The sequence below is a fragment of the Comamonas suwonensis genome (assembly GCF_012844455.2).
Classification (GTDB): Bacteria; Pseudomonadota; Gammaproteobacteria; order Burkholderiales; family Burkholderiaceae_C; genus Comamonas; species Comamonas suwonensis.
In genome coordinates this window covers 1-113,353 of sequence record NZ_JABBCQ020000014.1, presented here as the reverse complement: position 1 = coordinate 113,353, position 113,353 = coordinate 1, and the positions used below count along the sequence as shown (strand labels likewise).

At 56.9% G+C, this 113,353-nt stretch carries 106 protein-coding genes and 2 tRNA genes; 49 read left to right on the top strand and 59 right to left on the bottom strand.

The window, feature by feature from the left end; genetic code table 11:
* Positions 1-234 precede the first annotated feature (234 nt).
* From argJ to HF327_RS15960, 3 genes are all read left to right on the top strand, one after another.
* Positions 235-1,464: a bifunctional glutamate N-acetyltransferase/amino-acid acetyltransferase ArgJ gene (gene argJ, locus HF327_RS15970; protein WP_198461195.1), complete on the top strand. Its 1,230-nt coding sequence runs from the start codon at positions 235-237 to the stop codon at positions 1,462-1,464.
* A 254-nt stretch (positions 1,465-1,718) separates the two neighbouring features.
* Positions 1,719-2,654 carry an ATP-binding protein gene (locus tag HF327_RS15965; protein ID WP_198461241.1) on the top strand — a complete coding sequence of 312 codons (936 nt, stop codon included), beginning with the start codon at positions 1,719-1,721 and terminating at the stop codon, positions 2,652-2,654.
* A gap of 14 nt (positions 2,655-2,668) precedes the next feature.
* Positions 2,669-3,133, top strand: coding sequence for an NUDIX domain-containing protein (locus HF327_RS15960; protein ID WP_198461193.1), 465 nt, complete (start codon positions 2,669-2,671; stop codon positions 3,131-3,133).
* Positions 3,134-3,182: 49 nt separating this feature from the next.
* Here HF327_RS15960 and HF327_RS15955 read toward each other — a convergent pair whose 3' ends face one another.
* The 7 genes from HF327_RS15955 to HF327_RS15925 all read right to left on the bottom strand — a co-directional run bounded on the left by HF327_RS15955 (position 3,183) and on the right by HF327_RS15925 (position 9,979).
* A complete protein-coding gene (locus HF327_RS15955) occupies positions 3,183-3,392 on the bottom strand; it encodes a DNA gyrase inhibitor YacG (RefSeq protein WP_099738616.1) in 210 nt (69 codons plus the stop codon).
* Positions 3,393-3,489: 97 nt separating this feature from the next.
* Positions 3,490-4,245, bottom strand: coding sequence for a cell division protein ZapD (gene zapD, locus HF327_RS15950; RefSeq protein ID WP_198461191.1), 756 nt, complete (start codon positions 4,243-4,245; stop codon positions 3,490-3,492).
* An 89-nt stretch (positions 4,246-4,334) separates the two neighbouring features.
* Entirely contained in the window at positions 4,335-4,961 is a 627-nt protein-coding gene (gene coaE, locus HF327_RS15945; protein WP_198461189.1) for a dephospho-CoA kinase, read from the bottom strand.
* Positions 4,962-4,966: 5 nt separating this feature from the next.
* The gene (locus HF327_RS15940) at positions 4,967-5,836 is read right to left on the bottom strand and encodes a prepilin peptidase (protein WP_198461187.1); all 870 of its coding nucleotides are present in this window, start codon (positions 5,834-5,836) and stop codon (positions 4,967-4,969) included.
* Positions 5,836-7,053 (bottom strand): type II secretion system F family protein, encoded by a 1,218-nt coding sequence (locus HF327_RS15935; protein WP_198461185.1) that lies wholly within the window; start codon positions 7,051-7,053, stop codon positions 5,836-5,838. Before HF327_RS15935 ends, HF327_RS15940 begins: the two co-directional genes overlap by 1 nt.
* A 24-nt stretch (positions 7,054-7,077) precedes the next feature.
* Entirely contained in the window at positions 7,078-8,817 is a 1,740-nt protein-coding gene (pilB, locus tag HF327_RS15930) for a type IV-A pilus assembly ATPase PilB (protein WP_198461183.1), read from the bottom strand.
* Positions 8,818-9,049: 232 nt separating this feature from the next.
* Positions 9,050-9,979: a polyprenyl synthetase family protein gene (locus tag HF327_RS15925; RefSeq protein WP_198461182.1), complete on the bottom strand. Its 930-nt coding sequence runs from the start codon at positions 9,977-9,979 to the stop codon at positions 9,050-9,052.
* 238 nt (positions 9,980-10,217) lie between these two features.
* Between HF327_RS15925 and rplU the strand changes: the two genes are divergently transcribed.
* The 4 genes from rplU (at position 10,218) to proB (ending at position 13,313) form a co-directional block, all read left to right on the top strand.
* Positions 10,218-10,529 carry a 50S ribosomal protein L21 gene (gene rplU, locus HF327_RS15920; RefSeq protein WP_099738605.1) on the top strand — a complete coding sequence of 104 codons (312 nt, stop codon included), beginning with the start codon at positions 10,218-10,220 and terminating at the stop codon, positions 10,527-10,529.
* A gap of 14 nt (positions 10,530-10,543) precedes the next feature.
* Complete coding sequence (rpmA, locus tag HF327_RS15915; RefSeq protein WP_099738603.1) at positions 10,544-10,801, top strand: 50S ribosomal protein L27; 258 nt, start codon at positions 10,544-10,546, stop codon at positions 10,799-10,801.
* Between the two features lie 146 nt (positions 10,802-10,947).
* The gene (gene cgtA, locus HF327_RS15910; protein ID WP_198461181.1) at positions 10,948-12,063 is read left to right on the top strand and encodes an Obg family GTPase CgtA; all 1,116 of its coding nucleotides are present in this window, start codon (positions 10,948-10,950) and stop codon (positions 12,061-12,063) included.
* 110 nt (positions 12,064-12,173) lie between these two features.
* Positions 12,174-13,313: a glutamate 5-kinase gene (gene proB / locus HF327_RS15905; RefSeq protein ID WP_198461180.1), complete on the top strand. Its 1,140-nt coding sequence runs from the start codon at positions 12,174-12,176 to the stop codon at positions 13,311-13,313.
* 55 nt (positions 13,314-13,368) lie between these two features.
* Here proB and HF327_RS15900 read toward each other — a convergent pair whose 3' ends face one another.
* Positions 13,369-14,067 carry an RNA pyrophosphohydrolase gene (locus HF327_RS15900; RefSeq protein WP_198461239.1) on the bottom strand — a complete coding sequence of 233 codons (699 nt, stop codon included), beginning with the start codon at positions 14,065-14,067 and terminating at the stop codon, positions 13,369-13,371.
* Between the two features lie 94 nt (positions 14,068-14,161).
* Here HF327_RS15900 and HF327_RS15895 point away from each other — a divergent pair, with 94 nt between their 5' ends.
* Positions 14,162-15,904, top strand: a complete 1,743-nt coding sequence (locus HF327_RS15895; RefSeq protein ID WP_198461179.1) for a proline--tRNA ligase — start codon at positions 14,162-14,164, stop codon at positions 15,902-15,904.
* A gap of 12 nt (positions 15,905-15,916) precedes the next feature.
* The gene (locus HF327_RS15890) at positions 15,917-16,570 is read left to right on the top strand and encodes a lytic transglycosylase domain-containing protein (RefSeq protein WP_198461178.1); all 654 of its coding nucleotides are present in this window, start codon (positions 15,917-15,919) and stop codon (positions 16,568-16,570) included.
* Between the two features lie 111 nt (positions 16,571-16,681).
* Here the strand turns inward: HF327_RS15890 and HF327_RS15885 are convergent, their stop codons facing one another.
* The 7 genes from HF327_RS15885 to hemA form a co-directional block, all read right to left on the bottom strand.
* Positions 16,682-18,061, bottom strand: a complete 1,380-nt coding sequence (locus HF327_RS15885; protein WP_198461177.1) for a hemolysin family protein — start codon at positions 18,059-18,061, stop codon at positions 16,682-16,684.
* A 108-nt stretch (positions 18,062-18,169) separates the two neighbouring features.
* Complete coding sequence (locus HF327_RS15880; protein ID WP_206764444.1) at positions 18,170-18,604, bottom strand: ribonuclease HI family protein; 435 nt, start codon at positions 18,602-18,604, stop codon at positions 18,170-18,172.
* Positions 18,605-18,647: 43 nt separating this feature from the next.
* Positions 18,648-18,968 (bottom strand): Grx4 family monothiol glutaredoxin, encoded by a 321-nt coding sequence (gene grxD / locus HF327_RS15875; RefSeq protein ID WP_198461174.1) that lies wholly within the window; start codon positions 18,966-18,968, stop codon positions 18,648-18,650.
* Between the two features lie 132 nt (positions 18,969-19,100).
* Positions 19,101-19,961: a peptide chain release factor N(5)-glutamine methyltransferase gene (gene prmC, locus HF327_RS15870; RefSeq protein WP_198461173.1), complete on the bottom strand. Its 861-nt coding sequence runs from the start codon at positions 19,959-19,961 to the stop codon at positions 19,101-19,103.
* Between the two features lie 5 nt (positions 19,962-19,966).
* Positions 19,967-21,949 carry a PEP/pyruvate-binding domain-containing protein gene (locus HF327_RS15865; protein WP_198461172.1) on the bottom strand — a complete coding sequence of 661 codons (1,983 nt, stop codon included), beginning with the start codon at positions 21,947-21,949 and terminating at the stop codon, positions 19,967-19,969.
* A gap of 52 nt (positions 21,950-22,001) precedes the next feature.
* Positions 22,002-23,081 carry a peptide chain release factor 1 gene (prfA, locus tag HF327_RS15860; RefSeq protein ID WP_198461171.1) on the bottom strand — a complete coding sequence of 360 codons (1,080 nt, stop codon included), beginning with the start codon at positions 23,079-23,081 and terminating at the stop codon, positions 22,002-22,004.
* 133 nt (positions 23,082-23,214) lie between these two features.
* Positions 23,215-24,522, bottom strand: coding sequence for a glutamyl-tRNA reductase (gene hemA / locus HF327_RS15855; protein WP_198461170.1), 1,308 nt, complete (start codon positions 24,520-24,522; stop codon positions 23,215-23,217).
* Between the two features lie 72 nt (positions 24,523-24,594).
* On the opposite strand from hemA, the gene HF327_RS15850 reads away from it, so the two are divergent.
* The 3 genes from HF327_RS15850 to HF327_RS15840 all read left to right on the top strand — a co-directional run bounded on the left by HF327_RS15850 (position 24,595) and on the right by HF327_RS15840 (position 27,992).
* On the top strand, positions 24,595-24,870 hold the full coding sequence (locus tag HF327_RS15850; RefSeq protein ID WP_198461169.1) for a hypothetical protein: 276 nt from the start codon (positions 24,595-24,597) through the stop codon (positions 24,868-24,870).
* 339 nt (positions 24,871-25,209) lie between these two features.
* Positions 25,210-26,838 carry an SEL1-like repeat protein gene (locus tag HF327_RS15845; protein ID WP_198461167.1) on the top strand — a complete coding sequence of 543 codons (1,629 nt, stop codon included), beginning with the start codon at positions 25,210-25,212 and terminating at the stop codon, positions 26,836-26,838.
* A gap of 170 nt (positions 26,839-27,008) precedes the next feature.
* Complete coding sequence (locus HF327_RS15840; RefSeq protein WP_198461165.1) at positions 27,009-27,992, top strand: Bug family tripartite tricarboxylate transporter substrate binding protein; 984 nt, start codon at positions 27,009-27,011, stop codon at positions 27,990-27,992.
* Positions 27,993-28,275: 283 nt separating this feature from the next.
* Here the strand turns inward: HF327_RS15840 and ugpQ are convergent, their stop codons facing one another.
* The 6 genes from ugpQ to ugpB form a co-directional block, all read right to left on the bottom strand.
* Positions 28,276-29,049, bottom strand: coding sequence for a glycerophosphodiester phosphodiesterase (gene ugpQ, locus HF327_RS15835; protein WP_198461163.1), 774 nt, complete (start codon positions 29,047-29,049; stop codon positions 28,276-28,278).
* Entirely contained in the window at positions 29,046-29,393 is a 348-nt protein-coding gene (locus tag HF327_RS15830) for a bleomycin resistance protein (protein ID WP_198461162.1), read from the bottom strand. Before HF327_RS15830 ends, ugpQ begins: the two co-directional genes overlap by 4 nt.
* Before the next feature lie 65 nt (positions 29,394-29,458).
* Positions 29,459-30,466 (bottom strand): sn-glycerol-3-phosphate import ATP-binding protein UgpC, encoded by a 1,008-nt coding sequence (locus HF327_RS15825; protein WP_198461161.1) that lies wholly within the window; start codon positions 30,464-30,466, stop codon positions 29,459-29,461.
* A gap of 65 nt (positions 30,467-30,531) precedes the next feature.
* Positions 30,532-31,380: a sn-glycerol-3-phosphate ABC transporter permease UgpE gene (ugpE, locus tag HF327_RS15820; RefSeq protein ID WP_198461160.1), complete on the bottom strand. Its 849-nt coding sequence runs from the start codon at positions 31,378-31,380 to the stop codon at positions 30,532-30,534.
* Positions 31,381-31,382: 2 nt separating this feature from the next.
* The gene (ugpA, locus tag HF327_RS15815; RefSeq protein ID WP_198461159.1) at positions 31,383-32,264 is read right to left on the bottom strand and encodes a sn-glycerol-3-phosphate ABC transporter permease UgpA; all 882 of its coding nucleotides are present in this window, start codon (positions 32,262-32,264) and stop codon (positions 31,383-31,385) included.
* Positions 32,265-32,384: 120 nt separating this feature from the next.
* Entirely contained in the window at positions 32,385-33,698 is a 1,314-nt protein-coding gene (gene ugpB / locus HF327_RS15810; RefSeq protein ID WP_099738570.1) for a sn-glycerol-3-phosphate ABC transporter substrate-binding protein UgpB, read from the bottom strand.
* A 540-nt stretch (positions 33,699-34,238) separates the two neighbouring features.
* Between ugpB and HF327_RS15805 the strand changes: the two genes are divergently transcribed.
* The 17 genes from HF327_RS15805 (at position 34,239) to HF327_RS15725 (ending at position 52,589) form a co-directional block, all read left to right on the top strand.
* Entirely contained in the window at positions 34,239-38,156 is a 3,918-nt protein-coding gene (locus tag HF327_RS15805; protein ID WP_198461158.1) for a DUF3683 domain-containing protein, read from the top strand.
* A 7-nt stretch (positions 38,157-38,163) separates the two neighbouring features.
* Positions 38,164-38,604, top strand: coding sequence for an HIT family protein (locus tag HF327_RS15800; RefSeq protein WP_198461157.1), 441 nt, complete (start codon positions 38,164-38,166; stop codon positions 38,602-38,604).
* Positions 38,605-38,691: 87 nt separating this feature from the next.
* Positions 38,692-39,111 (top strand): gamma-butyrobetaine hydroxylase-like domain-containing protein, encoded by a 420-nt coding sequence (locus HF327_RS15795; RefSeq protein WP_099738565.1) that lies wholly within the window; start codon positions 38,692-38,694, stop codon positions 39,109-39,111.
* A 243-nt stretch (positions 39,112-39,354) separates the two neighbouring features.
* Positions 39,355-40,086, top strand: a complete 732-nt coding sequence (ubiE, locus tag HF327_RS15790; RefSeq protein ID WP_099738563.1) for a bifunctional demethylmenaquinone methyltransferase/2-methoxy-6-polyprenyl-1,4-benzoquinol methylase UbiE — start codon at positions 39,355-39,357, stop codon at positions 40,084-40,086.
* A 51-nt stretch (positions 40,087-40,137) separates the two neighbouring features.
* Positions 40,138-41,130, top strand: coding sequence for a Tim44 domain-containing protein (locus tag HF327_RS15785; RefSeq protein WP_198461156.1), 993 nt, complete (start codon positions 40,138-40,140; stop codon positions 41,128-41,130).
* A 90-nt stretch (positions 41,131-41,220) separates the two neighbouring features.
* Complete coding sequence (locus tag HF327_RS15780) at positions 41,221-41,832, top strand: hypothetical protein (protein ID WP_198461155.1); 612 nt, start codon at positions 41,221-41,223, stop codon at positions 41,830-41,832.
* Positions 41,829-43,397, top strand: a complete 1,569-nt coding sequence (ubiB, locus tag HF327_RS15775; protein ID WP_198461154.1) for a ubiquinone biosynthesis regulatory protein kinase UbiB — start codon at positions 41,829-41,831, stop codon at positions 43,395-43,397. Before HF327_RS15780 ends, ubiB begins: the two co-directional genes overlap by 4 nt.
* A gap of 34 nt (positions 43,398-43,431) precedes the next feature.
* The gene (locus tag HF327_RS15770) at positions 43,432-44,883 is read left to right on the top strand and encodes a sodium:solute symporter family protein (RefSeq protein ID WP_198461153.1); all 1,452 of its coding nucleotides are present in this window, start codon (positions 43,432-43,434) and stop codon (positions 44,881-44,883) included.
* 100 nt (positions 44,884-44,983) lie between these two features.
* On the top strand, positions 44,984-45,274 hold the full coding sequence (locus tag HF327_RS15765) for an FmdB family zinc ribbon protein (RefSeq protein WP_198461152.1): 291 nt from the start codon (positions 44,984-44,986) through the stop codon (positions 45,272-45,274).
* Positions 45,275-45,288: 14 nt separating this feature from the next.
* The gene (locus HF327_RS15760) at positions 45,289-45,933 is read left to right on the top strand and encodes a DUF502 domain-containing protein (protein WP_198461151.1); all 645 of its coding nucleotides are present in this window, start codon (positions 45,289-45,291) and stop codon (positions 45,931-45,933) included.
* 18 nt (positions 45,934-45,951) lie between these two features.
* Positions 45,952-47,757 carry an aspartate--tRNA ligase gene (gene aspS, locus HF327_RS15755; protein WP_198461150.1) on the top strand — a complete coding sequence of 602 codons (1,806 nt, stop codon included), beginning with the start codon at positions 45,952-45,954 and terminating at the stop codon, positions 47,755-47,757.
* A gap of 242 nt (positions 47,758-47,999) precedes the next feature.
* Positions 48,000-48,497, top strand: a complete 498-nt coding sequence (gene nudB, locus HF327_RS15750) for a dihydroneopterin triphosphate diphosphatase (protein WP_198461149.1) — start codon at positions 48,000-48,002, stop codon at positions 48,495-48,497.
* A 23-nt stretch (positions 48,498-48,520) separates the two neighbouring features.
* Positions 48,521-49,285, top strand: a complete 765-nt coding sequence (locus HF327_RS15745; RefSeq protein ID WP_099738547.1) for an endonuclease/exonuclease/phosphatase family protein — start codon at positions 48,521-48,523, stop codon at positions 49,283-49,285.
* Between the two features lie 98 nt (positions 49,286-49,383).
* Positions 49,384-50,109 (top strand): GTP cyclohydrolase I, encoded by a 726-nt coding sequence (gene folE, locus HF327_RS15740; RefSeq protein WP_198461148.1) that lies wholly within the window; start codon positions 49,384-49,386, stop codon positions 50,107-50,109.
* Positions 50,110-50,278: 169 nt separating this feature from the next.
* Positions 50,279-51,169 carry a DMT family transporter gene (locus HF327_RS15735; RefSeq protein WP_198461147.1) on the top strand — a complete coding sequence of 297 codons (891 nt, stop codon included), beginning with the start codon at positions 50,279-50,281 and terminating at the stop codon, positions 51,167-51,169.
* A 79-nt stretch (positions 51,170-51,248) separates the two neighbouring features.
* Entirely contained in the window at positions 51,249-51,896 is a 648-nt protein-coding gene (locus tag HF327_RS15730; protein WP_198461145.1) for a LysE family translocator, read from the top strand.
* Positions 51,897-52,007: 111 nt separating this feature from the next.
* Positions 52,008-52,589 (top strand): DUF4272 domain-containing protein, encoded by a 582-nt coding sequence (locus HF327_RS15725; RefSeq protein ID WP_198461143.1) that lies wholly within the window; start codon positions 52,008-52,010, stop codon positions 52,587-52,589.
* Positions 52,590-52,655: 66 nt separating this feature from the next.
* Here the strand turns inward: HF327_RS15725 and HF327_RS15720 are convergent, their stop codons facing one another.
* From HF327_RS15720 to HF327_RS15700, 5 genes are all read right to left on the bottom strand, one after another.
* Positions 52,656-54,143, bottom strand: coding sequence for an ABC transporter substrate-binding protein (locus HF327_RS15720; RefSeq protein WP_198461141.1), 1,488 nt, complete (start codon positions 54,141-54,143; stop codon positions 52,656-52,658).
* Positions 54,144-54,322: 179 nt separating this feature from the next.
* The gene (locus HF327_RS15715) at positions 54,323-55,162 is read right to left on the bottom strand and encodes an ATP-binding cassette domain-containing protein (protein ID WP_198461139.1); all 840 of its coding nucleotides are present in this window, start codon (positions 55,160-55,162) and stop codon (positions 54,323-54,325) included.
* Positions 55,159-56,187: an ABC transporter ATP-binding protein gene (locus tag HF327_RS15710; protein ID WP_198461137.1), complete on the bottom strand. Its 1,029-nt coding sequence runs from the start codon at positions 56,185-56,187 to the stop codon at positions 55,159-55,161. The genes HF327_RS15715 and HF327_RS15710 overlap by 4 nt, the downstream gene beginning before the upstream one ends.
* Before the next feature lie 18 nt (positions 56,188-56,205).
* Positions 56,206-57,093: an ABC transporter permease gene (locus HF327_RS15705; protein WP_198461135.1), complete on the bottom strand. Its 888-nt coding sequence runs from the start codon at positions 57,091-57,093 to the stop codon at positions 56,206-56,208.
* Entirely contained in the window at positions 57,090-58,052 is a 963-nt protein-coding gene (locus tag HF327_RS15700) for an ABC transporter permease (RefSeq protein ID WP_198461133.1), read from the bottom strand. Before HF327_RS15700 ends, HF327_RS15705 begins: the two co-directional genes overlap by 4 nt.
* Positions 58,053-58,249: 197 nt before the next feature.
* On the opposite strand from HF327_RS15700, the gene HF327_RS15695 reads away from it, so the two are divergent.
* Positions 58,250-58,510 carry a YfhL family 4Fe-4S dicluster ferredoxin gene (locus HF327_RS15695; RefSeq protein ID WP_198461131.1) on the top strand — a complete coding sequence of 87 codons (261 nt, stop codon included), beginning with the start codon at positions 58,250-58,252 and terminating at the stop codon, positions 58,508-58,510.
* An 80-nt stretch (positions 58,511-58,590) separates the two neighbouring features.
* On the opposite strand, the gene pth is transcribed toward HF327_RS15695, so the two are convergent.
* The 7 genes from pth to HF327_RS15660 form a co-directional block, all read right to left on the bottom strand.
* On the bottom strand, positions 58,591-59,229 hold the full coding sequence (gene pth / locus HF327_RS15690; protein ID WP_198461129.1) for an aminoacyl-tRNA hydrolase: 639 nt from the start codon (positions 59,227-59,229) through the stop codon (positions 58,591-58,593).
* A gap of 129 nt (positions 59,230-59,358) precedes the next feature.
* A complete protein-coding gene (locus HF327_RS15685; protein WP_198461127.1) occupies positions 59,359-59,982 on the bottom strand; it encodes a 50S ribosomal protein L25/general stress protein Ctc in 624 nt (207 codons plus the stop codon).
* Positions 59,983-60,136: 154 nt separating this feature from the next.
* A complete protein-coding gene (locus HF327_RS15680) occupies positions 60,137-61,096 on the bottom strand; it encodes a ribose-phosphate pyrophosphokinase (RefSeq protein WP_198461125.1) in 960 nt (319 codons plus the stop codon).
* Positions 61,097-61,140: 44 nt separating this feature from the next.
* A tRNA-Gln gene (locus HF327_RS15675) sits at positions 61,141-61,217 on the bottom strand.
* Between the two features lie 39 nt (positions 61,218-61,256).
* Entirely contained in the window at positions 61,257-62,111 is an 855-nt protein-coding gene (gene ispE, locus HF327_RS15670) for a 4-(cytidine 5'-diphospho)-2-C-methyl-D-erythritol kinase (protein WP_198461237.1), read from the bottom strand.
* 62 nt (positions 62,112-62,173) lie between these two features.
* Complete coding sequence (locus HF327_RS15665; protein WP_198461124.1) at positions 62,174-62,692, bottom strand: lipoprotein insertase outer membrane protein LolB; 519 nt, start codon at positions 62,690-62,692, stop codon at positions 62,174-62,176.
* Positions 62,689-64,476, bottom strand: a complete 1,788-nt coding sequence (locus HF327_RS15660) for a tetratricopeptide repeat protein (protein ID WP_198461123.1) — start codon at positions 64,474-64,476, stop codon at positions 62,689-62,691. Before HF327_RS15660 ends, HF327_RS15665 begins: the two co-directional genes overlap by 4 nt.
* A gap of 50 nt (positions 64,477-64,526) precedes the next feature.
* Here HF327_RS15660 and mutM point away from each other — a divergent pair, with 50 nt between their 5' ends.
* The 3 genes from mutM to mutY all read left to right on the top strand — a co-directional run bounded on the left by mutM (position 64,527) and on the right by mutY (position 68,682).
* On the top strand, positions 64,527-65,366 hold the full coding sequence (mutM, locus tag HF327_RS15655; protein WP_198461122.1) for a bifunctional DNA-formamidopyrimidine glycosylase/DNA-(apurinic or apyrimidinic site) lyase: 840 nt from the start codon (positions 64,527-64,529) through the stop codon (positions 65,364-65,366).
* A gap of 246 nt (positions 65,367-65,612) precedes the next feature.
* Positions 65,613-67,610 carry a dynamin family protein gene (locus tag HF327_RS15650; RefSeq protein ID WP_198461121.1) on the top strand — a complete coding sequence of 666 codons (1,998 nt, stop codon included), beginning with the start codon at positions 65,613-65,615 and terminating at the stop codon, positions 67,608-67,610.
* Between the two features lie 4 nt (positions 67,611-67,614).
* Entirely contained in the window at positions 67,615-68,682 is a 1,068-nt protein-coding gene (gene mutY, locus HF327_RS15645; protein ID WP_198461120.1) for an A/G-specific adenine glycosylase, read from the top strand.
* A 65-nt stretch (positions 68,683-68,747) separates the two neighbouring features.
* Here mutY and HF327_RS15640 read toward each other — a convergent pair whose 3' ends face one another.
* The 7 genes from HF327_RS15640 to HF327_RS15610 all read right to left on the bottom strand — a co-directional run bounded on the left by HF327_RS15640 (position 68,748) and on the right by HF327_RS15610 (position 76,328).
* Positions 68,748-69,020 carry a hypothetical protein gene (locus HF327_RS15640; protein ID WP_198461119.1) on the bottom strand — a complete coding sequence of 91 codons (273 nt, stop codon included), beginning with the start codon at positions 69,018-69,020 and terminating at the stop codon, positions 68,748-68,750.
* Complete coding sequence (gene creD, locus HF327_RS15635; protein ID WP_198461118.1) at positions 69,017-70,450, bottom strand: cell envelope integrity protein CreD; 1,434 nt, start codon at positions 70,448-70,450, stop codon at positions 69,017-69,019. Before creD ends, HF327_RS15640 begins: the two co-directional genes overlap by 4 nt.
* Positions 70,451-70,546: 96 nt before the next feature.
* Positions 70,547-72,013 (bottom strand): two-component system sensor histidine kinase CreC, encoded by a 1,467-nt coding sequence (creC, locus tag HF327_RS15630; protein WP_198461116.1) that lies wholly within the window; start codon positions 72,011-72,013, stop codon positions 70,547-70,549.
* Between the two features lie 5 nt (positions 72,014-72,018).
* Complete coding sequence (locus HF327_RS15625) at positions 72,019-72,726, bottom strand: winged helix-turn-helix domain-containing protein (RefSeq protein WP_198461114.1); 708 nt, start codon at positions 72,724-72,726, stop codon at positions 72,019-72,021.
* An 11-nt stretch (positions 72,727-72,737) separates the two neighbouring features.
* Entirely contained in the window at positions 72,738-73,661 is a 924-nt protein-coding gene (gene rapZ / locus HF327_RS15620; protein WP_198461112.1) for an RNase adapter RapZ, read from the bottom strand.
* A 4-nt stretch (positions 73,662-73,665) separates the two neighbouring features.
* A complete protein-coding gene (recN, locus tag HF327_RS15615; protein WP_198461111.1) occupies positions 73,666-75,426 on the bottom strand; it encodes a DNA repair protein RecN in 1,761 nt (586 codons plus the stop codon).
* 2 nt (positions 75,427-75,428) lie between these two features.
* A complete protein-coding gene (locus HF327_RS15610) occupies positions 75,429-76,328 on the bottom strand; it encodes an NAD kinase (RefSeq protein WP_198461110.1) in 900 nt (299 codons plus the stop codon).
* 29 nt (positions 76,329-76,357) lie between these two features.
* Between HF327_RS15610 and hrcA the strand changes: the two genes are divergently transcribed.
* Both hrcA and HF327_RS15600 read left to right on the top strand, forming a co-directional pair.
* On the top strand, positions 76,358-77,365 hold the full coding sequence (gene hrcA, locus HF327_RS15605; protein ID WP_198461109.1) for a heat-inducible transcriptional repressor HrcA: 1,008 nt from the start codon (positions 76,358-76,360) through the stop codon (positions 77,363-77,365).
* Positions 77,366-77,570: 205 nt separating this feature from the next.
* Positions 77,571-77,650 (top strand) — tRNA-Ile (locus HF327_RS15600).
* A 505-nt stretch (positions 77,651-78,155) separates the two neighbouring features.
* Here HF327_RS15600 and HF327_RS15595 read toward each other — a convergent pair.
* Positions 78,156-79,568 carry a relaxase family protein gene (locus HF327_RS15595; protein WP_198461108.1) on the bottom strand — a complete coding sequence of 471 codons (1,413 nt, stop codon included), beginning with the start codon at positions 79,566-79,568 and terminating at the stop codon, positions 78,156-78,158.
* An 11-nt stretch (positions 79,569-79,579) separates the two neighbouring features.
* Positions 79,580-79,978 carry a plasmid mobilization protein gene (locus HF327_RS15590; RefSeq protein ID WP_198461107.1) on the bottom strand — a complete coding sequence of 133 codons (399 nt, stop codon included), beginning with the start codon at positions 79,976-79,978 and terminating at the stop codon, positions 79,580-79,582.
* Positions 79,979-80,203: 225 nt separating this feature from the next.
* Between HF327_RS15590 and HF327_RS15585 the strand changes: the two genes are divergently transcribed.
* Positions 80,204-80,593 (top strand): hypothetical protein, encoded by a 390-nt coding sequence (locus tag HF327_RS15585; protein WP_198461105.1) that lies wholly within the window; start codon positions 80,204-80,206, stop codon positions 80,591-80,593.
* A gap of 596 nt (positions 80,594-81,189) precedes the next feature.
* Here HF327_RS15585 and HF327_RS15580 read toward each other — a convergent pair.
* The 6 genes from HF327_RS15580 to HF327_RS15555 all read right to left on the bottom strand — a co-directional run bounded on the left by HF327_RS15580 (position 81,190) and on the right by HF327_RS15555 (position 87,595).
* Complete coding sequence (locus HF327_RS15580) at positions 81,190-81,945, bottom strand: uracil-DNA glycosylase family protein (RefSeq protein WP_198461103.1); 756 nt, start codon at positions 81,943-81,945, stop codon at positions 81,190-81,192.
* A 278-nt stretch (positions 81,946-82,223) separates the two neighbouring features.
* Positions 82,224-82,949 carry a lysozyme inhibitor LprI family protein gene (locus HF327_RS22365; protein ID WP_198461101.1) on the bottom strand — a complete coding sequence of 242 codons (726 nt, stop codon included), beginning with the start codon at positions 82,947-82,949 and terminating at the stop codon, positions 82,224-82,226.
* A 175-nt stretch (positions 82,950-83,124) separates the two neighbouring features.
* The gene (locus HF327_RS15570; RefSeq protein WP_198461099.1) at positions 83,125-83,634 is read right to left on the bottom strand and encodes a hypothetical protein; all 510 of its coding nucleotides are present in this window, start codon (positions 83,632-83,634) and stop codon (positions 83,125-83,127) included.
* 243 nt (positions 83,635-83,877) lie between these two features.
* Complete coding sequence (locus tag HF327_RS15565; protein WP_198461097.1) at positions 83,878-84,684, bottom strand: hypothetical protein; 807 nt, start codon at positions 84,682-84,684, stop codon at positions 83,878-83,880.
* Positions 84,681-86,078 (bottom strand): tyrosine-type recombinase/integrase, encoded by a 1,398-nt coding sequence (locus HF327_RS15560; protein ID WP_198461095.1) that lies wholly within the window; start codon positions 86,076-86,078, stop codon positions 84,681-84,683. The genes HF327_RS15565 and HF327_RS15560 overlap by 4 nt, the downstream gene beginning before the upstream one ends.
* 560 nt (positions 86,079-86,638) lie before the next feature.
* Positions 86,639-87,595: a hypothetical protein gene (locus HF327_RS15555; protein WP_198461093.1), complete on the bottom strand. Its 957-nt coding sequence runs from the start codon at positions 87,593-87,595 to the stop codon at positions 86,639-86,641.
* Positions 87,596-87,710: 115 nt separating this feature from the next.
* Between HF327_RS15555 and HF327_RS15550 the strand changes: the two genes are divergently transcribed.
* The 3 genes from HF327_RS15550 to HF327_RS15540 all read left to right on the top strand — a co-directional run bounded on the left by HF327_RS15550 (position 87,711) and on the right by HF327_RS15540 (position 92,068).
* A complete protein-coding gene (locus tag HF327_RS15550) occupies positions 87,711-88,379 on the top strand; it encodes a helix-turn-helix transcriptional regulator (protein ID WP_198461082.1) in 669 nt (222 codons plus the stop codon).
* A gap of 270 nt (positions 88,380-88,649) precedes the next feature.
* Positions 88,650-89,855 (top strand): hypothetical protein, encoded by a 1,206-nt coding sequence (locus tag HF327_RS15545; protein ID WP_198461080.1) that lies wholly within the window; start codon positions 88,650-88,652, stop codon positions 89,853-89,855.
* Between the two features lie 389 nt (positions 89,856-90,244).
* The gene (locus HF327_RS15540; RefSeq protein WP_198461078.1) at positions 90,245-92,068 is read left to right on the top strand and encodes an N-6 DNA methylase; all 1,824 of its coding nucleotides are present in this window, start codon (positions 90,245-90,247) and stop codon (positions 92,066-92,068) included.
* Positions 92,069-92,343: 275 nt separating this feature from the next.
* Here HF327_RS15540 and HF327_RS15535 read toward each other — a convergent pair whose 3' ends face one another.
* The 6 genes from HF327_RS15535 to HF327_RS15510 all read right to left on the bottom strand — a co-directional run bounded on the left by HF327_RS15535 (position 92,344) and on the right by HF327_RS15510 (position 101,263).
* Entirely contained in the window at positions 92,344-93,057 is a 714-nt protein-coding gene (locus HF327_RS15535; RefSeq protein WP_198461076.1) for a YgjP family zinc-dependent metalloprotease, read from the bottom strand.
* Between the two features lies 1 nt (position 93,058).
* On the bottom strand, positions 93,059-96,343 hold the full coding sequence (locus tag HF327_RS15530) for a type I restriction endonuclease subunit R (RefSeq protein WP_198461075.1): 3,285 nt from the start codon (positions 96,341-96,343) through the stop codon (positions 93,059-93,061).
* Positions 96,340-97,236, bottom strand: coding sequence for an OST-HTH/LOTUS domain-containing protein (locus HF327_RS15525; RefSeq protein WP_198461074.1), 897 nt, complete (start codon positions 97,234-97,236; stop codon positions 96,340-96,342). The genes HF327_RS15530 and HF327_RS15525 overlap by 4 nt, the downstream gene beginning before the upstream one ends.
* Positions 97,237-97,245: 9 nt before the next feature.
* A complete protein-coding gene (locus tag HF327_RS15520; protein ID WP_198461073.1) occupies positions 97,246-98,568 on the bottom strand; it encodes a restriction endonuclease subunit S in 1,323 nt (440 codons plus the stop codon).
* Entirely contained in the window at positions 98,565-100,178 is a 1,614-nt protein-coding gene (locus HF327_RS15515; RefSeq protein WP_198461072.1) for a type I restriction-modification system subunit M, read from the bottom strand. Before HF327_RS15515 ends, HF327_RS15520 begins: the two co-directional genes overlap by 4 nt.
* A 92-nt stretch (positions 100,179-100,270) precedes the next feature.
* Positions 100,271-101,263 (bottom strand): site-specific integrase, encoded by a 993-nt coding sequence (locus HF327_RS15510; RefSeq protein ID WP_198461071.1) that lies wholly within the window; start codon positions 101,261-101,263, stop codon positions 100,271-100,273.
* A 345-nt stretch (positions 101,264-101,608) separates the two neighbouring features.
* Here HF327_RS15510 and HF327_RS15505 point away from each other — a divergent pair, with 345 nt between their 5' ends.
* From HF327_RS15505 to HF327_RS15495, 3 genes are all read left to right on the top strand, one after another.
* Positions 101,609-102,295 (top strand): hypothetical protein, encoded by a 687-nt coding sequence (locus HF327_RS15505; protein WP_043370967.1) that lies wholly within the window; start codon positions 101,609-101,611, stop codon positions 102,293-102,295.
* A gap of 205 nt (positions 102,296-102,500) precedes the next feature.
* Entirely contained in the window at positions 102,501-102,872 is a 372-nt protein-coding gene (locus HF327_RS15500) for a type I restriction endonuclease subunit M (RefSeq protein ID WP_236024220.1), read from the top strand.
* A 50-nt stretch (positions 102,873-102,922) separates the two neighbouring features.
* Positions 102,923-103,612, top strand: a complete 690-nt coding sequence (locus HF327_RS15495) for a hypothetical protein (RefSeq protein WP_328701869.1) — start codon at positions 102,923-102,925, stop codon at positions 103,610-103,612.
* Positions 103,613-103,617: 5 nt separating this feature from the next.
* On the opposite strand, the gene HF327_RS15490 is transcribed toward HF327_RS15495, so the two are convergent.
* Complete coding sequence (locus HF327_RS15490; RefSeq protein WP_043370970.1) at positions 103,618-104,013, bottom strand: helix-turn-helix domain-containing protein; 396 nt, start codon at positions 104,011-104,013, stop codon at positions 103,618-103,620.
* A gap of 101 nt (positions 104,014-104,114) precedes the next feature.
* Here HF327_RS15490 and HF327_RS22135 point away from each other — a divergent pair, with 101 nt between their 5' ends.
* From HF327_RS22135 to HF327_RS15480, 3 genes are all read left to right on the top strand, one after another.
* Positions 104,115-104,822, top strand: coding sequence for a hypothetical protein (locus tag HF327_RS22135; protein WP_235214246.1), 708 nt, complete (start codon positions 104,115-104,117; stop codon positions 104,820-104,822).
* Positions 104,823-104,868: 46 nt separating this feature from the next.
* A complete protein-coding gene (locus HF327_RS22130) occupies positions 104,869-105,252 on the top strand; it encodes a hypothetical protein (RefSeq protein ID WP_235214247.1) in 384 nt (127 codons plus the stop codon).
* Between the two features lie 101 nt (positions 105,253-105,353).
* Positions 105,354-106,286, top strand: coding sequence for an alpha/beta fold hydrolase (locus HF327_RS15480; protein WP_043376092.1), 933 nt, complete (start codon positions 105,354-105,356; stop codon positions 106,284-106,286).
* 81 nt (positions 106,287-106,367) lie between these two features.
* Here the strand turns inward: HF327_RS15480 and HF327_RS15475 are convergent, their stop codons facing one another.
* Positions 106,368-108,350 carry an ATP-binding protein gene (locus tag HF327_RS15475; RefSeq protein ID WP_051962114.1) on the bottom strand — a complete coding sequence of 661 codons (1,983 nt, stop codon included), beginning with the start codon at positions 108,348-108,350 and terminating at the stop codon, positions 106,368-106,370.
* Between the two features lie 263 nt (positions 108,351-108,613).
* Between HF327_RS15475 and HF327_RS15470 the strand changes: the two genes are divergently transcribed.
* The 3 genes from HF327_RS15470 to HF327_RS15460 all read left to right on the top strand — a co-directional run bounded on the left by HF327_RS15470 (position 108,614) and on the right by HF327_RS15460 (position 109,434).
* Positions 108,614-108,772: a type II toxin-antitoxin system HigB family toxin gene (locus tag HF327_RS15470; RefSeq protein WP_235214248.1), complete on the top strand. Its 159-nt coding sequence runs from the start codon at positions 108,614-108,616 to the stop codon at positions 108,770-108,772.
* 20 nt (positions 108,773-108,792) lie between these two features.
* The gene (locus tag HF327_RS15465) at positions 108,793-108,993 is read left to right on the top strand and encodes a hypothetical protein (protein WP_144244889.1); all 201 of its coding nucleotides are present in this window, start codon (positions 108,793-108,795) and stop codon (positions 108,991-108,993) included.
* Between the two features lie 303 nt (positions 108,994-109,296).
* Complete coding sequence (locus HF327_RS15460) at positions 109,297-109,434, top strand: hypothetical protein (RefSeq protein WP_198461070.1); 138 nt, start codon at positions 109,297-109,299, stop codon at positions 109,432-109,434.
* Here the strand turns inward: HF327_RS15460 and HF327_RS15455 are convergent.
* On the bottom strand, positions 109,413-110,699 hold the full coding sequence (locus HF327_RS15455) for a hypothetical protein (RefSeq protein ID WP_144244890.1): 1,287 nt from the start codon (positions 110,697-110,699) through the stop codon (positions 109,413-109,415). The genes HF327_RS15460 and HF327_RS15455 overlap by 22 nt on opposite strands.
* 103 nt (positions 110,700-110,802) lie before the next feature.
* Entirely contained in the window at positions 110,803-112,092 is a 1,290-nt protein-coding gene (locus tag HF327_RS15450) for a tyrosine-type recombinase/integrase (protein ID WP_235214249.1), read from the bottom strand.
* Positions 112,093-112,441: 349 nt separating this feature from the next.
* On the opposite strand from HF327_RS15450, the gene HF327_RS15445 reads away from it, so the two are divergent.
* A complete protein-coding gene (locus HF327_RS15445; protein ID WP_198461069.1) occupies positions 112,442-112,924 on the top strand; it encodes a hypothetical protein in 483 nt (160 codons plus the stop codon).
* Here the strand turns inward: HF327_RS15445 and HF327_RS15440 are convergent.
* Positions 112,914-113,353, bottom strand: a 440-nt coding sequence (locus HF327_RS15440; protein WP_198461067.1) for a tyrosine-type recombinase/integrase, incomplete at its 5' end; no start/stop codon positions are given. The two genes, HF327_RS15445 and HF327_RS15440, sit on opposite strands and share 11 nt — an antisense overlap.

Here is a 113,353-nt window from a genome sequence, read left to right as displayed (position 1 = left end):
CTCTCGCTACGCGGGAGGGTGACGACAGCTTCGCTGCAGTGCGGCCCTTGCTTGGCGCCTCTGGCCTGGGCCTGTGGTTGATCAAGGGGGCAGGCGACACTCACAACACGGGCTCAGGCCCGTGTTTGTATTTGTGCCGTGGCTTTTTACATAGGCAATGCGAATAAAGCCCGGCGCGCCCTCGATTGTTCCGATAATGGAGCGCGTTTTTTCTCAATCACAAGGACTATTGCAATGCCCGTGAATCTCTCCGCCCCTGTTGCTGCTGATCTGCTGGCGATCAATGGCGTTCGCATCGGCATTACCGAAGCTGGTGTGCGCAAGGCCAATCGCAAGGACCTGACGGTGTTCTTGTTGGATGAAGGTGCATCGGTCGCTGGTGTGTTCACGCAGAACCGCTTTTGCGCGGCTCCCGTGCAGATTTGTCAGGAGCATCTGGCTGCGACTACCGCCGTCCGCGCCATGGTGATCAACACCGGTAATGCCAACGCGGGCACGGGCGCTGCAGGTCTGGCCAATGCGCGCGCTACCTGCGATGCGCTGGCTAAGGAGCTGAGCCTGAAGGCGGGCGAGATTCTGCCTTTTTCCACCGGCGTGATCATGGAGGAGCTGCCTGTGGACCGCATCGTCGCCGGTCTGCCCAAGGCCATCGCTGCCGCCAAGGCCGATAACTGGGGCACGGCTGCCGAAGGCATCATGACCACCGACACACTGCCCAAGGCCTTCAGCCGCAGTGTGAGCATTGGTGGCAAGACCATCTCCATCACCGGCATCAGCAAGGGCGCGGGCATGATTCGCCCCAACATGGCCACCATGCTGGGCTTTTTGGCGACAGATGCCGCCATTGTCCCTGAGTTGCTGCAGCCGCTGGTCAAGCAACTGGCCGATGGCTCCTTCAACCGCGTGACCATTGATGGCGATACCTCCACCAATGATTCGTTTGTGCTGATCGCCACGCATAAGGCTGGCAATGCGCAGATCATGTCGCTGACCAGCGCCGAAGGCGAACAGCTCAAGGCTGCGCTGCTGGAAGTCGCACAAAAACTGGCTCAAGCCATTGTGCGTGATGGGGAAGGTGCTACGAAATTCATTACGGTGAAGGTTGAAGGCGGTAAGAACGAAGAGGAATGTCGACTGGCTGCGTATTCCATTGCTCATTCGCCTTTGGTTAAGACCGCGTTCTTTGCTTCTGACCCTAATCTGGGCCGCATTCTGGCCGCAGTAGGTTATGCCGGCATTGCCGATCTGGATCAGACCAAAATTGATCTGCATCTGGACGATGTGCATGTGGTCGTCAACGGTGGCCGCAACCCTTCGTACAAGGAAGAAGATGGCCAGCGTGTGATGAAGCAGCAGGAAATCCTGGTGCGTGTGTCGCTGGGCCGTGGCGAGGCGGTGCAGACCGTGTGGACTTGCGATCTGAGTCACGAGTACGTGACTATCAACGCTGATTATCGGTCGTAAACACCCCCTGAGCGGCTGCGCCGCTTCCCCCTCTCTGCTTCGCGGAGGGGGACGATAGCCTCTCTGCGCGGCGGCGCTTGCTCGCTGTCCCTTGTGTGGGGCGTGCCAGTTTTAAGCGCTTTGGGTGCTGCAATTTGAGAAGCTGCTAGCGCCTGTGTTTATTAGGTTTCAGACACTTTTTTGGCTGAAACCAAATAATGCCAAGTGCTGGCAGCTATAAAAATAGAGATGGAGATTGAGCCGTGCAAGATGTAATGAACCCTTTGGAGCGCTTGGTTGAACGTGCCGAGCAGCTGATGCAGCGTATCGAGTCTGTGCTGCCCCAGCCCTTGCAAGCGCCAGCAAACTGGAACGACGCCATCGCCTGGCGCTACCGCAAGCGCGCCAATGGCTGCGGCGTGCTGGAGCCTGTGCGCCATGTGGGTGCCATGCAACTGTCCGATTTGCAGAATATTGACGTGCAAAAGGAGAAAATTGCACGCAATACGGAGCAGTTTGTCAGCGGCCGCACGGCCAATAACGTGCTGCTGACGGGCGCGCGCGGTACAGGCAAGTCCTCGCTGATTCGCGCCTGCCTGCACAGCTATGCGCCGCAAGGCTTGCGCCTGATTGAGGTGGACAAGGCTGATCTGACCGATCTGCCCGATATCGTCGACGTAGTGGCCAGCCGCCCCGAGAAGTTCATCATCTACTGTGATGACCTGAGCTTTGAAGAAGGGGAGCCCGGCTACAAGGCCATGAAGTCCATGCTGGATGGCTCGGTCTCCGCCGCTACGGCCAATGTGCTGGTCTATGCCACCAGCAACCGCCGCCACCTGTTGCCCGAGTACATGACGGACAACCTGGCGCAGCAAAAAAGCGAAAACGGCGAAATTCACCCCGGCGAGGTGGTGGAAGAGAAGATTTCTCTGTCTGAGCGCTTTGGCCTGTGGGTCAGCTTCTATCCCTTCAGCCAGGACGAATACCTGCGCGTAGTGGCGCAGTGGCTGTCGGCGCTGGGCATGGATGCGACGACGATTGAATCAGCCCGGCCCGAAGCACTGGTCTGGGCGCTAGAGCGCGGCTCGCGCAGCGGTCGTGTCGCTCATCAGTTTGCACGCGACTACGCGGGCCGCAATGAGCGCCCTGTGGTTGTGAATAAGCGCATCGCAGATGTCGATGGTCTGGCTGAAGAAGCAGATCTTGAGTAAAGAAAGAGTTTGAAGTGACTGCTGAAACACAGGTGCAACGCAAGCACACAGAAGTGGCTGTGGGCGTGCTGCTGCGCGAATCCGATGGCGCGTTGCTGATTACCAGTCGCCCTGCTGGCAAGCCGTATGCGGGCTACTGGGAGTTTCCGGGTGGCAAGCTGGAAGAGGGCGAGACCGTAGAGCAGGCCCTGCGCCGCGAGCTGATTGAGGAGCTAGGCGTGACCATTGGCACGGCCCATGCATGGAAGGTGACCGAGCATGATTACCCGCATGCGCTGGTGCGACTGCACTGGTGTAAGGTGATGCAGTGGTCAGGTGAGTTTGAGATGCGTGAAGGTCAGCAAATGGCATGGCAGAAATTGCCGCTGGATGTAGCGCCGGTCTTGCCCGGCTCTTACCCCGTGCTGCAATGGCTGAGCGAAGAGCGTGGCCTGTTGTTCGATCAGAGCTATTACGAGGCCAGTCAGCCCAAAGCTTGACGTAGGTTGCAGCAATAAAAAAGAGCGCTTTGCGCTCTTTTTTATAGGCTCAGGCTTCGGTGCGCGGGTCGCCAAACGGCGCATCTTCGGGAGGAGTCTGGGCGGGTACCCGGAACTCTTCATTGCCCCAGGCACCCAGATCGATGTTGCGGCAGCGCTCGCTACAGAAAGGCCGGAACTTGTTGGTCGGCATAAAAACGCTGGGGCCACCGCAGGTGGGGCATTTCACCATGGTGGGGGATTGGTTGTCAGTGCTCATGGTGCAGGTGTATCACAGCTGGAAAAAACGGGTGGGCTGACCCTGAAAGCAATTGAGCCGCAATCAGCGGCCCAACGAGTGTGAAAGCAGGCGAGGCTCAGGCGCAGAGCGTCAGCTCAAAAGAAGCATCGTCGTTGCTGGGCTGGGGCTTGCAGCCGCTGGCCAGCTTGAGCAGGCGCACGGACACCAGCAAGCGGTTGCCGCTGATCTCTGGCACCAGATTGAGGTGAGGGTCTATGCGCAGGCGCAGCAATTGAAAGCTGCGGCCTGCAGGCATGGCCTGCTGGAACACGCCTTGCTCGGCGGCTACGCGCTGGGGGATGCCGGTTTCGCGCAGCAACTGCAGTATCAGCTCCAGCGACTGGCCTAGCGGGGTCAGCTCGGAAGCCCAGTCTTCCAGGTCACGCTGGCGAAAGCGTGGGTCCAGGCTCAGCCAGGCGTGATAGGCCGGCAGGTCAAAACTGCAGGTGCCGCCTGGAATACCCACGCGGCTGCGTATGGACATCAGCCAGTCGTTTTCAGTCAGGGCCTGACCAGCCTTGCCGCTTTGCGCATTGATAGCGGTAAAGCAACTTTCGACCTGGCGCGCCACCTGATGCAGCATGTGCTGGGAAATATCGGGGTTGTCGCGCAGAACGTCGAGCAGGTTCTTCTGGCGCTCCAGATCCTTGAGGACATCGGCGCGCAGATCGCTGCGCGAGGCCACATCCATGATCTCGAAGATGGTGATCAGCACGAAGTGATGATCAACAGCATGCGCGCGGGTCAGCAACTCGCTCAGTCGGCGATACAACTGCTCAAGGCGCAGATAGGTTCTCAGACGCTCGTTAAAAGGATATTCGTACAGGATCACGTTTGCTGGGCTCCTAGGGGCGCACAGGAATCAGCGGTTAACGTGCACATGCGGCGATCACACGCACAGGCCAAGCCCCATGACGCGCATCATAGCCCGAACCATGCAGCGATTTGATCGGTATATGCGTTGAGAGAATTGATTGTGATGCCTTCGTCGTTGTAGAGCACCCAATCAGCGGCAGCCAGCCGTTGCATACGCGTGGCCTGAGCGGCAATGATGTTTTGCACAGCATCTTGCGTCAGGCCGCTACGGGCCATGACGCGCTCAACTTGAGTGCTTTCGCGGCAATCCACAACGAGCACGCCATCAAGCTTGCTGCGCCAGTGTCCGGACTCCACCAGCAAAGGAATGTCGTGAACAACGAGTTTGCTGCCCGCAGCAATGGCTGCTTCATGTTGCTGGTAGGTTTGCTCGGCAATCAGGGGGTGAAGAATGCCTTCGAGTTGCTGGCGAGCGTTGGGGTCTGCAAAAACCAGCTCGCGCATGCGTGCGCGGTTGAGGGCGCCTTGGGTATCAATCAGGTCTGCACCAAAGGAGTGCGCAATGCTGGGCAGAGCGGCACCGCCAATGGCTGTCAGGCTGCGTGAGATAAAGTCTGCATCAATTAGCGTGGCACCGCGCTCTTGCAAGCGCTGGGCGATCGTACTTTTACCGCTGCCAATACCGCCAGTCAGGCCCAGTCGGAAAGGAGAGGCAGAAGGTGCAGCATGCATGGATTTTACAGGCCCACAAAGCTCAAGATGGCCTGAGGACCCCAGATCAGACTCACAAAGCCGCCGCCTGCCAGGAAGGGACCAAACGGGACATAGCCGCCTTCACGTAGCTTGCTATTGATCTTGAGGGCGATGCCGATGACGGCGCCCACGACTGACGCCATGAGAATGATGGGTACCAGTGCCTGCCAGCCAAACCAGGCGCCTAATGCGGCAAAGAGCTTGAAGTCGCCGTAGCCCATGCCTTCTTTGCCTGTTGCCAGCTTGAAGGCCCAGAAGATCAGCCATAGCGACATATAGCCTGCGACAGCGCCCCAGAAGGAGTTGAGCAGTGGCACGGAAGTCCATTGCAGAGCAGATGCAAGCAGTCCACCCCAAAGCAGTGGCAGAGTGATGGAGTCAGGTAAAAAGGTGGTGTCCCAGTCAATCATTGCCAGAGCCAGCAGCGCAGCGCTGAACCCGCACCAGGCAAAGCCTGTCGGCGTGAGGCCATCGCGGGCGATGCAGAAGGCGAACAGTGCTGCGCAGATCAGTTCTATGGTCGGATAGCGCAGGCTGATGGTTTTTTTGCATTCAGCGCAGCGACCGCGCAGAAAGAGGTAACTGAGGACAGGGATATTTTCGTACCACGTAATCTGATGCCCGCAATGGGGGCATCGCGATCGCGGCTTGCTGAGTGTGATGGGGCTCTGAGCAGGTGCAAGCTCAATCTTGGCGCCTTTTTCTTTTTGCTCCTCAGCCCATTGCACGCATTCGCCATGCCACTCCTGCTCCATCATGCGCGGAATGCGGTGAATCACGACGTTCAAAAAACTGCCAATCAGCAGGCCCAGTATGCCGCCTGCTGCAGCATTCAATGCAATTTCGGAAATCATCAGACCACTTGACCCAACTTGAAGATAGGCAGATACATAGACACCACAATGCCGCCAATCAGTGTGCCCAGGAAGACGATGATGATGGGTTCCATCAGGCTGGAGAGGCCTGCGACCATTTCGTCGACTTCACTTTCGTAGAAGTCAGCAGCTTTGCCCAGCATGTGGTCGATGGAGCCAGATTCTTCACCGATGGCGCACATCTGAATCACCATGGAGGGGAAGATGTTGGCATTGGCCATGGCTGATGTCAGGCTCGTGCCGGTGGATACTTCCTGCTGAATTTTGTCCGTGGCTTGCTGGTAGAGGTAATTGCCCGATGCGCCGCCTACGGAGTCCAGAGCCTCGACCAGAGGAACGCCAGCCGCAAACATGGTGGAGAGTGTACGAGTCCAGCGGGCCACACAGGATTTTTCGATCAAAACCCCGAAGATGGGCATTTTGAGCATGGCTCTATCCATGAACTGCTGTACCCGTTCATTACGCTGCCAAGCTTGCATAAAGAAGTAACCACCGCCGCCGATCACGCCAAAAATCAGCCACCAGTACTGAACAAAGTACTCACTGATGCCCATCACAATCAGCGTTGGTGCAGGAAGATCGGCTCCGAACGAGGTAAAGACTTCCTTGAAGGCTGGGATCACGAAAATCATGATGACCGCTACCACGACAAACGCCACGATCACGACTGAGGTGGGGTACATCAGCGCGGATTTGATTTTGGACTTGATGGCCTCGGTCTTTTCCATATAGGTGGCAAGCCGGTCCAGCAGCGCCTCTAAAATACCGGCGGCCTCGCCGGCTTCAACCAGGTTGCAGTAGAGGCTGTCGAAGTACAGAGGGAACTTGCGAAAGGCCGTACTCAGTGAGGTGCCAGTCTCTACATCCAGGCGGATGTCGTTGAGCAGCTTGGTGACGTTGGGGTTGGTATTGCCACGGCCCACAATGTCAAAAGACTGCAGCAGCGGGACGCCAGCCTTCATCATGGTCGCCAGCTGGCGGGTAAACAGGGCAATATCCTTCGGCTTGATCTTTTTACCGCCACGCGTTCGGCGCTTTTTGATCTTGGAGGGTGTCACGCCTTGGCGGCGGAGCATGGCCTGAATCTGGTTTTCTCCGCCGGCACGTGTTTCGCCACGGACGATTTTCCCGTTACGGTCTTTGCCCTCCCATTCAAAGAGAAACTCCTTGATTCCCTTGGACGCTGCGGTTGCCATGGCGTTCCCTCGCTGGTATTGGTTTTACTCGTTGGTCACAGCCAGCACTTCTTCGAGTGAGGTCTGTCCTAATTTAACTTTATGCAGGCCAGAGGCACGCAGTGAGCGGACGCCTTCCGCCTTGGATTGGGCTGCGATTTCCAATGCACTGCCATCACGCAAGATGATGCGCTGCATCTCTTCGCTGATGGGCATGACCTGATAGATGCCAACGCGACCTTTGTAGCCGTTATTGCAGGCGGGGCAGCCGACGGGCTTGTAGCTGGTCCAGCTGCCGTCCAGTTCATCTTCGTTGTAGCCGGCTTCAAGCAAAGCCTCATGCGGAATATCTGCAGGCTCTTTGCATTGAGGGCACAGGCGGCGCGCAAGTCGCTGCGCGGTAATCAGAATCACGCTGGAGGCAATATTGAAGGGCGCAATCCCCATATTGCGCATGCGCGTCAGCGTGGTCGGTGCATCATTCGTATGCAGCGTAGATAGCACCAAGTGCCCGGTTTGCGCGGCCTTGATGGATATGTCCGCTGTTTCCAGGTCGCGGATTTCGCCCACCATAATGATGTCCGGATCCTGGCGCAGAAAGGACTTCAGAGCTGCCGCAAAGGTCAGGCCCGCCTTCTCGTTCACATTGACCTGATTGACGCCAGGCATGTTGATTTCGGAGGGATCTTCAGCTGTGGCAATGTTGACGCCTGGCTGGTTGAGCAGGTTCAGGCAGGTGTAGAGTGAAACCGTTTTTCCCGAACCCGTAGGGCCGGTTACCAGAATCATTCCATAAGGGCGCTTGATGGCCTTGAGGAGGCGCTCTTTTTCTTCGGGCTCGTAGCCCAGTGCCTCGATGCCCATCTTGGCGGAGCTCGGGTCCAGAATACGGATCACGATCTTCTCGCCAAACAAAGTGGGGAGTGTGCTCACGCGAAAGTCGATAACTCGGTCAGGCCCGACTTTGAGCTTCATGCGGCCATCTTGCGGGATGCGCTTTTCCGAAATATCCAGTCGTGAGATCACCTTGATGCGTGAGGCCAGCTTGTCCTTGATCGCGATAGGAGGGGATGCGATCTCGCGCAATTCGCCATCCACGCGAAATCGCACACGGTAGTTGTGCTCGTAGGGCTCAAAGTGCAAGTCCGAGGCGCGCATGTTGAAGGCGTCCAGCAGCATCTTGTGCAGGAACTTGACGACGGGCGCATCTTCAACGTCTGCGCCAATGTTGTCTTTTTCTTCAGGGGTGTCTTCGATTTTGACGTCATCAAAGTCGAAATCACCCGAGTTGGAGTAGCTGTCCAGAGATTCGCTGACGCTTTTGCCTGTCTGGTCGATCAGTTTTTGAAGCTTGTCTGCTTCGACGACAACCCAGTCAACCAGTAGCTGAGTCGTGAACTTGATCTGCTCAGCGGCCTCTTGCTGTGTTGGGTCTGCTGTCGCGACAGTGATCCGGTTTCCGCGCTTGGTCAGCGCCAGTACGCGGTAGGTGGTGCTGATCTTTGGGTCCAGCAGTTCGCGAGGGAGCTGCTGCGAATCAATGGCATTCAGGTCCAGCAACGGTGTGCTGAACATGGTGGAGATGGTTTCCGCGATTTCCAGTGCACTGATTTCGCCGGACTGGCTGAGTTCAGTGATGAAAGGTGTGCGGCTTGTCGCGGCCTTCTTGACTGCTGCCTCGGCTGCTTGCTGGGAAACTTTGCCTGCTGAAATCAGAGCTCTGCCCAGGCCGGGGATGGCAAAGGGGGCAGCAGAGGGTTTTTGCAGGTTATCGGCAGCAGCCATGTATCCGGTTCTGAGAGGGTAAGGGGAAGACTTATCCTACCATTCTTGTGGTTGCTCAAGGTATGAGGCGAAGGCACATGCAAGCGACAAAGCAACGCATATGAATGTGGCTCAAGAAAACGTGATAAAGCCGTGGTTGATTGAGATCAAGAGGTCCGTCTTGAATCCCTTGTTGCGAATAACGCACTTGTCAGCGAAATGGACACTCTAAGCGTGCTGCTCAGCTGCTGAGTCAGGTTCGGCGTTCCAGCAGCTGAGAGGCCAGCTCAAGCAAGCTGGCAGTGTGCGCATTGCTTGGTAGTGCGGCTAGGGCATCGATGGCGCGCAGGGCTTCGCTGTGAGCGGCAGCTCTGGCAATGTCCAGCGCACCTGTGTTACGCACGATTTCAACAACAGTATCCAGTTGGTCGGTTGAGCCTTGTTCAATGGCATTGCGAACAATGGCTGCCTGCTCAGGTGTGCCGCGTTGCATGGCTGCAATCAGTGGCAGGGTGCATTTGCCTTCGCGCAAGTCATCGCCCAAGTTTTTGCCCATCTCCTGCGTGTTGCCTGTGTAGTCCAGTACATCGTCAATGATCTGGAAGGCGGTGCCCAGGGCCTGACCGTAGGCGGCGCAGGCTTGTTCAACTTCGGCAGGTGCATCCGCCAGAACAGCGGCCAATTGGGCGCTGGCTTCAAAGAGCTGTGCAGTCTTGGAGCGAATGACGTGCAGATAGCCTGCCTCATCCAGAGATGCATCATGGGTGTTGATGAGCTGCTGAACTTCACCTTCAGCAATCACATTGGTGGCGTCCGACAGGATTTGCAGCACGCGCATGCTGCCCACTTCCACCATCATTTGGAAGGAGCGTGTGTGCAGGAAGTCACCCACCAGGACACTGGCAGGGTTGCCAAAGGTTTCGTTGGCCGTCGCACGGCCGCGGCGCAGCGTGGACTCATCCACCACATCGTCATGCAGCAAGGTGGCGGTATGGATCAGCTCCACCACCGCTGCCAGGGTGTACTTGTTCTTGCCTTGGTAACCAAGAGCGCCACTGATCAAGAGCAGCAGCGCAGGGCGCAAACGTTTGCCGCCCGCCGCTATGATGTACTGGGAGATCTGTGCAATCAGAGGAACGCTGGTTGTCAATCGCTGCGCAATGACAATATCCACTTCACGCATGTCATCTGCGATCAGGGCAAGCGGATTGGATGTGGAAATTTCTGTAGTCAAGGTGATTGAACCGCCAAGTGGATCAATGATTATAGAAATAGAGTGTTGCTCTTTTTTCATTGATGGCTTGCGCGGGGCTTGCTTGCGGTCTCTGTGGGGTTGATCTAAGCGTGATTTTTAAGTGCGTGTTAGAATCGTCGGCTCTGTGGAAATTCGTCTGCAGAACTCTCAAAGTAAAGAGGTTTACATGTACGCGGTCATAAAAACCGGCGGCAAGCAATATCGTGTTGCTGCTGGCGAAAAAATTAAAGTAGAACAGATTGCTGCGGACGTAGGCCAGGAAATTGTGATCGATCAAGTTTTGGCAGTCGGCAACGGCTCCGAAATCAAGATCGGCGCTCCCCTGGTGTCCGGCGCAACTGTGAAGGCAACTGTTGTTGCTCACGGTAAGCACGACAAAGTGCACATCTTCAAGATGCGTCGTCGTAAGCACTATCAAAAACGTCAAGGCCACCGTCAACAGTTCACCGAACTGCAAATCGTGGCAATTGCTGCTTAAATAGGAGCTGAGTCATGGCACAGAAAAAAGGCGGCGGCTCTACGCGCAATGGACGTGATTCCAAGCCAAAAATGCTGGGTGTGAAGGCCTTTGGTGGCGAGCTGGTGACAGCTGGTTCCATCATCGTGCGTCAGCGCGGCACCAAATTCCACCCCGGTGAGAACGTGGGCGTGGGCAAGGATCACACCCTGTTTGCACTCGTTGACGGCCACGTGTCGTTCGCAGTGAAGGGCGCTCTGTCCAAGCAAACAGTCAACATCTCGGCTGCATAAGTCGTATTTGACTCCAACAAAGCCCCGACTTGTCGGGGCTTTGTTGTTTGAAACGGCTCCAGTTGACAGATGGGGCATGGAATTGATCACGTAAAAGTGTGACCTGAAGCTTCTGGTGCACACTGATTTTGTAGACTGGATGCCTCATGAAGTTCGTTGACGAAGCTTTTATCGACATTTCCGCTGGTGACGGTGGCAATGGATGCGTGTCTTTCCGGCACGAAAAATACAAAGAATTTGGCGGCCCCGACGGTGGAGACGGTGGCCGTGGCGGTCATGTGTATGCCGTGGCCGATGAGAACCTGAACACACTGGTCGACTACCGCTACTCGCGTCGCCACGATGCCAAGCGTGGTCAGCACGGTATGGGTTCCGATATGTTTGGCGCTGCGGGCGACGACATTACGCTGAACATGCCCGTGGGAACCATCATCAGCGATGCCGATACCGGCGAAGTGCTGTTTGAGCTGCTGGAGGCTGGTCAGGTCATCACCATTGCCAAGGGTGGCGACGGTGGTTTTGGCAACCTGCGCTTCAAAAGTGCTATCAACCGCGCTCCACGCCAGAAGACCCCCGGCTTTCCCGGCGAGCGTCGCAATCTGAAGCTGGAGCTGAAGGTGCTGGCCGACGTGGGCCTGCTGGGTATGCCCAATGCGGGCAAGTCCACCTTTATCACGGCCGTGTCCAATGCGCGGCCCAAGATTGCGGACTATCCTTTCACCACCTTGCACCCCAATCTGGGTGTGGTGCGTGTGGCTCCGGAGCAGAGCTTTGTGGTGGCCGATATTCCGGGTCTGATCGAAGGCGCTTCAGAAGGTGCGGGTCTGGGGCACCTGTTCCTGCGTCATTTGCAGCGCACGCGCTTGTTGCTGCATGTTGTGGATATTGCACCGTTCGACGAAGGCGTGGATCCTGTCGAGCAAGCTAAGGCCATTGTGAGTGAGCTGAAGAAGTACGACGCCGACCTCTACAACAAGCCGCGCTGGGTGGTGCTCAACAAGCTGGACATGGTTCCTGTGGAAGAGCGGGAAGCCAAGGTCAAGGACTTCGTCAAGCGCTTCAAGTGGAAGGGCCCGGTCTATGAGATCTCGGCGCTGACCCGCGAAGGCTGCGAACCGCTGATCCGCAAGATCTACGAGCATGTGCACAACCAGCAACTGTCTGAACAGGCGCCCAAGGAAGTGGATCCCCGTTTTGTGGGAGGCGAGGATTCTGAGTTGGATATGACCGATCCGCGTTTCGCTTCCTACGATCCGGAATAAGCTATAGGGTGTAACCCAGCAGCGCACTAGGTGCGCTGTTTTGCTTTTAATTTCATAGCTTCTAGTGCTTTTCCAATAAAGGCTAGAGGCTTAAAACACTGTAAATCCTCATGTCTTCCAATGTGTTGCGTGATGCACATCGCATCGTGGTCAAGGTCGGCTCCAGTCTGGTGACCAATGAAGGTCGAGGGCTGGATGAGGCGGCCATTGAGGAGTGGAGCCGTCAGCTGGCGGCTCTGGTGCAAGGCAAAGATGGCGTCAAGCGCGAAGTCATCATGGTCTCTAGCGGTGCGATTGCCGAAGGCATGAAGCGCCTGGGCTGGGCCACGCGCCCGACCGTCGTGCATGAGTTGCAAGCCGCTGCAGCTGTTGGGCAGATGGGCTTGGCCCAGATGTACGAGACCAAGCTGCGCGAAGAAGGCGTGCCCAGTGCGCAGGTGCTGCTGACCCATGCAGACCTGGCTGACCGTGAACGCTATCTGAATGCGCGCACCACGTTGCTCACGCTGCTGCAGCTGGGCGTGGTGCCCGTCATCAACGAGAACGACACGGTCGTTGTCGATGAAATCCGCTTTGGTGACAACGACACTCTGGGCGCGCTGGTCGCCAATCTGGTCGAGGCGGATGCACTGGTGATCTTGACTGACCAGCGCGGCCTTTACAGCGCTGACCCGCGCAAGAACCCCGATGCCAAGTTCATCGATGTGGCCGAAGCCGGTAATCCCGAGCTGGAGGCTATGGCGGGCGGTGCGGGCCTTTCCATCGGTACCGGCGGCATGATCACCAAGATTCTGGCGGCCAAGCGCGCCGCGGGCTCCGGTGCATCCACGGTGATTGCTTGGGGGCGCGAGAAAGACGTGCTGCTGCGTCTGACGCGTGGTGAATCCATTGGCACGTTGCTGATGACGCATACGCACAAGACGCAGGCGCGCAAGCAGTGGATTGCAGACCATCTGCAGCTGCGCGGCTCGGTGACGGTGGATGCAGGCGCTGCGCTCAAGCTGCGTGATGAAGGCAAGAGCCTGCTGCCCATCGGTATGATTGCCGTGGAGGGGGACTTCTCTCGCGGTGAAGTGATTGCCGTGCGCGATGAGGGCGGTGTTGAGATTGCCCGTGGTTTGGCCAGCTATGCCAGCGCCGAGGCAAGGCTGCTGTGCCGTAAGAGCTCCTCAGAGATTGAATCGCTGCTTGGCTATTCGGCCGGCCCAGAGATAATGCACCGGGACAATATGGTGGTGGCGGGGCACTGAGCGCCTGTTGCTTCAGCAAAAAAGCCGTAATGCAGGTGATGCATTACGGCTTTTTTCATTGCACAGGCTTGTTGTCCTGCTGATTGCTGATATTTGTCTGCGGATCCGGGTCAAAACTGGCACCAGGCGGCAGCTCGATTCCAGGATTGATACGAAAGCTTCCAGTCCGTGCCGGATACAGAGCCGGTGCCTGGTGCGCAGATGGCACTGCTCCCGGCTGGCCTGTCTCCTGCTCGCGTGGTCGCATGCCACTGCGAAGATAACGATTGCGCTGCTGCTCGCTGCGCGGCAGAAACCGCGCCAGCTCGGTCAGAGCCATCTCATATACACCGCGTTTGAACTCTACGACTACATCGAGTGGAACCCAGTAATCGTTCCAGCGCCAGGCATCGAACTCGGGGTGGTCCGTCGCACGAAGGTTTAAATCCCAGTCGTGCCCGACCAATTGAAGCAAAAACCATATTTGCTTCTGGCCTTTGTAATGCCCGCGAGCGTCGCGGCGGATATACCTGTCTGGCACCTCATAGCGCAACCAGTCCCTAGTGCGGGCAACCACGCGAACGTGATTGGGCTTCAGCCCCACTTCCTCGTGCAGTTCACGGAACATGGCCTGCTCGGGCGTCTCGCCCCGGTCAATACCACCTTGCGGAAACTGCCAGCTGTGGGTGCGAATGCGTTTTCCCCAGAACACCTGGTTTCTTTGGTTGAGCAGGATGATGCCGACGTTCGGGCGAAAACCGTCCCGGTCAAGCATAATCAAACCCCAAATTTTTGAATTGTGTTCATTATGCATGGCCCCTTGTGATCGACAAGCGGGCCATGCCTATTTCCACTGAATTGCCAGTTCCATGAAAGCCTCCCAATTTCTCATCTCCACCCTCAAAGAAGCTCCGGCCGACGCTGAAGTGGTCAGCCACAAGCTCATGACACGGGCTGGCATGATCAAAAAGCTGGGTGCCGGCATCTACAACTACATGCCCATGGGCTTGCGCGTGATTCGCAAGGTCGAGGCCATCGTGCGCGAGGAAATGAACCGTGCCGGTGCCATTGAAACCACCATGCCTGTGGTGCAGCCTGCTGAGCTGTGGCAGGAGACCGGTCGTTTCGAGAAGATGGGTCCTGAGCTGTTGCGCATTCAGGATCGCCATGGCCGCGATTTCATCGTTCAGCCCACTTCTGAAGAAGTGGTGACCGATATCGCCCGCCAGGAGTTCAAGAGCTACAAGCAGCTGCCCAAGAACCTGTACCAGATTCAGACCAAGTTCCGCGACGAGCGCCGCCCCCGCTTTGGCCTGATGCGCGGCCGCGAGTTCATCATGAAGGACGCCTACTCCTTCGATAAGGATCGCGATACCGCCCAGATCAGCTACCAGACCATGCGCGAAGCCTACAAGCGCATCTTTGATCGTTTTGGCCTGCAGTACCGCGCTGTGCGTGCGGATTCTGGCGCCATTGGCGGCGATCTGAGCGAAGAATTCCAGGTGATTGCTTCGACGGGTGAAGACGCCATTGTCTACTGCCCACAGAGCGACTACGCGGCCAACATCGAAAAGGCCGAGTCTCTGGCTCCTGCCCAGGCTCGCCCTGCCGCCGCCAAGGCGATGGAAAAGATCGCGACCCCTGGTAACAGCACCTGCGAAGCCGTGGCGGCTCAGCTGGGTCTGCCATTGAGCCAAACCGTCAAGTCACTGGTGCTGGCCACCGACGAACTGGACGACAAGGGTCTGATCGTCAAGACGCAAGTCTGGCTGCTGCTGCTGCGCGGCGACCACGAGATGAACGAGATCAAGGTCGGAAAGGTTGAAGGCCTGGCTGGCTTCCGCTTTGCCTCTGTTCCAGAGATCGAAGACCACTTCGGCAGCAAGCCTGGTTATCTGGGTCCCATTGGCTTGAAGAAGCCTGTGAATATCGTGGTGGACCGCGACGTGGCCGTGATGGCCGACTGGGTCTGTGGTGCCAACGAAGAAGACTTCCACATCACCGGCGTGAACTTTGGTCGTGATCTGCCCGAGCCAGCCGTGATTGCCGACCTGCGTAACGTGGTGGCTGGCGACCAATCGCCCGACGGCGCAGGCGAGCTGGCGATTGAGCGCGGCATTGAAATCGGCCACGTGTTCTACCTGGGCACCAAGTACTCGCAAGCCATGAATGCCACCTTCCTGGGTGACAACGGCAAGCCACAGCACTTCGAAATGGGTTGCTACGGCATTGGCGTGACCCGCCTGCCTGCCGCAGCCATTGAGCAAAATCACGACGAGCGCGGCATCATCTGGCCCGACGCGATTGCGCCGTTCACCGTGGTGATCTGCCCCATCGGAATGGGCCGCAGCGAAGCGGTGAAGGAAGAAGCCTTCAAGCTGTACGACGCCTTGCTGGCTCTGGGTGTGGACGTGATTCTGGATGATCGCGACGAACGCCCCGGCGCCATGCTGGCCGACTGGGAGCTGATTGGCGTGCCCCACCGCGTGGTGCTGGGCGACCGTGGCCTGAAGGAAGGCGTGGTCGAGTACCAGCAGCGCCGTGACACAGAAGCTACAAAGCTGGCGACGAATGAGGTGCTGAGTCACCTCAAGAGCCGTCTTGGCTTGTAAGCTGCTGTATCAATGCCAGAAAGCCTTCTCAGCCGCCGCTCCTGCATGACTGCCGCAGCCTCGCTTGCCGTTCCATCGGCAGGCTGGCTGCTGCCGCAAACCGCATGGGCGGGTGGGCAACTGGAAGAGCCTCTGGCGGATTCAGTGCGTACCGCTTTGAGTTCGGCGGTGGCTGGCTCGGGCGCACCGCCCGAGCTGGAGTTCACCTCGACGGAGGCGCGCATGAGCTATCTGCGCTGGCTGGTGGCTTGCAGCGACAAGCTGGTCAAGCGCAAGGCCGACCCGCAGGTGCGGCGTGAATTTTTGCAGACCGTCTGGTACGAATCCAAGCGCGCTGGGCTGGATGTGTCCATGGTCATGGGCCTGATTCAAGTGGAGAGTGGCTACCGCAAGTTCGCCATCTCCAGCGTCGGAGCGCGTGGCTATATGCAGATCATGCCGTTCTGGATGCGATTGATTGGCGATGGCGACATTGGAAAATTGTTCCATATGCAGACCAATCTGCGATTTGGCTGCGTGATCTTGCGTCACTACATGGACCGTGAAAAAGGCGATGCCTATATGGCGCTGGGCCGCTACAACGGCAGCCGCGGCCAGCCCCAGTACCCGAACGCCGTCTTTGGCGCGCAGCGGCGCTGGCTCGTTGATGAGCCTAAGGCGGTCTGATCAAATTCAGATTGCACTATGAAAAAGAGAGCATTTACCGCTCTCTTTTTATTTGCTTCAGCTACAAATTATATCTATACCGTTTAAAGACGTTCGCTGGCAGCTCCTGATTCAGGAGTGATTGCTCTTCGCTGCCTGTGCCGCGCTGCTTTGCACTTTGGCGGCAGCGGCGGCTGATGGGGCTGCAGACTCTGGCGTGTTGACGGGTAGCTGCGTGACCATGACTTGGTCAATGCGGTAGCTGTCCACGTCCAGCACTTCAAACTTGTAGCCGCCCCAGGTCACGACATCGGTGCGTCGGGGCACGCGGCGCAGCATGACCATGAGGAAGCCAGCCAGCGTTTCGTACTCGTCGTCGTGCGGCATTTCGTCGAGCTGCAGCACGCGCATCACATCTTCGATGGGCGCGACGCCGTCGATCAGCCAGGAATGCTCATCGCGGCGGATGATCTGCTCTTCCTCTTCAGAGGCGCTGACCAGGTCACCCATGACCGTGCTCATCACATCGTTGAGGGTGACGACGCCGACGACGCGGCTGTACTCGTTGACGATGACGGCAAAGTCTTCATGGACCTGGCGAAACTGCTCCAGCACCTCGGCCAGACTCAGGCGGTCGGGCACGATGAGGACCTTGTGAATCAGCGTTTCATCCATCAGCGACAGTGGCTGGTTGTTGAGCGCGCGCTGAAACAGATCTTTGGCATCCACATAGCCAATCACACGGTCAATATCGCCGTCGCACACCGGGTAGGTGGAGAAAGGCTCTTCGGCAATGCGGGCGCGGATGACGTTGTTGTCATCGTCCTTGTAGAAAAAGGCAACCCGTTCGCGCAGTGTCATGGCCGAGGCTACGGCGCGAGAATCCAGCTCGAATACATTGGCAATCACCTGCTGTTCGCGGGCCTCCAGCACGCCAGCTTTGGTACCCGCTTCGGTCATGGCGAGGATATCTTCGGAGGTGATGCGCTCGTCGCGCGTGGCGGGCAGGCCCAGCAGGCGAAACAGAGTGTCGGTGACGAGGTTGTAAAACCAGATGATGGGCTTGAAGATCAACACAAACCAGCGCATGGGTGCCAGCACGCGCACGATGTAGCGCTCGGGCTCGTTCATGCTGATGCGGCGCGGCAGCAGGTCGGCCAGCAGGATGAAGGCCGAGGTGATTATCAGGAATGAGAGCAGAAAGCCCAGGGTGGAAGCCAGCTCAGGCGAAAACCAGAGCGAGAAAAACTTGGTGGCCGAGGGGCTGAAAGCGCCTTCACCCACGATACCGCCAAGGATGGCGACCGCGTTTTGTCCCACTTGCACCACGGTGAAGTACTCGCCTGGCTGCTCTTGCACACGCAAGGCGCGCTCTGCGCGTTCATCTCCATCGTCGGCCAGCTGGCGCAGCCGCAGTCGGCGTGATGCGGCCAGAGAAATCTCTGCCATGGAAAAGAAGGCGCTGAGCAAAATCAGCAGGGCTATCACCAGAAGGCTTTGGAACACACTCATAGGCAGGGTGGCTGCGGATTTTTAAGGGGCCCGCAGCCTGTAATCGAAGACTTCCCATTCGACCACATAAAGCATGGCGTAGGGAAAGGGGCGGCTCTATGGGCTTCTTCAGGCTTGGGTGTGTGCGGCTCTGGCCAATGCATCGGCCTCGGTATTGCGGTGTCTGGGTATCCACTGCAGCACCAGTTCGTCAAACCCCTGCATCTGCTGGCGGGCGTCCTCAAACAGATGGTTGAGCCTGGCGATAGGGCGGGCAGGCTTGGCCATGGGCGGGCCAAGCTGCTCCAGCAGCACATGGGAGTCGGTGCGAATGGTCAGGCAGCGGGCGCCCAGTTCATGGGCCAGCGTCAAGGCGGCCATCAAGGCCAGTAGCTCGGCTTCGTTGTTGCAGCCGCTTTGGTGCAAGGCTTTTGAGAGGCTGTGCTGTGTGCCATCGGGCAGGCGCAGCACGGCACCCAGACTCATGGGGCCGGGGTTGGGCAAAGAGCTGCCATCGATATGAATGCAGCAATGGTGGGCGGGGGCGGGTTTGGGAGGCGGCATGAAAAAAGCCACCGGGCAACGGTGGCTTGGGGTGTGCAGTGGCTTATTCGGCAGCCAGCATTTGCTTGAGCTCACCCGATTCGTACATTTCCATCATGATGTCCGAGCCGCCCACGAATTCGCCCTTGATGTAGAGCTGAGGGATGGTGGGCCACTGGCTGTATTCCTTGATGCCCTGACGGATTTCCTGATCTTCCAGCACGTTCACGGTGGCAATGGACTTGGCGTCCACACCGCAGGCCTTCAGGATCTGGATGGCACGGCCAGAGAAGCCGCACTGAGGGAAGCTGGCGTTGCCCTTCATGAACAGCAGGATGTCGTTGTTCTTGACCAGGTCGTCGATGCGTTGTTGAGTGTTGCTCATAGTGGGCTCCGGATTCTAGGGGTGGCGGCCACAGCCGCGATGTTTGCAATTATTTCACCGACCGCAATGAATGCGGTGCTGTGAGGAAATCTTGTTGTAGTTCAGCACACAGATATTTGGGGGCAATCGTGGCTAAATCAAGCCCGGCCAGCAGCCGCCGGTGCAGCGGGCAATGCCTGCCAGGTCGCTGCGGTGTTGCACCTGCTCAAAGCCTGCGGTCTGCATCAGCTGCGCGACATCGTGGGCCTGATCCCAGCCATGCTCGAAAAGCAGCCAGCCGCCTGCTTTCATCTGTGTGGGGGCTTGGGTAATGATGCTGCGAATATCTTCCAGACCGTCCGTACCGCTGGCCAGTGCCGACAGTGGCTCGTGCGTCAGCGCCGCCAGATGCGGGTCATCTGCGCGAATATAGGGTGGGTTGCTGACGATCAGGTCGGCAGGCGGCTGGCCCGCCAAAGGTTCCAGCCAGTTGCCGTGGGCAAACTGCACGGGCAGGTTCAGATGCTGGGCATTGGCTTGCGCCACGGCCAGTGCGTCGGCACTGGCATCTACGGCCACTATCTGCGCGGCAGGGCGCTGGCTTTGCAGGGCCAGCGCAATCGCGCCGCTGCCGGTGCCCAGGTCCACCACGCGGTGAGCAGTGCCTTCTGGTAGCAGCTCCAGTGCCCAATCCACCAGTGTTTCGGTATCGGGGCGGGGGTCGAGCACGCGGGCATCTACGGCCAGATCCAGCCCGTAGAACTCCTTGCGGCCGGTGAGGTAGGCCACGGGTGCACCTTGCTGGCGCTGGGCGCACAGATCGCTCCAGCGCGCTTGCTGCTCGGCGCTCAGAATATCGGTGTCATGGGTGATAAGCCAAGCACGGGCATGCGCTGGCTGCTGCATTAAATGTAGCAACAGCATTTGCGCATCCACGCGCGGCAGGCCTTGCTGGGCGGCTTGCGTGAGGGCTTGCGCCACGGTCAGGCAGCTGGTGGGAGAGATCTCTGTCATTGTGCTTAGCGCCCGGGCGCTGAAATAAAGGGCCGTGCCTGCAGGATGATGATTTGATCGCCCTGCACGGCCCACTCAATATCTTGTTCCTTGCCGCCAAAGCGCTGCTTGATGGCTGCGCCCGCACGAGCCAGCCGCTGCACCAGTGCATCGCTGAGCACGGCACGGCCAGTGGCAACGGCGACTTCGCGTACGCCGCCGTTGGCATCTAGCTGCAGCGCCACATCGTCCTGAGAGCGGTTGAGCACCTGCACGGCCTTGCTGCGGCTGGAGTAGAGGATTTGCTCGGCCACGCGCTGGCCTTCCACCACGCGGATGCCAATGCCGCGCTTGGCCGCGATATAGCTCATGTGGCGGCGCGATGCATCAAACGGGTCGCGCGTAATCATCACGCCAGAGGCGGTGGAGTCCACGGCTTTTTGCACCAGCACGGACATCATGACCTGCTGGTCATCAAGGCCGGCGGCCTGCCTGGCCTCCCATGCCTCGAAGTTATAGACCGAGGCCCAGACTTTGCGCACGGCGGCGGCCAGATCGGCACTGCTGCGTACGTTGGGCACCGTGGTGTACAGGCCTGCACCACTGAAGTTGGGCAGGTCCTCAGAGCTGGAGGAGCTGCGCACAAAAACGCCCTGGCTGCCGAGTTGGCTGGCCCAGCGCTGACTCCAGGTATCAGTCACAGACTGCGGAATAGGCCATTGCATCATTTCGGCCTGTAGCGCAGACAGTGCTTGCCTGCGAACTCCTGAATCCGTAGCAAATCCGGGCAACTGGCGCATGCGGGCAATGCGCTCGTTCAAGCCATTGCCGCGCATGAAGTCGGCATAGGCGGCGAACGGAATGCAAAAGCCATCGGGCACGAGCACATCAGCGAACTGGGCGGATTGAATTTCGCCCAGATTGGCCGCCTTGGCACCGCAGCGCTTGCGGTCTGCGTTGCGCAGGCTGGCCAGCGGTGCGAGTTCGCTGCGGCGCAGGTCGGGCTGTATGAGGATTTTTTTGCTGCTGGTAGGCCTGGGGCGAGCCAGCTTTTCGGCGGCTTGCCGCTCCGCATCGGTTGCGGCGCGCAGGGAAAAGCCGGTAGGCTGCACCTCGATATGCACCCAGCGCTGGTTGAAGGCTGCGTACTGGTCGGCTGCTTTTTGCACATAGGCATTGGGCACCCCCCAGCCACGCGCCAGCAGGTTGACATGGGAGAGCAGGGTGGATGGCCGCTCTGTGACGACACCTGCCACGGGTGGCAGGCTGATGGGCACTTCCCGCAGCAGGGCGATGTCCTGGGGTTGCAGCTCACTCACACGATCTGCCGACGCCACAATCCGCAGCCGCCCTGTGGCCTGCCCCAGGTTCAGTGGCAAAAAGGTCTGCGCGCCCAGCAACTGGGCCTGCGTAATGGCTTCAATGCCTGCTGCCTGGGCCACGGCTTCCTGGGCGCTGACATTGGCTTTGAAGCGCACCGGGGCGAAGAAGCCGGTCTTTAACGCTCTGGCCGTGGTTTGCAGCAGTTCGGGTGTGAGCTGATCACCTTCCCAGAATTCGTAGCTGTAGGCTTTAAGGCTGGGTTGCCAGCTCAGTGTGCCGAGGATGAAGCGTCGGTCTGCTGCCCGGTAATTGCGGTTGAGAGTCGCTTTATCGCCTCGCAGCAAGCCTTTGGCGCGCAGAAAGTCTTCGTGAAATGCGTAGCGCGGCGTGTTGATGAAGTGCAGGGGAGTGCTCTTGCTCTGGCGATCAATCACGAACAGCACATGGGGCATGGCGCTGGCGCTGTTGGCGTCAAAGACACGGGCTACCCGGTCAAAGTCTGCTTGAGTGGGCAGCGCCGCCAAATCAGAGGGAGCGGTGCGGTTGGCGCTGGCGTTGACAGGGCTGCCCGCGCCCGATTCATAGGCCGAAGGTTTGCGCACCATCTGAGCCTGGGCGGCTGTAGCGGCAAGCAAGGTGCAGGCCAGCAGCGTTTGCCAGAGTCTGGGGACGTGAAGCGAAGTCATTACCGTAGCACCACCTGGTTGTTCGACGTTGGCTGCAGCCGTGCGGCTTGGCTTAGTCCGCTTGCAGTTCTGCCAGCAGCTCGGCCTCGCGCGCATGTTGCAGGGCCTGAATTACATCGCCGAGGTCACCTTCCATGATGGCGAGCAGCTTGTACAGCGTAAGGTTGATGCGGTGGTCGGTCAGGCGGCCCTGCGGGAAGTTGTAAGTGCGAATGCGATCACTGCGGTCGCCCGAGCCAATCAGGCCCTTGCGCATGGCGGCTTCCTTGGCGGCGCGTTCGCTGCGCTCTTTTTCCTGAATGCGGGCTTGCAGTACTTGCAGGGCCTTGGCCTTGTTGCTGTGCTGGCTGCGGCCATCCTGACATTCGGCCACGATGCCGGTGGGCAAGTGCACCACGCGTACGGCGGAGTCGGTTTTGTTGATGTGCTGACCACCGGCGCCGCTGGCGCGGAAGGTGTCGATACGCAGGTCGGCGGGGTTGAGGGTGATGGCTTCGGCCTCGTCGGGCTCAGGCATCACGGCCACGGTGCAGGCGCTGGTGTGGATGCGACCCTGCGTTTCGGTAGCGGGCACGCGCTGCACGCGGTGGCCGCCTGATTCAAAACGCAGCGCGCCATAGGCGTTGTCGCCTTCGATACGCAGCACCACTTCCTTGTAGCCGCCAATTTCGGCTTCGTTGGCGCTCATGACCTCGACCTTCCAGCCCACGGTAGTGGCGTAGCGGGTGTACATGCGGGCCAGATCACCGGCAAACAGAGCCGATTCATCGCCGCCCGTGCCGGCGCGAATTTCCATAAAGGCCGGGCGGGCGTCATCGGGGTCTTTGGGTAGCAGCAGGCGCTGCAGCTCGTCTTCAAGCTTGATCAGCTCGGCTTCGCCGTTGGTGATTTCTTCCTGCGCCATTTCGGCCATGTCAGGGTCGTCCAGCATTTCGCGGGCGGCAGCGATATCGGCGGAAGTTTGCTGGTGGCGGGCGTAGCGGCTGGCAATGGCGGTCACGTCAGCATGCTCGCGCGAAATGGCGCGGTACTGCTTCATGTCGCCCATGATGTCTTCGCGCGAAAGCAGAAAGTCCAGCTCCTGCAGGCGTTGGGCGAAGCGTTCGAGCTGGTTGCGCAAAAAGTCTTGCATGGTGTGTACCGTGGGCTTGAGAAGGGCGACGCGCAGGACGCCTTCGTTGTGTCAGAGGGAAGAGGGGTCAGGGCTGGCCGCAGTGGGGCCTATGCGCTGCGGGCAGACGCAGCGCGAAAGCGGGCGAGCGCCGCTAAAGCTTGCTGGAGTTGTTGCGGCTGGCGCGCAGGAACAGACGGCTGACAGTGTCTGCCGTCTGGGCGCGCTCGTCGGCGTCGCCCTTGTGCAGCGCGGCCATGGTGCCGTGCAGCATTTTTTGTGTGATGCCGCGCGAGAGCGCTTCCAGCACGGTGTCGATGTCCTCGCCCTTGGCGATCAGCTTCTTGGCGCGGGCAATTTCTAGCGCGCGCCATTCGTCGGCCTGTGCGTTAACCTGCTGAATCAGCGAAACAGAGCCTCCTACCGGGTTGCGCTGGTCCATCCACTGCATAAAGTTCTGCACGCCGGTGTCGATGATGACTTCGGCCTGCTGCACGGCGGCCTGGCGCTGGGCCTGACCGGTGCGAACCACGGTGGCCAGATCGTCCACGGTGTAGAGGTATACGTCGTTGAGGTGTTTGACCTCGGCTTCAATATCGCGCGGAACGGCTAGATCGACCATGAAGATGGGGCGGCGCTTGCGCTTTTTGAGAGCAGACTCCACAGCACCCAGGCCGATGATGGGCAGGGTGGATGCGGTGCAACTGATGATGGCGTCGTACTCGTGCAGATGCTCGGGCAGATCGGCCAGGCGCATGGTGTTGGCGCCAAACTGGGATGCCAGCTTCTCGCCGCGCTCCATGGTGCGGTTGGCGATGGTGATCTGCTTGGGGTTGCGTGCGGCAAAGTGGGTGGAGACCAGTTCGATCATCTCGCCCGCGCCGACAAACAGCACCCGAATCTTGGTCAGGTCTTCAAACAACTGACCGGCAAGACGCACAGCGGCGGCAGCCATGGAAATGCTGTGCGCACCGATCTCAGTAGAAGAGCGCACTTCCTTGGCAACGGCAAAGCTGCGCTGGAATAACTGGTTGAGTGTGGTGCCCAGTGCGCCCGCCGTTTCTGCGGCGCGCACGGCGTTCTTCATCTGGCCGAGGATTTGCGCCTCGCCCAGCACCATGGAGTCAAGACCAGAAGCTACGCGGAAGGCGTGTCGTGCGACCAGACCGTCTTGCAGCACGTAGGAGTGCTGGCGCAGCAACTCAGGGGCGACTCCGCCGCTGTTGGCCAGCCAGTGCATGGTGTGATCCATGGCAGGGGCGTCGGCCGCGCAGTAAATCTCGGTGCGATTGCAGGTGGAAAGAATGGCGGTTTCCACCGCATTGTGGGCTTTACCGGCGCTTGTCAGGGACGCGCGCAAACCTTGCAGTGTCGGCTCGATCTGATCGAGCGCGAACGCAAAACGACCCCGCAAATCGAGCGGAGCCGTGTGGTGATTGATGCCTAAAGCCCAGACTGCCATAACCTGCGATTATAAAATTTAGTACCGGATCGGGCATCCCCCGCGCCCAAAGCCTTGGAAACGATTGCTGTCATGGATATTGTTGCGAGCGTAAATCATTTACTCAACTTCGTCGCCCCCGCTTTTTTCCTGGCTCTGGGTTTGGCGATCTGTGCCCGAATTTTTCAGTTAAACAAGGTTGGAGCCGAGTCATTTATTGCGCAGGCAGCTATCAATTTTATATTGGGCTCAGCGGTTTTATGGGCCGGTCTCTGGCTGTTTTCGCGCGATGGGAAGATGCTCAGCTATGCCGCTCTGGTGGGTATAAGTGCCTTCTGTCAGTGGGTTCTTTCAAGGGCCTGGCGCTGAGTTCTGGCTCGAATTGCTGCTTTGGGTGAAGCTGTTTTGCTGGAAAGCTTGATCTGACTCAAGATGGCTGTTGTATTTGTACCAGCGTTCGTTTTGAGATATTCCGATGAGAATCAAGCTTGCAAAAGTTGCGAGTGAGCATGCGCTGACATCCAATGACTTACCCGAAACCCTGTATCGCCGGGCTTTTTTATCGGCGCTTTAAATGTCATAAAACTGTGGCGAGGATGCTGCGATTCAGGAATTCCTTAGCAAAGCTGCTATCAGAATCAGTTACGCTCGCTGGTTAGTGTCATCGTATATCTGATGTAACAACACGCATCTAGGAATCGTACCGGAATGAAGTTCTCTCCCATCGCAGCGCTGGTCATGTCGAGTCTGGCTGTCTTTGCCCAGAGCGCATCAGCGCAAACCGGTGCGGAAGGTCGCATGAATTTTCTGCGCGATTCCCGAGCCGCCACGTCTGGCCCGCAGTTTGAGTTCAGCCGCCTGCAATATGGCCCGCTGCCGATTGCGGGCTCGCGTGTTTCGTCTACAGCCGGCCCGCTGCAAGCGGCAGAGCGGGGTGATGCCAAGGCGCAGAACCAGCTAGGTGAGATGTATGTCCACGGCCAGGGTGTGCCGCAGAACGCTGTCATGGCTGCGCAGTGGTTCCGCAAGGCTGCGGCCCAAAACCATGCCGGCGCGCAAAACAGTCTGGGTGCCCTATATGCCAATGGGCAGGGCGTGCCACAAAATTACCGCGAGGCCGCACAGTGGTACGGCCGCGCAGCCCAGCAGGGCAATGCGGTCGCGCAGTACAACCTGTCGCACCTTTATCAAGATGGTCTGGGCGTGCCCCAGAGCTTCAGCACTGCGGCGCAGTGGCTGGAAAAGTCTGCCGCTCAAGGCCATGTGACGGCTCAGTTTGAACTGGGTCAGCGCTTCCTCAAGGGCAATGGCGTGGCTGTGAATTACATGACGGCTGCCGAATGGTTCAAAAAAGCAGCAGATCAAGGTCACGCCGAGGCGCAGAACCAGCTGGGCTCCATGCTGTCTGACGGTGTGGGCGTGAAGCTGGATCCGGTGCAGGCCGCTCAGTGGCTGCAACGAGCTGCCGAGCAAGGCGATGCCCGTGCGCAAAACAGCCTGGGCCGCATGTACATGGATGGCGTGGGCGTGCAGCGGGATTACAAGCTGGCTGCCTCCTGGTTCCAGAAGAGTGCTGAGCAGTGGAATGCTGATGGTCAGAACAATCTGGGCCGTCTGTACCTCTACGGTCTGGGTGTGGAGCAAAGCCCGGCCTATGCCGCCCAATGGTTCCAGCGCGCTGCGGACCAGAACCATGCCGACGCGCAGTACAACCTGGGTACCGTGTATGCCGAAGGTCTGGGGACGCCCCAGAACTACGGCACCGCGCTGGTCTGGTACCAGAAGGCTGCCGAGCAAGGCCATGCCGCAGCCATCAACAACGTGGGTACGCTGTACGCCGAAGGCCGTGGTGTGCCGCAAAGCTATGCCAACGCCATGCAGTGGTTCCGCCGCGCAGCCGACAAGGGTGATGCATCGGCCCAGTTCAATCTGGCGCGTCTGCATGCAGACGGCCAAGGCGGCGCAGCCAGCCCCGCCATGGCTTTGAAGTGGTACACCGCAGCGGCTGAGCAAGGCCACTCTGGCGCGCAAAACCGTCTGGGTGTGATGTACGCGGAAGGTCAGGGCACAGCCCGCGATTACGGCAAGGCCGTGCAGTGGTACCAGCGTGCTGCAGAGCAGGGCGATGCCGCTGCCCAGTACAACCTGGGCATGGTGTATGCGCAGGGTCAGGGCGTGCCGCGTGACCATGGCAAGGCCTACTTCTGGTACAACCTGGCCGCGATGGAGCTGGGCGGCGATGCAGCCAAGCGCCGTGATGAGTCAGCCAACAAGCTGACGATTGCCCAAGTGGCGGAGGCACAGAACAAGGCGCTGGCCTGGCAACCCAAGCACTGATTGGGTTGCTCTGAGAGTGGCTGCTTAGCCAGTTTGTCTTGACTCCAGAACGCTTCTTTCGAGAAGCGTTTTTTCATGTCTTCTGCTCCGAATGAGGGTGTCTTTCGCATCCAAATGCCGCTACAGTTCGCGCCGGAGAAGTCGTTTTAAAAACCAAAGGAAGACAAATAATGAATAAATCCGTCCGTACCGTTCTGGCCAGCCTGATGGCTGGTGCCGGTTTGCTGATGTCTGTGGGCGTGCATGCCAACGATGCCTTCCCCACCAAGCCCATTCGCATCGTGCTGGGCTTCCCCGCAGGTGGGCCGCTGGATCAGCACGCCAGACTGCTGACGGACAAGCTGCAAAGCGTGCTGGGCCAGCCACTGGTGGTGGACTACAAGCCCGGTGCAGGTGGTTCTGTAGGCGCACAGGATGTCATGCGTTCGCCTGCGGATGGCTACACGCTGATGCTGGCCAATACCGGCGTGATGGTGATTAACCCTGCGCTCTACAGCAAGCTGCCTTACAACACGCTCAAAGACTTCACACCCATCGCCCGGACCGCCATGCAGCCGCTGGCGCTGCTGGTGAATAACAAGGTGCCTGCCAAGACGTTGGGCGAATTCACGGCCTATGCCAAGGCCAACCCCGGCCGCGTCAACTTCGGCTCGGCCGGTAACGGCGGTATCAGCCATCTGGTGCCTGAGATGTACAAGAATGCGACCGGAGCGGACTTGGTGCACATCCCCTACAAGGGCAGCGCCCCTGCGTTTACCGACCTGATTGGTGGGCAGGTGCAGTTCATGGCGGAGAGCATTCCTCAGGCCGCCGCGTATCACAAGCAAGGCAAGGTCCGCGCACTGGCGGTGACCAGCAAGGAACGCAACCCTGCTCTGCCGGAAGTGCCGACCGCTATCGAGTCCGGTCTCAAAGGCTTTGAAGTAGTGGGCTTCTACGGCTTCCTGGCACCTGCCGGCCTGTCCAAGGAAGTGACGGCCAAGCTGAGCAATGCCTTCCAGCAAGTCATGAGCTTGCCCGAGGTAAAGAGCCGCATGGTGGAGCAAGGGGCTGACCCGGCCTTCATGGGTTCGGAAGCTTTTGCCAAGTTCCTGGCCAGCGAAACACCTCGTTGGGCGGCTGCGGTGAAGGCTTCTGGAACGAAGTTGGACTAACACTCCCTGAGGCGCTTTGCGCCTTCCCCCTCTCTTTCTACGCGCTTCGCGCTATGGGAGGGGGGGCGACACCTTCGGTGCGCGGCGGCGCTTCCTTGGTGTCACAGGTCTATGGGTTGCGCCCGTTTTTGAGTACGCTTCCTATGTAAAAAGCCCGGTCACTTTGCAGTGGACGGGCTTTTTACTTGCTATCAGTACAGAAGCTGCTTGCGTTTGATTTCAAAGGGCTTCAGGTTATTAACAGTTTGAAATCGATTAATTTCAAGCGCTAGCAGCTATTGATTTAGATGTGCGCTCCGGTCTGTGCGGGGCTGAATAAGTCCACGCGGTCGGTGATGATGCCGTCCGTGCCCAGGTCGATCAGGCGCTGAGCCGCCCATTCGTCGTTCACTGTGTAGCTGCTGCAGCGCAGGCCTGCGCCATGCACCTTGGCGACCAGTGCGGGGTTCCACAGTGCGTGGTTCAGCACCATGGCGCTGCAGTCCAGGCCTTTGGCAATCTGCAGGTCGGCATCGCCCGTGCCGTCGGCAAATTGGTCTACCAGCAGGCCGCGTGGAATATGGGGTGCCACTTCCTGTGCGCCTTTGAGCGATTGTGTTTTGAACGAGGTGAACAGTGGCTGCACTACATCCTGGGGCCAGATGCGGTTCATCAGCTCACCGCAGGCGCGGCCCGTTTTCAGCTCCTGGCCGGGCGTAGGCTTGATTTCTACATTCAGGTGCAACTGGTTGGCCAGGCACCAGCGGGCCAGGGCTTCCAGCGTGGGCAGGTTTTCACCCGCGAATGCGCGGGAGTGCCAGCTGCCAGCGTCGAGCTGGGCAATTTCGCCCATGGTCAGCTCGCCGCCAATGCCGTGCCCGTTGGTGGTGCGATCCAGCGTGGCGTCGTGCATCAAGAACAGCACGCCATCTTGGCTGAGCTTGGCATCGCATTCAAAGAAGCGATAGCCGTGCTGCGCGCCCAGGCGAAAGGCGCTCATGGTATTTTCTGGTGCCAGCTTGCCGGCTCCACGATGGGCGACCCATCGGGGATAAGGCCAATTTGCCAGGGAGGTCATTCGACAGGTTCTCCAAATTTCAGCAGGTTGCCGTGTGGGTCAATCACATACAGCTCGCGCATGCCCCACTCGCGTGCTTGGGGCGGGGACAAGGGCAAGCCGTTCTGGGTGAATTCGGTATGCAGTGCGCGGGTGTCCGCGCGTACATAGCAGGAGCTGTTGCGGGGCAGCTCCGGGTTGTTGCAGGGCCAGAAGTGCAGCTCACACCCCTCGCGCGCCACGATCAGGTACTCGTCCATGCGCAGCAGCACGGCAAAGCCCAGTCGCTGGACGTAAAACGCTTCGCTCTCTGCAAGATTCAGAGAGGGAAGGACTGGAACCGTGGAGTGGATCAATGAAGGCATGAGCCTCAATGTACTGTGCTGCAAGCAAAAGGGCCGATCGCCTGAGACGTCGGCCCTTAAGGGGGTTATGCGCGTTTACCGGTTTCTGCGTTGAACCAGTGCAGGCGGTCATCGCGCGCAGCGATCTGGGTGGTTTCGCCGGGCTTGGGGAAGGGCTTGCCTTCTTCAATGCGCACGGTGACATCTTCACCATTGACCTGGCCGTACAGCAGGCGTTCAGCGCCCAGCAGTTCCACGGTTTGCACTTTGAATTCCACGCCACCGGTTTCCACCAGGTCGATGTGTTCGGGGCGAATGCCCAGAATCATGCCGGGCTTGCTGTTGGGCGCGTTCTTCAGCAGGTTCATGGGAGGCGAGCCGATGAAGCCCGCCACAAACACCGAGGCGGGCGTGTGGTAAACCTCTTCGGGGGTGCCGAACTGTTCCACATAGCCGCCGTTCATGACGATCATGCGCTGGGCCAGCGTCATGGCTTCGACCTGGTCGTGGGTCACGAACAGGCTGGTGATGCCCAGCTCGGCGTGCAGTTTCTGGATTTCCAGACGGGTCTGACCGCGCAGCTTGGCATCCAGATTGGACAGGGGCTCGTCAAACAGGAAGACCTTGGGCTGGCGCACGATGGCGCGGCCCATGGCCACGCGCTGGCGCTGGCCGCCGGACAGCTGGCGGGGCTTGCGGTCAAGCAGGTTGGTCAGTTCCAGAATCTTGGCCGCTTTGTCCACGCGGCGCTTGATTTCGTCCTCAGGCACCTTGGCGATCTTCAGGCCATAGGCCATGTTCTCGTAGTTGCTCATGTGGGGATACAGCGCGTAGTTCTGGAACACCATGGCGATGTCGCGCTTGGCGGGTTCCAGGTTGTTGACGACCTTGTCGCCAATCATCAGGTCGCCGCCGGTGATTTCTTCCAAGCCGGCAATCATGCGCAGCAGGGTGGACTTGCCGCAGCCCGAGGGGCCGACCAGTACGACGAATTCGCCGTCCTTGATTTCGGCACTCACGCCGTGAATGACGGGCACGGCGGCCTTGCCAGTGCCGTAGCGCTTGACGATGTTCTTCAGAGAGATGGATGCCATGAGAGGTATTCCAGGTATTCGTTCAATGGGTCAAAAGAAGGTGGTTGGGGCAGTGGTGGAGAGGATTACTTCTCGGTATCCACCAGGCCTTTGACAAACCACTTTTGCATCAGCATCACCACGGCCGTAGGGGGCAGCATGGCCAGAATGGCGGTCGCCATCACAATGTTCCAGTCCACAGAGGCTTCGCCACCGGCCAGCATGCGCTTGATGCCGATGACCACGGGGTACATGTCTTCCGAGGTGGTCATGAGCAGAGGCCACAGGTACTGGTTCCAGCCGTAGATGAACTGAATCACGAACAGGGCTGCGATGGAGGTCTTGGACAAGGGCACCAGAATGTCCTTGAAAAAGCGCATGGCGCTGGCGCCATCAATGCGGGCAGCTTCGACCAGTTCATCCGGCACGCTCAGGAAGAACTGGCGGAACAGGAAAGTGGCGGTGGCCGAGGCGATCAGCGGCAGGGTCAGACCCGCGTAGCTGTTGAGCATGCCCAGTTCCGCCACGACCTTGTAGGTCGGCAGAATGCGCACTTCTACGGGCAGCATCAGTGTCAAGAAGATGGCCCAGAAGCACAGCATCTTGAAGGGAAAGCGGAAGTAGACGATGGCAAAGGCCGACAGCAGCGAAATGGCGATCTTGCCCACGGTGATGATCATGGCCACGCAGAAGCTGACCCACATCATTTGGACGACGTTGGTGTTGGAGCCGAGCTTGCCGGAGCCGAGAAGCGCTTCCTTGTAGTTTTCCCACATATGGGCGCCGGGCAGCAGCGGCATGGGGGACTGCACGATGACATCGGCCGTGTGCGTCGAGGCGATAAAGGCCAGATACAGCGGGAAGGCAACAATGGCCACGCCGAGGATCAGTACGGCATGGGAGATGAAGGTGAGCCAGGGATTGCGATCAACCATGATCAGTACTGCACTTTCTTTTCAACATAGCGGAACTGGATCACGGTCAGCACGACAACGATCAACATCAGGATCACGGACTGTGCAGCCGAGCCGCCCAGGTCCAGCGCCTTGAAGCCGTCTTGATAAACCTTGTAGACCAGAATCGATGTCGACTGGCCGGGGCCGCCTTGGGTGGCTGCATCGATGATGCCGAAGGTATCAAAGAAGGCGTAGACGATGTTGATCACCAGCAGGAAGAAGGTGGTGGGCGACAGCAGCGGCAGCTGGATGTTCCAGAAACGGCGCCATGGGCCGGCACCATCAATCGACGCGGCTTCGATCAGAGCCTTGGGGATGGATTGCAGGCCCGCAAGGAAGAACAGGAAGTTATAGGAAATCTGTTTCCACACCGAGGTGATGACGATCAGAGCCATGGCCTGGTTCTCGTTCATCAGGTGGTTCCACTCGTAGCCCAGCTTGCCAAGGTAATGCGTGATCACGCCAATGGATGGCGAGAACATGAAGACCCACAGCACGCCTGCAATCACGGGTGCCACGGCGTAAGGCACGATCAACAGCGTTTTGTAGAGCATGGCAAAGCGCACAATACGGTCGGCGAAAATGGCCAGACCCAGGGACGCTGCAATGCCGACACCAGCCACCAGTACGGAGAACAGGGCGGTGCGCTTGAAGGAATTCAGGTAGGTGGGGTCACTGAACAACTGACGGAAGTTGTCCAGACCAACCCATTCGGTGCTCATGCCGAACGCGTCTTCCATCTGGAATGACTGAAGCACAGCCTGACCAGCGGGCCAGAAAAAGAAGATAACGATGATGAGCAGCTGAGGCGCAATCAGCGCCCAGGGAAGCCATCTGGATCGGAAAAGTACGCGTTTTTCCATGAGGAGTCACAAATAAAAAAACCGCCGGAGCCTGGGTTCAGTCAACGGGGCATTTAAGGGTGCTGTGCCTTGTTTGAAGGCACAGCAGGCCTGTCAGCAACCTTGCGGGTGCCGGAGGGTTTACTTCTTGTACGACTTTTCGAAACGTGCCAGCAGCTCATTGCCGCGGCTCACGATAGAGTCCAGCGCTTGCTGGCCAGTCTTCTTGCCAGCCCACACTTGTTCGAGTTCTTCGTCCTCGATGGTGCGGATCTGCACATAGTTACCCAGACGGATACCGCGTGAGTTGTTGGTGACCTTGCGGATCATCTGCGTCACCGCAGTATCAGTGCCGGGGTGCTTGGCGTAAAAGCCGGACTTGTCGGTCAGCTCGTAGGCTGCCATGGTCACGGGCAGGTAGCCTGTGCGCTGGTGGGAAGCGGCCTGCACCTTGGTCTGCGACAGGAATTCGAAGAACTTGGCCACGCCCTTGTAGCGCTCAGCCGACTTGCCAGCCATTACCCACAGCGATGCGCCACCGATCACGGTGTTCTGGGGCGCGCCCTTCACATCGGCGTAGTAGGGCAGGGGAGCTAGTGCGTAGTTGAACTTGGCGTTCTTGGCCACGTCGCCGTAGAAACCGGACGAAGTCTGGATCATGGCGCATTCACCCGCAGTGAACGAAGCCTGAGCGGTGGACGCGCGGCCCTTGTAGACAAACTCGCCAGCCTTGGCAGCGGCTGCCAGGTTGTCGATGTGCTTGACGTGCAAGGGCGAGTTCACCTTCATGCGGGCCTTGTAGCCGTTGGCGCTGAGGCCGTTTTGTTCCGTAGCGAACTCGACGTTGTGCCATGTAGAGAAGGACTCCAGCTGAGTCCAGCCCTGCCATGCCAGTGTCATGGGGCAGCTGTGGCCGCTGGCCTTGAGCTTCTTGGCAGCGTCAAATACTTCGGGCCAAGTCTTGGGGGCCACGTCAGGGTTCAGGCCGGCCTTCTTGAAGGCGTCCTTGTTGTAATAGAAGATGGTGGTCGAGCTATTGAAGGGAAAGCTCAGCATCTGACCGTTAGGGGCAGTGTAGTAACCGGCCACGGCAGGAATGTAGGCCTTGGGGTCAAATGACACGCCGGCATCGGCCATTACCTTGCCCACGGGCACAGTGGCGCCCTTGGAAGCCATCATGGTGGCGGTGCCCACTTCAAACACTTGCAGAATGTCAGGCGCATTGCCCGAGCGGAAGGCTGCAATGGCGGCTGTCATGGATTCGTCATACACACCCTTGAAGGTGGGGACGATGCGGTAGTCCTTCTGGCTTTCGTTGAACTGCTTGGCGAGGTCATTGACCCATTCGTTGTTCACGGCAGTCATGGAGTGCCACCATTGAATATCGGTGGTGGCTTGTGCCGAGAAGGCGGTTGCAGCGACAGCTGCAGCCATGGCTAGTTGTTTGAATTGCATGAGGCTCCTCTAACGATCGTTGACGAAATATGTGCTGATACACACTAAGTCATTCGTATGACATATGGATGTCATTGTTTGCATGGGCTAGGCACTCCACCATGGGCAGAACCCGCAGTCACGGCTCGTCTTATGACGAATGTGCGACAAGTAATGGTGCGCGAAGCTGCGCCATTCTAGGTCAAGGTCATTTCGTTTGTTGTTGGTAGTCTTTCGTATTGCGTTGTTTTTGATTCGTAAATGTATGGTTTTTATGGAAATCGCATAGGCGAGATATTTGAGGAATCTGCCGTCTCCAGAGTAGGAATCTGGTTTTTGCCCACAGGTGATTGAATACGGTCGTGCGATGGCTCACTTTGGGTGAGCTTCATGCTGTTTTTGCATGGGCTGATTCAGTTTGGCAGCAGGCGTCTTTGCTGCTTTTGCGATAGCTGGGCTGGTGACTCAGAACCCATAGCAAAGCATGAATGAGCGCGGGTCGCTTAAAATCAGCGTCCCACTGGCTTCGGGGCGCCACCGGGCGCCCAACACGGTCTACCCATGAATGTACCGATTGCGTTGGCTGCCGCCTTGCAGGCGCAGGCTGCTGAACCCGCACGACTGCGCGAGATTCCCTATAACTACACATCGTTCTCTGACCGTGAGATCGTGATTCGTCTGCTGGGCTCATCCATGTGGGATGTGCTCAACCAGCTGCGTCAGGAACGCCGCACTGGCCGATCTGCCCGCATGCTTTACGAGGTGCTGGGTGATATCTGGGTCGTGCAGCGCAACCCTTATCTGCAGGACGATCTGATTCACAGCCCTGATCGCCGCAAATCGCTGGTCGAGGCGCTGGCGCATCGACTCTCCGAGATCGACAAGCGCCGCGAGCCTCATGAAGACTCGGTGCGTGATCAGCTGGTGGGGCAATTGGTAGATGCTGCTCACCGTGCCGTGCATGAATTCAATGCCACTTTTGTAGAAGCCGAGCAACTGCGACGCCGCGTGCAGAAGACGCTGCGCCCCTACACGGCCAAGGACAACATCAAGTTCGACGGACTCTCGCGTGTGGCCCACGTGACCGACGCGACGGACTGGCGTGTGGAGTATCCGTTCGTCGTTCTGACTCCTGACACCGAAGCCGAAATGGCCGGACTGGTCAAGGGCTGTATCGAGCTGGGTCTGACCATCATTCCGCGTGGAGGCGGCACCGGATATACGGGTGGCGCTATTCCTTTGACATGGCGCTCGGTGGTGATCAACACCGAAAAGCTGGAAGCGCTGACTGAAGTCGAGATGCGCATGATCCCCGGTGTGGATCATGAAGTGCCCACTATTTATTCCGAAGCCGGTGTGGTAACACAGCGCGTGGCGGATGCGGCCGAGCGCGGCGGCTTTGTGTTCGCGGTGGACCCCACCTCCATCGAAGCATCTTGCATCGGTGGCAACGTGGCCATGAATGCCGGCGGCAAGAAGGCGGTGCTCTGGGGCACGGCTCTGGACAATCTCGTGTCCTGGCGCATGGTGACGCCTGATGCGCAGTGGCTGGAAGTCACGCGTCTGGATCACAACCTGGGCAAGATTCATGATGCCGAGATGGCCTGCTTCGAGCTGAAGTACTTCGAGGCCGACGGAAAGACCCATATTCGTAGCGAGCGTCTGGACATTCCTGGTAAGACTTTCCGCAAGGAAGGTCTGGGCAAAGACGTGACCGACAAGTTCCTCTCGGGCCTGCCGGGTATTCAGAAAGAGGGCACGGACGGCCTGATCACCAGCGCCCGCTGGGTGGTGCACCGCATGCCGGCCCACACCCGCACGGTGTGCATGGAGTTCTTTGGTAACGCCAAGGATGCAGTGCCTTCGATCGTCGAGATCAAGGACTATATGTTCGCCGAGCAAAAGCGCTCGGGCGTGCTGCTGGCGGGTCTGGAGCATCTGGACGACCGCTACCTCAAGGCCGTGGGTTACGCCACCAAGTCCAAAAAGGGCAATGGCGGCCTGCCCAAGATGGTGTTGCTGGGCGATATCGCCGGTGACAACGCCGATGAAGTCGCCCGCGTGACCAGCGAAGTGGTGCGTATTGCCAATTCGCGCAACGGCGAGGGCTTTATTGCCATCAGCGCTGAGGCCCGCAAGAAGTTCTGGCTGGACCGCAAGCGCACAGCCGCTATCTCGCGCCATACCAATGCCTTCAAGATCAATGAAGACGTGGTGATTCCTCTGCCTCGCATGGCCGAGTACACCGATGGCATTGAGCGCATCAACATTGAATTGAGCCTGCGCAACAAGCTCAAGCTGTGCGATGAACTGAGTCAATTCTTCAAAAATTCTGATCTGCCTCTGGGCAAGAGCGACGATGCCGGCGAGATTCCCAGCGCAGAGCTGCTGGAGGATCGCGTGCAGCAGGCGTTGGGGCTGGTTGGCGACGTGCGCGGCCTGTGGCAAGGCTGGCTGGATGGCGTGGCCACGCTGTTCCCCCAGTTGCAAGATCACACACTGCGCGCCAGCTGGAAGACGCAGCTCAAAGAGCCGCTGTCCAAGATTTTTGCAGGTGCGGCCTTCCAGCCGCTGCGTGAATCCGTCAACGAGATTCACCAGAAGGTGCTCAAGGGCCGTGTCTGGGTGGCGCTGCACATGCATGCCGGTGACGGCAATGTGCACACCAATCTGCCGGTCAACTCTGACGACTATGAAATGCTGCAGACCGCGCACGGTGCCGTGGCCCGCATCATGGATCTGGCGCGCAGTCTGGATGGCGTGATCTCGGGTGAGCATGGCATTGGCATTACCAAACTGGAATTCCTCAGTGATGAGGAGCTGGCACCGTTTGCCGCCTACAAGAAGCGCGTGGACCCTGAAGGCCGCTTCAACAAGGGCAAGCTGATTCGCAACGAAGAGTGGGATGCGTCGGCGCACCAGAGTCACGATGGCCGCTCGCCCCGTGAATCGCTGATGTTTGCTGACCTGACCAACGCCTACACGCCGTCTTTCGGCCTGATGGGCTATGAGTCCATCATCATGCAGCAGTCGGATATTGGCGCGATTGCCAACTCTGTCAAAGACTGCCTGCGCTGCGGCAAGTGCAAGCCGGTGTGTGCGACGCACGTGCCGCGTGCCAACCTGCTGTACTCGCCCCGCAACAAGATTCTGGCGACTTCGCTGTTGGTGGAGGCTTTCCTCTATGAAGAGCAGACACGCCGTGGTGTGTCGCTCAAACACTGGCAGGAATTTGAAGATGTGGCAGACCACTGCACGGTCTGCCACAAGTGTCTGAATCCTTGCCCGGTCAAGATCGACTTTGGCGACGTGACCATGAATATGCGCAATCTGCTGCGCAAGATGGACAAAAAGAGCTTCCGCCCGGGCAACAAGCTGGCCATGACCATGCTGAACGCCACGAACCCTGACACCATCAAGTTCATGCGCTCGGCCATGGTTGGTGTGGGTTTCAAGGCCCAGCGTCTGGCTGCCGATGTGCTGCAAAGCTTTGCCAAGAAGCAGACGGCGCACCCGCCGGCATCGGTGGGCACGGCTCCTATCAAGGAGCAGGTGATTCACTTCATCAACAAGAAGCTGCCCGGTGGTCTGCCCACCAAGACGGCACGCGCCTTGCTGGATATTGAAGACAAGGATTATGTGCCCATCATCCGGGATCCGCAGGCCACCAAGTCGGATACCGAGGCGGTGTTCTACTTCCCCGGCTGCGGTTCGGAGCGTCTGTTTAGCCAGGTCGGCTTGGCCACGCAGGCCATGCTGTGGCATGCCGGTGTGCAGACCGTGCTGCCGCCCGGCTACCTGTGCTGCGGCTATCCCCAGCGCGGATCGGGCCAGTTCGACAAGGCCGAGAAGATGATCACGGACAACCGCGTGCTCTTCCACCGTGTGGCCACCACGCTCAATTATCTGGACATTAAGACCGTGGTGGTGAGCTGCGGTACCTGTTATGACCAGTTGCAGGGCTACCAGTTCGACAAGATTTTCCCCGGCTGCCGCATCATCGACATCCACGAATATCTGCTGGAAAAAGGCATCACGCTGCAGAACAAGGGAACGTACCTGTACCACGACCCTTGCCACACGCCCATGAAGCAGCAAGACCCTATGAAGACCGTCAAGGCCTTGATGGGTGACCAGGTCACCAAGAGCGAGCGTTGCTGTGGTGAGTCCGGCACGCTGGGCGTGACGCGTCCTGATATCTCGACGCAGATTCGCTTCCGCAAGACCGAAGAGTTGCGCAAGAGCGAAGCCGTGCTGCGCGACAGCGGTGCTCTGGCACCCAAGGAAAACGTCAAGATCTTGACCAGCTGCCCCAGCTGTCTGCAAGGTCTGTCGCGTTACGGCAATGACATGAACAATGGTCTGCTGGAAGCCGACTACATCGTGGTCGAGATGGCTCGTGACATTCTGGGTGAGAACTGGATGCCCGAGTACGTCAAACGTGCCAACGCGGGTGGTATCGAACGCGTCCTGGTCTGAGGTAGATATGACGCATCAAGATAACTGCCCTTTGTGCACTACCGACGGTGGTGCGCTGATCTGGCGTGGTGACAAGCTGCGGGTGATTCGTGCTGCGGAAGAGGGCTTTCCAGCCTTCTATCGCGTAGTTTGGACGGATCATGCGGCCGAGTTTTCGGACTTGAGCGCGACAGACCGTGCCTTGTGCATGGATGCCGTGGCCCTGGTGGAGCGTGTGCTGCGCGAGCAGCTCTCGCCAACCAAGATCAACCTGGCGGCACTGGGTAATATGGTGGCTCATCTGCACTGGCATGTGATTGCGCGTTATGACTGGGACAGTCACTTCCCCGCATCGGTCTGGGTGCCCGCCCTGCGCGTGCGCGATGAAGCGCGTGAAGCTACGGTTGCCCAGCAACTGCCAGCGGTAGACGCTGCACTGCAAAAGGCGCTGACCCTCTGGGCGGCCTGATGTTTGTATCTCCGTTCTGGAGATTGAGTACAGAGAGACAAAGGGCAGCTCCTGGCTGCCCTTTTATGCATTGAACAGGAGAGAATCATGGCCGGATTGCAAGCCAACACTCCCACCCCTCAGGCACTGACCGTGCATGGCGCTTCGCGCGTGCTGGAGGTGTCTTACACGGATGGCAAAACCTTTCGCATCCCCTTTGAGCTGATGCGTGTCTATTCGCCATCGGCCGAAGTGCAGGGACATGGCCCGGGCCAGGAGGTCCTGCAGACTGGCAAGCGCGATGTGGGGATCAACACCATTGAGCCGGTCGGCAACTATGCGATCAAGCCGTTCTTCAGCGACGGGCACGAAAGCGGTCTCTACACCTGGGAATATCTCTACCAGCTGGGTAGTCAGCAAGATGAGCTGTGGAAGCAGTATCTGCAGCGTCTTGAAGATGCAGGCCTGAACCGCGACACGCTGATGCCCGAAAAGGGCGCTGGCGGTCATGGTTGCAGCGTGCATTGAGATTTGACTTCGAGGGGGCTTGTCTGCTGGCTGAAAGCCTGGGCGAACGTCCCTCTGGCACCACACAGGCCATGCGCCAAGCGCAGGGTTATTGATGCTGATGCTATATTTCCGATAGCTTGTAGCGCAGGTGAAATAAGCGCTTTAAGCCAATTTCTTCTAAAAACCATAGTGCTTCAAAGCCTGTAGTCATACGGGGTTGTCGCTGTACGCACAAGCACTGCTTGCTTAGCATTCTCTGTTATGAGCTCCACACACTTCGGATTCCAGACTGTTGACGAAAGCGAGAAGGCATCGCGTGTACGCGGTGTGTTCGACTCCGTGGCCTCCAAGTACGACGTCATGAATGACGTCATGTCCGGTGGTCTGCATCGCGCATGGAAGGCCTACACCCTGATGGTGGCCAACCTCAAAGAAGGCGATAAGGCGCTGGATATTGCAGGCGGCACGGGCGATTTGGCCCTGGCGTTTTCCAAGAAGGTCGGCGCATCGGGCCAAGTGGTTCACACCGATATCAACGAAGCCATGCTGCGTGTGGGGCGTGACCGCCTGACCGACAAGGGCGTGTTGCTGCCGACCTTGGTCTGTGACGCGGAAAAGCTGCCTTTCCCGGATGGCCACTTTGACTTGGTCAGCGTGGCCTTTGGTCTGCGCAATATGACGCACAAGGATGCAGCGCTCAAGGAAATGAACCGCGTTCTGCGCCCCGGTGGCAAGTTGCTGGTGCTGGAGTTCTCCAAGGTGGCCAAGCCCCTGGAGAAAGCCTATGACTTTTATTCTTTCAAGATTTTGCCGGCCATGGGGCAGATGATTGCCGGTGATGCGGAAAGCTACCGGTATCTGGCTGAATCCATTCGCATGCACCCCGGTCAAAAGGAACTAAAGGCCTTGATGCAGCAATGTGGCTTTGGCCATGTGGACTATCACAACATGACAGGTGGCATCTGTGCCTTGCATGTCGGGATCAAGTGTTAAGTGCGCCTCGTGCGCAGATTTGTAGCGACTTTCTATAAGAAGGGAGATGAGATGAAAAAACTTTGGTCAATCGCCTTGGTGGCAATGCTGGTTGTGGCGCACGGTGAGGCTGACGCGAAACGCATGGGCGGAGGCTCTTCGTTTGGCAAACAGTCTGGCAACGTCACGCAACGCGAAGCTTCTCGTGCTCCCACACAGAATACTCAGCAGGCTCCGCAGCAAAATGCGGCTCAGCAAAACCGTGCTGGTGCGCCGGCAACGCCTGCAGCAGCGCCCAAGAAGCCCTGGGGTGCCATGCTTGGCGGCCTGGCAGCGGGTCTGGGTCTGGCCTGGCTGGCTCACTCGCTGGGCTTTGGTGAAGCATTTGGCAACTTCCTGATGATGGCCTTGCTGGCCATGGTCGCCATGGCCGTGATTGGCATGATCATGCGTCGCCGCAAGGCTGCGCCTGCTCCTCAGGCCAATAACAGCCCCTTCGCCTTTCAGGGCGCAGGCAATCTGGGTGGCGATGTCAACGCTCCTCAGGCTCGTCAGTACAACCCCGAGAAAATTGGCAATGATGCGTCTGCGCGCCCCTGGGAGCAGGACTATCAGCCTGCCGCCGCAGCTGGTGGCTCCATGATTGGCTCGGCTTTGTCGGGTTCGCAGAGCTGGGGCGTGCCAGAAGGCTTTGATCAAGCCGGTTTCCTGACCGCTGCCAAGCGTAATTTCGTGACTCTGCAATCCGCCTGGGATCGCTCTGACATTACTTCACTGCGCTCGATGATGACGGACGAGATGCTGTCGGAAATTCGCTCTCAACTGTCTGAGCGTGAAGCTCAGCGCCCTGGCGAACCCAACCACACGGAAGTGCTGATGATTGATGCTCAGTTGCTGGGTATCGAAGATCTGGGTAATGGCTATATGGCCAGTGTCGAGTTCTCCGGCATGATTCGTGAAGATGCCTCGGCAGGACCAAGCCCTTTCCGCGAAGTCTGGAACATGACTAAGCCCAAGAGCGGCTCCAGCGGCTGGCTGGTGGCTGGCGTGCAAGCGCTGCAATAAGGCAGAGACAGTCCCGCAGCGAAGGCGTTGTTTCCATAGGGAAGGCGCGTAGCGACTCAGGGGGATTGATTTCATGAATAATCGGGGACTATGGCAACACAGTCCCCTTTTTCTTTTCTGAGCGGTCTCGTCGAACGCGTGATGGCTGGACCTCAAGCTCCCGAATGGCTGGTGAGTGAAATGCATCAGCGTCTGGTGCTTTTCATCAACCATGTGCTGATGCAGGAAAAAGAGGCCATGGATCGCCTCCTGCGTCAAAAAGGTCGCATTGCCCGCGTGCAATGGCGTCAGTACTCGGTAGCCTTGCTGGTCACGCCAGCGGGTCTGTTCGATGTGGCGCCTGAAGATGCTGCTCCCGACCTGATGCTGGAAGTCACTGAGACTTCGCCTCTGTCGCTGGCTCAGACCGCATTGCGCGGCGACAAGCCCAGCATCCGCATTGAAGGCGATGTGCAGTTTGCCGCCGAGATCAACTGGCTGGTCGACAACGTCAAGTGGGATGTGGAAGAAGACCTGGCACGCTTGGTCGGAGACGTGCCTGCCCACACCATTGTCAAGGTCGCACGCACAGCAGCCCAAGGCCTGCGCCAGTTCGTTGGTGCACGCATGGGTGGCAAAAAAGCCGCTGATGCAGATGTCGTCAGCCCGGCAAGCACAGCACCTGTGGCCTCCATGCCCGGTGCCGATTACACACAGCCATGAGTCGTTTCCTGCGAGGCTGGGCCATCCTCTGGGTGGTGTTTCGTTATGGTCTGGATGAGCTGGTGCTCTCCGGCATTCCTCACCCGCGCATGCGCAATCTGCGCAGCGTGCTCACATTTGGCCGCAAGCTGGACAAGCCGCGTGGCGTGCGCCTGCGTGAAGCGCTGGAGGCACTGGGTCCCATCTTTGTGAAGTTCGGTCAGGTGCTGTCTACGCGCAGCGATCTGATGCCGCCCGATGTTGCGGAAGAGCTGGCCAAGCTGCAAGACCGTGTGCCGCCGTTCGATTCGCAAATCGCGGTGGACACCATCGAGCGTTCGTTTCGCAAGCCGCTCGATCAGATTTTTGTGAGCTTTGATCGCCAGCCCGTTGCCAGTGCATCGATTGCACAGGTGCACTTTGCCGTGATTCGCGATAAAGCTGGCGTTGAGCATGAGGTGGCCGTCAAGGTGTTGCGCCCGGGCATGAAGACAGTGATCGACAAGGATCTGGCGCTCATGCACATGATGGCGGGCTGGATGGAGCGGCTGTCCAAGGACGGCAAGCGCCTCAAGCCCAAGGAAGTGGTTGGCGAGTTCGACAACTACCTGCATGACGAGCTGGACCTGATTCGAGAAGCCTCCAATGCTGCGCAGCTGCGCCGCAATATGGAAGGGCTGGATCTGGTGCTGATCCCCGAGATTCACTGGGATTACTGCCACACCGATGTGATGGTGATGGAGCGCATGAAGGGCGTGCCCATCAGTCAGGTGGAGCGTCTGCGTGACGCCGGTGTTGACATCCCCAAGCTGGCGCGTGATGGCGTGACCATTTTCTTTACCCAGGTGTTTCGTGATGGTTTCTTCCATGCGGACATGCACCCGGGAAACATCATGGTCAGCCTGGAGCCCGATAGCTTCGGGCGCTATATCTCGCTGGACTTTGGCATCGTTGGCACGCTGACCGAGTTCGACAAAGAATATCTGGCGCAGAACTTTCTGGCTTTCTTCCGCCGTGACTACAAGCGCGTTGCCGCTTTGCACGTGGAAAGCGGCTGGGTGCCTGCCACCACGCGGGTCGAAGAGTTGGAAGCCGCTATTCGATCCGTCTGTGAGCCTTACTTTGACCGCCCGCTGGCCGAGATCTCTCTGGGTATGGTGCTGATGCGCCTTTTTCAGACTTCACGCCGTTTTCAGGTTGAAATCCAGCCACAACTGGTGCTGCTGCAAAAGACGCTGCTCAATATCGAAGGTCTGGGGCGTCAGCTGGACCCCAATCTGGACCTCTGGAGCACGGCCAAGCCGTTTCTTGAAAAGTGGATGCTGGACCAGATGGGCCCGCAGCGTCTGTGGAGTGAGATTCAGGCGCAAGCCCCGCGCTACGCCAAAATCCTGCCCGATATCCCGCGCGTGCTGCACCAGTATCTGGCCAAACAAGGCGCTGGTCATCACAACGATGCCTTGTTGAAGGAGCTGCTCCAGCAGCAAAAGACAACCAACCGCTTGCTGCAGGCCATCCTCAGCGCAGGCATTGGTTTCGTTATCGGACTGGTAGTGCTGCAGATTCTGCTGCGCATCCGCTTCTGAGCTTCCTGTTTTATTTAGTCTGAGGAGTGTGAGCTTGCTGCTCTCATTGGTAATCGTCTACCTGTTGATAACCATTGGCATTGGTTTGTGGGCGGCAAAACGTGTGAAAAACACGGCGGACTTCGCTATTGCCGGGCGGCATCTGCCGCTGTACATGATCATCACCACCACCTTCGCGACCTGGTTCGGGTCCGAGCTGGTGCTGGGTGTACCTGCCAAGTTCATCGAAGGCGGTCTGCAGGCATTGGTGGAAGACCCGTTTGGCGCAGGCATGTGCCTGATTCTGGTTGGCGCTTTTTTTGCGGCCAAGCTATACCGCATGAATTTGCTGACCATCAGCGACTACTACCGTGCTCGTTATGGTCGCTCGATCGAGGTGATCTGCTCGCTGATCATCATGCTCAGTTATCTGGGCTGGGTCTCGGCCCAGGTCACAGCATTGGGGTTGGTGTTCAACCTGCTCTCGGGCGGCTCGGTCAGCATCCCCATGGGCATGACGATTGGCATTCTTTCCGTGCTCATCTATACGCTGTTCGGCGGCATGTGGTCTGTGGCGGTCACCGATTTTGTGCAGATGATCATTCTGGTTGTGGGCTTGCTGGCCCTTGCCTTCTTCGCCGGCGATATGGCGGGTGGTGCTGACAAGGTGGTGGATCTGGCCACCAGTCGCGATCTGTTCAAGTTTTTGCCTGAACCATCGTTCCATGAAATCGTGTTCTTCATCGGTGCCGCCGTGACCATGATGCTGGGCTCGATTCCGCAGCAGGACATCTTCCAGCGCGTGATGTCTGCCGACACCGAAAAATCTGCGGTGCGCGGAACCATCATCGGTGGGGCCTGCTATGTGATTTTTGCCTTTGTGCCCATGTTTCTCGTGGCCAGTGCGCTCATCATCATGCCGACTGAGGCTACTGCCCTGCTGGCTGAAGACCCGCAAAAGGTGCTGCCGACTTTGGTGATGGACAAGATGCCCTTTGCCATGCAGGTGCTTTTCTTTGGTGCACTGCTGTCGGCTATCAAATCCTGCGCATCAGCGACCTTGCTGGCACCCAGTGTCACGTTTACCGAAAATATCTGGCGCCAGTTCCGTCCGTTTACGACGGACAAAGACAACCTCAAGACCATGCGCATCAGCGTGCTGGTGTTTGCGGCCTGTGTGCTGGCTTATTCCATCGCCATGCAAGGCACTCCCATCTATGAACTGGTGGCCAGTGCTTATCAGGTGCCACTGGTGGGGGCTTTTGTGCCGCTGGTCTTTGGTTTGTACTGGAAGCGTGCCACCACGCAAGGCGCCATCAGCGCGGTGATTCTGGGGATTGGCGTCTGGCTGATCTTCATGGTGACACCGGCGCTCCATCAGGCTTTCCCGCAGCAGCTGGCTGGTCTTTTGGCGGCGGTTGTTGGCATGCTGGCAGGGTCTCTGCTGCCCCAGTGGGTCAGCAACCATCATCGCGAAATTGAGAGCTTTACCGAGGCCAAGGCCTGAAAGTGCAAATAAGCGATGCCGGGTCTTGCCTGTGCAGTGCAGCAAAACGAGGGGCGACGCCTATAATTGAGGGTTTTTGCACTTCCCTCGTTTTAGCGCTATGCCTATCTATGCATACAAGTGTGGCTCCTGTGGTCATGCCAAGGATGTGCTGCAGAAAATCTCGGACACGCCGCTGACCGTGTGCCCAGCTTGCGGTGCCGAGGCCTTTTCGAAGCAGCTTACCGCTCCGGGCTTTCAGCTCAAGGGTTCTGGCTGGTATGCCACGGACTTCAAGAACAGCGGCAGCAAGCCGACTGCAAGCACTTCGTCCACCAGTGAGAGCGCTGCTGCACCTGCAGCGGAACCCGCACCGGCTCCTGCAGCGGCTCCTGCCACTGCCAACTCCTGAGGCTCTTCGAGACTATGTTTGCATTGCGCAAGTGGCTGATTGCAGGTTTGCTGGTCATCGTTCCTCTGGTGATCACCCTCGGCGTGCTCAACTGGATCATCGGGACACTGGACCAGACGCTGGCCATTCTTCCTGAGGCATGGCAGCCAGACAAACTTCTGGGCGTTCACATTCCGGGTTTTGGTGTCATTTTGACGCTGCTTATCCTGCTGATCGTCGGTGGTATTGCCAGCAACTTTATCGGACGCAAGCTGGTCGGCTGGGGTGATGCACTGGTGCGCCGCATTCCTGTGGTGCGTTCCATCTATTCCAGTGTCAAGCAGGTCTCTGATACCGTTTTCTCTGACAGCGGTAATGCCTTTCGCACTGCCGTCATGGTGCAGTGGCCGCGTGAAGGTGTCTGGACCGTGGCCTTTGTCACGGGTCAGCCCAACGGCGAAGTAGCGGCCTTGCTGCGCGATGACTATGTCAGCGTGTTCGTTCCCACCACACCGAACCCTACGGGCGGTTACTTTGTGCTGGTGCGCAAGAGCGAGTGCGTCGAGCTGGAAATGAGTGTGGATGCCGCACTCAAATATATTGTTTCGATGGGTGTAGTGGCTCCGCCAGACCTCACCGCGATCGAAGAACCCAAACAAACAACCTTGTCGCACCCCTAAGGGTGCAGGAAGACTTTCATGGCAATGCGTACTCAATACTGCGGTCTGGTGACCGAAGCCCAAATGGGCGAAACCGTGACCCTGTGCGGCTGGGTGAATCGCCGCCGTGACCACGGTGGTGTGATCTTTATCGACCTGCGTGACCGTGAAGGCTACGTGCAGGTGGTCTGCGACCCTGACCGCGCTGAAATGTTCAAGGTGGCTGAAGACGTGCGCAATGAGTTCTGCGTGCAGGTCAAGGGCATCGTGCGTGCTCGTCCCGCTGGCACGACTAACGACAAACTGAAGAGCGGCCAGATCGAAGTGCTGTGTCATGAGCTGAACGTGCTGAACGCTTCCGTCACACCTCCCTTCCAGCTGGACGACGAGAACCTGTCGGAAACCGTGCGTTTGACCAACCGCGTGATGGACCTGCGCCGCCCCGTGATGCAGCGCAACATGATGCTGCGTTACAAGACCGCGATTCAGGTGCGTAACTTCCTGGACAAGCTGGGCTTCATCGACATCGAAACCCCCATGCTGGGTAAGTCCACGCCTGAAGGCGCACGCGACTACCTCGTGCCCTCGCGCGTGCATGACGGTGAATTCTTCGCGCTGCCCCAGTCTCCCCAGCTGTACAAGCAGATGCTGATGGTGGCTGGTTACGACCGCTACTACCAGATCACCAAGTGCTTCCGTGACGAAGACCTGCGCGCTGACCGCCAGCCTGAATTCACGCAGATCGACTGCGAAACTTCGTTCCTGAACGAGGAAGAAATTCGTGCCATCTTCCAGCAGATGATTACGGAAGTGTTCCAGACTCAACTGAACGTGGAACTGGGCGAATTCCCCATCATGACCTACCAGGATGCGGCGCACCGCTTTGGTTCGGACAAACCCGATCTGCGCGTCAAGCTCGAGTTCACAGAGCTGACCGACTGCATGGGCGATGTGGATTTCAAGGTCTTCTCGGTTCCTGCGACCACCAAGGGCGGCCGTGTGGTGGCTCTGCGCGTGCCCGGCGGCGCTGCGATCTCGCGTGGCGAAATCGACGGCTACACCGAGTTCGTCAAGATCTACGGTGCCAAGGGTCTGGCATGGATCAAGGTCAACGAAGTGGCCAAGGGTCGTGAAGGCCTGCAGTCGCCCATCGTCAAGAACCTGCACGATGCAGCGATTGCTGAAATCTTGAAGCGGACCGGTGCTCAAGACGGCGACCTGTTGTTCTTCGGCGCTGACAAGGAAAAGATCGTCAACGACTCCATCGGCGCCCTGCGTCTGAAGGTCGGCCACAGCGAGTTTGGCAAGAAGAGCGGTCTGTTCGAAAACAAGTGGGCCCCCCTGTGGGTGGTGGACTTCCCGATGTTCGAGCATGACGAAGAAAACAACCGCTGGGCGGCTGTGCACCACCCCTTCACATCGCCTAAGGATGGCCATGAAGAGCTGATGGTGAGCGACCCCGGTAAGTGCATTGCCAAGGCCTACGACATGGTGCTGAACGGCTGGGAACTGGGCGGTGGCTCGGTGCGTATCCACCGTGCGGACGTGCAGGCCAAGGTGTTTGCCGCCCTGAACATCACTCCTGAAGACCAGCGCGCCAAGTTCGGCTACCTGCTGGATGCGCTGCAATACGGTGCGCCTCCTCACGGCGGTCTGGCCTTCGGTCTGGACCGTCTGATCACGCTGATGACCGGCTCCGAGTCCATCCGTGACGTGATTGCCTTCCCCAAGACCCAGCGCGCCCAGGACTTGCTGACGCAAGCCCCTTCGCCCGTGGACGAGAAGCAACTGCGCGAGTTGCACATCAAGCTGCGCAACACGGTTGTGACGACCACCGAGGCCTGATCTCCAGCCTTTTGCAGACTGCGTTTGCCGCAGTCCGCATCAAGCGCCAGTCTGCGAAAAGCGGCTGGCGCTTTTTTATTGCTACTGCTTTAAGAGCTGCTTGTGCCTGTCAGTAGATGAATCTGACAAGTTTTTTTATCTATTTGGATGACTGGAAATCGCCAGTCGCTATGAATATTGATAGTCCTCAAGCGCAGCGCCAACTCCCATTGCGGCCATTGCCTGCGCGCTAATATGGGCTGATGGACATCAAGCCTTACAAGATTCCGCAGTCCGTGCTGGTGGTCATCTACCGTGGGGATGGCCAGGTTCTGCTGCTGCGCCGCACCATTGCTGCGCCGGGCGGTGAGCCGTTCTGGCAGTCGGTGACAGGCAGCAAAGACAGCGAGGGTGAGGACTGGCGCGAAACCGCCGCCCGCGAAGTGCTGGAAGAAACCGGCATTGATGCACTCGCGCCCGGCTGCCAGCTCATCGACTGGGAGCTTGAGAACGTGTACGCCATCTATCCCGAATGGCAGCACCGCTATGCGCCGGGCGTGTGGCACAACCAGGAGCGCGTGTTCGGGCTTCGTGTGCCGTCCTACATGGCTGTGCACTTGAATCCGAGAGAGCACACCGCACATGATTGGCATGATTGGCGCGACGCAGCCCAGCGCTGCTTTTCTTCTTCCAATGCAGAAGCCATTTTGTTGCTGCCGCGCTTTGAACCGGCGTTGGCTCCAAGCCAGCAGAAGCCGTAACCGCTTTGAGAAAAATAGTGCCTATGTCTGAAGTTCAGTTGTTTACGCCGCCAGAGCCGCAGATCCTGCGCGTGGCCACCTACAACATTCACAAAGGCGTGCAGGGCCTGGGGCCGGCACGGCGGCTGGAAATCCACAATCTGGGGCTTGCCGTGGAGCAGCTCGATGCAGACATCGTCTGCCTGCAGGAAGTACGCAAGATGAACCGCAAGGAGGAGCAGTACTTCGACCACTGGCCCAATGTGCCGCAGGCCGAATATCTGGCTCCCGAAGGCTATGAGTCCGTCTACCTGACCAATGCCTATACCAAGGATGGCGAACACGGCAATGCGCTGCTCAGCCGCTGGCCGGTGATTGGCTACCAGCACGAAGACATCTCGGACCACCGCTTCGAGCAGCGCGGGCTGCTTCATGTGGAACTGGACATCAATGGCAAGCGCGTGCACTCCATCGTGGTGCATCTGGGCTTGATTCCCGGCAGCCGCATTCGCCAGATTGCGCTGCTGCAGCGCTTTATCGAACGCGAGGTGCCGCCCAATGCGCCGCTGGTCGTGGCAGGTGACTTCAACGACTGGGGCAACCAGATCAAGCGCATGCTGGCGGGCTTTGGCCTGTTCGAGTTTGATGAGACCCGGGGTATCGCCACTTACCCTGCACGTCTGCCGATTGCGCAGCTAGACCACATCTATGTGCGTGGGCTGACGCCGCTGGGGCTGCAAGTGCCCAAGGGGCGGATTTGGTGGCGCATGTCCGATCATTTGCCGCTGATTGCTGAATTCAGGCTCTGATGCTACTGAAACCATAGCTTCTGCTGCCTTGCAAACCTGCGTTTGAATGGCAAAGCCTTTGCAGCTTTGGGAAGTTGATTCGCTGGTACCATTCTTGAATGTTCAGAGAACTCGCCGATATGAATAAAGACAAACAGACTGAAGAGGGCACGCCCGTTTCGGTCAAGATCCGCGAGCGCCTGCAGGCGGCGAACAAGCGTTTTCACGCCAACGACAACATCGCCGATTTTATTGAGCCCGGCGAGCTGGAGCTGATGCTGGACGAGGTCCAGGAGAAGATGCAGACGGTGCTCGACTCCATGGTCATCGACACCACCAACGATCACAACACCCGCGCCACGGCTCGTCGTGTGGCCAAGATGTATGTGAACGAGGTCTTCCGCGGCCGCTATGTGCATCAGCCAGCGATTACCGAATTCCCCAACGCCGAGCACCTGAACGAGCTGATGATTGTCGGCCCCATCACCGTGCGCAGTGCCTGCAGCCACCACCTGTGCCCCGTCATGGGCAAGATCTGGATTGGCGTGCTGCCCAACAAGAACACCAACGTCATTGGCCTGTCCAAGTACGCCCGTCTGGTGGACTGGATCATGGGTCGCCCGCAGATCCAGGAAGAAGCCATTATTCAGCTGGCTGACCTGATCATGAACAAGACCCGCCCTGACGGCCTGGCGGTAGTGATGGAAGCCTCGCACTTTTGCATGTCCTGGCGCGGTGTGCGCGAGATGGACTCCAAGATGCTCAACTCTGTCATGCGTGGGGCCTTCCTCACCAACTCCGAGCTGCGTCGCGAATTCTTGTCGCTGATTGCTGCCCGCAAGTAAATGAATCCCCCTGAGTCGCTGCGCGCCTTCTCCCAAGGGGATGACGCCTTTGCTGCGAGGCGGCCCTTGCTCGGAGTCTCTGACTTGGGCTGTGTTCTGTACTGAAAACTGATCTTCTAAAAGGCTGCGCGTTGCGCGGCCTTTTGCATTTCTGGCGTTTCTGTCTCTCATGTCACTGCAAGCTTTTGCTCTCATCATTCTGGCCGGCCTGATTCACTCGGGCTGGAATATCGTGGCCAAGAAGGCGGGTGGCGATGCCCGCTTTTCGCTCTACACCTCGGTCTGGAACGCGGTCATCTGGCTGCCGCTGGGCTGGTGGCTGGGCAAGGATGTGGTGCCGGGCTGGGGCTGGATGGAATGGGCTTTTGTCACGGCCAGCGCGTTGCTGCATGTGGCTTATTTCGTGGTGCTGCTGCGCGGCTACCGGGTGGCGGATCTGACGGTGGTCTATCCGCTGGCGCGCGGCAGTGGGCCGCTGATGTCATCGCTGGTGGCGGTGCTGTTTCTGGGCGAGAGCATTTCCGCGCTGGGTGCAGCGGGTATTGCGGGCGTGGTGATCGGCGTGTTTTTGATTGCGGGCGGCCCGCGCATGATCATTGCCATCCGCGAAGGGAAAGACGACGAGGCACGCCAGCGCGTGCTGTCCGGTCTCTACTACGGCTTGCTGACGGGTATGTTCATCGCCAGCTATACGGTGGTGGACAGCTATGCCGTCAAGGTGCTGCTGATGTCGCCCATTCTGGTGGACTACATGGGCAATCTGATCCGACTGGTGATTCTGGCGCCGCTGGCTGTGCAGGACTGGCCCGAGACCAAGCGCCTGTGGCGTCTGCAGTGGCGCTATGCGGCCATCGTGGCTTTCTTCAGTCCTATTGCCTATGTGCTGGTGCTGTATGCCGTGCAAAGCGCACCGATCTCGCATGTCGCTCCGGCGCGAGAGGTATCCATGCTGTTTGCGGCGCTGATCGGTGGCAAGCTGCTGGGTGAGGGCGACCGAGGACTGCGTATTGCCGGTGCCATCATGATTGCCCTGGGCGTGACGGCGCTGGGGCTGGGTTGATGCAACTTCATGCATCAAAAAGGCCTGTAGCGCTTGTCAATCAAGCGCAAGCAGCTATTGTTTTTATAAAGAATTGACCATGCCGACCTGGGACGTTTTGATTGCATTCTTTGGCGTGGCCGTATTGCTGGGTCTGAGCCCTGGACCGGACAATCTGTTTGTCCTCGTGCAGTCCGCCCAGCGGGGCTGGCGTGTGGGCTTGTGCGTGGTGCTGGGGCTGAGCCTTGGTATTGTGGGCCACACCGTCGCGGTGGCTTTGGGGCTGGCGGCGGTGGTTGCTGCATCGCCCATGTTGTTTACGGTACTCAAGCTCTGCGGTGCGGCATATCTGGCGTATCTGGCATGGGGCGCATGGCGTGCACCGGTCAGTGTGACTGAAGGTGCGCAGGCACAGGCCGAGCGTGATGTGCTGACCCTGAAAACGGCCATGGGCTGGGCAGGTCGCGGAGTGGTCATGAGTCTGACCAACCCCAAGGTTCTCATTTTCTTTCTGGCCTTTTTGCCCCAGTTTACCGACCCGGCGCGCGGCAGCGTGGGTCTGCAAGTCATGGCGCTGGGTTGTGTCTTCATGCTGGCCACGTTGCTGGTGTTTGGCTCCATCGCCTGTGGCTCGGGCCTGTTTGGCCAGATTCTGCAGCGATCTGCCCGCGCCCAGCGCTTGCTCAACCGCATTGCCGCCACTGTCTTCGGCGCGCTGGCGCTAAGGCTGGTGCTGGTGCAACGCTAGGGACTGTTGCTGGCGCTGCATCTTTTGAACAGAATACGCGGCCAGTTCACACTGGGACATCCGGCAGACGCCGGAGTGTGGAGTGTCAGTTAAATCAGACGGAGAGACGCCATGAACGATGACGACCTCGATGACCTGCAACCTCGGTCGGCTGGTGAGATTGCCGAGCGTGTGCTGGGACTGATAGCGGTGATTGGAAAAGTCCAGTTTCCCAGTCAGAACGCCAAGTGGATGGCGGCCCACGATATTGCTCGCTACCTGTCTCAGGCTGAGCGGGAATTTATCGACACTCCCAGCCCGGCGCAGAGGGATATGGTGAATTTCTCATGGCGTTCCGAAGCGCTGGTGTCTTTGCTCTGGAGCCTGCATGGGCTGGAGCGCATGCCTGAGCTGCATAAGCAGTTCGACGTCTTCAGCAATGCCATGGTGCTGCAGGCTATCCAGCAGACTCCACATTTCTTGCAGCAGCCGGTCCGGCGCGCGCTGGCCGAGCTGCAGGCCCAGGAGCAGTACCTCTACCACCAGCACTGGCGTGTACGCGACCGTGACCTGGGCTTTCACAAAGATGAGCCGGGTGAGGATGATCCGGACATTGACAGCCTGATCTCTGGCCTCGTCTATGAGCGGCGCTACGCCATGAGCTGGGTCTTGGGCTACGGCGACACCTGGGACGACGTGCCTACCGATACCTGAGCAGACTTGACATGCGGGGCGCGTGGCCAAGGGTGGCCTCGCGCCCCGCAGCCGCAAGGTTCAGACTCAGCTCCAGGAAAGTGCAGACAGATCGTTCACAAACACCGGCATGTCTTTCCACAGTCCGCGCAGCTTCTTATTGGCCACGGTCACCCATTGCGGGGTGTAGATAAAGCCGTGTACCGCGTCCCGGGCCAGCAGGCGCTGAGCGTCGCCCAGCAGGCGGGCGCGGTCGGCAGGGCGGGGGGTATGCTTGATTTTCTCGAACAGCTCGTTGAACTCTTGCGAGTGGTAGCCCCAGTAATAGTCCGGCTTGGCAAAGTTGCCCAGATCAAACGGCTCCACATGGGAAATGATGGAAAGGTCGTAGTTCTTGTTGGTGTAGGTGCCCGACAGCCACTGTGCCCATTCCACGTTCTGCAGCTTGAGCTGGATACCAATCTTGGCCAGCTGTGCTGCAATCAGCTCGCCGCCCTGGCGTGAGTAAGGCGTGGGCGGCAGGGTCATGGTCAACGTCAGCGGTGTCTTGATGCCGGCTTCGGCCATGAGCGCCTTGGCCTTGTCCAGATCAAAGGGGTTGACGCCCGTGGTGTCCACATAGCCAAAGGCGGTGGGCACGTAATAGCTGCCAATGGGCACGCCATAGCCATCGGCGGCACCGGCGATGACGGCGTCGCGGTCAATGGCAGCGGCAATGGCGCGGCGTACGCGCACATCGTTCAGAGGCTTGCGTGCGTTGTTGATGGCCAGAATGGTCTTGGCGCATGAGTTGCTCACAACCACCTGAAAGCGCTGGTTGGTCTTGAACTGGGGCACGCTGCGCGGCGTAACGCGGGGGAAAACGTCCACATCGCCTGCCAGCAGGGAGGCGACCTGCGCAGCCGGGTCTGAAATAAAGCGGAACACGGCGCGTTTGATGCGAATGCTCTGTGGCGCGCGAAAGCCCGGCCATGCGGCCAGCGTGACGGATGCGCCCTTGCTCCACGACGCCAGCTGGTAAGGGCCGGTGCCTACGGGTTTGGTGGCGTTTGTGGCCGCGCTCTTGGGCTCGACGATGACGGAGGTGGCCTGACCCATCACAAACAGAAAATCGGGGTCGATATCTTTGTTGGTGATGACGATGGTGTACGGGTCCACGACCTTGGTGTTGAGGTTGGCGAAGCTGCGCTTGTCCTTGTTGGTGCTTTTCTCAGCGGCTGCGCGGTCAAACGAAAATTTGACGGCGGTGGCGTTAAAGGGCTCGCCATTCTGAAACTTGGCATCCTTGCGCAGGCGAAAGGTGTAGGTCTTGAGGTCGGAGGAGACCTCCCAGCTTTCGGCCAGCAGGGGCGAGACGCTGCCGTCCGAGTTGATCTTGGTCAGCGTCTCGAACACGTTGTAGAGCACGACTTCGGCGATCGACGAGGCCGCGCCGGCCGTGGGGTCCAGCCCCGGCGGCTCCAGCGTCATGGCCAGCGTGACACTGTCTTTTTTGTTCTGGGCCAGAGCGGGCCAGGCGGTGAACAACGGCAAGCTGGCAGCCGAGCTGACCAGCAAGGAGCGGCGATTGAGCATCAACAAAGTCTCCGAATGGGGGCAGGCCGCGCTGGGCCTGTAAAAGCGCTGCAAGTCATTGCGCACAGCGTGCTGTGCGGACTTGTTTCAGCTGTATTTTTACACCACGCAGGGGGCTGCCAAGGCCGCCGTGCTGCAGATCGCGGTCGCGAGTGTGAGCAACTGTTGGTACTGCTGCGTCAGAGCGCGCGGGGAGCGGCCTTGACCAGTGCCTGTGTGTACGGGTGCTCTGGCTCCGAGAACAGCTTTTGCGGTGTGCCGCGCTCCACGACTTCACCCTGATAGAGCACGATGACCTGATCGCAGACATGCTGCACCACGGCCAGATCGTGGCTGATGAAGAGGTATGACAGGCCTAGCTCGCGTTGCAAGTCCTGCATGAGGTTGAGCACCTGCGCCTGGACGGACACATCGAGCGCACTGACTGGTTCATCGGCCACGATGAGCTTGGGTCGGGTAATCAGCGCGCGGGCAATGGCAATGCGCTGGCGCTGGCCGCCCGAAAATTCATGCGGGTACTTGTCGGCATCTTGCGCGCGCAGCCCGACCTGATCGAGCACGGCCAGCACCTGCTGGCGCTGTGCGGCGCGGCTGGGTTTGCCGGTCAGTGTGGTCAGTGGCTCGCCGATGATGCGCTCCACCGCCATGCGTGGGTCCAGCGATCCGTAGGGGTCCTGAAATACCATCTGAAAATCACGTCGTGCCGCCCGCAGCTCTTTTTCAGGCAGCTGGTGCAGATTGCGGCCCAGCAGCTCGACAGAGCCTTCGCTGGGTGTATCCAGTGCCATGACCAGGCGGGCCAAGGTGGACTTCCCTGAGCCTGACTCACCCACCACGCCCAGACTTTGCCCGGCCTGCAATTCAAAGCTCACACCACGCAGCGCTTGCAGGGGCTCTGCCGCACGCCACAGTGAGGTGCGGGGGCGCGTGTATGAGCGTTTTAGACCGCTAGCCTTTAGCAGTATTGCGCTAGCAGCTTCCGTTTTGAGAGCGCCATGCTTAAGAATGTCCTGGATCATGCCTGCGCTCCCGCTTTCAAGGCTTGCTCATACAGGCAGCGCACCCGATGCGGTTGGCGCCATGAGGCCAGCGATGCAGGCGCAGCCACGCTGGGCTGGTGTAGCGTGCGGGGCTGGGGGCGCTCAATAAAGCAGTTGCTCTGGGTGTAGCTGCAGCGGCCTGCAAACGGGCAACCTGCGGGAAGGTCTACCAGCTCAGGTACGGCACCTGCAATGGTGGGCAGGCGGTCGGTGCAGCTGGAACCGTGCAGCTGGGGGCGTGCCGCGAACAGACCGCGTGTATAAGGGTGGGCACGCTGGGCGAAGACAGTTTCCGTCATACCGGACTCCACCACGGTACCGCCGTACATGACCAACAGCTGTTCCACATTCTGCGCAATCACGCCCAGGTCGTGGCTGATGAGTACCAGCGCCATGGAGTGCTCGGCTACCAGCTCCTGCAGCAAATCCAGAATGCGCTGCTGTACCGTGACATCCAGCGCGGTGGTGGGCTCGTCCGCCACCAGCAGGTCGGGGCCGCAAGCCAGTGCCATGGCAATCATGATGCGCTGGCGCTGCCCGCCAGAGAACTGGTGTGGGTACTCGTCCAGGCGCTGTGAGGCCTGTGCAATGCCTACGCGTTCCAGTAGCTCGGTGGCGCGGGCGCGGGCCTGTGCGCGGCTCAGGCCTTGGTGCAGGCGCAGCGGCTCTGCCACTTGCCGGCCAATGCTGTGCACGGGGTTCAGGGCGCTCATGGGTTCCTGAAACACCATGGCCATGCGATTGCCACGCAGCGCACACAGTTGGCGCTCATTCAGGTCCAGCAGCTCTTTGCCGTCCAGTTGAATGCTGCCGTCAATCTGCGCATGCCCGGGCAGCAGGCCCATCAAGGCCAGTGCTGTCAGCGATTTGCCGCAGCCCGATTCGCCGATCAGGCCCAGCGTGGCGCCGCGCTCCAGCGTAAAGCTCACGTCGCGTACTGCCTGAGCGCGGCCGCGATGGGTTTTCAGGGTGATGGAGAGGTTGGAGACTTCAAGCAAAGCCATGGTCGGTATCCCTAAGCCTTAGCGCTCGCATGTCAGTCGGGGATCGAGAAGGTCGCGCAGGCCGTCGCCCAGCAAGTTCAGGCCCAGCACTGAAAGGGCAATCGCCACGCCAGGCCAGACGGCCAGCAGAGGTGTCTGAAACATGAGTGTCTGGGCATCGCTGAGCATGCGTCCCCATGAGGGCTGGGGCGGTTGCGTGCCCAGGCCCAGATAAGACAGCGCGGCCTCGGCCAGAATGGCCAGCGCAAACTGAATAGTGGCCTGCACCACCAGTACGGAAAAAATATTGGGCAGCACATGCTGCAGCGTAATGGCGGTGTGGCTCTTGCCGCAGGCGCGTGCGGCCAGCACATAGTCCCGCGCCCAGATGGCGTTGGCCGATGCTCGGGTAATGCGTGCAAACGTGGGAATGTTGAAGATGCCTATGGCGATGATGGCATTGACCATGCCCGCGCCAAACACGGCGGTGAGCATGATGGCCGAGAGCAGGGCGGGGAAGGCAAAGGTGAAGTCTGCCAGTCGCATGATGATTTCTTCCACCCAGCCCCGGCGAGCCGCGGCAATCAACCCCAGCGCTACGCCCAGTGCCAGGCCTATGCCCACGGCAATCAGTCCCACGGCAATGGAGGCGCGTGCACCGACGAGAATTTGCGAGGCGATGTCGCGCCCAAATGCATCGGTGCCCAGCCAGTGCAGGCTGCCGCTGGCTTGCAGTGCTGCATTCATATCTATTTCGTAGGCCGAGCCAGGTGTCCAGGCAAAAGACAGCAGGGCGGCTGCAATCAGCAAAGTGCTGAGCAGGGCTCCCAGCAAAAAGCTGCGGTGCTGCAGCGCGCGCTGACCAAAGCTTTGCGGCTGCGTGCGCGTGAAGGCGCGGGTGGGGTAATCGGGCACGGGCGCGCTCATATATCGCTGGCCTTGATGCGGGGATCAATGGCGGCATACAGCACATCGACCACAAAATTAACCACCACCACCATGGTGGCCAGCAGTAGCACGCAGTTGCGCACCACAATCACATCGCGGTTGGAGATGGACTGAAAGATCAGGCGGCCGAGACCGGGCAGGTAGAAAACGTTTTCCACCACGATGGTGCCTGCCAGCAGGTTGGCAAACTGCAGACCCATGACGGTGATGACGGGAATCATGGCGTTGCGCAGTACATGGCGCCAGAGAGCCGCGCCGCGCGACAGACCCTTGGCGCGGGCGGTGCGCACAAAGTCTTCGCGCAGCACTTCTAATACGGCGGAGCGGGTGATGCGCGCCAGAATGGCGGCCTGCACCACGGCCAGAGAAACAGCGGGCAGCAGTAGCGCCTGTAGCGCGGGCCAGAAGCCGCCGCCGTCTTCCTCGCTCCAGCCCGGAAAGCCACCAGCCGAGAACCATTGCAGCTTGACTGAAAACAGCAGAATCAAAAGAATCGCAAACCAGAAGTTGGGGATGGCAATGCCGATCTGCGCCAGGCCCATCACCCCCACATCGCCCCAGCGCTTGTGGTTGGCTGCGGCAAACACGCCAGCCGCAATGGCTAGTACGGCGGTGATGCCCATGGCCACGATGGCCAGTGGCACGGTGACGATAAGGCGCTCCCATACCAGCTCGGACACTGGCGAGCCATAGGAGTAGCTGGTGCCCATATCGCCATGCAGCAGGCCGCTAATCCACTGCCAGTAGCGCGTGAGTGCGGGTTGATCAAGGCCGAGTTGCTGCGCCATGGCCTGCACGGCTTCGGGAGCTGCATCGGGGCCCATGAGCATTTGGGCGGCATCACCGGGCAAAATTTCAAGCACGGCAAACACCACGATGGATGCACCCAGCAAGGTGGCGATCAGCGTGAGCAGACGTTTGAGCAAGAAGATGCTCATGGCTTTGGGCGAAGATTCATCGTGAGGAAAACGCAGAGGTCTTTTGCGTGCTGCGCAGCATAACGGCATTGTGCCGGGGATAAGCCGTGAATGAGCGATCTTCGAGGCGTATTGGCTTTGTCCCGAGTGCCGCCATGTCTTGGCGGGCTTGGGATAATGAGCACTACTTATTCGAAGAACTGCAGAGGAGCTGGCCCATGGCATTGATGATTACGGATGAATGCATCAACTGTGATGTGTGCGAGCCCGAGTGCCCGAACGATGCCATTTACATGGGTGAGCAGTTCTATGAAATCCACCCGCATAAGTGCACAGAATGTGTGGGCCACTTTGATGAGCCCCAGTGCGTGCAGATCTGCCCTGTGGCCTGCATTCCCGTGAACCCCGAGTACGTGGAGAGCCACGAGGTGCTGTTTAAGAAGTACGAGCAGCTGACGCAGGCCAAGAAGCTGGATTAGGGTTTTTATGAGGATTTATGCCTCTTGCCCTTATGAATCAAGCGCAAATAGCTCCTGTTTCAGGAGCTATTTTTTTTGCATCAGGCGTTGTCAGCGGAGGTGGGTGCTGCATCGGGAGCAGGCTTGCGCAGTGGCTTGGGGCGTGGGGTCTTGGTGGTGTGGATGACCAGTGTGGCCTTGTCCATCTGCCCGGCCACCATCTCGGGCCAGGCCTTGAGCGAGTGTGTGATGGCATCTTCGATCAGCTTCAGCTGATCGGGAGCGGGTTTCTTGAGTACCCAGTTGGCGACTTCGCCCTTGTTGCCTGGGTGGCCGATGCCCACGCGCAGGCGCCAGTAGTTGGGTGAGCCCAGCTGAGCATGGATATCGCGCAGGCCGTTGTGGCCGCCGTGGCTGCCGCCCAGCTTGAGTTTGACCACGCCGGGCTCAAAGTCCAGCTCATCGTGCACGACCAGAATTTCTTCGGGTTGAATTTTGAAGAATCGGGCCAGAGTGCCCACGGACTTGCCAGAGAGATTCATGAAGGTCTGAGGCTCCAGTAGCCATACGTGCTGGCCGTGGATGGTAGTACGTGCCATCAGGCCCCAGTAGCTGCGCTCTGGAACCAGAGTGACCTTGAGTTCGCGCGCCAGCGCATCAATCCACCAGAAGCCGGCGTTATGCCGTGTGTCTTCGTATTCAGGGCCGGGATTGCCGAGGCCGACAAACAGTTTGATCATGGCTTGATTATCTTCTTGCTAGCAAAGGCGGGCAGGCAGGAGCAGTTCTTTCAACCCCAAAGAAAAAGCCCACCGAGGTGGGCCTTTTCTTTGAGTACAGCGACGGGCGCTGTACCGAAGTCACAAGAATTACTTCTTGCCCTTCTTAGCGGGAGCCGCCACGGGAGCGGGTGCAGCGCCTTCAGCAGGAGCCACGTCGGGCAACTTGATGGAGATCACGGAAGGGTTCTTGTTGGCGCCGCGCACCACAGCCTTCACGCCGTTAGGCAGCTTCAGACCTTGCACGCCCAGAGTGGACTTGGAAGTCAGAGCGCTCAGGTCCACCTTGATGAACTCGGGCAGGATTGCAGGTTCGCAGATCACTTGCACTGCGGTCATCAGGTGAGTGATGGTGCAGTTTTCACCCTTAACAGCTGGGGACTCTTCAGCGCCTTCGAAGTGCAGAGGCACGCTCATGTGCAGCTTGGTGGTTGCGTCCACGCGCTGGAAGTCGATGTGTTGCACCAGCTTCTTGAAGGGGTGGAACTGCACGTCGCGCAGAACAACCTTGGTCACTTGACCGGCGATTTCCATGTCCAGAACGCTGGAGTGGAAAGCTTCCTTGTGCACAGCGTGCCACAGGGCGTTGTGATCGATTTCGATCAGTTGGGTTTCACCAGCACCGTAAACGATGCCGGGAGTCTTACCCGACAGACGCAGACGGCGGCTCGCACCCGTACCTTGCTTTGCGCGCTCAGTTGCGACGAATTGCATAACTAACTCCTAGATGGGCGGACCGCGACCAGTCTCGCCCTATTGATAAAAGAACCTGTGCCTTGACAAAGGCCTTGGATTCTTGCGGTGGACTTGAAACAGTCAAACCTCCCGCAGGAGGTTTGCTTGGCTCAAGCCCGAAAAACCAGAGATTTTAAGCGCTAAACAAGCTGCTCACCGAATCGCCGGTAGAAATCCGGTGAATCGACTCGGCAAACAGACCGGCGACAGACAGTTGGCGAATTTTTCCGCACTGCTGAGCCTCGGGGCTTAATGGAATGGTGTTGGTCACAACCACTTCGTCCAGAGCCGTGCCGTTGCCGATGCGCTCAATGGCTGGGCCAGAGAAGATGGGGTGCGAGCAATAAGCGTACACATTCTTGGCGCCGCGCTGCTTGAGCACCTCGGCTGCCTTGACCAGGGTGCCTGCGGTGTCGATCATGTCGTCCATGATCACGCAGTTGCGGCCGTCGATATCGCCGATCACGTGCATGACTTCAGACACGTTTGCTTTGGGGCGACGCTTGTCGATGATGGCCAGATCGCAACCCAGTTCCTTGGCCAGGGCGCGAGCACGCACCACACCGCCAACGTCGGGGGACACAACGATCAGGTCTTCGTAGTTCTTCTGGCGCAGGTCATTGAGCAACACGGGGGTCGCATAGATGTTGTCTACGGGGATGTCGAAGAAGCCTTGAATTTGGTCGGCGTGCAGATCCATGGTCAGAACGCGCTCGACACCCACGGCTTGCAGCATGTTGGCAACCACCTTGGCGGTGATTGGCACGCGGCTGGAGCGGGGGCGGCGGTCTTGACGGGCGTAACCGAAGTACGGGATCACGGCGCAGATGCGCTCGGCGGACGCACGCTTGAGTGCATCAACCATGACCAACAACTCCATCAGGTTGTCGTTGGTGGGGGCGCATGTGGACTGAACCACAAACACGTCACGAGCGCGAACGTTTTGCTTGATCTCGACTGCAACTTCTCCATCGGAGAAACAGCCAACGTCAGCAGCACCTAGGTTGGTGCCAAGGTGCTTAACGATCTCTTGGGCCATGCCTGGATTGGCATTGCCTGTGAAGACCATGAAATCAGAATGATGTGAATGCATTGTGCGTCCCAGTGCTGTGGGTTGCTATGACGCAAGAAGATGTTTGGCAGGGGAAGAAGGACTCGAACCTTCGCATGCTGGAATCAAAATCCAGTGCCTTAACCAACTTGGCGACTCCCCTACACAGGTCTTTTGTCGAAGACAAAAAGCCTAAAACTTTTTATCCAGAAACCCAACTCAAAAGTGGATGAGATTCGAGATTTTTACAGATTTTGATTTGCCAAGTGTTTGGTGCACTATTCAAATCAATTGTCTGTGTCATTGGTGCAAAGACTGCACTTCCTGAGCCCGTCATTCTAGCATGCAGTTTGAATGACTCAAGCCAGTTTCTGACTTTCATCACTTCGGGCTGCAAGCCTTCAGCGACTGGCTGCAAGTCGTTTCGGCCAAAACCGTAGTGCTCTGCAGCGAAGTCCGCAACTATAGCAGGCTTTGTGTCGCGTTTCAGGAGATCGCTTGTGAAAATCTGCCCGGTCTCCAGTCCTTGTTCGGGCTTGATTACGATGAATTGCTGCTTTGGTAAGGCATTTCTGCCATTCAGTGGCTCAATGATTTCGCCAATTCCGCTGACCCAGGCAGAGTGACCGCAGAGGAAAAAGGGCACGTCGGCACCCAGCTTTAAACCGATTTTTTGCAGTTCCTGGCGTGAGAGCTTCAGGTTCCACAGGCGGTTGAGGGCAAGCAGCGTACTTGCCGCATCCGATGAGCCGCCGCCCATGCCAGCTTGCGCCGGTAAATTCTTCTGAATGCCGATGTGAACGCCTTGAGTGCATCCTGTGGCTTGCTGCAGGGTGCGGGCTGCGCGGGTAATCAAATCGTCTGGGGGCAGGGTCACACCGTTCAGGTCTTCGCGGCTGATCTGGCTGCTGGGGCTGCGTTCAAAGTGCAGTACATCGTGCCAGTCAATCAGCATGAAGACGGATTCAAGCAGATGGTAGCCGTCTGGCCTGCGGCCTGTGATGTGCAAAAACAGGTTGAGCTTGGCCGGAGCCGGCACGTCATAAAGCGAGTGCATGGCGAAGATAGGTGGGGAAAAAAGGCGCAACGATAGCACCAGAACCGGCCAGAAGCCGCGGATCAGCGTGATTCCTGGTCAAGCACGATGCGCAGCGATGCCTCGGGGGGCGGGCTGCTGCGGTCAGCGCGCAGGCGGCCTTCGCCGATGCGCGACAGATCGGTTTGCCAGCCGGTGACTGTGGTGTCCTTTCCTTGTAGCCAGTCAAACAACGCCGCAACGGGGATGTCGTTGCCAGTCAGGCGGGTGATGAGTTCGGGCAGAGAGTCGGATGTTGTTATCTGCTCGCCTTGCTGCAGCGTGGCACCCGCAGTCGTCCATTGCAGTCGGGCGATGATGGAGCCCAGCGGATTGAACACCAGCAGCGTGCCGTTTTCGGGTCGGCCTTGCAGTTCAAAACCGGCACTGAAGGATTGTTGCTGTGAGTCCTGTACCTGCAAGGCCATGCGGCCTGACCAGTGCTGGCTGGTCGCGGTCGCATCGGGTGTCAGCTGGCGCTCAGGAAGAGCGCAGCCAGTCAGCAAAGCCCCGCTCATCATCAGGGTCAGCCAGGTCTTGCGCAGTTGGGTCATGGGCTTCATGGCTTGGCGTTCAGGCGCTTGAGGGTTTCCAGCAGCGTGTCGTTGCTGCTGTCTTCCTTCAGGCCTTGACGCCAGACGAGCAGTGCACGGTCTTGTTTGCCTTGCGTCCACAGAACTTCGCCCAGATGGGCGGCAATTTCTGCATCTTGACGCGTGGCATAGGCTTGCTCCAGCAGCTTTTCTGCTTCAGGCAGATTGCCGCGGCGGAAATGCACCCACGCCAGGCTGTCGGTGATGAAGGGGTCGCCGGGCTGCATGTCCAGCGCTTTCTGGATCAGAGCTTGCGCTTCTTCCAGCTTGATATTGCGGTCGGCGTAGGAGTAACCCAGAGCGTTATAGGCATGCTTGAAGTCGGGCTTGCGCTGGATGATGTCGCGCAGCAGGCGCTCCATCTCATCAAACTTGCCGGCTTTCTCTGCCAACAGAGCTGTATCGTAGGCCAGCTCCACATCGTTGGGGGACTGATTTTGCAGGTCGGCCTGCAGTGTGTAGGCTTCCTGATTCAAGCCCGCGTCGCGCAGCAATTGCACTTCTGCGATTTGCTTGAGACGCTTTTGATTGGGGCCAGTGACGGGTGTGGCCTGGATGAGCGCACGGCCTTCTTGTACTTTGCCCTGACGCGCCAGCATATCGGCGCGGCGCGCTTGCACGCTCAGCAGATTGGCGGCGTCAGGAATGCGCTGCAGATAATCGTCGGCCTCGTCATAGCGTTTGCGCTTTTCGGCCAGCTCGGCTTTGAGCAGATAGAACTGGGCTTCACCGGCATTGCGGCCCACACCATCGGGCAGCTTGGGTAGCAGTGCGCCAAACTGGGCCAGCGAAGTATCTGCAGCATCCAGCTCGTTATTTTGCAGCTGCAGATTGGCCAGGATGACCCAGGCTTCTGGGAATTCCGGGGTGTCTCGGGTGATGAGTTGTAGCTGAGTCTTGGCATCTGCAGTGCGCTTTTGTCCCAGCAGCACGCGGGCATAGGTCAGGCGCAGCTGGGGCGATGCATTTTTCTCAAGATAGCGTTTAACCAGTGGCTCGACTTCGGTGGAGCCTGACTCCAGCAGTTCCATTGCCAGCAGGGCGATAGCGCCCGAGTCCGGACTCAGCTTGGCACCGTTTTGCAGCGCTTGCAGTGCAGCCTGTTTTTGATCTGCCACAAGACGCATGTGGCCGACTGCCGCCAAGGCCATAGGGCCGTTCTTGGGGTCTTTGAAATCGATTTCCAGTGCCTGCTCCACCACATCGGCGGCCAGAGACTTGTCTGAGGCATTGTTATAGAGCTGGGTGATGGCCAAAAACGTGGCGCTGCGGTTGGCGGCTGGCGTCAGCTCTACTTCGCGGCGCAGGTAGCTGGCAGAGTCGGCGATGCGATTCATGGCCACCAGAATGCGCAGCACGGCGCGGTTGGCGTCGCGTGATTCTGGATAGGCCTCCAGCCAGGCGCGGGCGTTGCGCAAAGCGCGATCGCCAGAGCGTGACTGAACTGCCAGCTCTGTAGCGCGGCGGTAGAGCTTTTCGTTGTTGCTGCTGCGCGCAGCTTCCATTATCAGGGCCTGTGCGTCGTTCAGGGCACCTTCCTGGGCGGCGAGCTCGCCCACCAGGATTTCATAGAACAGCTCGGCAGAGAGGGCGGCCTGATTGCCTTCGCGCTCCATGCTTTGCTCAAGGTCGGTCGCTTGCTCGGTCCTGTCCACTTTGGGTGGCGGATCGGCAGGTTGGGCGGATGCGATTGCCGATCCCATGACCAGAGCGGTGGCCACGGCGAGTCCCTGAATACGTAGAGGATGAACCATCGGCCCATAATAATCCAAGCTTGTTGAACACTTGGTGAAGAAGAGATTGCATGCCTGAGTTGCCCGAAGTCGAGGTTACGCGCCGTTCTTTTGCGGACCGCATTGCGGGTGCGCGCATTGATGCTGCAGCCTTGGGTAAACCCCTGCGCTGGCCGCTGGGGCTATTGCCGCAGGCCCTGGTCGGGCGCGAGGTGCTGGGCGTGCGTCGTCGCGGTAAATATTTGCTGGTGGATTTGAGTGAGGGACTGCTCCTCATTCACCTGGGCATGTCAGGCAGTCTGCGCTTTGCAGGGCTTGACGAGGTGCCGCTGGGCAGCGCCGGGCCGCATGACCATTTTGACCTGCAAACTTCTCAGGGCCTGTTGCGACTGCATGACCCGCGCCGCTTTGGCGCCGTGATTTATGTGCCCGATGAGGGCGATGCCCTGGCGCGCAAGTTACTTGACCACTTGGGCATGGAGCCGCTGAGTGGCAGTTTCACGTTTGATGCCTTCAAGGCCGGGCTGGCTGCCAGCCGCACACCTATCAAACAATTGCTGCTGAGCGGCAGCGTGGTGGTGGGGGTGGGCAATATCTATGCCTCTGAGGTGCTGTTTCACTCGCGCATTCACCCAGCCACACCGGCGCGGGATGTGGGGCCACGCAAGGTCAAAACTTTGTATGAGGCGATTCGTTCTGTGCTGGCCCTGGCGGTGGAGAAGGGCGGCACCACGCTGCGAGATTTTTCTGCGGCCAATGGCATGGAAGGGCACTTTCAGCTGCAGGCCAAGGTCTATGCCAGGGAGGGCTTGCCTTGCACGCATTGCGGCGCGCCTATCAAGCTGATGAAGCAGGGGCAGCGCAGCACCTTTTATTGCGCCCGCTGCCAGAAAGAGGCAAAAGCTCTTTGAATTTGATAGCTGCTAGCGCTTGCTTCATGGGCGCTTGAGGCTGTTTTGACTCACAATTCAGCGCTATTGTCTGATATGACACAGCACGGTGTGAGATGCGCGCGTATTTGATGCAGAGTGAGCAGACATGCGCCGATACTCGCTGTGCAGCAGTGCATGGCAGCCCTGACAATGGCCAATGCTATATTTTGATCGGGCTGGCAGTGTTCGCTGACTGGGCGACTTGCACAAACAAGAGGGGTAGACGTGACAGCTTCATTCAACGAGCAGTTTGGCCAACATGGTGCGTGGCGACGTGGTTTCGCCTCGCAGCTGCAGGAACTGCGCGAATGGCTGATGGCGCAGGATTTGCTGGACGTCTCCGTGCAGGAGCGATTGCAGCGGCTTGAAGACCAGATGCGCGGCGACAAGGTCATGGTCGCTTTTGTGGCCGAGTTCTCGCGCGGAAAATCAGAGCTGATCAACGCCATCTTCTTTGCCCACTACGGCCGTCGCCTCATGCCTGCGAGTGCCGGCCGCACCACCATGTGTCCTGCAGAGCTTGGCTGGGAGGCTGATCTGATGCCCAGCTTGCGCCTTCTGCCCATTGACACGCGTGAGTCGCCCGAGAGTCTGGGTCAGTGGCGTGTGCGCAGCGATTCATGGGTGCAGTACCCGCTGGATATTGGCAATGCGCAGCAGATTGCCGACACGCTGGTCAAGGTGGCCGAGGTGCGCAAAGTCTCCGTTGATCAGGCGAGAAGGCTTGGCTTCTGGCATGACGACGATGAAGCCGATAACCCCATGGTGGATGCCGATGGCTGGGTGGACGTGCCCATGTGGCGCCACGCGCTCATCAACATGCCGCACCCTCTTCTCAAGCAGGGGCTGGTAATTCTGGATACTCCCGGCCTGAATGCCGTGGGTGCGGAGCCCGAGTTGACGGTCAACCTCATCCCCCAGGCCCATGCTGTGGTCTTTGTGCTGGGGGCTGATACGGGCGTAACCAAGTCCGATCTTGCCATCTGGCGTGACCATGTGCTGCCTGCTGGTGCCGGTAAGGCGGGTGGAGACGATGCGCTGGCTGCATCGCGTCTGGTGGTGCTCAACAAGGTCGATACGCTGTGGGACAGCCTCAGCTCTGGCGCGCAGGTGCAGGCGCAGTTGCGCAGGCAGCAGCAGGACTCAGCCAATCTGCTGGGGGTCTCGGTCGACAAGGTGTTACCTGTTTCTGCCCAGAAGGGGCTGGTAGCCAAGGTGAATCGCAACGATGTCTTGCTGCAAGCCAGCGGCTTGCCCGCGTTTGAGGACTTGCTGGCCAACGGCATCATGGGGCAGCGCCAGAAGGTGCTGCAGGCCGCAGTACATGCCAATGTGCAGCAACTGCAGGGGCAGGTGGACCGAGTTATTAATATGCGCCGCAGAGAGCTGGACGACCAGCTGGCTGAGCTGTGCGGCTTGCGTGGCAAGAACGCCAGTGTGATTGCTGGCATGCGCTCGCGCATCGAGGGGGAGAGCCAGGAATTTGACCAGAGCTCGACCAAGGTTCAGGCCATGCGCACGGTGCACATGCGCATGCTCAAGGATATTTTTCAGCTGCTTAGCTCGGCGGCTTTGAAAAAAGAGCTGCTCGAACTAAAAGAAGCACTGGATCAGCGCGGCCTCAAGCTGGGTGTGCGCAAGATCTACGAGCAGACGTTTGAGCGACTGCATGCGGTGGCCGTCAAGGTGCTGGCGCAGGCCGAAGAAATGCAGAACTTGATGAGTACGTCATTCAGAGAGCTCAATGCTGAATTCAGCTTTTCTCTGCAGGTACCGCCAACGCTGATGCTGTCCGACTTCACTGAGGACCTGCGCAGCATCGAAGGCAGCTATACCCAGTACCTGGGCTTGAGCAGTGCCTTCAAGCTTACGAGTGCCGATTTTTCGCAGCGATTGATCAAGGCGCTGGCGCTGCGTCTGCGCACCGTGTTTGAAGCGGCATCGAACGACGTGGAAATGTGGAGCAAATCACTGACTGCGCCTGTCGATGCACAATTGCGCGAACGTAAACGCAGTTACACGCGCCGCCTGGAAGCGGTCGATCGCATCAGCGGCGCAGCCACAGACCTGGAAGAGCGTATTGCTGACATGGAAAATGCGCAGGCTCATCTGGGCTCGCTGCAGAGGCAGTTGATCAGCGCATCAGCCCAGTTGCTGGTGCCTCTATGGACTGAGCGCGCCCAGATCGCTTCCGCGTCGCTGGACATCAACCTGGTAGCTTGAAATCTTGACTTTCCCTTCGATTGCCACTGCTGTCGTGCAGTGGCAGGCCAGCCACGGCCGCAATCATTTGCCCTGGCAGCAAACCCGTGATCCTTACCGCGTCTGGCTGTCTGAAATCATGCTGCAGCAGACTCAGGTCAGCACCGTGCTGGACTACTACCAGCGCTTTCTGGATGCATTCCCGGACGTAGCCAGTCTGGCTGCTGCATCGCAAGATGCTGTGCTGGCGCTGTGGAGCGGTCTGGGCTATTACAGCCGCGCCCGCAATTTGCACAAATGCGCGCAGACCGTCATGGAGCAATGGGGCGGGGCTTTTCCCAAGACCGCCGAAGAACTGGCGACGCTGCCCGGGATTGGCCGTTCGACCGCTGGTGCAATTTCTTCGTTCTGCTTTTCTGAGTGCGTGCCGATTCTGGATGCCAATGTGCGCCGCGTGCTCACGCGCGTGCTGGGCTTTGATGGCGATCTGGCGCAGTCCAAAAATGAAAAACAGCTGTGGGTGCATGCGCAGCAGCTGTGTCCCACAGAGAATCTGCACGAGGCCATGTCGCGTTACACACAGGGCATGATGGACTTGGGTGCCAGCATTTGCACGCCGCGCAAGCCTAGCTGCCTGGTCTGCCCGCTGCACGATGAATGCCGCGCCGGGCGCGCTGGCAACCCTGAGGCCTACCCTGTGCGCACGCGCAAGGTCAAACGAACCTCTGAAGCGTGGTGGCTGCTGGTGGTCGTGGATAGCCAGCGCCGCGTGTGGCTACAAAAGCGCCCGCAAGTGGGTATCTGGGCGGGGCTTTACAGTCCACCAGTCTTTGACAGCTATGAGGCCTTGCAGCGCTTTGCCAACGCTACCTGGCTTGATAGTGCTGCGCACAGCTGGCAAGACCTGCCCGGTTTCCTGCATGTGCTGACACATAAGGATTTGCACCTTCACCCGGTGCTGGTCACTATGGATCAAGCGCAGGCAGCTATGCTTTCCGATGCAGATGAATCCTGCTGGGTCCATGCCGCAGGCTGGGCTGAACTGGGTTTGCCTGCGCCGATACGCAAGCTGCTGGACTCTGAGCTGGCCTGAGTCTTGGCTCTGCTTCAATAAAAAAAGGTGATGCATGTCACCTTTTTTTATTGGAGGTAGAGAGTTCAGAATCGCAGGCGCGGCATCAGCATGGAGCAGCGCAGGCTCATCAAGGCCAGCCACAGCGCTCTAGCCTGTGGGTTGGCGCGTTGGGCTTGCAGCAATCGACCGGCATCCGCCACATGCTGGCGAACAGTCTGCTGCGCTGCGCGATCGCCACTTCTTTGTGCTGCCAGCCAGAGCTGCAGGTATTGCTGCACGCTGCCTTCATTGAGCAGGTACTGCGATGAGATGGCCAATAGGGTTTGAACTTCGCGCGAATGCTGGGTGGTGTTCATGCCAGTTCCTTGTCTGCCACTGCCTTGGCTGGTGCATCGTTATCGCCGCGGCCAAAGGCATACCAGTCCACATGGCGGGTGCAGATCATGACCAGGGCCAAAACGGCAAACAGGGCAATGGAGCCGACGACCAGAGCGGTCTGCTCCAACTGCAGCAGCACATAGAGCAGGCCATACAGTGCCGAGATGGCGGCTGCAAACGGCAGGCCGCGTTTGATGCTGCCCAGAATATGAGTGGCGTAGAAGGCCAGCAGTGCGACGCAGGAACTGGCGGCAATGACATAGGCCGTGGCAAAACCCAGATGCTCGGACAGACTGATCAGCAGCAGGAAGAAACTGCACAGCGCAGAGCCTACCAGCAGGTATTGCACTGGGTGAACGCGCAGCTTTTTCATGACCTCAAACAGGCCTACGGCGACAAAAGTCAGAATCACAAACAGCAAGCCGTATTTGGTGGCACGGTCACTCAGCGAATAGACGTTGACGGGATTGACGAACTCCGTGTTCATGGTCTCAAGACAGGGGCCATTGCCAGATGCGGCTGCACGCGCCGCACTGGTGACGGTGTAGTCTGTTTCGCTGTCGCCATATCCGGAGCGACAAAGCCCTTGCTGGCGGGTGAAGGCGGTGCTGGCGGAGGTAGCGAGTGAGGATATTTCCCAGTTGGCGGTAAAGCCGTTGTCCGTTACCTCGCGGCGGGCGGGAAGAAAGCTGCCGCCAAACGATGGGTGCGGCCAGTCGGCGGTCAGGGTCACCTTGTTTTCAGCGCCTATAGGCGTGAAGGCAAGGCGTTCAGTGCCCAGCAACTGCAGCTTGAGGCTGATGCTCAGTGGCTCGCCTTTTTTGAGTGTGGCGGGGTTGATTTCGGACTGAATGCCTTTGCTGTAGTACTCCAGCGAGGTGCCAGACTCCACGTTCAGCTCCTTGCCATTGGCTTCAACAGTCGCGCTGCGAATGCCGCGGGGGTCGCTGAGGGCAAAGCTCAGATAGAGCTTGCCGCAACTGACGGTGGCTTTGGTGGCGCCCGTAGCGCTGGGTGGCAGGGAAAACTGATCGGCGTTGCTGAAGCTGGCCTGAATCTGGTCGTGCAGCACATAGGCATTGATCAGGTGCAGGCCGCGTGAGCGCTCCTCCATGGCTGCGTTGGCGTTGTGGCTCACGCTGTCGGGAAGCAACTGACGCTGAAATTCACGCGTGGTGTATTCGATTTTTTTTCCGTTGGGGTTGCTGGTGGTTTCCGTGCAGTTCTGCACCAGCGCCGGGCCGATAAGCGTCTGTGATCCGGCCAGGCTGGACACCACGCTTTGCACGGCGTAGTCACGGTTGCGGATGCGGTCCTTGACCACGTCCTGAATCATGGACAAGCCCAGCATGAGCATTGCCAGAACGATCAGCAGTGAGACTGTTTTGAATAGCAGTCGGTTTTTCATGCTTGCTCCTGAAATATGAGGTTTCAGGAGGCAGTGTCTTGAGCGACTGTGTGGACGAAATGAAGTCTGTGAAGCGAGTGTGAAGTCGCGCTTCATTCATGAGGTGACCTGATTTTCAGGAGCGAAGTCCAGCGTCACAGCAAGCCCTGGGTGCAGATTGCGTATCGCCATGCTGCCGCCGTGCAGGTGCATGATGCGGGTGACGATGGACAGGCCAAGGCCGGTGCCACTGCGCTCGCCATTAGGTCTGGGTGTTGTGAAGAAACGCTCGCCCAAGCGGGCCAGCATGGCGTCTGGCACGCCCGGGCCTTGATCGCTGATGGTGATGCGATGTGGGCTCAACGCAAGCGTGATGACGCGATCTTCCGGCGAAAAATCCAGCGCGTTTTGCACCAGGTTGCTGACGGCGAGGGTGACAAGGCCAGCCTCCCATGGGCCGTGGCTATCTGCGCCTTTCAGCTGCAGTGCAATGCCGTGTTGCTGGGCGGTGCCGTGCAGGGCATGCATGGCCTCTTGTGCGCACTCCATCAGGCTGCAGCTATGGGTTTTATCCAGCTGCTGGCGCTGCTCCAGTCGACTCAGTTGCAGCAGTTGGTCAATCAGGTTTTGCAGACGCAGGCTCTGGTCCACAACTTGCGTGGCAAACATGATGCGGTCTGGGGTGGGCAGATCGTCTTGCAGCAACTCGCCCGCGCCGCGTATGGCGGCGACAGGGCTTTTCAACTCATGAGTCAGGGCGCGTACGTAGCCTTCAATGTAGTCGCGTCCCTCAAGGCGCTTTCGCATGGTGTCCATGGCCTGAGCCAGCTCGCCCAGCTCGCCGGGCATATTGGGCACGGCTACAGGCTGGGGCATCTGTGCAGGGTGAGCCGATTCATTGAGGGTGGGGGCCTGAACTTGCTGCGCATAGTTGCGCAGGCGGCGCACATGCACCACAAACCACCAGGTTACGGCGCAGCCTACGCCTGCAGACAGCAGCACAAACAGCAGACCTCCACGCAAAATTTTTTGCTCTGCGCTATCCACGATTTTCTGCACTGAGCTGGAGGGTTTGGAGGCTGTGAGCACGCCGCCAATCTGGCCGTTCACCATGATGGGGGCGGAGACATACATCACGCTGCTGGACTCGTCTTCTTTGACGGCTCTTGTGGTGCGCGCACCGTATTCGCTGCGCAGCGTCAGATAGACATCGCGCCAGCGTGAATAGTCGGTGCCCTGATCTTTGCCTTGCGAGTCAAACAGCACAATGCCTTGTGCATCGGTCACTGTGATGCGCATGTCCAGCGTGGTTTTGCGGGCGTCCCAGATCCAGGCCTGAATGGGCTTTTGTGTGTAGTTCGATAGCTGAGTAGCGAAGGTGCCGCTTTGGTTCGGCTGAAACCGGTTTTGGGCTAGGTCTGCACTGGCAAGCGCTGCCAGCGCATAGGCGGTTTCGACCAGCGTGTCTTCGGTCACCTTGCGAACGCTGGGTTTAACCTCCACCATAAAGACGCGAAGCACAAAAAACGCGGCCAGCCCGTTGATGAGGAAGAAGGCAAAGAACAGACGCAGGCCCAGGCGCATCGGGCTTATCCGGGTTGGTTCAGGCTGTAGCCCAGACCGCGGTGGGTGATGATGACTTCCTGGCCCGGCAAGCGCTCGCGCAGCTTGGCGCGCAGAGTCTTGATGTGGGTGTCCACTGTACGGTCGGTGCTCTCGCTGCCCAGTCCCCAGATTTGCTCCAGCAGCGCATCGCGACTGAGGATGCGGCCTGCGCTCTGGATCAGGCTTTGCAGCAGCTGATACTCGCGGCGCGTCAAATCCATGGTTTGCGAGTGCAGCAGAATGCGCTGGCCTTGCTCATCTATTTGAAGTGCTTGCGCAGGCTGGGCCTGCGCTGCTGGCTGAAATTGCCTTGAGCGCCGTAGCAATGCACGGGTGCGGGCCAACAGCTCGCGGGGGCTGAAGGGTTTGCTCAGATAGTCATCGGCCCCCAGTTCAAGCCCCAGCACTTTGTCCATCTCTTCGCCTCGGGCGCTGAGAACCAGCACGGGAGCGATCGAGCCTGTAGAACGCAGCTCTCGGCACCAGTCCAGACCATTGCCATCGGGCAGGCCCACATCCATGAGCAAGGCATCAAAGGCGACAGATGCCCATTGCTGGCGCGCATCGGCAATCAGCAGGCTATGGGTGACGGCAATGCCTTCGCGTTCCAGCGCATAGCAGATGGTGCGCGCAATGGCGGGGTCATCTTCCAGCAGCAGTACACGCGGGGCCGGAGCCTGAGGGCTGAGCATTGGAGGTTGGATCAGTGAGAGGCAGGCGGGGTGTCAGTGGTCAAGAACTGCTGAGAAACTTGCAGAAATTTTCCACGAAAATCCAGCGAACGGTGGCGGCGCACGGTCGGCCAGGTTTTTTCGAAATGCGTGGCCAGAGCCTCTACCAGAAAGACTGAGCGGTGCTGCCCGCCCGTGCAGCCAATGCCCACGGTGACGTAGCTGCGGTGGTCTCTGGCCAGTAGCGGCAGCCAGCGCTCCAGAAACTGTTGAATGTCCAGCTGCATCTGCTGCACCTCGGGAAGGTCGCGCAGATAGTCCGCCACAGGTTGATCAAGCCCTGTCAGCGGGCGCAGATCCTTTTCGTAGTGCGGGTTAGGCAGCATGCGCACATCAAAAACATAGTCCGAGTCTGCGGGCATGTGGTGCTTAAAGCCAAAGGACTGGAACATCAGCGTCATCTGGCCCTCTGGCGCTTCAATGACTTGCTTGATATAGCTTTGCAGCTGGGATGATTTGAGGTCGCTGGTATCGACAACGACAGATCGGTCGCGCAGTGTTCCTAGCAGCTCGCGCTCTTTTTCAATGTCCTGTTCCAGCGCCTGCCGCTCAGTGGCAGCCGAGCCGGGGGACAAGGGGTGGCGTCTGCGTGTTTCAGAGAAGCGGCGCACCAGCGTGCTGTTGCCAGCATCCAGAAAAATCATACGAGGGATCAGGCCCTGCTTTTCAAGGCGCGCCAGTTGCTCAGGCAACTGCGGCAGGCCCTGGGCGCTGCGCGCATCCATGGCGATGGCTACTTTTTGCTCCTGGTGAGTGAGCTTCAGCTCCACAAAGGATTGCAGCAGCTCTGGCGGCAGGTTGTCCACGCAGTAAAAGCCTGCGTCTTCCAACGCATGCAGCGCAACAGATTTGCCCGACCCGGACATGCCGCTGATCAGAACAATCTCCATAGACATGATTTCACTCTCCCCTGACTTTGCTGGTGTTTTTGCGCGTAGTGGATGCCTTGCTGCTTTTACTTTTGGCGTTTGAGGCAGGCGATCCATTGCTGTTCAGCAGCTCGCTTGCCGACAATCTTGCCATGGTTAGCATTTCCCGGGCGTGGGCCATCGTGGCTTCAGACAGATGCTCGCCGCCCAGCATGCGGGCCATTTCCATTTCGCGTTCCTCGCCATCCAGCGGGTCCACGCTGCTGATGGTGGTGTTGGACTTGGGGCGTTTGGTGACGCGGTAATGCTGATTGGCATAGGCCGCAACCTGCGGCAAGTGCGTAACGGCCAATACCTGCCGCGAATGACCGAGAGAGCGCATGAGGCGCCCCACGGTCTCGGCCACAGCGCCACCTACACCGGAGTCGACTTCGTCAAAAATCAGTGTTCCAGCTTGCCCCAGCTCACTGGTAGTGACAGCAATGGCTAAAGAAATACGGGACAGTTCACCGCCCGATGCCACTTTGGCAATGGGTTTGGGTGTGGCCCCGGTGTGACCTGCGACGAGAAAAGTCACGCTGTCAGTGCCTGCGGGAGTCGCCGATTCGGCTTGCTCCAGCTGCACCTCAAAGCGTCCCCCTTTCATGCCCAGACTTTGCATGGACTGGGTAATGGCGCGTGACAGGCGAGGAGCTGCCAGTGCGCGCTGCTGAGAGACATGGCGTGCCTCCGCTTGATATTGCTGATAAGCGGCTTGCTCCGTGGAGCGAAGTCCATCGACATCGACAGCTGCATCAAGCTGGCGCAGCTCGTGCTTCCAGCCTTCCAGCAGCGTGGGTAGCTCTTCGGGAGTGCGTTTGTAGCGACGTGCCAGCTGCATCCACAGCGCAAGGCGCTCGTCCAGATCAGCCAGTAACTCAGGGTCCAGATCGGCGCGGCGCAGATAGGATTGCAGAGAGTGCCTTGCATCGTGCAACTGCGCCACGCAGGAAGCTAGTACATCAGAAATATTCTGAAACTCTGGCTCCAGGTGCTCTTGATCTTGTAGCAGGTGGTGCGCTTTACCCAAAGGATTGGCTGCACCAGCATCATCATCTTCAAGTAGTTGCAGGCAAGTCTGTGCAGAGTCCATCAAGGTCTGTGCATGCGACAGGCGGGTGTGCTGGGCGTTGAGCTCATCCCACTCGTCAGCGCGTGGGGAGAGCTTGTCCAGCTCCGAAATCTGCCACTGCAGGCGTTCACGCTCGCGCTGTAGATTGTCCTGGGCAGACAAAGCCTGCTCCAGTGCTTGGCTGGTCTGACGCCAGCCCTGCCATAGTGACTTGAGCGGGACGGTGTCAATGCCGCCATAGGTGTCCAGCATGGCCCGGGCTGCATCAGGGCGGGTCAGGCTTTGCCAGGCGTGCTGGCCGTGAATATCGATGAGCTGATCGCCCAGGTGGCGTAGCTGGGTGGCTGTGGCGGGAGACCCATTGATCCATGCGCGGCTTCTGCCCTGACTGTCGATCACGCGGCGAAGCAGCAGCTCTTGCTCTTGTGCAAAGCCAGCTTCTTCAAGCCAGGGGCGCAGGTTTTGAGGGCAGTCGAACTCGGCACAGATGTCGGCCTGAGTGCAGCCTTCGCGCACGACCTGTGCATCGGCACGGGCGCCCAGCACCAGCTGCAGGGCATCCAGCATGATGGATTTTCCTGCTCCGGTTTCTCCGGTCAGTACCGTAAAGCCAGCTTGCCAATCCAGATCGAGGGACTGAACAATCACAAAGTCCTGCAGGGCGATGCGCTTCAAAGCCATGATCAGGAGCCCCCTTCATTCCAGCCCAGTTTTTTGCGCAGGGTGGAGAAATAATTCCAGCCCTTGGGATGCAGAAAGTGCACGCTGTGATTGGCACGGGTGACCAGAATGCGGTCGCCGTGCTGCAGCGATGCAAGAGATTGCATGTCAAAGTTCGCGCTGACATCGCCGCGTCCGCCGACGACTTCAATCGTGATCTCCTGCGCATCGGGCAGAACAATGGGGCGGTTGGAGAGGTTGTGCGGCGCAATGGGCACCATCACCCACGCGGGGATAGAGGGGTGCAGCATGGGCCCGCCGGCAGACAGTGCATAGGCGGTAGATCCGGTGGGCGTGGCCACAATCAGACCATCGGCGCGCTGGTTGGAGACAAAGTGCCCGCCCACCTCAATGCGCAGCTCCACCATGCCAGAGGTTGAGCCACGGTTGACCACCACATCGTTCATGGCCTGGGCTTCAAATACACATTGACCATCGCGCATGACGCGGGCGTGCATCAGGGGACGTTCGTCCTCCTCGTACTCGCCTTGCAGAATGGGCGTGATAGAGGCTTCAAACTCATCCAGCGCAATATCGGTGACAAAGCCCAGGCGTCCTTGATTAATACCCACCAGTGGCGTGCCGTAGCGAGCCAGATGGCGGCAGACGCCCAGCATGGTTCCATCGCCACCGACTACCAAGCCCAGGTCGCAATACTTGCCCAGGCCGTCCACATCCATGCTGGGATAGTCAGACAGGCCTGCATAGATCGCGGACTGGGTATCCAGAATCACCTCGCAACCCAGACTACGCACATAAGACGCAATACGCAGCAAAGCTTCGCTGGCAGCGTCGGATGGGGCTCCTGCGTCGGGTGTGTGGTACTTGCCGATCAAGGCAATATGGCGGAACGTGGATGTCATCTGGGAAATTACATCATTAAAATGAAATCATGCTCGACGAACGTGCCAAGTTATTGCTGAAAGCGCTGATTGAGCGTTATATCGCTGATGGTCAACCAGTCGGCTCGCGCACTCTTTCGCGTGCATCCGGGCTTGAATTGTCGCCTGCCACCATCCGCAATGTGATGGCCGATCTGGAAGAAATGGGGTTGATCATCAGCCCGCATACCTCCGCAGGCCGCGTGCCTACCGCCAGAGGGTATCGACTGTTTGTCGACACCATGCTGACGGTGGACCGCTCCAACCTCATCACGCCAGGGCTGATCCATGAGCAGCCGCAAAAGGTGATCGCCAATGCGGCCAATCTGCTGTCCAACCTCTCCCAGTTTGTGGGCGTGGTCATGGTGCCGCGCCGCAGCTCCGTCTTCAAGCACATTGAATTTGTGCGCCTGTCGGAGCAGCGTTTTTTGGTCATCATCGTCTCGCCCGAAGGTGATGTGCAGAACCGTGTGATTTTTACCGATGTGGATTACGAGTCTTCGCAGTTAATCGAAGCCTCGAACTTCCTTAATCACCATTACGCCGGATTGACCATGGAAGAGGTCAGAACAAGGCTGCAGACCGAAGTCGAGCAGCTGCAAGGCGAAGTCGCCAGCCTCATGCAGGCCGCCGTGAATGTGGGCTCTGAAGTGATGAGCAACCATGACCAGGAAGATGTGGTGATTGCCGGCGAGCGTAACCTGCTATCGGTCAGTGATTTCTCCAGCGACATGGGCAATCTGCGTCGCGCTTTTGATCTGTTTGAGCAAAAAACGCAGATTCTGCGCCTGCTGGATTTCTCCAATCAGGCTGATGGCGTGCGAATTTACATCGGTGGCGAGAGCCAGACCGTCCCGTTTGAAGATCTCTCCGTGGTGAGTGCTCCCTATGAGCTGGACGGCAAGGTTGTGGGCACTCTGGGAGTGATCGGCCCCACGCGCATGCACTACGACAAGATGATCCAGATTGTCGACATCACATCCAAATTGGTGAGCAATGCCCTGAGCCACAAGCGTTAGGCCCTACAATGGCAGAGTTTTTCTGGTGGCAGCCACGGCTGTTGTCAGTGTTGGGGCGTTAGCTCAGTTGGTTAGAGCAGAGGACTCATAAGCTGTTGCTATCGCTATAGAAAATCATTGAAAATCAATAACTTATGAGACGTTGGTAGCCTTTAATTCTTTTAAAGGCTACAAATAGGCTACAAATGTTGTAAATTTCACCCCTGGGCCCCTAGCTCATGCTTTGGTTAGAGCAGTCGACTCATAATCGATTGGTGCTCGGTTCGACTCCGAGGGGGCCCACCAAACACCCTAGAAGCCACTCTTTGCAGTGGCTTTTTTTTTCCGCCTGCAACGCCCCCTGGCTGTCGCCGCGCCGCCGCCGCTCACGATTTGAGAAGACGGACGAGCCGTCGCCTACGGCCAAGGCTTGCGTCGGTGTCGCGCTCCCAACTGGCAACAGGCTTGAAGCCCAAGCATTCGCCCTCATGTTGAGACGCAGCAAGAGATGTCCTCTTGCCCACTCTTGAGGGAGAGTTCATGGCGTTCTACGAAGATGCAAAGGCAGTCAAGAAGACCGACAGCCCGGAAAAATATCAGAAGGAGCGAAAGCCTGGGCAGAGGCCGTCAAGTCCTGGAATTTACAAGTGCCAATCATGTGGCTACGAGGACGTGATCAACCGAGAGTGCGACACCCTCCCGCCGTGTGCGAACTGTGACAAAAAGCCCCATGCGTGGAAGCTGCTTGTGACGGCCACAGATAAATGAAAATCAGCCAGTCATTTGACTGGCTTTTTTCTGCGCTGAACACTCACCACACCTTTGGCTTGTTCTTCTTCTCGTCCTCGTCGCCCAGCTTGAACTTGGCTTCGTTCAGTTGAAGGGTCAGGGCTTCCAGCGCCAATTGCACCAAGCGCATGCGGTCGTAAAGCTCCATACGCTTCTTGCCGTAGTGGGGGTCGCCATACGGTATGCGCTCATAGGCTGTGGTCAGTTCGGTAAGCTGCGCATTGAGCATGGCAACCTGAATGACCAGTGCGCCGAGCGCGGGCACCTGCAACGGCATGGCGCTTCTGCCCAAGTTCAGCAAGGCGCTGGAATGCGCTCTGCCGGCCTTGGTCTGGGGGTTGTATAGGGCCGCTCTTGGCTTCTTGGGCTGGGCTTCGTTCTTGTTTTGCATGACGGGTTCCTCCTGTGGTTTCATGACTGGTTGTGAAGGTTGCGGCGCTTCGTCCGCTACCTTGGTTTTTTCAGGTGAAGCCAGCGGCTTGACCTGCTTGTGTTGCTGGGCTTTTTTCGGCCCATAGGTGCGCTGCTGGGCTTTGCCCAAAGGCTGCGCATAGAGCTTCTGGAAGTGCTCGGCGCGGGACTGCTTGAGGCGTTCCAGCTTCGCGCCGTTCCTGCTGAACTGGTCTTCGGTCAGTTCCTGCGCTGCGGCTTTGCCGCCGGCGTCGGCCCTGATCTGCTGATAGTCGGCGTCCTCGTGGAACATGGGGCCTTTCAAGCGAATGGCCTTCTGTTCTCCGTGCGGAACGAACGACAGGTAATCCTTCCCGGTGCGGGTGACGGTGCCGAGGTTTTGCAGCATGTCCACCACGTCGGCGCGGCTGTTGAGATCGCCGCCGACAATGGCCGCGCCAAACAGCGCTTGCAGTTCGTTCCTGACCTGCTTGTGACTGCTGGCCTGCTGGCAAATGGCGCTGGCCGCGTCCTTGAGCGGCAGCACCTTGGTTTCAAAGCGCGAGCGGGCAATCTTGAGCGGGTCGGCCACGACCTGCGCATAGCCCAAGACGTGATTGGTGTTCGCGACCCATGCGTCGTTAAATTCGTGCTGCACGTCGCCGGGCGGAAACGGGTTCAACTGCTTGCCCGTGGTCAACTCGGTGGTCGCCAGCAGGTAATTCAGTTCAAGATTGCCCTTGTCCTCATGGGCCACCCACGCGATCGCGTAGTGCCTGCCCTTCTGGAGACCTGGCAGAAAGGTTCGTTCAAAGTCGCGCATGATTTCCTTCTGCTGCGCGGCGGTGGGCTGCTCGCCGTCGCGGAAGGACAAACAGCCGCAGGCGTATTTGTGCGCCCTGTGGGTCTGGTTCGCAATGGTGGCAACCATAACGGGATCGCCGTCCAGCACGTCAGGGGCAACGCTGCGCGGCTTGCCTGCATGGTCGTGCTGGCTCAACAGGTATTGAGCTGCTTGCATGGCGTCGCCCTTGCCGTGGGGCATGCGGACGTGGATCATGACTGCTGCTCCTGCTGGCTAAAGGCAATCCGGGCCAGTTCTGCCTTGACCTCCTGCAACTGTCCAGCCAGCGCGGCGGCGCTCTTGGGGTCGTAGCGGTTCAATTGGCGGGCTATCTGGTTCACGTTGGAACCGATACGGAACAGCGCGGCCAGCACCTGCATTCGTTCCTGCTGGTCCTGGTGCTGCTGCTGCCAGAACACGGCCACGGGATCAGCCGCGCCGAACAAGCGGGCGCGGACATGGCGGGCCAGTGAGTTGCAGCCCGAAGCGGCCCACGCTTGGGCCAGTGCTTCGTATTCAATCGGGGACAAACGCACCTCAAGGCGCAAAGTGCGCTTGAAGCGGTGTTCGTCGTTGGTGCGGCCGGGTTTTTGTTTTTGTTGTGCGGTCATGCGTTTTGTTCTCCGTCTTGCAGGGTCTTAGGGCAGCGCCCTAACAAGGGATTGCGCAGCGGCTAAATTCATTTAGCCGGTGTCAGCAATTGGCCTTGCTTCTCTGCTTTTAACTTACGAAAACAAAACGGCTTGTCAACGCTGCGGGTGAAATTCGATAGCGATCACGCTGCCGAATGAACCGCGAAGACAAGCGAAGACGCGATAAAAAGCGATCAATGGGCCATGAGTTTCAAGACTGCGAAGACGTGCGCCGACATTGAAACCGGCCCGCGCCAGCGCCTTGCAAATCAGCGAAGACGTGGGAAGATTTCCGATATCGGCTGGCCCTTGTGTTCCTGTTTTCATTTCTTAAGCTCAAGAGAAACAGGAGAAAAAACCATGAGTAAGCACCTAATCAAAACCAGCCACTACATGAGCCCAGCGTCCCGCGACGAGATCCAGCGCCTGGCGCAGCAGCACGCACGCTCCGCCGCTTGGATTGTGCGCAAGTGCGTTGAATTCGGATTGGCGCACGCAGGGGAGATTGATTTTCATGCGCCATTGCAGGCAAAGCAGGTTGACCCTGAGTTCAAGAAAGCCTTGGACGACTTCTTTGGTGAGCAACAAGCGTAGCGCGGTGATTTTTTTGCCGCTGCCATTTTTGATTTACTAACGTAAATCCTTCCCTACGGGATTAGCTTTGCTGTTGTACTCTTTATCTATTCTGTACGGATGATGGTTTATCTCTGCTTTTCTTCGCATATCCGTTCTGTCGCTTCGCTCCTTCACTACTAAGCGAAGAAAAGCAAATCCCTGAGCAGTTCGAGAAAAATCGTCTGCTTAGGGGCTTTTCCTGCTAGTAGTGTCACTACATGCTTCGGCGGACTTCAATCAAGATATTCCGCTTTGAGAATTCGCAGTCTTGATACTGCTTGGAGCCGGGTTTCCCAATTGCGCCTATCCGTATGGCTTTGCTCCAATGTCCATTCTGACCTATTTACCAGTATGGTTTGCTACCTGCTGCGTTATACCTTTTCCAGTTATGGGCGTCACCCCACTATTTTTACCTGCGCATGTTTTGCAGCCATTCGCCAAGCTGATTTCCGAACCGAGAGACTTAACCGACGCGTAAAAAATCGCTTGTGCTGTTGTTCAGCAAGAATATAGATAGCAGGTCTTTTCCATTTGTCAAGAACCGCTGGCACCAATTTCAATGATAATCAAGTTTTTCATGATTCTGCCTCCAGTTCCTTTATCGTTTCAGCATGAAATACAAGTTTTTTGGGCTCGCCTTTGTTCTTATAGTGATAGTAATTTTCCACCACGTCGGCATACATAACCTTGGTTTTTTTTCGATAAGAAGATGGGTGATGTGCGTTGATAAAAACCTTGCCAGCCGCTTTGTGAATCCTAGTGCTCTCTTTTTCCATGCTCGGGAAAAGATATTTCTTTACTAAACCGAATGTCCCTCCGCAGACGATGACGTCTGGATTTATTATTTTGATCTGCTCTATTAAAAACTCCTTATAGCGCTCGGTTGCTGCCTCGATTTCTTTCGGCTTCGATTTGCTTTTTCCGCCCGTTTTTTTTAAGTTCATATGTGCACATAAGGCAAGGGCGGATTTTCTGTGTTTTTGCGCAAGCTCATAGGGGCACATGCTGATGGAATCTGTGTGGCTAAGTCCATATGCCCAACGACCTACCGTGTGAAAGGTGAGACTGCCATTCCATATTTTATGTTTACGATCTTCTGCGGCGCCTCTAAGCGTCCTGGGTGGATTTTCCCAACTACCATTGGGCTTTTTTACATTGGCCTCACGTAAAACAAAAAGAATCTTCAGTTTAGGAAACCCGCCCTCACCCGATTGACCCCAAGTAGAAAGATCAATGATGCCGTCTTTGGAAAGAATCTTTCCCGGTTCTTGCTCTGCAAGACGCATCTCCCATCTTGCATAAAGATTCTGAATTTCTATGTCATAACTCATTGCGTCTCCGTGTGATTTTCGATTGACTCAACCCAATATATTTTCTCTTGTCAAAAAAACGCGGAATACACATGAGTTTTAGTTGCTTCCGATTGGGTGTTTCTTCGGAATTTCAAGCATGAGTGCTTGCCGTAGGCGCCGTATCCGTGACTCCCCTTGACTTAACCTCACCCCATGTAACGTCCCATATAGCTGTCATAAATTTTTTGACTAGTGGCTAGCAGGAGTGGCCGGTGTGGCTGTTCGGATAGGGGCGCATGTGCTTTTAGGGAAAAATGCTATTTGATTTCGTTGGAAGCTGTGCAAACTGGAAATAACCCTGAAATAACAGGGTATTCGCATATTTCATCAATGCGTTTCCGATAAATGTCTGTCAGGCATTGATTGTTTGCGCATTTGTTGCGCTCTATGATCCACTCTTTTTGTGTCGCTTTTAGGTTCTTTCGTGCGCCATCACCAATATCAGAAGCAAGCATATATTTGTAGTTTTCTGCTAGTGCCCCATCCAATTTTCCAAGCAAGGCGTCAGTGCAAATCGCCTTCTCTGTGAGAGTTGATGCCTTCGCGCAATCAAAGCTAGGCGCCCACGTTTTTGGGGCTGAGTCTTGCGCCTCTTGTGCAACCGGGGTTGGCGCTGAATTGGTTACAAGAGCCGAGGCTGGTTGTGCGGTTGGCTTTGTTGCTGTTGCAATCTCGGCTGTCCCCTGAGCTGTTTCTTTCGTTAACCGGAGGCCATCCATGATCAAATCGCCATTGTCCAAAATGGTCAAAATAACGTCGCCTTCTTGTCCTGCCACTTTGATCTTGTTGCCTCTTACTTCGTAAGGCAAATCAAGGGGAATATCGGTGCTTCCGACGGCCATGCGTGCCGTTCCATCCTGCCTGAAAGTAAAGCTTATTTTTTGTTGCGCTACTCCAGTCATGTTGTTCGAATACGTGCCTTCGATTTTCGAGCCGCAGGCTGTTAAAAGTAACGTCAGAAAAATAGCAACGAGATATTTCACTGGATTGACTCCTTTACATTTCATAGTGGATTAAGAACTGAGATACTAAACCAGCAACTGCATTCGAAATTGTGTAATTTCCCCATTGTGGTTTCCTGCTGCAAACACTCGTGCGCCAGTTGTCCGTGGCTGACGTTGTAGAAAACCTTGCCGTTGCACATTGGAAAGCGGGAGATCAGCGGATGATCTGCTGTTTGGCCGTGTTCAGCAGCTTCACGAAATTAGTGTCGTCGTCAATCTCGTCTGTGTTCTCAATGAACGAGACGATGTCTTCGTCGGTTGCGCCCATGCCATAGAGGTGAGCCAACAGGAGGGCCGCAACGGACGGGTTCTCAAAGTCAGCATGGTGCCTGTAGGCGACACAGGCCATGACTTCCTTGGCGTCGTCGTCCTTGGAGGCGAGCCAATTGTGTTGCAGCAGTTCCGCCAGCACGGGCAAGTGTGCGTCAGTGAAGTGCAGTAGCCTCGCGGGGTCTAGTGTCTTGCCTGCCTTGACCTGTTCCAACAGACTGACAGCCGCCGGGTTGCTCAAGATGCTGTGGTATTCGTCGTTGGTGGCGTCGTGTTGATACGCATAGCCAGCCTTGGGGCCGAAGTGGTCGTCCGGGTAGTCGGGGAAGTCTTCCCGATCAACGCCGTGGAAATACATGTGCCAATCGGTCGTTGTGCTGTTGCTGCTCGTCATATTCCTCCCGTTTTCTTGCTCTCTATTTTCGCATGCGGCCTATAACACCGCTTGCGTTTGTTGTCCACGGCTGGACCTGTGGGCAACCTTGCCGTTGCCCCTTGATCGCTGTAGTGTGTGTATTGTCTGCCGACCGCCAAAAAATGACGACCCAATGAAACGTGGACACCTAACGTTTGGCGTGGGGTTGAATAAAAAAGCACCCGCCTAGGTGCTTTCTTGGTCTTGCTGGTGGTCCTGTTCTTAACTTGTGCTTGCCTTGGGCGGGAATTTCTCGGCAAACCTCAACATCATGTCCCTCTTGGTCAGGTAGTTCTTCAAGTGGTCGTCTGCGCCGTCAAGAGCCGTCCTGCCGTTGCTGTCCGTCGCTGAGAAGTTCAGGCCACGATCCAGCAGGGTGGGCAGCCATTCGGGCAGGTCTACGGCGGTGTGCCTAGCGATGACGTGCGCCAGCGTGCCATGCTGCGCGGTGCCGTTGGTGAACCATGACGCGGCTGCATTGAGGTCTGCCACCTTGTCCAGCGTGGCGTAGTCGCCTTTCAGGTAGGCGATGACCGTCGGATCTATCGTGGTGAATACCTCAAAGCCCGTGATGCCCGTTTCCTGATTGCCGCTGAAAATCTCAATGCTGTCAAACAGGGAATAGGGCTGCTGATCGTCGTGGTAAATGGTTGGCTCAACAAAGCAGCCGTCAAAGGCTGATACAAAGCTGAGGCTGTCGGCCTGCGTGGTGGATTGAACCGTCCTTGACGCGATCCAATCCCTGACGTCTCCCACGCGATAGGCAACATGCTTGGCCTTGGAAATGAATTTGGGGCCAACGCCGTCAACCCGCCACTTCTTCAGGCGACTTGGAATTTCCCCTATCCATTCGCTAAGGGTGTCGGTGTCAATCAGCTTGTCATTGTCCCAAGTGCTGTAAGCGCCTGCTGTCGCGGAAACGGTCTGTGGCGCTTGCAGCGAACCCAAAATGGCGATGATGTGCTCGGCTGTGATGGGTGTGCTGGCTGGTAGGCTCTTGAGCTTGAAAAAAATTTCCGAGGGCGTCATTCAACTTCCTCACGTTGATATTCTTCGGTTTCGTCTTTGAGGGACTTGACTGCCTTGCCTTCAAAGAAGTCCTCTACGGTTTGCAGCGCCTTGAGAATTTTTTGCTCGTTGCGCATGAAGTAGTGCGAATTTACGTCGTTGATTGTGTGCTTGAGAAGATAATCAATCATGCGCCCATCCATGTCCAGCGAATAAGCTGCCGTTGCCCAAGTCCTGCGCAAATCGTGGTGGGAAATTAGTTTGCCCGACTTCGCGGCAATGACCTTGAAGTGATATTGGCAGTCTTGGGGGACATGGCCGGTCTTGCTCTCGTCGTAGTCAAAGACATAGAGTCCGCCGTCTTTATTGAGCTCCTTTCGGCGCTCAATGATTTGCCTGATCCGTTTGGTCATGGGGTAGAAGTAATCTTCCCCGTTCTTGGTGTTCCCGTAGTTGATGCGGTTCAATTCCAAATCAACTTGCGACCATGTCAGCGGCGCGGAATCAATGGAGCGGCTGGCTTGCAGCAGTGAGAAAAGCAGGTAATCGGAGACAAGGGATTTCGCAAAGTCGTATTCTTCAACGGCCTTCCACCACTTGCCGAATTCGTCCCTGTTGAAGTCCACGAAGCGGGTGCGGGCCTTGGTCTTCTTCCATTTCTTGTGCGCGGACATGGCGTCAAAGGGATTGCGGAAGTCCTCTTTGGTGTCCAGTTCGTTCCGCGCAATGATGAAGTTGTAGGCAGAGCTTGCGAACTTGAAAGACAGTTGGTGTGTCCGTGCAATGGGCGCCAGCACCTTTTGATTGCGGGCAGGTCGCGCCTTGTCAAACACGGCGAAGCGGTCAAGCACGTCTTGCCGGGTGATAGAGCGCAAGGGGCGGTCATGCCATGAGGACAGGTGAACCTCCACGTCGTTAGACCAAGTGCCGTCCTCGTTCTTCTTGAGGGTCATGACGGTCTTGTCGCCGAAGTAGTCCAGCGCCGTGGCAATGTTGTCCAAGGTGCTTTGGGAGCCGCCTTTGTGGGCAATGATTTGCTCGTCCTTGTAGGTGTCCATCATCCACTTGAACGTCTCTTTTTCCGTAGCCTTGGCTTGCTCCTGTTCGGCCTTGGCCTGCTGCTTTTCTTCAAGGGGGTTGCGACCGTCCGCAATCTTGGCAAGCTCCTTGGCGGCGAGGTCGGCGGCCTGCTTGATAGCGACGGCGCCATATTTGCCCAAGGTGATGCGGACAGGCGCGGTGCTGCCCTTGGGGCGGGTGTAGACGATGAAGGTCTTGCTGGTGGCACCTACGCGCAAGGCCAGATTGGTCTTGTTGGTGTCGTAGTAGGTGACTTGCTTGCCCTGCGGGGCGAAGGGGATCGCGTCCAGGTTGGTCTTGTTGAAGGCCAGCCGGGTAGGGGTCTTGTCTGTCATACTGTCTGCGCCTCGTGTCTAGGGTTCAAAGAGGTGGGGTGTAGGAACCACCATCTTAGCGAACTCTAGGCTACTAGGCTACAAACAAGGCTACACCTTGGCGGAATTCAGCGGTACCGAACGGAACTCGCTGGAACCATGTTTTCTAGGAAAATCAACAAGTTAGGTTGTATGTTGTTGATTTTGCGAGGCTCGAAAGCCTGAAAATAATGGACTCATAATCCTTTGGTCGTCGGTTCAAGTCCGCCACGCCCTACCAGATAACCGTTACTGGTATTGAAAAGCCTGCTACATAAAAAGTAGCAGGCTTTTTTAATTTTATTCCTGGTTCCGGTTTGGTTCCGGAGTTTTGCTGGATGTGGCTGTACGTTGTTGGACAATGTAGTGTGGACTTTTTCATGAGTTCTTCTGCTTCTCCCAGGTGCTTCCATGAAAAATGAAGTTGGCGATTGCTAGCTAATTCATTGAATAGGCAGATAAAACGCGTGGGTCAACCTCAGAAAATGCTGTCAAAAGTTAACAAGCACCCCAGCTATCAATAGATGTTCGTCAAGTTGAAGTCATCTATGCTTTTTGGGGACAGGGACTTTCTTTGGCGGACGGCCCCGAGGCATGCTCAGAAAAGCTGCAAATGCCTTACGCAGGGTGCTGTCTGCCCCTGTAAGTGCTCTAGGTTGATGCCGTCTGAGCTCGACTAGTAGATCTGATGCTGATAGCTCTGTTATGAAGTGGTCCCCGCCTTGAGAGATGACGAAATTGCGTTCTGACCTACTCTCTTTATGAAGAGTTTTCAGTAAGTTTTCTATTACACCAGCGCCACATGCCTGCTTGTAGTCGTCAAGCGTTTTCCGCTTGGGGCGGGAATTACGCTTCTTTGCCGACGGTGCTTTTTTCGTGACCGTTAGGTTACTGCTGGTTGTAGCAAGTCTGGGTTCGATATGAAGTTGCCAGTTCTTGTTGTAAGGCCACAGGCGACTCGACTTGATAGCACCGAGCAACAGCTCTTCTACAGAGTACGCCGCTAGCTTGTTGCCTTTCGGCGATACCTTCAGGCGTTCCAGTTCTTCGGATGTGTTCACAAAAACCACGGCACCTTGAGCCTCGCGCTGCAAGCGCCATTCACCAAGGCGTTGGTAGGCCGAATGATCAACTGCACAGCCTGCTTCGCGCAGCATCCGCAGCCAAATTGCCGCGTACATGTGGCGGTCGGCCGGACAACCGACGCTTTCCATAAACGCAGCAAGTTGGGCTGTGATTTTTTCCAACGCCTTCTTTTGATCATCTTGCAATTCCGCATCGGAGCGCAGTCTTGCTGGTTGGCTTTGTATTGAACTTTCCAGTGCTGCGATAAGACGCTGACGAGCATTTGGAATTTTCCGAACAGAGATTGGTAAGCACAGTTCCCACACAGCTCCGGCTCGTGTGATGGGTGCATCAAAAATTCCTCTTTTCATTCCTTCTAAATTTTTGTCATTTGACGTTATTGACATCTTTTTTACATCAATATTTTTTGGCATGAAAACCTCTTTTCATTCCTCTATTAAATGCTGATAGATGAGATTTGTAAATGAGTTGCGCAAGGGGTTCTTGCGTTCTGCAAGCGATCTGTCTCGCAATTTATGAGGTTGATATATGGACAATCAGATCACTCACGGTGTGCATCCCGCAGCGCCGCTTCACGGTGTGAATCCGCGTGAAAGTGAATTCACGTTTCATGGCTATAGCAAGTCGGGTCGGGCGCAGTTCCAGTGTGAAGGCAAACGTTTTTACGGGGTTGGACAAGTGGAGTGTTGCGATGACGCTCGCATCCCACTGAAGGTGCCGCAGATGCGTGTTGTTCCTGGCTACAAAGCGAATGCGCTCAAGGATCGAATCGTCATGGCATGGTCGCCGAAGGGTTCTTGCTGGAATCGCTTTACGGGCGTGTTGATTCCAGTCAAGAGTTTGGCGGCAGAGACTGAATGTGAGGTGCAGTCTGTAGCGATCACTCCGACTTCCAAGCAATCGGGTGTGGCTCGTAAAAAGACCAAGGCGACTAATTCCTATGAAGAGGAAGTGAAGCGTATTGGCGTGGCTCGTGCTGCAGGGCTTGATCCCGATGTACGCATGAATTTCATTCCGAAGTATCTCGGCGAGTCTCGCGCCAGCCTGTACGCAAAGATGAATGCGACCCCGCAGAAATTTCCTTTGCCCATTAAGCGTGGTCGCGGCAGCTTCTGGCCCTTGTCCGTGATCGATGCTTATCGCCGCAGCGAGTGGGTGCCGCAAACCGACCAAGGCAATCCTGCAGGCATCGCCTAATCCCGATATTTATCAGCAGCAAACCGGAAATAGCCAACGACGGATGAGGTGCTTGTGGTGACAACGGCGAAGCGGAAGCGAGGCGACTGAAACGCTGTGATTTACGGTGTTTCATGAGCTTGGCATCTTTTCGTCGCCGTCAGACAGCTGCCGCTGCTTAAAAACTGCCAACGTCGGATGGCTGCTTCTGCCCGTCAGCCTGCCGCTGCGCCAAAACTTGCATCAAATGCAGAACGTATAGCGCGGCGCGCATTTTCAAAGAATTTTGATATGACCAAATCTCAAGAGACAGCGGTATATAAGAACAGTAGTACCACTACCACCATGAAGAAGAGTAAGACCAGTGGTAAGAGCAAAGCTGATAGCGGAGTCCGCTCCAAGTCTGTCGGTATCCAAGATGCCTCTGTCGCAACCAAGCAGAAGCCAGCAAAAGTTTTCAAGAAAAAGCCGACCGATGTGAGTGCGGTCTCGGAGGCTACGCCTCGTGTTACCGCGATGGCCATCGACAAGCTGTACCTCGATCTGCTCATTTCGGAGCCTGAGATGGATGCGGTGCTGGAGCGTGCCCAGCAATTGCAGAAACACAGTAAGCTCGGGAGGGGCAGTACCAAGAAGACGTTCTTCAAGCATGCCTTTGTGCAAAAGCTGCCTAGCGGTGCCATTGCCCGTTTCCATATCGTGCCCAACAACCGGGGCCAGGGCGCCAACATGCAGTTGGTGTTGAACCCGAACCAGATGGAGCGAGGAGATAGCTCACCGCTTATCAAAATGTTCAAGGAGCTGTTTCCTTTGAGCTGGAAGGAAATTGCTTCCACGATGCTGATCCGCCGCATTGACGTGTGCCTGCAACTGCTGGGCGTCTCTATCAACGATCTGATCATCACCTTAGATGGCTCGAAGTCTGGCGCGAAGGTCTATGTGACGACAGATCGCAACGGCTTTGTGCAGACCATCTACATGGGCGATACGCAATCCCCGCAGCATGGCGCGGCCTATGATCAAGTGGCGAGCGACGAGTACAAGAGCATGGTTGGTGAGAAGCCTAGCCGCCAGCACCTGAGAGACATTGCGGAGCTTGTGCTGGAGCCTGTGAAAAAGGTGAAGGATCGCATCCAACTGGAGAGCCGTCGTAACTTTGACAAGCCTGTCGATCTGGCGCAACTGGCCGAGATTACGTCCCCGTTTGGTAAGTACCGCATCTTGGTGCTGGACAGTAAAGCGCAGAAATGGGACGCAGGCTTTTGCGGCTACATCGACAGCGTGCGTTTGCGCGGCATGCATGGGGCTCGTGCCCACCTCAGCATGCAATGTGGAAAATCTAGCGAGGTCATGAACCAAGTCGCCGAGTACGAAGCACGCCTCGGCCGGATGGCTGCGCCCTGGTGGAATGCTGAAGAGTATGCGGCGTCGTTGCTGGAGACGTTGAAGAAGTCCTCTGCCTGGCACTTCCTCAAAGTGATGGAGAAAAAGAAATAGCAGCGCATCTGCTGTCTTCGACTGCCGAGCTGATGGCCGGATGGCGCTATGCGCTGTCTGGCCATTTTCGTTTCAAGAGCGATTTTTTGCTGTCAAGCTACGTTCGTATAGCCAAGCTGCTGAAAACGCCGCCATGGCCGTTTTGGTGACTTCTCGCTGGCATCGTGGCTACGGCTGATCTGCGGAAATGAGCTTGCAGACGCTGATCGTCTAATGCCGTCCAAACCATCCACTTGGCTTTGAATTGGTGACTGCTGACTGTAACCAAAAGCAGTCCTAAGCTAATAGATCACCAAAGTGACGGGACCTTGGCCACCGATGCTTAACAAGCAAAAAATATTTCTCGACACTCTTGATAAATGATTCCGAAGTAATGGATACTTCGATTCATGAAAGCAGCCCAATCTTCAGACCTTTTCCGCTACTTGCTGGATCAAGCACTCAGTCCGAGTGTCGCCTTCGCTGTGGGCTGGGCCCTTCTAGGGTGGGCCAAGCTCTCTGAACTCAGTCGCTTGCCAGAGTCCGCTAAGGTTCATCGCGCCCTGGAAGACGGGCAAGCGTTTATCGGAGATGCTCTATCGAAAGCCGTCATCGCTTCGGAAGATCAGCTTCTGAATGACCTACTGTCCCTCAAAGGCCTACCTCGAGAAAATATCGAGAGGCTGGTTCATATGGCTTGGGAGATTCTGCAAAGCGGCGAACTAGACAATCTGTCGCTGGAAGAGGTTCTGTCTCTAGATAAAAACTCGTTCGAGCATGGTGAGTCGCTAGGCTCTCAAGCACAAGGCACTTTTCCGTTGCTACCTCGTGAGTTAGTCGAACTCATGGTGGAGCTTGGCGAGGTAAAGAGTCATGACAGTGTCTACACTCCTTGGGACACGTCTTCTCAGTTTTCCATTGCGGTGCATCGGCTTGGAGCCATCCCATACACCGAGACTCCTGAACGCCAGAATGTCACACGTCTCGTGCAATTACTTGCGAATATTGAAGCGCCTGTGCATTGCACTGACCCAGTGGTGCAACCGACCGCATTAAGTCAAAAAGGCGGACTGGCTCAATTCGATGTAGCCCTTGCATGCCCCCCCTTCGGGGGGCGCTATGAGCGTTATGTGTCACAGCAAGATCAGTGGGGGCGATTTCCCGAGCAAACCACATCTAGCACCGTGCTTGTCGTAAGGCATTTGTTGGCCCAAGCAAAGCGTCGAGTGGTGGTTCTTGTGCCCAGCACCTTGCTGTCTGGTGCCGGTGCTGAAGCTCAGTTACGCAATGATCTTGTGCGACGGGGAATGATCCGCGCAGTATTGGCGATGCCTAAAGGGCTGCTGCCAGTTACGGGTGTTGCCACTGCAGTTCTTGTCTTGGACCCGCACGGAGGGAATGAGCAAGTGCACTTTATTGATGTGGGCCATGGCCCATTCTATAAACCAGTGTCCAAAACACGGTGGAGCTTGATTGACCCAGTTCATTTAGCTCGTCGTATTCATCAGTCACCAGCTTTGTTGCCATCGACAAGCGAGGCTACGCGAACACGCTCAGAAATACTAGACGCAAATACGTTACAGGTCAGTCGTCTCCTTGCGCAAGCAACATCTTCATTTACGCCACCACCTTCGCAACCATTGGTTCGTTTGGCAGATTTAGTGCATACAGTGCGCCCACTGCATCCGACTCTTCGCAAAGCTTCGCAGTCGACGGAGACCACCTTCAGAGTGCATGAGGTCGGTGCACAAGACCTGCCTTCTCATGGCTATATTAGGGATGCACCACGGCAGCTTGACCTACCTGTACAGCTTTTGGCTCAGACTGAATCGCTCTACCTAGAGCCGCTAGACATAGTGCTCATTGTTAAAGGTGGTGCAGGAAAAGTCGGCATCGTTTCTAAAGATGTACGTCAGTTATCCACTCCTTGGATTGTCGGCCAATCGGGGATTGTTCTGCGCATGCAAGCATTCGCCCCCGTAGATGCACGAGCACTATTCCTTCTACTACGTTCCAACCAGGGGCAGGAGCTTTTGCAAAGCATTGTGGTTGGTGCAACGACGCCCTTGATTCAGTTGCGAGAGCTTATGGCGCTTTCGATATGGTTGCCCAACTCTCAACTACAAGATGAGGCCATTCAAGCATTAGAGCTTGAGGACAACCTACAAGATCAAATCGACCAGTTGCGTCATGAGCAGGCGGCCATCACAGCGCATCTATGGGCACAGCCTTGAGCTGGAAGGGAATCACTATGCCAATCCCAAAATTTCCCAAAGAACCGGACAATTTCAAGTACTTTCTAGGTGACCCACCCGAGGTAAAGCTGGAGGCTTGGAAGGTTCAGGAGAGAAGTCGCACGCTTCGCTATTTTTTGTTTTGCATGACCGTCCTAGGCTCGGCATTGGTTGCCTTTTTAAAAGGGTAAGCGACGTCATTTGGTTTAAGCGGAGTATGAAGGCTGGCTCGGAGCAATCTCGCTTGCACCAGCGAATAATTGTCATCACTCTTGCTAAATGTCGAGCGGCGCCTGTTTGGCTATGTCAAGCAGCGCATGTTGTCGTTGCCAGCCAGGCATGTGCTTGGCAACCAATGCCCAGAAAGCTTTGGTATGGCTCTTTTCCACGGTATGGCACAGCTCATGCACGATCACATAGTCTTGCACGCTAGCAGGTAACTCCATCACACGTGGATCAAATTCCAATACGTTTTGCGAGTTGCAGCTGGCCCAGCGACTCTGGAAATGCCGAATACGTGTGCCATGAGTTTGCATTCCCGTCTGACGCTCCCAGTGACGCACACGAGTCAAGAGTTTTTCGTGAGCACGTTCACGATAGAAGCCATCTAGCAAAGGGGCGAGTATGTCGGGCTCGATGCTCAACCCCGTTGGGTTTTCTACGATGAAGCGGGATGCTGTGAACCTCAGCTGAGGCGTGGCCAAGTTTGGCGCATGCCTTACTTCCGTGAAGTAGCTGCGACCGCAGTAGCGCAAGCGACTGCCCGTGACGATAGGCTCAACAGCTTGTGGCTGATTGACCTGCGATAGCTTTTCTCGAATCCAGCGAGCACGTTGGCGAACAAGAGCCTCTTGCTCAATTTCATTTACCAAGGGGCCACGCAGCAGTACAGCCTGACCACGTTCGACTGTCACGTAGTGACGCTTCAAAGTTGCATCTGGCTGAAAGCGCCATTCGATGGTGGTTCGTCCGTACTGCAACAGAGGCATGTCAGTTCTTCAGCAGAATGTCCAGTATGCGCTTCGCATGCTCTCTTGCGACCGAACGCTCCCATCCCGCAAGCGGAATCAACAGCTTGTGCAGCAACGTGCGCAAATCTGGGTGCAGGTCGAACATCTGCTTCCAATTGGCGGCCGCTAAGGTTTTGCTCAGGTCGTTGTCCTCAAACAGCTTCGTTGTGGCGATACGAGCCGTAGCCTCACCCAGAAGTGCTGCTAGATAGTGATAGACCGCCGAGTGGGCAGGATGCTGGAAACCTGTATTGTCTTTATCGTTGATATGTTGACCAAACAGTTCGAGTTGCTCCAAGAACTGAGCCTGACTGATGCGGCCTGCCGCTTCTTCGGCCAGGAGCTTTTCAAGCTCTTCGGCCAGTTTGTCAAAAAATGCCGGGTCTTTGTCTTTGCCGGTGGCGATGGTGTGCTTCAACTGGTTTTTCATCACCAGCGCCTGACTGCCAGGACTCGCAAGCTTCTTTAACCTAGCCATGTCGCTGGCGTCCAGAATGGACACATCTTTTCCAAGCAAGTTTTTGGCCGGGCTTGCGTCAATGTACTCATCCAGCAACTGCTGCAGCAATACAGATTCCAGCTTGGTGATGCGTTCGCGGTACTTGGCATCTGGCAGCTTGTCGCGCAGCATCAGGCGGATTTCTGCAAGCAGCGTGAAGTACGGTTTGAAGGGAACAGCGCGCACATCGGGCAAGATAATGTCGATGCTGCGGTTAAAGTGCTTTACCAATTCCAAGAAGTCTTCGACAGCATCTAACCGCGTAGCGGGGTCCAAGAATCGTTCAGCATCCTCTTTGTAGTCCTCGCGTTGACTAACAGGGTCATGCTTTTTTGGCAGCAAAGACAGGATGCGTTCAAGAGTTGCCTGCAGCTTGGGAAGTTCAGTTTCTACCCCTTCCCAGACTTGCGACGGTTGGACCTCTCCACCATAAATTTTCAGCGCGTGGTCGAGATGCTCAACCACGCCGTGATAGTCCACGACGTAGCCCGCGTTTTTGCCTGCCATAGTACGGTTTACACGCGCAATGGCTTGCAGCAGGGTATGTTCCTTGAGAGGCTTGTCGAGGTACATGGTGCCGACAATGGGGACATCCCATCCGGTGAGTAGCATGTCTGACACGATGATGAGGCCCACGTTATTCGCGTGCTGTTGTCCATCGGCACCCTTGGCTTCATCGCCATACGGCAAAGGGAACAGCTTGGATACGAAGTTGGATATTTGCTCTGTTGGCAACGCGACTGGCTGTTTGTCAGCCTTGATTTCAGCTCTGACACGTTCCTCAATGGTCTGAATTGCTTGCTTGCTGACTCCCGCCGCCTGTGCTGCAGCCTGCTCACTAGCTCCTGTGCGCGATGCCGTTGCACTCGCCAAGGAAATAACGACACGACTTTCAAATGTTGGTAGGCCTTTGCCTTGCCTTTCTTGCATCAATGCATCCAGCAGGTCTTTGTACCGGATTGCCATGTCGCGGCCATCACAGACCAGCATGGCCTTCAACCCCTTGGCCTTCACATTGGTAAGAAAGTGATCGACCAAGTGAGCTGCTACCTGCTCCATACGGCCTTCAGCCTTACGCCATCTGGCAAGCAGCTCTTTCTTCAATGCTTGCTGCCGAGCTTCGTCTTCTTGAGCAAATTTGTCTTTGAACGCTTGGTCTAGTTTGGAATTGGGGACAAGTTCGACCCAAGCATCTCGGTATTTGATGGGTAAGGTCGCACCATCAGCAACTGCCTCGTGCAAGCGGTATTCGTCAATATAAGTGTCGCCGCCAAACTCGGCCAGCGTGTGCTTGTCATCATGCAGCAGTGGTGTGCCGGTGAATGCGATGAACTTAGCGTTGGGCAAGCTGGCTCGCATGAAGGCAGCCAAGAAATCGTATTGGCTTCGATGGGCTTCATCAACCAAGACATAGAAATTGGGCTTGGCGCTTAACACGCGGAAGTTGACCTTTTCGCGGCCGACTTCTTCCCATTTGGCTTCCAGCAGCACGCCGTCGTCGTCATGCAAACCATGATTAACGTTGCGCTCCTCAACCATGAAAAAATCTTTGTCCTCACGTACCCGTCTATGCCGGATGGACTGGAGCAAATCGTTTTCTTCATCAGGCGTGCTGTCAGCGTTTTCGGTGGCAGTTTCGCTCTCCTGGAATTTCTGCACCGTGCTAGTAAACACACTGCCATAGTCATTCCCGAGTAGCTTCACCAGACCATCGACAGAGACAGCCTGAATTGCTTTGATCCCAACCGCATGGAAGGTATCGAAGATTTGCGTGTCCAAGTCCTTGCGGTCGGTCAAAACCAGCACGGTTGGGTTGCTCAGCCCAGTGCTATCTGCTCTGAGTATTCGAGCCAGTAATGCCATGGTCAAGGATTTACCGCTACCTTGGGTGTGCCAGACCACGCCGCCAATAGGTTTTTCTGCTTTCAGTCGAGCGATGGCTTTACGTACAGCTCGCCATTGTTGGTAGCGCGGCAGTTTCTTGATGGTCTTACCATCACGGGTCTCAAACAGGACGAAGTGGGTGATGAGTTCCAGAAATCGCCTTGGCTCAAACAGAGCCCACAGTAGCTGATCTTGCTCACTCGGGTCTGTGCTCAGAGTCTTCTCCACCATCGCAAGTTCAGCGTCCTGCAAGCGGTAGCGTGCATAGAAGGCTGGCTTGGTAAGGATGGCTCCATACAAGCCTTGTCTGCGATTAAGACCCACACAAACTTGATTGAACACGAACTGGGCCGGAAAGCTGGCTTGATAACCATCCAGTTGCGCCAGTGCTTCATCCAGCCGGTGGTGGCTGGCCTTGCATTCGATGGTCGCCAGCGGAAGGCCGTTGACGAACAGCAGCAGGTCCGGCCGGAACAGTTCACCATCGGCGTTCTTGCCGATGTACTGGTCCACTACATGAAAATCGTTGTGGGCGGCATTGCTCGCGTCAAAGAAGCGCACGCTGCGCATCTTGCCATCGGCATCCTTGACTTGAATATCCGAGCGGTGCACCACCTGTTCCCAGAAAGCCTTGTTGGCTGATAGCAGCTCGTCGTTGACTCGTTTACGCAACTCAATCAACGCTGACTCAACGCCACCGGGTGCAATCGCAAGCCAAGGGTTCAGAGTCAGTAATCTGGGATGTAGCACATCCTCAAGCACTGGGGCAAGGTGGCGGTGCTCCACCTGCACAGCATGACCGGGCAGATGGGTGTACCCCAGCTTTACCAGCGATTCGATGGCAGGCGTTTCGACGCCAGTCTTCTCAGGTGACTGGCTCATGGGCTTATCTTTCTGTGCATGCGGGTCTCCTCCCGGAGGCTGCGATACCAAACTTCGCCGCAGCCTTGTTCCTTGTTTTCTACTCTGCGAATCTCAAACTGCTGGGATTCATGAATGACTTGACGCCAACTGCCACAGCCATAGCGCTGAGGGCGTTGGTCGGGGTACTCGGCGCGAATCCACGAGGTTGCAGTATTGAGCAGGGTCCAACCATCCACCATAAACCGAGACTCTGCAGCGTGCAGACAGCGAACGACCCCGCTGGCGGGCCAGTCCACTGAGCCATCCGGCGCAATGCCGTTCACCAACAGGTCCTCGAATGTGGCCGTTTTCATAAAGGACGCCATGAAAGAACGAGCTTCTTCCATACCCTGAACCCACCCTCGCAATGTCAGGTAGTGGCCGTCAATCGTCTCGTAGCTGGCGTCGAGATAGGCATCTGCGTCGATACAGCCTTCATACTCCCAAACGTTGAACCGCTGCAGAAAGTGATGAACCAGTTCGTTACGCAAGTCCACCAACTCCTTGAGTGCAACGGTTGTCGCGTGGTGCTGGCTGGCATCAAGCTGCACCCGAAAACGAAACTGGAACCATAGAGCACTGTCGTCTTGCGGCGGCTCTTTAGCGCTCTCGCATTCATCAGCCAAGGCTAGATGACGCTCGGTCAGCATGCCGACCAAGGTGCCCAAGGTCTTCTTCTGGGCGCTGGCCACCTGAGCGTCTCGCACGGCCTGCAATTCTGCTGGAGACCCGGCAATGTCGCTATAGGCTACCAATGCCTTGAGAAGGATTTCGTATTGCTGCAAGCGAAGCAGGCACCGCCCCAGCTTGCGCTGCACATCTCGCTGCAGTTCAAGGGGGGAGTCTGGGGCGAGAAATGCCTGCAACGCCATGCCTTCTCTTCAGGTCCCGGCCGCGCTGGCGTCAACGTTGACCCGCCATTGGCCGGTGAGTAGCTTTTGCATTAGGCCGCGTTTGAGGGTCTGGAAGTGTTGATGCCTTTTCTCGGCAATGGTGAGCTTGTCATCCACCGCATCTAGTACCGCAGCAATCTTTTCCTGCTCAGAAATCGAAGGAAGTGGCAGCTTAAACTCTTTGAGAATCGTCGTGGTGAGATTCGTGAAAACACCGCCATGAGTAGCGGATGCATCCAGCCTCTGCCTTAGGGAAGAGATGACGTGGTAAAGGTAGTTCTTGTTTGCAGACCCTTCGTTGATGTTGATGAGCGCAAGGAATCCGTCGTGAATGCAAGCATCAACTGCCAAGAACGAGGGGATGCCTACATCACCGGAGCAGATGATAGTAAGTGTGCCCTTTGGGCATGGACGGCTCCGTCTTGCCCCTTCTTGAGTAAGAAAGTCGATTTGCGGAGTGACCCATTTTCCGTCGCGCGTAACGTCCGCACCCATCAGGCGCGGAACATCGCCACCGTAGTACCTTGGGTCACCCTGAGGGCGTGGACTGGCGCCCCGAATTACCTCAGCAATCGACTGAATCTCAACTATGTCCCACGCTGCGGGAATCTCACCCAGCTCACTATCCTTGAACTCGGCGTGCGGTACCCAGCGGCCATCGGCATCTTGGGTGCCGACACCCCGGCTGAACAGGGTCTGCATTAGGCCCTGCTTGAGAGTCTGGGTGACTTCAATCTGGCGCGCAATCACATCCAGCTTGTCATCCATGGCCGTCAGGATTGACGCGATTTTTTGTTGTTCGGGGAGCGGGGGGAGCTCAATCGGAATCGACTTAATGATTGATAAATTGAGTCCGCCGCGACCACCCTCACCAGATGATAGTGACCGTAGTTCTTTGTACCGCCAATCGAGGTTTTGAAAGAGAAAGTCAGTATCAAACGCTTTGCTTGGGTAAATGGCTGCCAGCGACTGATTGGTTGCGACTTCTGCCTCTAACACTGCCACACAACCCCGCGTCTTGCCCTGGCCGGCGAGTGCCATAACAACGGACTTCTTGGGAAAGACTTTTGCTGCAGAGTTAGTCAGTCCTAGAGCGGAAATCTTCTTTTCTGTCGTGTAAATTCGGCGCTTATGCACCTCTCCAGAACTCATCCAAGGCACTTCTGGAGGAAACCAATAAGACTCGTTGCCTGTGGCCGGAGTACCGCCAGCACTGACCTCTGTCATCTCACCGATTTTCAGCACCACCCAGTCAGCAGGAGCACTAGCTGCATTGTCTTCCTGATATCCCGGTAAGCCGACAGCGTTCATGCCTCAGCCTCCAGCAACCCCAACTCAACTAGGTAACTATTCAGACGCACATCAATCCGCGACTCTTCCTCTGACAATGCAGCCAACTGCGACAAAGTGGCCGCAACATCGACAGTCTCTTCGGTCTCTCCGTTGTCGATATAACGGGCAATATTGAGGTTGCCGTCGTTGCTGCGGACTTCGTCCAGTGTGACGACCCGGCAGTAGTTCTCCACCTCGGTCTGGTTTTCAACGGCTGCCTTGTGCGTGCTGGCAATGCGGTCAACGTCTTCGTGACGCAGACTATTCTGAGCCTTCCCTTCGAGGTAGTCGCGGCTGGCATCAATGATGATGACGCGGCCCTGCATTGCAGCAGGCTTGCGTTTATTCAACACCAGTACGCAAGCCGGAATGCCGGTGTTGTAGAACAGCGCAGAGGGTAGACCGATGATGGCCTCGATGAGGTCGCCGGGCTGGTTGCCGTTGGCGGCGTCGGTGCCAAATAGCAAACCTTCACGAATCTTGCCTTCTTCGCCACTGCGGAATAGCACTCCGTGCGGCAGAATGATGCCCATGCGGCCATCGGCCTTGAGGCTGGCCAGCATGTGTTGGGCGAAGGCGAGGTCGGCGTAGCCACGCGGCGGGATGCCGTAGACAAAGCGGCCGTAGGGGTCGCTAACCTGTTTGTAGTTTGGCGCCTTAGGCTTCTTACCATCTTCCTGTTCGGACTCATTGGCCAGCTCCAGCGGAGACCACCATGCCTTCGCAGAGAAGGGTGGATTGGCGATGACTCGGTCAAAGGTTTTGAGGTAATCACCAGCAAGGTGCTTTGGCTCGACCAAAGTATCGCCGCGTTCAATTTCTGCACGCATATTGTGCAAGTAGAGGTTCAGCTTGGCGATGGCCCATGTGCCTAGGTTCTTTTCCTGCCCGTACAACAGTACATTGGGCTTATTGCCTAGCAACAGACCGTTGGGCAATGTCGCAATGTGGTCAGCGCTTTCCACCAACATGCCGCCACTACCGCAGGTTGGGTCGTACACGCTATGACCAGGTTGTGGGTCGATAAGCTTGACCACCAGTTGCACCACAGCCTTGGGGGTGTAGAACTCTCCGCCCTTCTTGCCTGCATCATCAGCGAACTGCTTGATCAGGTACTCATAGGCGTCGCCAAGCATGTCAGCTTTATAAAGGTCATCATTACCCAGCTTGTACTGGTTGAAGTGACGCAGTAAGCGCTGGAGCGTGGTATCTGACAGCACGCGCTTATCGCCGTACTGGGTGGCCGTCAACACATACTGAAGCTCTGTGTTGTGGGCTTCAATCGTGGCGAATGCTTTGTCCAGCGCCTCACCAATGTTTTCAGTCTGGGCAATCAAGCTTGGCCAGCGAGCACTTTTGGGAAACGAGCCCCACTTGTCTTGCACCTCAACCAAGGCGTCAACCTCGCTAAGCCCTTCATCTTTTTGAAGTGCAAGGACTCGCTCATCGAACACGTCGTTGAAGCGCTTGAGAAACAGCAAGCCAAATATGTAGTTCTTGAAGTCCGACGAGTCGATGGAACCACGCAGAATGTTTGCTGACTCCCAGAGCCAGGATTCGAGCGTGTCGAGGGTAAGTTGATTTGCCATAAGGGCCTGATTTTAAAGACGAGTATGACCAAAAAAATCGATACGGCATTCTCATATGACCTCTGTGCGAATTCTGGCGCGACCAGCGCCGGTCACAGCAGACTTTGCGCTTTTTGCCAGTCGGATTTCCGGATGTATCGTGCCAGTGTCACATCGGATTTGTGCCCCGTCTGCATACGTATCTGCCAAGACGGCAAGCCTTGCTCGGCGGCGGTAGTGCAGTAGCCTGCTCGCAGGCTGTGGCCGCTGAAAATTCGAGCATCAGCTCCGGCTTGCGCCATGGCACCCTTCACAATGAGAGCCACCGACTGCGGCGTCAATCCTTGCGTGGCAATGCCGTCGTAGCGGTTGACGGACCTAAAAACATGCCCCGTTCTGATGCCTGCGGTCTTGAGCCAGTACATCAGCGCGGTGACCGGGCAGTGACTGCCATTGGCTCTCGGGATAAATACGGTGCGACCGTGCTGTTCCTGATCCGTCTTGCTGACTGGTAGTTCGATTTCAAGCCCAGCCGGTGAAAACGTCAGATGATGCACGCACACTCCTACCAACTCAGATCGTCGCATGGCTGACGCAAAGCCGATCAAGAGAAGGGCGCGGTCACGCGCTGCTCTGACTGACATGTGAACTCTCGAAATGGATTCCAGTGTCGCCAGCAAGTCATCTTTCATAAGCGGCTTCACCTGCCGCTGCTTGGTGCCGAGCTTGCGGCGTATGCCCTGCATGACTTGTCTGACAATTTCGCTGTGCGCTGGTGATTCGTGCTTTTGATCGACATGCGCTTTGTGGATTGCGGTGATGCGACGCTCCAGCGTGGCAACAGACAATCCATTGTTTGCAGAATCAGCCAGATACTTTGCCAAGCGCTTGGGCGTGCAGGGCATTGCGCCGCCATGTGCCAGGAAGTGCCGTAAGTCCGAGGCGTAAGCGTGCTTGGTGGCACTGGCTTGGCTTGCATTCATATATTCTTGGACAGAGTTTTTATTAAGTAATTTATTTTTCTTGTGATTTTTCTGGGAGAGAATTTTCATTTTTTTAGTATGTGATTTACCTTCGGCTGAAATAGTAGAACGTTTATTGCTCATGAAAGCTCCAGATTAGTTATTGATAACGATTGATTATCGATAGTCAGGATTTGAATGGGATTCAGCCAGCTTCAAAGCACGCGCAGATGGGGTACGCCATTGCTACAGGCGCGTCTACTCCTGGTTTTGAGGGATGACTGGGGATTTGAGTCGCTACAACGAACGACTTGCAATTCAGCGTTTTTGCTGAGTTTATGTAGTTGTTCTGTATATATGGCTTAAATAGCCATAAAACCGCTAAAAATACGGTATTTTCTTATATTGTTGATATAATACCATCATGCACGGATAAATATGCATTATTTGTAGTACGGTGCAGCATTATTAGATATTGATGGTTTCAATATGAACGTGCAGAGCTTTAATCCCAATCCTTGTTTTCTCATTGGATTGAATTCGTCGGGCAATCTGGCGTTTCGCCGCCATCACCGCATGCAGATGCTGCAGCGCTTGCTGCCGGTGCTGCTGGGTATGTTGGGCGCGCAGCGACTGGCAGATGTGTCACGCGATTTGGAGCTGCTGTATTGGCCGGTACTGGGTCATTCCCGCAGCCCATGCTTCTTTGAAGTGCCAGCCTTCCTTGGCTCGGCGATGCCTGATCAGCCAATGGAGCCTGCTCTGGTGGTGGAACGCTTGATGGCCGAACCATGTCCACCACTGCCGGTGGATGTGGCGCCAGCGGCTCGTAATCTGGAGAGATTGCGCAAGCACCTGGATTTGTCTTTGGCGCAGTCGCTGCGGCTGCTGTGTGCGTATCTTAACTATGGCGGCGCAGCTTGGCCATGTTTTGAACTGCCTGTCCCGGCCTTGCATGCACTGCTGGCTGCATGGTGGGGTGTTGATCTGGCCGCTGTTGAGGTGGCACTGGATGAGCGGCTGACTCTGCTTGGCTTGCTGGATCGGCATGAGCCATGTGATGCCAATACTGATTTGAAATCGCTGCTGGGCATATGGCCTGCAACGGTTCAAGCACTCAGTCTCAGTCATGCGACAGACGCTGAGCTTTTCGCGGCACTGGAACTGTCGGTGTAGCGCAGCGCTGGTGGCTTGGCCTGTGCTGGCGATATGAAGTCGCTGCCACTTTCTCTTTCTTGATCTCTCGATGGACCGGCAAAGCGGTCCATTTTTTTATCCGTTTTCACGCATGCGGAGGACGTTGCTCGCCCATGTGGGGCGGCGGTGTCGGTGATTCGCACGTGGAGTTCTTGAGTCTGACGATTAACCAAGGAGTACTTCCATGTCAGCAAATTCTTCTCGTTCTGGTACGGCACGCCGCATGACTTTGATGAGCAATGCGCCGCGCTTTGCACTCGGCCAGTTGGTAGCGACACCTGGCGCATTGGAGCTGCTGGAGCAAACCGGCTTCAGTGCATTGGCTTTGGTATCACGCCATGTGCATGGCGATTGGGGTGACTGCTGTGATGAAGACAAAGCCACCAACGAGGCAGCCGTTCGGCAGCGCATGCGCGTGATGAGCGTTTACCGGCTGGTGGATGCTGAAGCACTGCTGCAGACACCACAAGACAAGCGAAGCGGCTTGCCCACCCTGTGGATCATCACCGAAGCTGACCGCTCGGCCACAACGCTACTGCTTCCATCGGAGTATTGATGCGTCCAGGAACGTCTATCTCTGCACCACAAAGTTATGGATTTCAGCGTGTGCATCCCGCATTGCAGACAGGCCATGCGCTGACCGTGCAGCAGCAGCGTCAAGAGCCAGTACGCTGCTTTATGCAGCAATCTATGCTCGATGGCGCTTGCGGAACGCATGTGCTGGCGATGCTCTTGGTGATCTTCGATTTGGCCAAGGCTTCAGCCATGTATGACATGAGCCAACGCAAGTACGGCGTGGCCGCAGCGGTCTGGAATGCATTTGGTCCCAAGTACTTCAGTGGCATCCATGCCAAAGAGTGGGTGGAATTGGTCAAAAGCCTAGAGCTGCCCCTGAAGCTGACTGCCAAGTACGGAGCCAAAGAGCATGTGGATAGACATGCGCTGGACTGGTTGATGCGCGGTGAGCTGGTGGCGGTGGCATTTGCATCGGTCAAACACCAGCGCACCAAGCACTGGGCATTGGCGGTCGGTGTGGAAGGCATGGCTTCTGGATCAAAGCATCAGCCGCAGCGCATCTTGCTGCTGGACCCAGGCGGTGGTGAGCCAAGCTTTCAAGCATTCAATGCACGGCTGCGATTGCCCACCACGGGCCTTGGTAGTCGCAGAGCCAAGCAACTGCATCTACCTGCTGGTGACGCCAAGCCATGGACAGTGTTCTGGCACTACGAATCGGAGTCGTGGTCTGCGGAGCTGGTGCGGCTGCTGGCAGCGGTGCGCGTGCGCAAGTTGCAGTGACCAGCCTATGCCTTGGAACGTTTGACGCGGTGATCGGCACCGACCACCTTGGACGGTGCTGGACTCTTCTCGGCATGTGCTTGGTTGCGGCGGCGCAAAGCACCGCCTTGCGAAGCGGGTGGCAGTGTGTCTGTCACGCCTTCAAAGAGTTGCTCCAGCGTGATGCTCAAGCAATGGCACAGCGTGGCGAGTGTGAGCAGCGATGGATTGATGTGGCCGTTCTCCAGTTTGGAGATACGCGATCGCTCCACTTCAGCATCATGCGCCAGTTGCTCTTGCGACTTTTGCGCCAGCTCTCGGTAGCTGCGCAGCTTGACCCCCAATGCTTTTGTGACGGCATTTGGCAGCTTCACCACTGGCGTGGTGTTCAGTTGCGACGGGGCAGACTCCTTGGCTCTCATGGCCGCTGAGGGTCTGCTAATGTGTCTTTTTAACCAACGTCTTATACGACACATTGCGCTAAGATTTGAGTCGTATAAAACACATACAACAGGAGAGAGGAATGATGAGAAAGACTTTTATAAGTAGCGTCTGTGCGGCTGTGGCCGTGCTTTCTGGGTGCGGCAGCAAGACACCGGCCTGCGCTGATGCACAGACCGTCAGCTTGGTCAAACAGATTTATCAGCAGCAGTTCGACAAGCAGCACAACGCCATGAGTGAAGAGCGTCAGCAGCGAGTGCAGTTCACGGTCAAAGACACGACTGTTGCGCTGGAGAACATCACCACCGATGCCAGCAACGCCAATACTGGCAAAGCCGTGTGCTCGGCACAGCTGGCAACGGTCTTCCCGGAAGATGCTGTGAAAGCAGAGCCGCAGATGGAGCAATACATGCGGGCCATCTATGAAAAGCAAGGCGCAGTGCTGGATGGCACCAAGCTCCGGGGCCAAGTGACATACACCGTGCAGCGCACCGAAGATACCGGAGCATTGCAGGTGGCACTCAACGGCTTCATGCCATTCATGGGCTACTTCCACGACATAGCCATGGATCGCTATGACCGCATGTTGCGTGAACAAGCAGCGGCAAAACAAGCTGCCGAAGCACAGGCAGCCGCGCAACCATCAGCAAGCCAGGCAAAGATGGAGGCAGAGTCCGAAGGCGCATCGTCAGATGCCTGCGCCTGTGGCAACGCCAGTGCCGGCATCACAGCAGCCCCCAGCGGCGGTAAGCCAGCAAGTTCTGCCAGCATTGGCAGCAGCAACACCTAGCCAGAATTCGATAGTGCCAACGCTGTGTTCAGCAGATGAGACGCCAGTGTTTGCATGCTCCACGGGCAAGAAGCGTGTATCGCTGTGTATGAGCGGCAGCGGCAATCAGCTGGCATACCGACTGGCTCCGATCGATGGAGTGCCAGAGATGCTCTATCCGGCCAGCGCAACCGCAGCTAGCCCTGCATTCAAGCAAGGTACGCAAGTTGGAGCCAATGGACAGGCAGTGCCGTATGTGTCGTTTGATAAAGGCATCTACCGTTATGCCGTTTATGGCAGCACGACGACGGCACAAGGTATCTTGGTAGAGCAAAACGGCAAGCGGATTGCAGACCTGCGCTGCCAAGCGGATCGTTTGTCTGAGCTGGGTACATCCAACCTGCAGAGCTTGGGCCTTGTCCAAGATCAACGTCCACTTCTGCTGTCTTGAAATCACGGCGTAAGCCAGTCGGTATCTGATCCGCACGGTGGCACGCACATCAAAGTCGTAGCCGCCGGCAAATAAATGATTTAGTGGAGAGGGAGATAGTTATGCGCAGTGGAAAATTTAGTGCTTGGGGCGTTCTGATATTGGCACTGTCACAGTCGCTGCTGGTTTCAAACGCTGGTGCTCAGCAGAGTCGCCAAGCTCCTGCTTATGACAAAGCACAGGCCCGAACGGTGCTTGACCGCAGCGTCTTCTATTTACCGTTGTTCGGGGCTGTATATCGCGAAAAGTTCACTGCGCTGATACCGCGCCATCCCACAGTGCGTGGACTTGTCATCCACAACCATGGCTGTGGCGGCATGTGGGGATGGGAAACCACGGTGGCGCAGTTCTACTACCGAGAAGGGTTTGCGGTCATAACGCCAGAATTCGTGGCGCGGGACGGCAACAAGCTCGGTTGTCCAGGCGGCTCAACTGAAGAAATGCTCAAGCAAGCCAGCGAGCGGGCACGCGAAGGCGTGTACACAGCAGTCAATCCGGCGCGCTTGGATGCACGCGGCGACGATATTGCAGAAGTCATTCGCTGGTTCAAGACCTTCTCAGACTTGCCCATTATCTTGAGCGGTCACAGCGAGGGCTGCCGCACCACTTACCACTGGGATCGTGCTGATCCCCAAATCGTTGGCGGGGTCTGCCACAAGCAGAGCGTGAACCGACAGTACGAGCATTTATGGAAATGGGACACGCGACTGCCGATGTGGTCATCTATCGAAGACGAAGACTCATGGGCTGGTGGCAGCAAGCAATATCCAGCGGTTGGTTTCACGGATAAATTCAAAGCCCACCCGGAAAACCTTACGGAGTTTCGCTACCACGGCAATAGCCACGATCCATTAGTGCGCCAAGGTGAAAGTCAAAGCTTGGCTACATGGCTCAACCAGCGAGTCACCAAGCCACTGCAGAAAGTGCAAAGTGGATTCAACTACGAAGATGTGTTGCCTGCCGTGCAGGATGCTATAAGCAAGCAACTACGCTGACTCCAAAACTCGATTTTGCGAGCGCTAGCTATTGCAGGGTTCGGTAATCGAAGTGCATTTAGTTAGGAGTAGCGCACCACCTCAAGTTGTAGATGGCTCGGCACAATTCTTGTTGACCAGCAGCAATGGCGCTTGGGTTGCCCTCTGCATGACTCTGGCGGAGAGGTCTGCCCCCGATACGTCTTCATACCTTGCTGGAATCCGTTCTTTGAGGCGTAAGAGTCGCTGATGTGCAGTTCGGGTGAGTTGCCCATAAGTGGTTGCCATCACCTTTCCGCGAAGAACGCTCTCTTCTTTGATTTCTTTTTCTCGAGCAGTCTTTGGTGCAATTTCGTAGCCAACGACAAAAGCCCGGAATATGGGGGTGCCGTCCAATGCTCCGCTGCCAAGAAAATCCTGTATATAACCATCGGCTTGGTTCATCTCATCGCGCCCGATGGTCGACTTCCCCTTCTTGAGTTCGATGATTAATACGTCTTGAATGCGCATCAAGTTGGAGTTCGCTGAATCAAACGTCTCGGTACCCACCACCGAGCAGGTCGCATCAGCAAGCGAGACTATGTCAGGCCTTTGCTTGGAGTTGACAAAAGCAGTGGTTGCGACACGTTTGCTGAATATCTTTGCTGTGGCTGTTCTCAGGCTTACATTGGAGGCATATTCACTGCTATCGAACTCGGGACCAAAGAGCCATCGTGCCTGAGTGACCAGTGGATGAAGTGTATGTAACTCGTCGGTCGCTGGATCGCCACAAAGCTTCTCTATTGCTGTGACAACCGCTAGGCGGTGGTCGATCTCGTCGAGTACAGACAGTGCGTCCCTGACTGTCCATTGACTGAGTAAGCGGTCGAGGCCCTCAATATCCGACTCATCGAGCTTGGTGAGCTTCTCGAGCAGGCCTGCTCCGCCCCTGGATTTCTCCAAATTTATCAAGGCCTGTACGGCAGCGGATAGTGTGTCCGGATTAACTGTCGGATTAGCTTTGACCAAGTCGCGAGCGAAGCTAGCAACTTCAATGCGTCGTAGCTGTGAGAGCCCTTTGAATTCCTCACGATTGCGAACCAAGGCATCCTCAGAACTCTCCTCTACCAAATCCGACGATAGCTTGCTGAAGACCTGTTGTGCGTATTTCTGCACAGCCGCGAAAAGCGCTTCGGCCTTCGTACTGGGCTTGAAGCGTGCCCAATCCGGTTCAATCTCACTGGCCCAGCCATCGTTAGTCTTAACAACGATTGAATAGCGTTTAGCAAATCGCGAACGGCCATCGATCACAGCTTCCGAGCCGACCACCCAACTCGGTGAGCCCACCAGTCGACCATTCACCCAAAAAGCGACCCCTTGATAGATCGTAGATTTAGCTGCTTTGGATGAGTCGACCACGAAGGCCTCAGCAGCGGGGCAACCTGGAATGTTTAGTGCGGTCTGTTCGATTAGTCCTGATTGATCAGCCAGTGATACTGACTGACCATTCACTCGCACTACGAACTGTGGGTCATGGAGAAACCGCGCCGATAAAATATCCCGAATCCGTCCTTCGTCAGGTAGATGCCGTTGAACGACAACCGATAGCCGAGTGCCGTGGCCCTGCCGCAGAAACGTAGTCTCCTTCATAATTTTGAAAGGTGTCTCACTGCTCTGGGTTCCGATCTCGAAGTTGGCTCCTTTTCCTTCGCGCCAAGTCTCAACATCGTAGTGATTGGCGAAGCATAGAAGGCCATGTCTACCGACCCCATTCCGGCCATAGGCTTTACGGCGCCAGTCAGCTCGCTCCGGAGGAAACTCTACATGTACGCCTTGGTGCTTGATCCGGTCGTAGCCTAGCCGCATCCATCGGCCCTTAAACTGGGCAGCACTCATGCCGTGCCCATCGTCTTGAACTACCAAGGCCGTTTCCCCTACGCTTGGCACCGTAATATCTACCAGAGACGCTCCTGCGTCCCATGCGTTGGCGACCAACTCCGTCAGTGCGACCTCTGGGTCATGTGCGATGCGTCCAAGCGTCCGAACAAGATAGTCCTCCTCGAAGAACGAGCCTGTTGATACATCCGCTTTTTTGGGCCTAGCCATGCTCAATTTCTCCAGAGGTGATGATGTTAAAAGCGCTTCGCTGGGCCGTGAAAAGTCAGGCTTCCTGCATTCTTGGCTTGTCAACGTTAGTTGTGCCCACTGAATTTAACTGAATCGCAGTCATGCTTTTAGCTAGCGGCGTTTTGCTTGCAGTGATCGGATCGAAGAGCGGTCTTTGACAGTCAGCCTACCATGGAGAATGGCAGAAGTGGAACGAGTAGAGCAGTTCGCCCGTTGGACGAGTTCGACGGCTGCGTTCGGTAATGCGTGCATCGTTGGCACACAACCGTGTGGTCTTCAATATCAAAGGCCACGACTACCGGCTCATTGTGACCATGGCGTGCAAGATGCAATGGGTTTACGTCAAATTCACAGGTACACACAAACAGCACGACGTGATAGGAGCAGCCACCGTCGATTGAACGAAATGAAGGGAAGTGCCATGGAAATCAGCCCCCTTCGCAGCGAAGCAGATTACAAGGCCATGCTGGCTGAAGTTTCGGCGCTGATTGAACTAGACCCGGATGGCGAATCCCCTGAGGGTGAGCGTCTGGAGGTGTTGGGGCTGCTGGTTGCAGTTTATGAAGCCAAGCACTATCCCATTTCTGCGCAGTCTCCTATCGAGGCCGCAACTCGGAGGTGAAAGTGAACATTTCTGGATGAACTGCGCAGACGACTTGAACGAAAGTCCTTCTGTGGCCGCACGAAGTAGGCCATGCACTTAACTTTAAAGGAGGCTCTATGTCTAAGTCATCTCGCAACAGCGCTCAGGTGTCACGTGGTACCGTCAAGTCGCCAACAACTCCAGCAGCAGTCGCCCGCGTTCAAAGCGCTGTTGCTAAACAAAGTGGGGGAGGGGTTCCGAAAGGTTCATATGTTGGCCGTATGCAGCAGACCCTTGCAAAGACCGCAAATTAATCTAGCCCTTCATCTACTGGAGAACAAAATGTCCCGCCAATCAGACAACGATAACCACGCCAATCAATGCAATCCAAACCACGACGAATATTGGCACTCACGCGGTGAAGATGATCGTCCCGATGACTGGGAAGACCGAATTACTCAGGATGACAACGAAGACTGACTGAGCATCCATGCAGGCCACTCGATAGGTTCCCCCTTCTTGGGGCTTGCATTGTGTAAAAACTCATGTTGCGCGGATTGCTGAGATTCCCACTGTTGGCGACGGTGGTTCCAAAAGAGGTTGTATCTCTCCAGGTCAGGTAGCAAAAACGATTTCCCTTTGTCTCGTACCAGCAAGGTCTGCCAATGAAGAGCGAGCATGACTATCGGAAACGGTAGTCCTGGCCCCTGCCCAGCTTTTTCAAGCGTGAAGTGTTGGCGCATCTGCACCCAGTGGTCATACACAAGATCAAGAGTAAGCTTTGTTGATCCGTCGAAATAGTTGCTTACGTCGCTGTTGCTCAATACTTCCTGCGCGCTAGGTTTGGAGAGAATGCTTGCGAGAACTTGAGGGCTTGGTGCCCCGTCGGGCCATTTTTTGTACCGCATGTAGAACAGCAAGGCGTACAGAAATTCCAGCAGTCGTCGAGACGGACGGAAGATGATGTTTTTTCTTGAAAGTGGTTTACGGCCTTCAAGCAAACCGTCTTGCACCCTTACCATGACAAGAGGAAACAGTGATCGTCTCTGGCGGCCGGAGAAATAGTGACTGTTCCATTCAGCGTCTAGCGTACTAATCATGTCCCAATACAGTGTGTCGCGAACTTTCTCGATAAAAACGGTAGTTTGCGCCCAGTCATTCAGGGTCTGTAGCTCTTTCAATTCCTGCTCTGTCGCGTGTTCAAAACCGGTTTCTCCAGCAATACTGACCGCTGATCCATGTCGCTCAATGTGACTCAGCAAAATCTGCTTGAATTTAGCTAGGTCGTCTTCGTCGCAGGCCGCTACCAGTGCCTCCGTCAAATCATCTATGGTCAACGCCACTGCTTTGCTCATAGGAAGAGGAACCTCTGGCGGAAATTCAAGCTGATGCATCCAACCAGTCCAAGATGCATAATTTCCAGACTTGGTTTTCGGTGCTGTCGCAATCTTTTCGTGAGCGTGAGCAAGTGCTTCGGGGTCTTCGAGGTAATTCGCTAACCACCGTTGCTGATGTTCATCTATCTTTTTCAGGGTGGATGGGCGAATCGTGTCTATGTTGCCCTTGGAGATTCGTGCTTTTGACAGCCCAGTTAGATCATGGATCAGGCTGGGAATGCTCTGATTCCGTCCTTCAGCCAACATATACAAGGGAATCAATGCAAGAGCTTCCAGAGCCAACCTTGTTGATGAAGCCGGTTTGGCCGTAGGTCTATTTTCTGAGCGACGGTTGATTTCCTTGGACAACGTTGACACAGCTTTTGCCTCTCTTATGGGTGGAAAACTGAACTTTGCTTGTGGCGACAAGCGCCAACGAAACAGATTCTTCTGTTTAACGAAAAATCAGTTGCTATTCTTGCTCCAACAGATCAAGCAGCTTCTCCAGAGCTTGGCGCTTCTCAGGCAGGTACTCATAGGCGTTGTAGTGCCGATTCTGAATGCCTGAAATGCCATGCGACTGTAGTCTTCCCCGAATGTCGGAGCTGACACTTGCACTTGCCAGCAGAGTCTCAACCCCGGATCGGATTTGCTTAGCTTGAAAGTCTGCAAGACCGGCTTCGGCTGCAGCAGCTTGCGCCCATGCACTCAGCGTGGTTCCCGTTAAATGAGTCTTTCCGCCATCGCTGGTGAAAGCAAATTCACCGGGCGCACGGCATTGCTCAAGGGCAAGGCGCGCCACGTTGGTGAGAGGAACCACATGTGTACGAGCCCGCTGGCCGGTTCGTCCCTTTGGATCATGCAGAACGATGTGGTCACTATGAATGTCTGCATTGGTGAGTCGCAGCAGTTGAGCTATGCGCTGACCGCCAGTTGCCAAATGAAAACGTAGCAGGGCGCTGCGGTAGTCGTTCTGACTATTGATGTGCTTCCAGTACCTCTGCAGTCCAAAAAAGTTGATGGGATTTTTGTCGGCTTGGTTGCCTTGCGGGTCCGGCGTTGTGTCTGAGACTGGATTGATGGAAATCGCAAAGCTTTTGAAGCTCAGCGGAATGCTGGGATTGGTCTTGGCAGACTTCGCACACTGGAAGGCGGCGCGCATATAGCTTCTCAGCTTGTTCGCACTGCGGCGCTTGCCATCCTGTATCAGTCTGCGCATCACATCAGCAACTTGCTCGGTAGTGATCTGCGATGCTGGCGATCTGGCAAGCTTCGGAAATGCTTCTATGACGTGGAGCCGCAGCACATTCCTTGCCTCTTGGTGAGAGATTTTTCCGAGATTTTGGAGATAGTCACAGTAGGCCAGCAGCAGCTTCTCAAGCGTTTGCTCTTCCAGCTCTTGTGCTCTTTCCCGCGCCTGAGCCAGCTCTTTTTTCTTAGCTTTCTTGAGGCTTTGGTAGCCGCCACCGTCAATGTTGCCAAGATGCTGTGTAGAGAGAACTTCAGCAGCTCTGACGGCAGCACTGAATGAATAGCCGCGTTCTGTTGGCTTGATGCTCTTTGGCGGTGCTGACGTGTCAAACGCGCCGATTGGCTCGCGTAGCTCTTTTCCGTTGTGCTCTGATCGCCAATAGAACATGCCGCTGCCATTTTTGAGCTTGCGAAGCAGCAGTGCTCCGCGTGGACTTATTTTTGCGAGCGTGGCGAATTTTCCGGCAGGTAAAGCTTGAAAAATCTGGCCTGGAGTCTGGGTCGTAGTCATTGAAGGGCGATTCCTGGTTCCGGTTTGGTTCCGGAATTTTTTTCGATGATACTGGATGCTGCTGGATTGCGTTGGAAAATTAAATGTTTAAAATCAACAAGTTATGATAAAATTTAAAATCCAGTGAAATCCAGTATTAGCTAAGCTATCATGACTCATAATCCTTTGGTCGACAGTTCAAGTCTGTCACGCCCTACCAGCAATATCAACGGGTTACGAGAAATCGTAGCCCGTTTTCTATTGAGGCTGTCAACCAAGTGTCAACGCTGCTTAAGTTCTTGCGGCTGCTGTCGATCAAAGTGTAGGGAACTCACTAGCCTGAGTTGCTCTTGTGCAATTTGGAGACTACATGGATCAGATACCAGCTCCTGCTCTTCCCCTGTCAGAGTGGCTCCGCGAAGCTCGCACTCATTACTTAAATTTTTTACGTAATTTGACGCCTCAGGTTTTCCTGGCCTCGATGGCATTGATTACAGGCAGCAAGCTTAATTTTCTGAAGTTTGATTTCGGGAATTTTTGGCCGACATTTGCTTTCTTCTCTTTTGTTTTTCTATTTTTCTATGCTGCATATGCAAATATTTCTATTTTCTTTGCAGAACTTTTCCCGGGTTTAGTGCCATGGGCTAGACAGCAGCAGAAGCAGCTTCACGAGTCTGGTGTGCCTCGATTCAGAATTCCGCTACTTTTTTTGCGAGCAATGTACAAAGAGAAGCGCTTGCTAGAGTTGGGACTTGCAGTCTGCGCGATTTTTATGCTTCAAGTAGTTTTTGCAGGTGTTGTTGCTACTTCCATTGCGTCGGCTACAACTTTTATTCGTGCAACTAAGTTGTGACAGAAGCCCTTTGGAGCGGATTGAAGCGAACAACCTCTAGTAGATGATCTGGCGCTAAATGCGCATAGCGCATGGTCATCGTGAGGTTGGCGTGCCCCAAGCTGCGTTGCAAAACCAGAATGTTTCCGCCATTCATCATGAAGTGCGATGCGAAGGTGTGGCGCAAGACATGGGTGAGCTGACCTTCCTGCAGGTGAATATTGGCTCGTTCGATGCCCTCTCTGAAAGCAGAGTAGCAAGGAGCAAAGAGCCTGTGTCCTGTTTCCATCGGGTCGTGGTGAGCGTTCAGCTCGTCCGACAGCTCAGAAGAAATAGGTAAAGCACGAACCTTGCCTGATTTGGTACCCGCAAATTGCAGTTGTCCGTTCCTTAGATGCTGAATTTCAAGGCTTTCAGCTTCGCCCCAGCGCGCACCTGTTGAGAGGCAAA

Bases quoted from the DNA above. Each gene is read 5' to 3' on its own strand.
- argJ (WP_198461195.1), top strand. From the start codon at position 235: ATGCCCGTGAATCTCTCCGCCCCTGTTGCTGCTGATCTGCTGGCGATC.
- HF327_RS15965 (WP_198461241.1), top strand. From the start codon at position 1,719: ATGAACCCTTTGGAGCGCTTGGTTGAACGTGCCGAGCAGCTGATGCAG.
- HF327_RS15955 (WP_099738616.1), bottom strand. From the start codon at position 3,392: ATGAGCACTGACAACCAATCCCCCACCATGGTGAAATGCCCCACCTGC.
- coaE (WP_198461189.1), bottom strand. From the start codon at position 4,961: ATGCATGCTGCACCTTCTGCCTCTCCTTTCCGACTGGGCCTGACTGGC.
- HF327_RS15940 (WP_198461187.1), bottom strand. From the start codon at position 5,836: ATGATTTCCGAAATTGCATTGAATGCTGCAGCAGGCGGCATACTGGGC.
- HF327_RS15935 (WP_198461185.1), bottom strand. From the start codon at position 7,053: ATGGCAACCGCAGCGTCCAAGGGAATCAAGGAGTTTCTCTTTGAATGG.
- pilB (WP_198461183.1), bottom strand. From the start codon at position 8,817: ATGGCTGCTGCCGATAACCTGCAAAAACCCTCTGCTGCCCCCTTTGCC.
- HF327_RS15925 (WP_198461182.1), bottom strand. From the start codon at position 9,979: ATGCGTGAAGTGGATATTGTCATTGCGCAGCGATTGACAACCAGCGTT.
- rplU (WP_099738605.1), top strand. From the start codon at position 10,218: ATGTACGCGGTCATAAAAACCGGCGGCAAGCAATATCGTGTTGCTGCT.
- rpmA (WP_099738603.1), top strand. From the start codon at position 10,544: ATGGCACAGAAAAAAGGCGGCGGCTCTACGCGCAATGGACGTGATTCC.
- cgtA (WP_198461181.1), top strand. From the start codon at position 10,948: ATGAAGTTCGTTGACGAAGCTTTTATCGACATTTCCGCTGGTGACGGT.
- proB (WP_198461180.1), top strand. From the start codon at position 12,174: ATGTCTTCCAATGTGTTGCGTGATGCACATCGCATCGTGGTCAAGGTC.
- HF327_RS15900 (WP_198461239.1), bottom strand. From the start codon at position 14,067: ATGCTTGACCGGGACGGTTTTCGCCCGAACGTCGGCATCATCCTGCTC.
- HF327_RS15895 (WP_198461179.1), top strand. From the start codon at position 14,162: ATGAAAGCCTCCCAATTTCTCATCTCCACCCTCAAAGAAGCTCCGGCC.
- HF327_RS15890 (WP_198461178.1), top strand. From the start codon at position 15,917: ATGCCAGAAAGCCTTCTCAGCCGCCGCTCCTGCATGACTGCCGCAGCC.
- HF327_RS15885 (WP_198461177.1), bottom strand. From the start codon at position 18,061: ATGAGTGTGTTCCAAAGCCTTCTGGTGATAGCCCTGCTGATTTTGCTC.
- HF327_RS15880 (WP_206764444.1), bottom strand. From the start codon at position 18,604: ATGCCGCCTCCCAAACCCGCCCCCGCCCACCATTGCTGCATTCATATC.
- grxD (WP_198461174.1), bottom strand. From the start codon at position 18,968: ATGAGCAACACTCAACAACGCATCGACGACCTGGTCAAGAACAACGAC.
- prmC (WP_198461173.1), bottom strand. From the start codon at position 19,961: ATGACAGAGATCTCTCCCACCAGCTGCCTGACCGTGGCGCAAGCCCTC.
- HF327_RS15865 (WP_198461172.1), bottom strand. From the start codon at position 21,949: ATGACTTCGCTTCACGTCCCCAGACTCTGGCAAACGCTGCTGGCCTGC.
- prfA (WP_198461171.1), bottom strand. From the start codon at position 23,081: ATGCAAGACTTTTTGCGCAACCAGCTCGAACGCTTCGCCCAACGCCTG.
- hemA (WP_198461170.1), bottom strand. From the start codon at position 24,522: ATGGCAGTCTGGGCTTTAGGCATCAATCACCACACGGCTCCGCTCGAT.
- HF327_RS15850 (WP_198461169.1), top strand. From the start codon at position 24,595: ATGGATATTGTTGCGAGCGTAAATCATTTACTCAACTTCGTCGCCCCC.
- HF327_RS15845 (WP_198461167.1), top strand. From the start codon at position 25,210: ATGAAGTTCTCTCCCATCGCAGCGCTGGTCATGTCGAGTCTGGCTGTC.
- HF327_RS15840 (WP_198461165.1), top strand. From the start codon at position 27,009: ATGAATAAATCCGTCCGTACCGTTCTGGCCAGCCTGATGGCTGGTGCC.
- ugpQ (WP_198461163.1), bottom strand. From the start codon at position 29,049: ATGACCTCCCTGGCAAATTGGCCTTATCCCCGATGGGTCGCCCATCGT.
- HF327_RS15830 (WP_198461162.1), bottom strand. From the start codon at position 29,393: ATGCCTTCATTGATCCACTCCACGGTTCCAGTCCTTCCCTCTCTGAAT.
- HF327_RS15825 (WP_198461161.1), bottom strand. From the start codon at position 30,466: ATGGCATCCATCTCTCTGAAGAACATCGTCAAGCGCTACGGCACTGGC.
- ugpE (WP_198461160.1), bottom strand. From the start codon at position 31,380: ATGGTTGATCGCAATCCCTGGCTCACCTTCATCTCCCATGCCGTACTG.
- ugpA (WP_198461159.1), bottom strand. From the start codon at position 32,264: ATGGAAAAACGCGTACTTTTCCGATCCAGATGGCTTCCCTGGGCGCTG.
- ugpB (WP_099738570.1), bottom strand. From the start codon at position 33,698: ATGCAATTCAAACAACTAGCCATGGCTGCAGCTGTCGCTGCAACCGCC.
- HF327_RS15805 (WP_198461158.1), top strand. From the start codon at position 34,239: ATGAATGTACCGATTGCGTTGGCTGCCGCCTTGCAGGCGCAGGCTGCT.
- HF327_RS15800 (WP_198461157.1), top strand. From the start codon at position 38,164: ATGACGCATCAAGATAACTGCCCTTTGTGCACTACCGACGGTGGTGCG.
- HF327_RS15795 (WP_099738565.1), top strand. From the start codon at position 38,692: ATGGCCGGATTGCAAGCCAACACTCCCACCCCTCAGGCACTGACCGTG.
- ubiE (WP_099738563.1), top strand. From the start codon at position 39,355: ATGAGCTCCACACACTTCGGATTCCAGACTGTTGACGAAAGCGAGAAG.
- HF327_RS15785 (WP_198461156.1), top strand. From the start codon at position 40,138: ATGAAAAAACTTTGGTCAATCGCCTTGGTGGCAATGCTGGTTGTGGCG.
- HF327_RS15780 (WP_198461155.1), top strand. From the start codon at position 41,221: ATGGCAACACAGTCCCCTTTTTCTTTTCTGAGCGGTCTCGTCGAACGC.
- ubiB (WP_198461154.1), top strand. From the start codon at position 41,829: ATGAGTCGTTTCCTGCGAGGCTGGGCCATCCTCTGGGTGGTGTTTCGT.
- HF327_RS15765 (WP_198461152.1), top strand. From the start codon at position 44,984: ATGCCTATCTATGCATACAAGTGTGGCTCCTGTGGTCATGCCAAGGAT.
- HF327_RS15760 (WP_198461151.1), top strand. From the start codon at position 45,289: ATGTTTGCATTGCGCAAGTGGCTGATTGCAGGTTTGCTGGTCATCGTT.
- aspS (WP_198461150.1), top strand. From the start codon at position 45,952: ATGGCAATGCGTACTCAATACTGCGGTCTGGTGACCGAAGCCCAAATG.
- nudB (WP_198461149.1), top strand. From the start codon at position 48,000: ATGGACATCAAGCCTTACAAGATTCCGCAGTCCGTGCTGGTGGTCATC.
- HF327_RS15745 (WP_099738547.1), top strand. From the start codon at position 48,521: ATGTCTGAAGTTCAGTTGTTTACGCCGCCAGAGCCGCAGATCCTGCGC.
- folE (WP_198461148.1), top strand. From the start codon at position 49,384: ATGTTCAGAGAACTCGCCGATATGAATAAAGACAAACAGACTGAAGAG.
- HF327_RS15735 (WP_198461147.1), top strand. From the start codon at position 50,279: ATGTCACTGCAAGCTTTTGCTCTCATCATTCTGGCCGGCCTGATTCAC.
- HF327_RS15730 (WP_198461145.1), top strand. From the start codon at position 51,249: ATGCCGACCTGGGACGTTTTGATTGCATTCTTTGGCGTGGCCGTATTG.
- HF327_RS15725 (WP_198461143.1), top strand. From the start codon at position 52,008: ATGAACGATGACGACCTCGATGACCTGCAACCTCGGTCGGCTGGTGAG.
- HF327_RS15720 (WP_198461141.1), bottom strand. From the start codon at position 54,143: ATGCTCAATCGCCGCTCCTTGCTGGTCAGCTCGGCTGCCAGCTTGCCG.
- HF327_RS15715 (WP_198461139.1), bottom strand. From the start codon at position 55,162: ATGATCCAGGACATTCTTAAGCATGGCGCTCTCAAAACGGAAGCTGCT.
- HF327_RS15710 (WP_198461137.1), bottom strand. From the start codon at position 56,187: ATGGCTTTGCTTGAAGTCTCCAACCTCTCCATCACCCTGAAAACCCAT.
- HF327_RS15705 (WP_198461135.1), bottom strand. From the start codon at position 57,093: ATGAGCGCGCCCGTGCCCGATTACCCCACCCGCGCCTTCACGCGCACG.
- HF327_RS15700 (WP_198461133.1), bottom strand. From the start codon at position 58,052: ATGAGCATCTTCTTGCTCAAACGTCTGCTCACGCTGATCGCCACCTTG.
- HF327_RS15695 (WP_198461131.1), top strand. From the start codon at position 58,250: ATGGCATTGATGATTACGGATGAATGCATCAACTGTGATGTGTGCGAG.
- pth (WP_198461129.1), bottom strand. From the start codon at position 59,229: ATGATCAAACTGTTTGTCGGCCTCGGCAATCCCGGCCCTGAATACGAA.
- HF327_RS15685 (WP_198461127.1), bottom strand. From the start codon at position 59,982: ATGCAATTCGTCGCAACTGAGCGCGCAAAGCAAGGTACGGGTGCGAGC.
- HF327_RS15680 (WP_198461125.1), bottom strand. From the start codon at position 61,096: ATGCATTCACATCATTCTGATTTCATGGTCTTCACAGGCAATGCCAAT.
- ispE (WP_198461237.1), bottom strand. From the start codon at position 62,111: ATGCACTCGCTTTATGACGTGCCGGCTCCGGCCAAGCTCAACCTGTTT.
- HF327_RS15665 (WP_198461124.1), bottom strand. From the start codon at position 62,692: ATGAAGCCCATGACCCAACTGCGCAAGACCTGGCTGACCCTGATGATG.
- HF327_RS15660 (WP_198461123.1), bottom strand. From the start codon at position 64,476: ATGGTTCATCCTCTACGTATTCAGGGACTCGCCGTGGCCACCGCTCTG.
- mutM (WP_198461122.1), top strand. From the start codon at position 64,527: ATGCCTGAGTTGCCCGAAGTCGAGGTTACGCGCCGTTCTTTTGCGGAC.
- HF327_RS15640 (WP_198461119.1), bottom strand. From the start codon at position 69,020: ATGAACACCACCCAGCATTCGCGCGAAGTTCAAACCCTATTGGCCATC.
- creD (WP_198461118.1), bottom strand. From the start codon at position 70,450: ATGAAAAACCGACTGCTATTCAAAACAGTCTCACTGCTGATCGTTCTG.
- creC (WP_198461116.1), bottom strand. From the start codon at position 72,013: ATGCGCCTGGGCCTGCGTCTGTTCTTTGCCTTCTTCCTCATCAACGGG.
- HF327_RS15625 (WP_198461114.1), bottom strand. From the start codon at position 72,726: ATGCTCAGCCCTCAGGCTCCGGCCCCGCGTGTACTGCTGCTGGAAGAT.
- rapZ (WP_198461112.1), bottom strand. From the start codon at position 73,661: ATGTCTATGGAGATTGTTCTGATCAGCGGCATGTCCGGGTCGGGCAAA.
- recN (WP_198461111.1), bottom strand. From the start codon at position 75,426: ATGGCTTTGAAGCGCATCGCCCTGCAGGACTTTGTGATTGTTCAGTCC.
- HF327_RS15610 (WP_198461110.1), bottom strand. From the start codon at position 76,328: ATGACATCCACGTTCCGCCATATTGCCTTGATCGGCAAGTACCACACA.
- hrcA (WP_198461109.1), top strand. From the start codon at position 76,358: ATGCTCGACGAACGTGCCAAGTTATTGCTGAAAGCGCTGATTGAGCGT.
- HF327_RS15595 (WP_198461108.1), bottom strand. From the start codon at position 79,568: ATGCCCCACGGCAAGGGCGACGCCATGCAAGCAGCTCAATACCTGTTG.
- HF327_RS15590 (WP_198461107.1), bottom strand. From the start codon at position 79,978: ATGACCGCACAACAAAAACAAAAACCCGGCCGCACCAACGACGAACAC.
- HF327_RS15585 (WP_198461105.1), top strand. From the start codon at position 80,204: ATGAGTTTCAAGACTGCGAAGACGTGCGCCGACATTGAAACCGGCCCG.
- HF327_RS15580 (WP_198461103.1), bottom strand. From the start codon at position 81,945: ATGAGTTATGACATAGAAATTCAGAATCTTTATGCAAGATGGGAGATG.
- HF327_RS15570 (WP_198461099.1), bottom strand. From the start codon at position 83,634: ATGACGAGCAGCAACAGCACAACGACCGATTGGCACATGTATTTCCAC.
- HF327_RS15565 (WP_198461097.1), bottom strand. From the start codon at position 84,684: ATGACGCCCTCGGAAATTTTTTTCAAGCTCAAGAGCCTACCAGCCAGC.
- HF327_RS15560 (WP_198461095.1), bottom strand. From the start codon at position 86,078: ATGACAGACAAGACCCCTACCCGGCTGGCCTTCAACAAGACCAACCTG.
- HF327_RS15555 (WP_198461093.1), bottom strand. From the start codon at position 87,595: ATGCCAAAAAATATTGATGTAAAAAAGATGTCAATAACGTCAAATGAC.
- HF327_RS15550 (WP_198461082.1), top strand. From the start codon at position 87,711: ATGGACAATCAGATCACTCACGGTGTGCATCCCGCAGCGCCGCTTCAC.
- HF327_RS15545 (WP_198461080.1), top strand. From the start codon at position 88,650: ATGACCAAATCTCAAGAGACAGCGGTATATAAGAACAGTAGTACCACT.
- HF327_RS15540 (WP_198461078.1), top strand. From the start codon at position 90,245: ATGAAAGCAGCCCAATCTTCAGACCTTTTCCGCTACTTGCTGGATCAA.
- HF327_RS15535 (WP_198461076.1), bottom strand. From the start codon at position 93,057: ATGCCTCTGTTGCAGTACGGACGAACCACCATCGAATGGCGCTTTCAG.
- HF327_RS15530 (WP_198461075.1), bottom strand. From the start codon at position 96,343: ATGAGCCAGTCACCTGAGAAGACTGGCGTCGAAACGCCTGCCATCGAA.
- HF327_RS15525 (WP_198461074.1), bottom strand. From the start codon at position 97,236: ATGGCGTTGCAGGCATTTCTCGCCCCAGACTCCCCCCTTGAACTGCAG.
- HF327_RS15520 (WP_198461073.1), bottom strand. From the start codon at position 98,568: ATGAACGCTGTCGGCTTACCGGGATATCAGGAAGACAATGCAGCTAGT.
- HF327_RS15515 (WP_198461072.1), bottom strand. From the start codon at position 100,178: ATGGCAAATCAACTTACCCTCGACACGCTCGAATCCTGGCTCTGGGAG.
- HF327_RS15510 (WP_198461071.1), bottom strand. From the start codon at position 101,263: ATGAGCAATAAACGTTCTACTATTTCAGCCGAAGGTAAATCACATACT.
- HF327_RS15505 (WP_043370967.1), top strand. From the start codon at position 101,609: ATGAACGTGCAGAGCTTTAATCCCAATCCTTGTTTTCTCATTGGATTG.
- HF327_RS15500 (WP_236024220.1), top strand. From the start codon at position 102,501: ATGTCAGCAAATTCTTCTCGTTCTGGTACGGCACGCCGCATGACTTTG.
- HF327_RS15490 (WP_043370970.1), bottom strand. From the start codon at position 104,013: ATGAGAGCCAAGGAGTCTGCCCCGTCGCAACTGAACACCACGCCAGTG.
- HF327_RS22135 (WP_235214246.1), top strand. From the start codon at position 104,115: ATGATGAGAAAGACTTTTATAAGTAGCGTCTGTGCGGCTGTGGCCGTG.
- HF327_RS15480 (WP_043376092.1), top strand. From the start codon at position 105,354: ATGCGCAGTGGAAAATTTAGTGCTTGGGGCGTTCTGATATTGGCACTG.
- HF327_RS15475 (WP_051962114.1), bottom strand. From the start codon at position 108,350: ATGGCTAGGCCCAAAAAAGCGGATGTATCAACAGGCTCGTTCTTCGAG.
- HF327_RS15470 (WP_235214248.1), top strand. From the start codon at position 108,614: ATGCGTGCATCGTTGGCACACAACCGTGTGGTCTTCAATATCAAAGGC.
- HF327_RS15465 (WP_144244889.1), top strand. From the start codon at position 108,793: ATGGAAATCAGCCCCCTTCGCAGCGAAGCAGATTACAAGGCCATGCTG.
- HF327_RS15460 (WP_198461070.1), top strand. From the start codon at position 109,297: ATGTCCCGCCAATCAGACAACGATAACCACGCCAATCAATGCAATCCA.
- HF327_RS15450 (WP_235214249.1), bottom strand. From the start codon at position 112,092: ATGACTACGACCCAGACTCCAGGCCAGATTTTTCAAGCTTTACCTGCC.
- HF327_RS15445 (WP_198461069.1), top strand. From the start codon at position 112,442: ATGGATCAGATACCAGCTCCTGCTCTTCCCCTGTCAGAGTGGCTCCGC.